This is a genomic window from Paraburkholderia terricola, from assembly GCF_003330825.1.
Classification (GTDB): domain Bacteria; phylum Pseudomonadota; class Gammaproteobacteria; order Burkholderiales; family Burkholderiaceae; genus Paraburkholderia; species Paraburkholderia terricola.
On the sequence record NZ_CP024941.1, the window covers coordinates 2344810 to 2460152 of the forward strand.

Here is a 115343-nt window from a genome sequence, read left to right on the forward strand (position 1 = left end):
CGCGATTCAGGTAATACGAGCGGACGTTTTCGAGGTCGCCGGTGAGCTTGTCTTTCGCATACAGATCGTTCTTCGTGTACCACGAGAACCAGTTCGGCGTGGACAACTGCATTTCGTCGCGCAGCGTACCGGTGCTGAACGCCTTGTTGCCGATGAAGTTGATCTGGCGGATCTTCGCGCTCGGACCTTCGGCCACCGAGAACAGCACCGACACGCGGTTGCGGTCGATCGGCGTGATGGTGGTGGTGACTTCGGCGGCGTAGTAGCCGCGCGTCAGGTACTGGCGCTTGAGTTCCTGCTCGGCCTTGTCGACCAGCGCCTTGTCGTAGTAGCGGCCTTGGGACAACCCGACGGCACGCAGCGCCTTGGTCAGGTTTTCCTTGTCGAACTCGTGAATGCCGGAGAAATCGATCGTGCCGATGGCCGGGCGTTCCAGCACCTGCACGATGACGACATTGCCTTCGGTCGCGATCTTGACGTCGTTGAAAAAACCCGTGGCGTACAGTGCGCGAATGGCTTCGGAAGCCTTGTCGTCGCTGAAGGTGTCGCCTTGCTTGATGGGCAGGTACGCGAACACGGTGCCGGGTTCGACGCGTTGCAATCCCTCGATCCGAATGTCTTGCACCACGAAGGGCGACGTTGCGTGAGCAACCAGCCCATGCGCGGCGAACGCCGCGGCTATAACCGTCTTTGGAACAAAGCGATGAGGTTTAAACAACGTGCTTCCCCAGTGTGTATAGCTGCATCAGGTCAGACGGTCGCCATCGTGAACGCCGCCGGACACTTTAAAAATGGATTAAACGAGCCAGATCGTTGAACAGCGCAATCGCCGACAACGCGACGATGCAGGCGAGCCCCGCCCTCTGAAAAACGAGTTGCCAGCGATCGGAGACAACTTTGCCGGTCACAGCTTCAACCAAATAATATAACAGATGCCCCCCGTCCAATACCGGAATCGGTAACAAGTTCAGTACGCCGAGGCTAATACTGACAAGGGCCAGGAACGACAGAAACGCAGAAGGACCTAGACGTGCGCTCTTTCCTGCGTAATCGGCGATCGTCACGGGACCCGAAAGATTTTTCAGCGAGGCTTCGCCGACGATCATCCTGCCGAACATCCGCACCGAATAAACCGCGAGATCCCAGGTACGGCGCGCGCCGAGTTGCAGGCTCTCGATAGGCCCGTAATGCACGTCGATCGACGGCACCTGGGTGGACAGTTCCGCGCCGATGCGGCCGATCTGCTGCCCCGTCGCGTCGTCACGCTGCGCTTGCGGAACGATGCGAATCTCTGCGAGCTTGCCCGCCGCCGCGCCGGCACCGCCACGCTCCACTTGCAGCGTCATCGGCTTACCGGCGTGCGATTTCACATAGGCGATGAAGGCCGTGGCATTGTCGGTCGACATGCCGTCGACGGAGCGCAGACGGTCGCCCGCCGTCAGACCAGCCTGTTGCGCCGCGCTGCCCGGCTGCACACCTGCAACCGTCAGCTTGCCGCCGCCCGGCTCGAAACCGAGATGCGACATGAAGTCGTCATCGACGTCTTTCTCGGTGATGCCGCGCAGATCGAGCTGAAACTCGGACGTGCCGTGCGCATCTTTCGCGCTCAGCACGACGCGCTTGTGATCGAACGCGGCACCTAGCAGCTTCCAGCGCAGATCAGACCATGAACGCACCGGTTCCGATTCGCCGGCGTTCTCGGTACGCGCCGCGACGATGGTTTCGCCTCCGTCGAAGCCGGCCATTGCCGCCGGTGTATTCGACGCCGGCGCCGCGACCACGGCCGCCGGCTCGGTTACGCCCGTGGCGAACACGAGCGCGAACAGTACGATGGCAAGCAGGAAATTGGCGACCGGCCCGGCCGCGACGATCGCGAAGCGACGCCCCACCGACTGCCGGTTGAACGCATGCGGCAATGCTTCCGCGGGAATCGGCGCGCCGCCGGTTTCGCGCTCGTCGAGCATCTTGACGTAGCCGCCGAGCGGCAAGGCCGCAATGGTCCACTCGGTGCCCGTCTTTGGACTTACCCATTGGAACAGCGGCTTGCCGAAACCGATCGAAAAGCGCAGCACCTTGACGCCGCACAGGCGCGCCACGCTGTAATGTCCGTACTCGTGAACCACCACGAGTACGCCAATCGCGACCGCGAAAGCCAGCAGTTCGATTAGCAGATTCATGAGCGCCTCACTGGACGGCGCGTTCCGTACGACGTGCGCCGTCGGGCAGGCGCGCGATGAGTTCGGCAGCGGCGCGACGCGCGGCGGCATCCGCTTCGATCACGTCCTCGAGCACGTGCGCGCTGCGGTTCGGCAGCGCATTGAGTACCGCCTCGACCACTTCGGCGATCTTCATGAAACCGATCTGGCGCGACAGGAACGCTTCAACGGCGATTTCGTTCGCGGCATTCAACGCCGCGCTGGCCACCCCGCCCGCAGCCAACGCCTTCATGGCGAGCGCGAGACACGGAAAGCGTGCGTAATCCGGTTTTTCGAACGACAGCGATGCGATTTCCGCGAGATCGAGTTGAGCGACGCCCGAATCCACGCGATCCGGAAACGCCAGCGCGTGCGCGATCGGCGTGCGCATGTCGGGGTTGCCGAGTTGCGCGAGCACCGAGCCGTCGGCGTAAGAAACGAGCGAGTGAATCACGCTTTGCGGATGGATCAGCACGTCGATGCGCTCGCCCGGCAAGCCGAACAGCCAGTGCGCCTCGATCACTTCGAGGCCCTTGTTCATCATCGTGGCCGAGTCGACCGAAATCTTGCGGCCCATCACCCAGTTCGGATGCTTGCAGGCCTCTTCCGGCGTAATGTTGGCGAGCGTGGCCGGTTCACGCGTGCGGAAGGGTCCGCCCGAGGCCGTCAGAATGATCTTGGAGACCCCGCCATGCAACGCGGCTTCGCGCGGCAGGCATTGGAAAATCGCGTTGTGTTCGCTGTCGACCGGCAGCAGGACGGCGCCGTTGTCGCGCACTGCGTCCATGAAGATCGCGCCGGACATCACCAGCGCTTCCTTATTGGCGAGCAGAATGCGCTTGCCGGCACGCGCGGCGGCGAGACTGGGCGCGAGGCCGGCCGCGCCGACGATCGCCGCGACCACCGTGTCGCAGCCGTCGCTCTTCGACACGTCGACGAGCGCCTGCGGTCCGTACGTCACCTCGGTCTTGCAACCCGCGGCGCGCAGTTTCGCGGCGACGCGCGCGGCCGTGTCGGCGTCGCCGACCACCGCGACTTCCGGCTGAAAGCGCAGGCATTGCTCGGCGAGCTTGTCGCCGTTGCGATGCGCGCTGAGCGCGTAAACCGAAAAGCGCTCGGGATGACGCGCGACGACGTCGAGCGTGCTGTCTCCAATCGAGCCCGTGGAACCGAGCAATGTCAGACGTTTTTGCATATCTCTTTCTCTAGCCGAGCAACAGCATGGCAAGCGGCAGCACCGGCAACAATGCGTCGATGCGATCGAGCACGCCGCCGTGCCCCGGCAACAGGCCGCTTGAATCCTTCACTCCGGCCTGGCGTTTCAACATCGATTCGAACAGGTCGCCCACCACGCTGAATGCCACCAGCAAGGTCAGTGCGAGCAGCGTGCGTACGGCGCCCAGTTGCGCCAGCAGCGCAGAATACAGCGTCGGCTCGAACGCCTGCAAAAAGACCGCCGCCGCCGCGACGATCATCACCACCAGCCAGCCGCCGATCGCGCCCTCCCAGGTCTTGCCCGGACTGATGGCTGGCGCCAGCTTGTGTTTTCCGAACGCTTTTCCCGAGAAGTATGCGCCGATATCGGCCAGCCATACCAATAGGAGCAGCGACAGCACGAACGGCACGCCCTTCATGCGCGCGGCGACGAGAGCATGCCAGCACGCGACGAATACCACAATGCCGGCAAGGAACAGGAAGGCGCGCCAGGCGCCCTGAGCGAGCGCCGGCTTGCGTAGCAGCACATAAGGCCCCGCGATCAGCCAGAAAATGGCGGCCGCCTGAAAGAGCGGCCGGGGTTTCTCGACACCAGCGCCGAGCCACGTGCTCGCCACCAGGGCCACCGCGGCGACCAGCGCGTAAATCACCGGGCCCGCGCCGCCCAGCTTCAGCAGGCGCGCCCACTCCCATGCGGCGAACACGACGACAAAGGCGATCAGCGCGCCGAACGCGCCCACCGGCGCGAACAGCGTGACTGGCAGGAACACCGCCAGCAGAATGATCGCCGTGATGACACGGGTTCTTAGCATGGGAGCGAATCGACGTTTTGCGATTGCGGCTCGAGTTGAGCACTGGTGCGGCCGAAGCGGCGCTCACGCTCGGCGTACGATGCGATGGCGTGGCCGAGCGCGTCGGCGTCGAAGTCCGGCCAGAAGGTGTCGGTGAAATAGAACTCGGTGTACGCGAGTTGCCACAGCAGGAAGTTGCTGACGCGGCGCTCGCCGCCCGTGCGGATGAACAGGTCCGGCTCGGGCGCATAAGCCATGGAGAGGTGTTCGGCGAACGATTCCTCGTTGATCTCGACCGCCTTGCCCGCCAGCGCCGATTGCTCGGCGAGCTTGCGGGTAGCCTGCATGATGTCCCAGCGCCCGCCGTAATTGGCGGCGATGGTCAGTGTGAGACGGGTATTGCGCGCGGTCTTCGATTCCGCGCGCTTGATCAGATCGCGGATGCGGGTGTCGAATTTGGACAGGTCGCCCACCACGCGCAACCGGATGCCGTTCGCGTGCAGCTTGCCGATTTCGCGCTCCAGCGCGGTGACGAACAGGCGCATCAGGAACGAGACTTCGTCGTTCGGACGGCGCCAGTTCTCGGAGCTGAAGGCGAACAGCGTCAGATATTCGACGCCCTGCCGGGCGCATGCCTCGACGGCCGCACGCACCGCGTCGACGCCGCGCGTATGGCCGGCCACGCGCGGCAGGCGCCGCTGGGTGGCCCAACGGCCATTGCCGTCCATGATGATCGCGATATGTCGCGGCACCGCGGCGACATCAGGCACGCGCACGGTTGAGCTGGTATAGGTCATGGCCGTCGGGACAGTGACTGCAAATAAAGAAGTGGAAACCGTGAAGGTACTGAGCCAGACGGCCTCAGACCGTCATGATCTCGGCTTCCTTGGTCACGACGAGCTTGTCGATTTCAGCGACGAACTTGTCCGTCAGCTTCTGAATATCGTCACCCGCTCGACGCTCGTCGTCTTCTGAAATTTCCTTGTCTTTCACGAGCTTCTTGAGTTGCTCGTTGGCGTCACGGCGCAGGTTGCGCACGGCGACCTTGGCCGTTTCGGCTTCGCTCTTGACCACTTTCGTCAGTTCGCGGCGGCGTTCCTCGGTGAGCGCGGGCATCGGGACGCGGATCACGTCGCCTTGCGTGGCGGGGTTCAGACCGAGGTCCGACTCGCGGATCGCCTTTTCGACGACCTGCACCATCTTCTTTTCCCACGGCTGCACGCCGATCGTGCGTGCGTCGATCAGCGTCAGGTTCGCGACCTGCGAGATCGGCACCGGCGAACCGTAGTAATCGCACTGGATATGATCGAGCAGGCCAGTGTGCGCACGGCCCGTGCGGATCTTCGACAGGTCGTTCTTGAACGCGTCGATGGAACGCTGCATCTTTTGCTCAGCGCCCTTGCGGATATCAGCCACAGACATTTTTAAACCTCCGAACCTTCAAAACGGTGCGAGCCGGCCAGCGCGCGCGATATGCGGCGGCCACTGCTCGCGCTAAAGCCCACGTTATGTGAACGAGAGTTTACACGTGGACGAGGGTGCCCTCGTCCTCGCCTTGTACGATACGTTTGAGCGCGCCCGGCTTGACGATCGAAAACACGCGGATCGGCAGCTTCTGGTCGCGGCACAGCGCGAATGCCGTGGCGTCCATCACCTGCAGGTTGCGGCCGATCGCCTCGTCGAAGCTGATCGTGGTGTAACGGGTGGCGCTCGGGTCTTTTTTCGGGTCGGCGGAATAGACGCCGTCCACCTTGGTGGCCTTCAGCACGACTTCCGCGCCGATTTCGGAGCCGCGCAGCGCGGCGGCCGTATCCGTCGTGAAGAACGGGTTGCCGGTGCCGGCCGCGAAAATCACGACCTTGCCTTCTTCCAGTTGGCGAATCGCGCGGGGCCGGATGTACGGCTCGACCACCTGGTCCATGCGCAGCGCGGATTGCACGCGTGCTTCGATACCGGCGTGGCGCATTGCGTCCTGCAACGCCAGCGCGTTCATCATGGTGGCCAGCATGCCCATGTAGTCAGCCGTGGCGCGATCCATGCCGGCCGCGCCGCCTGCTACGCCGCGAAAAATATTACCGCCGCCGATCACCACGGCCAGCTGCGTTCCGAGACGGACCACTTCGGCCACGTCCGCCACCATTCGTTCGATGGTCGCGCGATTGATGCCGAAGGCATCGTCGCCCATCAGAGCTTCACCGGAGAGTTTGAGCAGGACGCGTTTATAGGCAATGGGCATAGGGGTATCCAGATCGCGCAGAACAGGGCAACAACAAGGGACTAATGTAGGGGTGAAACGCTGATTCGGGCAAGCGCCGCCAAATTCACGAACCCTGGGGTTCGCCGGCGGCCGCGCGGCCGGGACCAACCCGCGCGCAGCCTTGCGGCGCCGCCGACCGCGGCAAAGTCTTGCTCCGCCGCGGGTCCAACGATACTACGATGAAGCTTCGATATAAGACTTATTGTTGCTTTGCAGCAGCGACTTGAGCAGCCACTTCGGCCGCGAAGTCGTCCTGCTTCTTCTCGATGCCTTCGCCGACCACGAACAGCGCGAACTTCTGGACGCTCGCATTGCCGGCCTTGAGCATCTGCTCGATCGTCTGCTTGTCGTTCTTAACGAACGTCTGGTTCAGCAGCGACACTTCCTTCAGGTACTTCTGCACGCTGCCGTCGACCATCTTGGCGACGATTTCAGCCGGCTTGCCCGATTCGGCGGCCTTCTGCTCGGCAATGCTGCGCTCCTTGGCGATCAGGTCCGCAGGCACGTCGTCCGACGACAGCGAAACCGGCTTCATCGCGGCGATGTGCATGGCGACGTCCTTGCCGACCTGCTCGTCCGCGCCGGTGTATTCGACCAGCACGCCGATACGCGTGCCGTGCAGGTACGCCGCCAGTTTGTTCGGGGTTTCGAAACGCACGAAACGGCGGATCGACAGGTTTTCACCGATCTTGCCGACCAGCGCGAGGCGCACTGCGTCGACCGTCTGGCCGTCCAGCGGCAGTGCCGCCAGCGCGGCGACGTCAGCCGGGTTTTGCGTGGCGACCAGCTCGGCGACCTTCTTCGAGAACGCGAGGAAGTCGTCGTTTTTCGAAACGAAGTCGGTTTCGCAGTTCAGCTCGACCAGCGAACCCGCATTGCCGCCGATGAACGACGCAACCACGCCTTCAGCCGTCACGCGCGATGCCGCCTTGCTGGCCTTGTTGCCCAGCTTCACGCGCAGCAATTCCTCGGCGCGCGCCATGTCGCCGTCGGCTTCCGTCAGCGCCTTCTTGCATTCCATCATCGGCGCGTCGGTCTTTGCGCGCAGTTCTGCAACCATGCTTGCGGTAATTGCCGCCATCATTTGCTCCTTGAGTTCCGTCTTTGACACGCCGCCCGGACTTCGATACCGGGGGCAAGAATTCGTTTCAGCGCTGTGTGTATTTTTCACAGACAACGCTTTGGGCACCGCCTCGGCCAGTTCTGGCCGCCATGAACAGCGCCCCACCACGACGTCGCGGCTTAAAAAAAGGGGGCCTGTAGAAAGCCCCCTTTTTTGCCGGACACGGGGCAGCTTTACGCTTCCGAGTTGACCTCGACGAACTCGTCGCCGTCGCCGCCACGTGCAGCCTGCACCACTTCGTTGACCGCATTCGCACGGCCTTCGAGAATCGCGTCAGCCACGCCAGCCGTGTACAGAGCGACAGCCTTGCTGGCGTCGTCGTTACCCGGGATCACGTAGTCGATGCCTTCCGGCGAGTGGTTCGTGTCGACCACGGCGATGACCGGCACGCCGAGCTTGTTGGCTTCGGTGACGGCAATCTTGTGGTAACCGACGTCGACCACGAAGATCGCGTCCGGAATACCGCCCATGTCCTTCACGCCGCCGATCGACTTTTGCAGCTTGGCCATTTCGCGTTCGAACAGCAGCGCTTCCTTCTTGCTCATGCGTTCGGTTTCGCCGGCTTCCAGCGCCGCTTCCATGTCTTTCAGGCGCTTGATCGATACCTTCAGCGTCTTGAAGTTGGTCAGCATGCCGCCGAGCCAGCGCGCGTTGACGTACGGCATGCCGGCGCGCTGCGCTTCTTCAGCGATCGTGTCGCGCGATTGACGCTTCGTGCCGACGAACAGGATCGTGCCGCGGTTTGCCGCCAGTTGACGCGCATACTTCAGCGCGTCGTTGTACATCGGCAGCGTCTTTTCGAGGTTGATGATGTGAATCTTGTTGCGATGGCCGAAAATGAAGGGGGCCATCTTCGGATTCCAGAAGCGCGTTTGGTGACCGAAGTGGACACCGGCTTCCAGCATTTGACGCATGGTAACTGCCATGAAAATCTCCGCGAGGGTTGGGTCTTAAGCCGGCTGCCGTATCGGCCGCGCCGCCTTTGTGGCTGAACGCGACGGACACCCTGGGTGCGCCGGCTTGCGAGTTGCTGCTAATCTGCTGCCTCTTTTTACTGCTGCTTCACCCCGTAGCACAGGCAACCAGCACTACGAGTAGTCCTCCCTCCTGCTCCTGCGCCCTCACTCATACCGAGAAACACAAAGCAAGACAGGGATCGACTTAGCCAAAGATTATAGCACGTGACTATCGGCCGACTCAACCTGCCCGGCGGCTCCCTTTGCCGCAACCGGGTTGCATCCGAACGCTCGTCCATGCTTGCCGCAAGCCGCTGAAAACACGCCCGCCAAGCCGCCGCGCCTATCGCAAAACCCTGCGGCAGCCGGAATATGGTGCGATAATCTCGCAATAAATCGCATTTCAGGCCCGGCTCATGGCTATTACGCTCAAAAACGAACACGATATCGCGCAAATGCGCGTCGCTTGCAAGCTTGCGAGCGAAGTGCTCGACTACATCACGCCGTTCGTCACGGCCGGCATCACCACCGGTGAACTCGACCGTCTGTGCCACGAATACATGCTGAAGGAACAGGGCACGATTCCGGCGCCCCTGAACTATCAGCCGCCCGGCTATCCGCCCTATCCGAAAGCCACCTGCATCTCCGTCAACGACGTGATCTGCCACGGCATTCCGGGCGACAAGACGCTGAAGAACGGCGACGCGCTGAATATCGACGTCACGGTCATCAAGGAAGGCTATTTCGGCGACACCAGCCGCATGTTCATTGTCGGCGAGGGCTCGATCCTGGCCAGGCGGCTCGTGCAGACCACCTTCGAATGCATGTGGCTCGGTATCGATCAGGTGCGCCCGGGCGCGCATCTGGGCGACATCGGCTATGCGATCCAGAAGCATGCCGAGGGCCACGGCTACAGCGTAGTGCGCGAATATTGCGGCCACGGCATCGGCACCGTGTTCCACGAAGACCCGCAGATCCTGCATTACGGCCGCCCCGGCACCGGGCTGGAACTGCAGGCGGGCATGATCTTCACGATCGAGCCGATGATCAACGCCGGCCGTCGCGACATCCGCACCATGCCGGACCAGTGGACCGTCAAGACCAAGGACCGCAGCCTGTCGGCGCAGTGGGAACACACGATCCTCGTCACGGAAACCGGCCATGACGTGCTCACCGTGTCCGCCGGCACGCCCGCGCGTCCGCCGGTCGTCGCGGCCACCGCCTGAACGACTTCCGACCTCGCCCTTCTGCCAATGAGTAGTGTTCCAGCCGTCGCCCCATCCCATGCCACGTCGCTCAAGGCGGACTACAAAGTGGCCAAAGCCCAGTTGCTGGAACGCTTCAAGACGGCCACCAACGTCGACGCGTTGATGGCCGCGCTCGCGCGCACCACCGACGAGTCGCTGCGCGCCGCCTGGAACACCTGCGAACTGCCGCCGGAACTGGCGTTGCTGGCCGTCGGCGGCTATGGGCGGGGCGAACTCGCGCCGCACTCGGACATCGACATCCTCGTGTTGCTGCCCGACACGCCGATCGCGCACCTGGAAGCGCGCATCGAGCGCTTTATCAGCCTCGCGTGGGATTTGGGGCTGGAACTCGGCAGCAGCGTGCGCAGCGTCTCGCAATGTCTCGAGGAAGCCGCCAACGACGTCACCGTGCGCACGTCGCTGCTGGAAGCGCGACGCATCACGGGCAGCACGGCACTGTTCAACGACTTCGGCAAGCGCTATCGCGAGGCGCTCGACCCGCGCGCGTTCTTCCAGGCGAAAGTGCTGGAAATGCGTCAGCGCCATGCCAAGTTTCAGGACACGCCTTACGCGCTCGAGCCGAACATCAAGGAAAGCCCGGGCGGTCTGCGCGATTTGCAACTGATTCTGTGGATCACCCAGGCGGCCGGGTTCGGCAGCAGCTGGCGCGAACTGGAAGCGCGCGGCCTGATCACCGAGCGCGAAGCACGCGAACTGCGCCGCAACGAAGGCTTCCTCAAATCGCTGCGCGCCCGCCTGCATGTGACCGCCGGGCGTCGTCAGGACATTCTGGTGTTCGACCTGCAAACGGCGGTGGCCGAAAGTTTCGGCTACAAGCCGACCGCCACCAAGCGCGCCAGCGAACAGCTGATGCGCCGCTATTACTGGTCCGCCAAGGCCGTCACGCAACTCGCCACGATCCTGATCCAGAACATCGAGGCGCAGCTTTTCCCCAGCACCAGCGGCATTACCCGCGTGTTGTCGGATCGTTTCGTCGAGAAGCAGGGCATGCTGGAGATCGCCAGCGACGACGTGTTCGAGCGCGAGCCGAATGCGATCCTCGAAGCCTTCCTGCTGTACGAACAGACACCTGGCGTGAAGGGCCTGTCAGCGCGTACCTTGCGCGCGCTCTACAACGCCCGCGACGCGATGGATCAGCACTGGCGGCGCGATCCGGAAAACCGGCGACTCTTCATGGAGATCCTGAAGCAGCCGGCCGGCATCACGCACGCGCTGCGCCTGATGAACCAGACCAGCGTGCTCGGGCGCTATCTGCTGAATTTCCGGCGCATCGTCGGACAGATGCAGCATGACCTGTATCACGTCTACACCGTCGATCAGCACATTCTGATGGTGCTGCGTAATCTGCGCCGTTTCGCGGTGGCCGAGCACGCGCACGAATATCCGTTCTGCAGTCAGTTGATCGCCAACCTCGACCGCCCTTGGGTACTGTACGTGGCGGCGCTGTTTCACGACATCGCCAAGGGCCGCGGCGGCGACCACTCGCAGCTAGGCATGGCCGACGCGCGACGCTTCTGCCGCAATCACGGCATCGAGGGCGAGGACGGCGAACTGGTCGTATGGCTGGTTCAGCAGCACCTGACCATGAGCCAGGTCGCGCAAAAGCAGGACACGAGCGACCCGGAAGTCATCAAGCGCTTTGCCGAACTGGTCGGCACCGAGCGCCGGCTTACCACGCTCTATCTGCTGACGGTGGCCGACATTCGCGGCACCAGCCCGAAAGTCTGGAACACCTGGAAAGGCAAGCTGCTCGAGGACCTGTACCGCGCCACCCTCGCGGTGCTCGGCGGCGCGCGGCCGGACGCGCATTCCGAACTGAAATCGCGCCAGGAAGAGGCGCTCGCGCTGCTGCGTCTCGAAACCGTGCCGGAAGGCGCACAAAAGGCGTTGTGGGATCAGTTGGACGTCGGCTATTTCCTGCGCCATGACGCCGCGGACATCGCATGGCAGACGCGCGTGCTGTATCGCCATGTCGAAACGCCTACACCGATCGTGCGGGCGCGTCCGTCGCCGATCGGCGAGGCGCTCCAGGTGCTGGTGTACGTGAAAGACCAGCCCGATCTGTTTGCCGGCATTTGCGCGTATTTCGACCGCAACGGCCTGTCGGTGCTCGATGCGCGCGTCAGCACGACCCGCCACGGATATGCGCTCGATAATTTCCTCGTCGCGCACACCGAAGAAGACGTGCATTATCGCGATATTGCCAATCTGGTCGAACAGGAACTGACCGCGCGCCTCACCGGCGACGGCACCCTGCTCCCCGGGCCGTCGAAAGGCCGTTTGTCGCGGCTGTCGCGGACCTTCCCTGTTACGCCGCGCGTCGATCTTCGGGCCGACGAGCGCGGCCAATACTACATCCTGTCCGTGTCGGCGAACGACCGGCCAGGCCTTCTTTATTCGATCGCGCGCGTGCTGGCCGAGCACCGGGTCGGCGTCGCGTCGGCGCGGATCAACACGCTCGGCGAACGCGTCGAGGACGTGTTCCTGCTGGATGGAAACGGTCTGTCGGACAACCGCCTGCAAATTCAGGTCGAGACCGAACTGCTGCGCGCGATCGCAGTGTGAGATTTCATGCGAGTCAAATTAACAGCCAAGCACCCGCGGCCGGCTTCGTCCGAACGCGCCCCTGTCCGTACCGGAAGCACGTCGGCGCGTAAGCCGACGCGTCCGGTCGGACCCAAGCCGTCACCGTCGACGGCGGGCTTTAGCGGGGCACGGGGTGAAGGCGCCGGCAAGGCGGCGGGCGGCGGCAAGCGGCCGGCGGGCGGGAAACCTGCGGGCGCCGGCGCGCGCGCGCCGCGCGCGGAAGGGTCGTTTTCGCGCGAGCGGGATGCGGGTGGGCCGCGCCGGACGACCTCGGATCGACCGCCGCGGCGTGAAGGCGCCGGCGGCGCGCCGCGACGTTTCGAAGGTAGTGGCGAGCGGGCTCCGCGACGCGCCGAGGGCGAGCGCGCGCCGCGTCGGTTTGAAGGTGCAGAGGACCGCGCCGAACGGGCTCCCCGTCGCTTTGAAGGTGCTGGAGATCGCGGCGAGCGCACACCGCGTCGATTCGAAGGTGCAGGGGACCGTGCCGAACGGGCTCCCCGCCGTTTTGAAGGTGCGGCCGATCGCACCGAACGGGCCCCACGCCGTTTTGAAGGTACAGGGGACCGCGCCGAACGGGCTCCCCGCCGTTTTGAAAGTACGGGCGATCGCACCGAACGTGCCCCACGCCGTTTTGAAGGTACAGGGGACCGCGCCGAACGGGCCCCACGCCGTTTTGAAGGTGCGGCCGATCGCACCGAACGCCTGCCCCGACGCTTTGAAGGCGCTGGCGATCGAGGCGAACGGGCTCCGCGTCGGTTTGAAGGTGCCGGAGACCGCACCGACCGCCCGCCGCGCCGTTTCGAAGGCACAGGCGATCGGGCCGAACGCGCTCCCCGCCGTTTCGAAGGCGCTGGTAACCGCACCGACCGCGCGCCCCGCAGCATCGAAGGCAACCGCGCGCCGCGCCGCGATGAAGGCGAACGCCGTTCGTTCACCGGACCGCGCCCAGGCGCAGGCCGCCCATCGGAGGGCGGACCGCGCGGCGAACGTCCGGCGCGACGCGAACACGAGGGCGCTGACCGTCCGCGCTTCGGTAGCGACCGAGGCGCCCCGCAAGAGCGCCGCTCCGGCGGCGAGCGGGCACCGCGCAGCGACAGCGCGCCGCGCCGTTTCGAGGGTGAGCGCGGCTCGTCCGAGCGTGGCGAGCGCGGCTTCGCAAAACCCGTCAAGAGCGGCTATGGCGACCGCTCCGACCGTCCGGCGCGCGCACCGCGCGACGATCGCGGCGAACGCGCGCCGGCCAAACGCGAATTCGGCGACCGCCCGGCGCGAACCGGCGAACGTGGCGAACGCGCCGAGCGCCCTGCCCGCAGTGTCGACAAAACGCTGCCGGCCGCCTCGCGCCGTTTCGGCGACGACCGCCCCGCGCGTGCGGACAAGCCGAGCGGCACGGCGCCCGCAACGCGCACCAAACGCAATCCCGAGATGGACGCAGCCCCGCGCACGCCGCGTCGCGATTACGAAGACGCGCCCGGCACCTTGCGCCTGTCCAAGCTGATGTCGGAACTCGGCCTGTGCTCACGCCGCGAAGCCGACGAGTGGATCGAGAAAGGCTGGGTGCTGGTGGACGGCGAGCGGATCGACACGCTCGGCACCAAGGTTCGTCCGGATCAGCGCATCGAGATCGACCCCGCCGCCGAAGCCGCGCAAGCGAGCCAGGTCACCGTGCTGGTCCATAAAACGGTCGGCTTCGTGTCGGGCCAGGCGGAAGACGGCTATCAGCCGGCCATCACGCTGGTCACGCCGGAAAACCGCTGGGAAGGCGACCGCTCCGCGATTCGCTTCTCGGTCGCGCATCTGCGGCAATTGGCGCCGGCCGGACGGCTGGACATCGATTCGACCGGCCTGCTGGTGCTGACGCAGGACGGCCGCATCGCCAAGCAACTGATCGGCGGCCATTCGGAGATCGACAAGGAATATCTGGTGCGCGTGTCGTACGGCGAACACACCGTCGATGTCGAAAGCCACTTCCCGCCCGAAAGCCTTGCGTTGCTGCGCCACGGCCTGTCGCTCGACGACGTGCCGCTGAAACCCGCGCAGGTCAGTTGGCAAAACGGCGAGCAGTTGCGTTTCGTGCTGCGCGAAGGCAAGAAGCGCCAGATCCGCCGCATGTGCGAGCTGGTCGGCCTCGAGGTGGTCGGACTGAAGCGCGTGCGGATGGGACGGGTGACGCTCGGCGCGCTGCCGCCGGGACAATGGCGCTATCTGTCGCCGGACGAGTCGTTTTAACGCGTTCGGCTGGCCGGTCGAGCAGCCGGAAGAGCAGCCGGAAACGACACCGCGAACGGCTTGACGCCCAACAAAAAACCCACGCAAGCGCGTGGGTTTTTTATGCCGCGATTCGGAAACACAGCCTCAATCGTCGCTATTCGGATCCATATCCGGAAACAGGATCTCGGTGAAGCCGAACTTCGCGAAATCGTTGATCCGCATCGGGTACAGCTTGCCGATCAGGTGATCGCATTCGTGTTGCACGACCCGCGCGTGAAAGCCCTCGGCGACGCGATCGATCGGCTTGCCGAATTGATCGAAGCCGTGATACTTGATCATCGAGAACCGGCTCACCGCGCCGCGCAGGCCCGGCACCGACAGGCAGCCTTCCCAGCCCTCTTCCATATCCAGCGAGACCGGCGTGATGGTCGGATTGATCAGCACCGTTTCGGGCACCGGCGGCGCGTCGGGATAGCGTTCGTTGCTCCCGAAGCCGAAGATCACCACCTGCAGGTTGACGCCGATCTGCGGCGCGGCGAGCCCCGCGCCGTTCGCATCGTGCATGGTCTCGAACATGTCCTGGACGAGTTCATGGAGTTCCGGCGTATCGAAGTGATCGACCGGATCGGCAATGCGCAAAAGACGCGGATCGCCCATCTTGAGAATTTCGCGGATCATAACTGCCCCTCCAGGAGCTTACGCATACCATCTTCGTCGAGTACCGGAATGCCGAGTTCCTCGGCCTTCGCCAACTTGCTGCCGGCTTCGGCGCCCGCCACCACATAGTCCGTTTTCTTCGACACGGACCCCGCCACTTTCGCGCCGGCCGCTTCCAGCATTTCCTTCGCCTCTTCGCGGGCCAGCGAAGGCAAGGTGCCGGTCAGCACCACCGTCTTGCCGGCCAGCACGCCTTGCGGCGCTTTCGGCGCGGGCGGCCCCTCCTGCCACGTTACCTTGCCTGGCGCGCGCAGTTGCTCGATGACCGTGCGGTTGTGTTCCTCGGCGAAAAACTGATGAATCGACTCCGCGACCACCGGCCCCACGTCGTTGACCTCCAGCAAGGCTTCGACGGATGCATCCATGATCGGATTCAACGAGCCGAAGTGCTTCGCCAGATCCTTCGCCGTCGACTCGCCCACATGACGAATGCCGAGCGCGTAAATGAAGCGCGCCAGCGTAGTGTGTTTGGCCTTGTCGAGCGAGTCGAGCAGATTCTGCGCGGACTTTTCGGCGAAGCGGTCGAGTTCGGCGAGCGTTGCGAAACCGAGGTTGAAGAGATCGGCCGGCGTGCGCACCAGGTTCTGCTCGACCAGTTGATCGATGATCTTTTCGCCCAGCCCGTCGATGTCCAGCGCGCGCCGCTGCGCGAAGTGCCACAGCGCCTGCTTGCGCTGCGCGGGGCAGAACAGTCCGCCGGTGCACCGCGCGATCGCCTCGTCCGGCAGCCGTTCGATGTTCGAGCCGCACACCGGACAATGCGTGGGCATCACGAATTCGCGGGCGTCGTCCGGGCGACGGTCGAGCAGCGCGCTCACCACCTCGGGAATCACGTCGCCCGCACGCCGCACGATTACCGTGTCGCCGATGCGGATGTCCTTGCGGCGTATTTCGTCTTCGTTGTGCAGCGTGGCGTTCGTCACCGTCGCGCCGCCGACGAACACCGGCTCCAGCCGCGCGACCGGCGTGATCGCGCCGGTCCGGCCCACCTGCACGTCGATCGCGACGAGTTTGGTCAGCGCTTCCTGCGCGGGGAATTTGTGCGCCAACGCGAAGCGCGGCGCGCGCGATACGAAGCCGAGCGCGTCCTGCTCATCGCGACGGTTGACCTTGTAGACCACGCCGTCGATGTCGTAGGGCAACTGGTCGCGCTTCTCGCCGACGCCGTGGAAGAATGCCAGCAAACCCGCGGCGCCCTTCACCACCGCCCGTTCGCCGTTCACCGGCAAACCGAGTTCCTTGTACCAGTCGAGCAGTTCGCTATGCGTGGCCGGCATCTCCATGCCGTCGAGCACGCCGATTCCATAAGCGAAAAACGACAGCGGCCGCTGCGCGGTGATCTTCGAATCGAGTTGCCGCAGACTGCCCGCCGCCGCATTGCGCGGATTGGCGAACTCCTTGTGCCCCGCCGCGCGTTGCCGTTCGTTCAGGCGCTCGAAATCGCGCTTGAACATCAGCACTTCGCCGCGCACGTCGAGAATGTGCGGCACGCGCTTGCCTTTTAGCTTGAGCGGAATGGAGCGGATCGTGCGGACGTTCTCGGTGACGTTCTCGCCGGTGGTGCCGTCGCCGCGCGTGGCCGCCTGGACGAAGGTGCCGTCGACGTAACGCAGCGAAATGGCGAGGCCGTCGAACTTCAACTCGGTCGCGTAATCGACCGGCACCGGCGGCTCTTTCGCGTTGTTGCCGAGCGTGTCGCCGACGCGCTTGTCGAACGCGACGATGTCTTCGTCGGCAAAGCCGTTGTTCAGCGACAGCATGGGCTGATCGTGCAGGACCGGCTCGAAGCCGCTCGCCGCCTCGCCGCCCACGCGCTGGGTGGGTGAATCCGGCACGATCAGGTCCGGGTGCTCCGCCTCGATCTGCTCCAACTCCTTGAAGAGCTTGTCGTATTCCGCGTCCGGCAGATCCGGCTGATCGAGCACGTAATACGCGTAGTTCGCGCGTTCGAGTTCCGCGCGCAGCCACGCGGCCCGTTCTGCCGGAGCGCTGGTTGCTGGATTGGGGACGGAGGTTCGGGCCATGCTGTCGGAAGGTCTTTTCAATGAAATTCAGACATTGGATTATCGCAGGAAGCGTGCCCCTTTACATCGGCCGAACGGCCAGTTTCTCGCGCCCGGCTTTACCGGCAAGCGGCCCGCCAAAGCGCCGCACCAAGCGTCGCATGAAGCGCCCCACCAAGCGCCGCGATGCGCGTTCCTCAAACGCGGACGGCCGCACATCGTGCGGCCGTCTGACACAACCTGCAATGCGCTGGACTTACTGGCTGAACAAGCGCCGCGTGGCCGGCGAACCGGCCGGAATGCCCGCCTGCTCGAGCTTGGCGTAAAGCGTCATCAACTGTTTTTCGATGGCGAGCAGCGCGGTTTCAGGCAACGGACGGCGGCCGTCGTCGACCACCCGCCCGCCGATACGCTCGGCCAGCGATTTCGCGTAGTCGCACATCAGACGGAACGGCAGGATGTCCTCGTCGGCCACCGGCACGTCGAGCACCAGCGTGATCATCTGCCCGCCCTTGTAGGTGAGGTCGTCGCGCAGGAAGTTGGTGTCGCCGAATTGCAGCATGAACACCGGGCTTTGCTTCGCGTCCAGCTTGACGAAGCGCGTGCCGTCGCGCGAGAGCAGCAAGCCGTCCTGCGACGCAACCGCCTGCACGTAATTCGCCGACCACGGCGCGCCATCCGAGAGTACGTTGATCGACAACTGCGCGTCGCATTGCGCGGCGAAACCGTCGAGTTCGCGCGCCATCGCCACCGTTTCGAGCATGTCGGGAAATTCCGGCGACGCATCGAGCGCGTCGGCGAAGTGCTGCACGCCGGTCACGAACTCGGAGAACTCCAGTTCGTTGAGCGCCCCGCTGCGATTGGCCAATTGCGCGGCCGCGCGCAGTTCTTCATAGCGCGCGCCGTTTTGCAGCAGTTCCCACGCGCCGCCCTCGGGTTTGCCTTCGATATGCACCGGCTTGCTGCCGGCGCGGCGCAGACGTTGCGCGAGCGGAATCACCTTGTCGCCGGCGACCGGGCCGTTCAGACGAATCGGCACGATACAGTCGATGCGGCGATCGACGATGGCGGGCGGCGCCGACGAAATGGTCGTGGCGGCGGGCATGATCGGCTCGACCGGCTCGTGCGCTTGCCGACCTGCTGGCTGGCCTGCTGGCGTTCCGGTCGCGGCCTTGCCGGCCTTGGACATCTTGCCGGCATCAGCCGCCTCGGCTCCGCTCCCGGCGTCCGGATACCCGTTCGGCGAGGTCGTCTCGGCCTGAATATCGGCCGGCGTATCGAGCGGCGCGGCGCTCGCGCCGAATGTCGGCTCGACGCGCGCAGCCGCCGTTTCCGCCGCCGCATCGGAACCCGCCACCGGCTCGCGCCGCGTGGTCGGCCGGGCCGGTTCGATGAACGGGCTTTGTTCCTGCTGATCGTCCCGCGCGAAGCTTTCAGCGGTATCGGCCGGCATCGGTCGCGGCATCTTGCGGCGCACCTTGGCGCCCTGCCACGCGTTGTACACGACCACGCCCCCGACCACCACGGCACCCGCGCCGATCAAACCGAGTGTCAACTCGTCCATGCATGCTCCATCAGCAATTCTTTTATATGCGCGGCGCTGCGCCCGCTCCACGTGTCGCGCGGCCGATGGCCGCTGCGCTGAACGCGGGCGCCCGCGATGCTCGACTCAAACGAAAACTCAAACGATATTCTGGGCGAAACCGGCAGCCGTTTCCATGTCGACGGCCACGATCCGCGAGACGCCCTGCTCCTGCATGGTCACGCCGATCAACTGCTGCGCCATTTCCATCGCGATCTTGTTGTGCGAGATGAACAGGAACTGGGTTTTGTCCGACATCGCGCGCACGAGGTTCGCGAAACGTTCCGTGTTGGCGTCGTCGAGCGGCGCGTCCACTTCGTCGAGCAGACAGAACGGCGCCGGATTCAGCTGGAACATCGCGAACACCAGCGCGGTGGCGGTCAGCGCCTTTTCGCCGCCCGACAGCAGATGAATGGTCGAATTCTTCTTGCCCGGCGGCTGCGCCATGACCTGCACGCCGGCGTCGAGAATTTCGTCGCCGGTCATGATCAGCCTGGCCTGCCCGCCGCCGAACAGACGCGGGAACAGTTCGCCGAAATGACGGTTCACTTCGTCGAAGGTGCCTTGCAGGAGCGTGCGCGTTTCGCCGTCGATCTTGCGGATCGCGTCCTCGAGCGTTTCGATCGCGCTCGTCAGATCGGCCGATTGCGAGTCGAGGAACGACTTGCGTTCGGTCGCCGCTTTCAGTTCGTCGAGCGCGGCCATGTTGACCGGCCCGAGCGCCGTGATCGCGTTGTTGATGCGCGTGACCTCGCCTTGCAGGTACGACGGCTTCATGTCCGGCGTGAGCTTGGCTTGCAGTTCGGCTTCATCGACGCCGGCCGCGGCCAGTTGCTCGATGAACTGTTCGCCATTCAGACGCGCGGCCTGTTCCTTCAACTGCAATTCGTTGATGCGGTCGCGCAGCGGCTGCAACGCGCGCTCGGCGGTGAGACGGGTTTCGTCGGCGGCGCGCAGCTTGGCGGTCAGATCGTCGAGTTCGAGACGCGCGGCGTGCAACGCTTCTTCCTTGACCGCGCGGATGTCGAGCGCGTCCTGCAGGCCGGTGTGCGCCGTTTGCTCGTTGATCGTTTCCAGTTCGGCGCGCGCGTCCTCCAGCGATGCGGCGACGCGCTCGCTCTGCTCATGCGCGACCTGAATGCTGCGCTTCAATTCGTCGATGCGATTCGCCATGTTGCGCGCGGCAAAACGCGCGTCGGTGGCGGCACGGTCGAGATCGCGCGATTGCGCGCGCGCGGCGGTGAGGGCTTCGTCGAGCGCCTCGAACGCCAGTTGATGATCCTCGAAGCGCGCCTGCAATTCGGCGAGTTCGCCGTCATGACGCTCGAAGTTCGCTTCCGACTCCGCCCGCAACGCGCGCTGCTCTTCGATCTGCGCGGTGATTTCCTCGAGCTCTTCGCGAATCTGCGTGCTGCGCTGGGTGTAGCGCTCGTGCGCCTGCGTGAGCTTGAGCACGTCCATCTGCAACGCATGCACGCGCTGCGTCGCGCGTTCCGCCTGCTGACGCACGTCGCTCAGCGCCTGCGTGGCTTGCGTATGAGCCGCTTCGGCGCGGATCGCGGCGGCCTTCGCCTCGTCGGCGAGCAAAGCCTGCGCGCGCACCTGGCGCGCGAGGTTTTCGATTTCCTGCTGACGCGCCAGCATGCCGGCCTGTTCCGAATCGGCGGCATACAGTTGCACGCCGACGCGCGTCACCACGTGACCCGCCTTCACGACGAACGAGCCGCCTTCGGGCAATTGCGCGCGCATGGCGAGCGCCTGCTGCAGATCGTCGGCCATGAAGACGAGGCCGAGCCAGTCGTTCAGCACCGCGCGGATGCCCGCGTCGTCGATACGAACCAGCGACAACAGCGGCCGCAGCGTGGCCGACGCGGCCGCCGGCTGCCCGGCCAGCGGCGGCGCGTAGAACGCGAGCTTGGCGGGCGGCGCATCGGTTGCGAACGCTTTAACCCAGTCGAGATTCGATACTTCGAGCGCGGCGAGCCGCTCGCGCAGCACCGCTTCGAGCGCGGTTTCCCAACCGGCTTCGACGTGCAGCTTCTTCCAAAGACGCGGCAAGCCGCTCAGTTCGTGCTTTTCGAGCCACGGCTGGATCTTGCCTTCGGTCTGGACGTTTTCCTGCAATTGCTTGAGTGCGGCAAGACGCGCGTCCAGTTGATGAATCTGCGCGCTTTCCGCCTGCACGCGCTCCTGCGCGGCACGCCGCTCGCCGTCGAGGCGCGGCAGTGTTTCCTGCGCGTCGGCGAGACGCGCCTGGGCGTCGTGCAGAATTTCTTCGTGCTCGGCGAGCTGCATGCGCAGGTCTTCGAGCTGCGCTTCGTCGGGTGCGTCGAGACCGCCCGCCTCGAGCTTCAGGCGCTCGTGACGCTGCTGCAACTGCTGCAATTGCTGATCGGCATTGCGCTGATGCGCGGCTTCGAGTTTCAACGCCTGTTCGGTCTGCGCGATTCCGCCGCGCTCGGCGTTCAACTCCGTCTGCGCATCGCGCCAGCGCGCTTCGAGGGCGGGCATCGCGTCGTGCTTCGCAGCGGCTTCGTCTTCGGCGAGCGCGGCTTTTTCCTCGGCGACGGCCAGCTGCTCTTCCGCTTCTTCCAGATCGCCTTGCGCCTTTTCGGCTTGCGACTGCCACTGCTCGCGTTGCGCGGTGAGCGCGGCGATCTGCGCCTGCACGCGGTTGCGCGATTCGACGATGAACTTGATCTCGGCTTCGAGCCGGCTGACTTCGGCGTTCGCCTCGTACAGCGCGCCTTGCGCGCCCTGCATCGCGTCGCTGGCCGAGTAATGCGCGACGCGCAGCGTTTCCAGTTGCGCCTCGACTTCGCGCAGTTTGGCGGTTTGCGCCTCGAGGTCGATTTGCGCCTGTTCGATCGCGCGCTGCTGGCGCTCCTGCTCGCTGCCGGCTTCGTTCTTGCGCAACAGCCACAGGAGGCGCTGCTTCTCTTCGCCGTCGGCCTGCAATTCCTTGTAGCGCGTGGCGACGACCGCCTGCGCTTCCAGCTTCTCGAGATTCGCCCCGAGTTCGCGGACGATGTCCTCGACCCGCGTCAGGTTCTCGCGCGTATCGTGCAGACGGTTCTCGGTCTCGCGGCGGCGTTCCTTGTACTTGGACACGCCCGCGGCTTCCTCGAGAAACACGCGCAGCTCTTCCGGCTTCGCCTCGATCAGGCGCGCGATCATGCCCTGCCCGATGATCGCGTAAGCGCGCGGCCCGAGGCCGGTGCCGAGGAAGATGTCCTGAATGTCGCGGCGGCGCGCCGGCAAATTGTTGATGTAGTAGCTCGAGGTGCCGTCGCGCGTGAGCACGCGCTTCACGGCGATTTCGGCATACTGGCCCCACTGGCCGGCGGCGCGGCCGTCGGCATTGTCGAACACGAGTTCGACGCTGGCGCGGCTACCCGGCTTGCGCGCGGTCGAGCCATTGAAGATCACGTCCTGCATCGACTCGCCGCGCAGCTCGGAGGCGCGCGATTCGCCGAGCACCCAGCGCACGGCGTCGATGATGTTGGACTTGCCGCACCCGTTCGGCCCGACCACGCCAACTAGCTGGCCGGGAACCTGGAAATGCGTGGGATCGACGAATGACTTGAAGCCAGCGAGTTTGATCGAGGTCAGACGCACGGCGGATTCGCTGTTGGAAAAGGGAAAATAAAAAGTGGCTCGCGAGGGCCGTGCCTGCCGCGCGCCGAAGCAGCGAAACGGCAAAGGCTCGTGACACCCCGCAACACCCTGCGATATGGGCGCTGAGCACGCGCTGTCCAACGTGCTTCAGCTAATGAGGGGCAATCATACCATCGCGCGTGGACGGTTTTTACCGTCCTTACGGTCTGTATCAGGATCGATGGCGGCGCTCACGTCCTGATTGGCGGGATCGGGCGGCAAAGCCCTCGTGCGATGCATCCAGCTCGACAGCGCGGACGCCAGCACGATGCACGCGCCGCCCGCCCATTCGCGCGGCCCCGGCGTCTCGCCAGCAAAAAGCCACGCGGAAAACGCCGTGACCACGAGTTCGAACAGCATGATGATCGAGGCCCGATTGGCCGGCACGCGCGCGAGCCCGTACTGCACCAGCATATTGTTCGACGCCAGCAGAAAGCCGAGGCCGAGCACCAGCAGCGCGACGGTGCCGAGATGCGCGCCGGCGGGCGGCGCGGGCATGGCCTCGAACAACGACGCGCACGCGCCGAAAAGCGCCGCGCCGCCGAAGATCGTCGCGGTGCGCATTTCGGGCTTCATGTCGGGCAATACGCGGCTCGTCTTGAGGATCAGCACGTTGCTCATCGCGAAGCCCATGCCGCCCGCGAGGCCCGCCCATTCGGCGAGATTGCCGGGCACGGGAAGGCCGAGCCGCGGCGACCACAGCATCGTCATCGCGCCGGCCAGCGACAGCGCGGCGAGGCCCGCGCCCGGCCAGGTCAAGCGTTCATGCAGGATGAAGTGCGCGAACAGCGCGGTCCATGCCGGGGTGAGATAGAACAGCAGCAACACGCGCATGACCTCGCCGTGGATCGAGCCCCACACGAAGCCGAGATTGGTGATGCCGGCCGCCAGCGCCAACGCCGGCAGCAGCCAATGCCAGCGCACCGTCTTGAGCGCGTGACGCCGCACCAGCAGCACGAACAGGCAGCCGGCGCCGCTCGTCAGCGCGCTCGCCGCCGTGCCGGTCACGCCGAGCGCCGCGAGCATGCGCAGTGGATACCAGATCATGCCCCACACCGAAGCGCCCAGCATGATCGCAAGCGTCGGCCAGCCGTGGCGAAGCCAGTTGGTCATGCCGCGCTCCTTGCGGAACCGCCGGCGGTGCTGCTGTTGGGGGCCGCGGGTTTATCGCGCCCGCTTCGTCCGAATGTCTCGAATGTCTTGACGACTGCTACGACCATTGCTGCTCCTGCTTCTTTCTTGCGCGAACCGTCGGCGGCTCGCGTCGTTCCCGCTGCGTCGCCTGCGCTGCGCCACCTGGCGGGCGGCGCGGCCAGCCGCTTGTCAGCGCTGCGCCGTGTCGTGAGAGGGCTGATGGGACCGCGAACGGCCACGCGCCACGCCATGCGCGCCACGCTATAATCATCCGCTCGCCGCCGTCCGTTTGGCTGCCGTCCCGCTGCTGTTTTACCGCCGTCCCGCTGCTGTCTGTCTCGCGCATTGGTCAACGCATTGGTCAACGCATTGGTCAGCGCTTTGCCGCCGGCGCGCGTGCCGGCATCTTCCTGCATCCGTCCACGCCCATCTTCGATCAGGCCCGAACCGTCCAGTGAACCCGCTCCTCGATTCCCTCCAGCCCTATCCGTTCGAAAAGCTGCGTGCGCTTTTCAAGGACATCACGCCGCCGGCCGGCCTCGCGCACATCAGCTTCGGCATCGGCGAGCCGAAACATCCCACGCCGGCGCTGATCCGCGACGCGGTGGTCGCCTCGCTCGGCGGCCTGGCCGCGTATCCGGCAACGATCGGCTCGCAGCCGCTGCGCGAGTCGATCGCGCAATGGGTCACGCAGCGCTACAACCTGCCGCCGGTCGACGCCGCCACCCAGGTGCTGCCGGTGTCGGGCTCGCGCGAGGCGCTGTTCGCCTTGGCGCAGACCGTGATCGACCCGCAACGCAATGCCGAAGGCGAGCCTGCGATCGTACTCTGTCCGAACCCGTTCTACCAAATCTACGAAGGCGCGGCGATTCTGGCCGGCGCGCAGCCGTACTTCGTGAACAGCGACCCGGCGCGCAACTTCGCCTGCGACTATTCGGCGGTGCCGGCCGACATCTGGGCGCGCACGCAACTGCTCTACGTATGCTCGCCGGGCAATCCGACCGGCGCGGTGCTCACGCTCGACGACTGGCGCGAACTGTTCGCGCTGTCGGACCGCTACGGCTTCGTGATCGCCTCCGACGAGTGCTACTCGGAAATCTATTTCGACGAAGCCCATCCCCCGCTCGGCGGCCTCGAAGCGGCGCACAAGCTCGGCCGCGGCTTCGAGCGGCTCGTGATGCTGTCGAGCCTGTCCAAGCGCTCGAACGTGCCGGGCATGCGCTCGGGCTTCGTGGCGGGCGACGCGGCGATCCTGAAAGCCTTCCTGCTCTACCGCACCTACCACGGCGCGGCCTTGTCGACGGTGTACCAGGCGGCCAGCATCGCCGCCTGGAACGACGAAGCGCACGTGCGCGAGAACCGCGCGAAATACGTGCGCAAGTTCGCCACCGTCACGCCGATGCTCGCCGAGGTGCTCGACGTGCGCCTGCCCGACGCCGCCTTTTATCTGTGGGCCGACGTCTCGCGCACGGGCCTCACGGATACCGGGTTCGCCCAGCGCCTGTACGCCGACTATAATGTGACGGTTCTGCCGGGCTCGTTTCTCGCGCGCACCGCGCACGGCGTGAACCCCGGCCGCAATTTCGTGCGCATGGCGCTCGTCGCCGACGTCGACGAATGCACTCAGGGCGCGCAACGGATCGTCGACTTTTGCCGCGCGCTCGCGGGTTGAGGTTGCTTTAACGCCCCCGCACCGCATCCCTTCTTCCGACTTCAACTCTTCAGAAAACACGCATATGTCGCAACAACTTCAGAGCATCATCGACACCGCCTGGGAAAACCGCGCCGAGCTGTCGCCGAAGGCCGCGCCGGCCGACGTGCGCGAAGCCGTCGCCCACGCCATCGAGCAACTGGACAAGGGCGCGCTGCGCGTCGCCGAGAAGAAGGACAGCGACTGGGTCGTCAATCAATGGCTGAAGAAAGCGGTGCTGCTGTCGTTCCGCCTGGAAGACAACGCGCCGATGCCGGCCGGCGGTTACTCGCAGTTCTACGACAAGGTGCCGTCGAAGTTCGCCAACTACACCGCTGAAGACTTCGCCGCCGGCGGCTTTCGCGTGGTCCCGCCGGCCATCGCGCGGCGCGGCTCGTTCATCGCGAGGAACGTCGTGCTGATGCCGTCGTACACCAACATCGGCGCCTATGTGGACGAAGGCTCGATGGTCGACACGTGGGCCACCGTCGGCTCGTGCGCGCAGATCGGCAAGAACGTTCACCTGTCGGGCGGCGTGGGCATCGGCGGCGTGCTGGAGCCGCTGCAGGCGAACCCGGTCATCATCGAGGACAACTGCTTCATCGGCGCGCGCTCGGAAGTGGTGGAAGGCGTGATCGTCGAGGAAAACTCGGTGATCTCGATGGGCGTGTACCTCGGCCAGAGCACCAAGATTTACGACCGCGAAACCGGCGAAGTGTCGTATGGCCGCATTCCGGCGGGTTCGGTGGTGGTGGCGGGCAACCTGCCGTCGAAAGACGGCTCGCATAGCCTGTACTGCGCCGTGATCGTCAAGAAGGTCGACGCCAGGACGCGCGCCAAGGTCGGCCTGAACGAGCTGCTGCGAGGCGATTGATGGCACGCGGCACCAAAACCGTCGTCTACGGCATCCCGAACTGCGACACCGTGAAGAAAGCCCGCGTGTGGCTGGAAGAGCACGGCGTCGAGTTCGAGTTCCACGACTTCAAGAAAGCCGGCGTGACCGAGCCGCTCGTGCAGGACTGGCTGAAGGACGTGAAGCTCGACGCGCTGCTGAACCGTCGCGGCACCACCTGGCGCGGCCTGGCCGACGACATGAAGGCGGCCGCCGATACCCAGTCGGGCGCGATCGCGCTGATGATCCACAAGCCCTCGGTGATCAAGCGGCCGGTGCTGGTGGTCAACGGTCGGGTCAAGTCGCTCGGTTTTTCCGCGGACGAATACGCAACGCTGTTTGCGTGAAGCCACGCCCGAACGCAACAAGAAGTCGACACGCGGCCTCGCCGCGTTGCCTGAAAGCCGTTGCCGGCTGCGGTGTTCAACCGCCAGCCGGCATTTTTTCATTTCCAAGTGGCTTGTACTGAATCCATGTCCGGCACCCTCGCCCTTACCGAACAACTCATCGCGCGCGCGTCCGTCACGCCCGACGACCAGCATTGCCAGCGCCTGCTGATCGAACGCCTGTCCGCCATCGGCTTCGAACACGAGACGATCGAATCGAACGGCGTGACCAACCTGTGGGCCGTCAAGCGCGGCGTCGACGGCACCGCGGGCAAGCTGCTCGCCTTCGCCGGCCACACCGACGTGGTGCCGACCGGCCCGCTCGAACAGTGGCGCTCGGCGCCGTTCGAGCCGACCCATCGCGACGGCAAGCTGTATGGCCGCGGCGCGGCGGACATGAAAACGTCGATCGCCGGCTTCGTGGTGGCGAGCGAGGAATTCGTCGCGGCCCACCCGTCGCATCGCGGCTCGATCGCGTTCCTGATCACGAGCGACGAGGAAGGCCCCGCCACCGACGGCACCGTCAAGGTGGTCGAGGCGCTGGAAGCGCGCGGCGAGCGCATGGACTATTGCATCGTCGGCGAACCGACTTCGAGCGAACGGTTCGGCGACACGGTGAAGAACGGCCGGCGCGGCTCGATGTCGGGCAAGCTGGTCGTCAAGGGCGTGCAAGGCCACATCGCCTATCCGCATCTGGCGAAAAACCCCGTGCATCTGCTCGCGCCCGCGCTCGCGGAACTGGTCGCCGAACGTTGGGACGACGGCAACGAATACTTCCCGCCCACCACGTGGCAGGTGTCGAACATTCACAGCGGCACCGGCGCGACCAACGTGATCGCGGGTCACGCGGACGTGATGTTCAACTTCCGCTTTTCGACGGCCAGCACCGTGGAGGGTCTGCAGGCGCGCGTGCATGCGATCCTCGACAGGCATGGGCTCGAATACGATCTGCAATGGACCGTGAGCGGCCTGCCGTTCCTCACGCCGCGCGGCGACCTGTCGAATGCGCTCGCCAAGGCGATCGCGGATGAAACCGGCGTAAGCACCGAACTGTCGACCACCGGCGGCACCTCGGACGGCCGCTTCATCGCGCGCATCTGCAAACAGGTGGTCGAATTCGGTCCGCTGAACGCCAGCATCCACAAGATCGACGAACATATCGAACTCGCGCACATCGAGCCGCTGAAAAACGTGTACCGCCGCGTGCTCGAACAACTGATCGCCTGAACAAGGACTAATTGCGATGACGCTTCCGTTTTCCACTGTCCGCGACCTGCTGCGTTTCGCGGTGTCGCGCTTCAACCAGGCCGGGCTGTCGTTCGGCCACGGTTCGGCCAATGCTTACGACGAAGCCGCCTATCTGATCCTGCATACGCTGCATTTGCCGCTCGATCTGCTGGAGCCGTTTCTCGACGCGCGTTTGAGCGCGGCCGAAATCGACGCCGTGCTGAACGTGATCGAGCGCCGCGCCGCCGAACGCGTGCCGGCCGCGTACATCACGCAGGAAGCGTGGATGCACGGCTTTCGCTTCCACGTGGACGAGCGCGTGATCGTGCCGCGTTCGTTCATCGGCGAGTTGCTGCAGGACGGCCTGCAACCGTACGTGGAAGATCCCGAGGCGGTAAGCGCGGTGCTGGAACTGTGCACCGGCTCCGGCTGCCTCGCGATTCTCGCGGCGCATGCCTTTCCGAACGCCGATATCGACGCGGTCGATCTGTCGGCGCCCGCGCTGGAAGTCGCCGCGCGCAACGTCGCGGACTATAAGCTCGACGACCGCATCGCCCTTTTCGAAGGCGATCTGTACGCGCCGCTCGCCGAACGGCGCTACGACGTCATCATCAGCAACCCGCCTTACGTGAACGCGGCGTCGATGCGGGAGCTGCCCGCCGAATACAAGCATGAGCCGGACATGGCGCTCGCGGGCGGCGCCGACGGCATGGACGTCGTGCGCCGGATCATCGCCGACGCGCGCAACTGGCTCACCGAAAACGGCGTGCTGGTGATCGAGATCGGCAACGAGCGCCAGCACGTCGAGGCGGCGTTCGGCGGCCTCGATCTGGTATGGCTCTCCACCAGCGCCGGCGACGACAACGTGTTCCTGATCCAGGCCGCCGATCTGCCGGTGTAACGGTTTATCGCGGGCCGGGCGCGGCGGTCGGCTACGCTTGTCGCTCGCCGCGCGGCGCGTCTGAGTACACTCCCGGAAGTGACTCGGAGCGCGCTTTTCAACCCTTCGCCTGCCTATGCAATTCGACCTGCTTCACGTCGGCACGCTGGTCGCCCTCGCTCACATCCTGGGCGTCGTCGCGGCGTGCCACGCGATTCTGAATACCCGCACGTCGCAAGGCGCGATTGCGTGGGCCGTGTCGCTGGTCGCGATGCCTTATCTGACGCTGGTGCCCTACCTGTTCCTCGGCCGCAGCAAGTTCGCCGGCTATGCGGACGCGCGCCGCGTCGAAAACGAACTGCTGCGCGCACGCGCCCACCCGCCGGAGTGGGACGAGCAGGCTTCGTCCACGGGACTGCCCATGCAGGCGCTCGGCGCAAGGCTCGTGCATTCGCTCACGCGGCTCGGCGGCATGCCGTTTCTGCCGGGCAACTCGGTGCGCACGCTGGTGAACGGCACGGCGACCTTCGAGGCGATCTTCGAGGCGATCGAAAACGCGCGCCACTACGTGATCGTGCAGTTCTTCATCGTGCGCGCCGATGCGCTCGGCGAAATGTTCAAGGACGTGCTGATCGCGAAGGCGAAACAAGGCGTGCGTGTCTACTTCCTGTACGACAGCATCGGCAGCTTCGATCTGCCGCACCGCTACGTGGCGGCGCTAACCGCGGGCGGCGTGGAAATGCATCCGTTCGCCACCCATCGCCGTTTCGTGAACCGGCTGCAACTGAACTTTCGCAATCACCGCAAGATCGTTTCGGTGGACGGCGAGCGCGCGTTTGTCGGCGGCCATAACATCGGCGTCGAATATCTCGGCGCGAGGCCGCCGCTCTCGCCGTGGCGCGACACGCATATCGAGCTGCGCGGCCCCGCGGTCGCGAGCATTCAGTTCGTGTTCACCGAGGACTGGCACTGGGCGACCCAGCAATTGCCCGTGTTCGACATGCCCGCCGCGCCGGCGGCCGCCGAGCGCCCGGCCGGTCACGACATGCACTGCCTCGTGGTGCCGAGCGGCCCGGCCGACAAACAGGAGACCTGCTCGCTCTTTTTCGTCGAAGCGATCAACGCGGCGCGCGAGCGGATCTGGATCACCACGCCCTATCTCGTCCCCGACGAAGCCGTATTCGCGGCCTTGCGGCTCGCCGCGCTGCGCGGCGTGGACGTGCGCATCATGATTCCGTGCCGGCGCGATCACGTGGTCGTGTTCGAAGCCTCGAAGCTATATGCGTACGACTCGCTGCGCGCGGGTATCCGGATCTTTCGCTACCAGCCGGGCTTTCTACATCAGAAGGTGGTGCTGATCGACAGCATGGCCGCCGCGATCGGCAGCGCCAATCTCGACAACCGCTCGTTCCGGCTCAACTTCGAGATCATGGTGCTGACCGTGGACCGCGGCTTCGCCGAAGAGGTTGAGGCGATGCTGCTCGAGGACTTCGCCGAATCGATCGAAATCGATCGCAACGAGTACCGGCATGCGAGCGCGCTGCGGCGCGTGTTGATGCACGTGGCGCGGCTGTTCGCGCCGATTCTCTAGCTGCGTTGCATTTGCGCGGGTTCCTTGCCTTACGCTCCGCGGCAACTCAACGCGGCAACTCAACGCGGCAACTCAAAGCAGCTACTCAAAGCAGCTTCTCGATGTCCTCGGCAATCGCCTCGGGCTTGGTCAACGGCGCATAACGCTTGACCACCTCGCCGTCGCGGCCGATCAGGAACTTGGTGAAATTCCACTTGATCGCCTCGAGCCCCAGCAGGCCCGGCGCCTCGCCCGTCAGATAGCGGAATAGCGGATGCGCGTTCGCCCCGTTCACATCGACCTTGTCGAACATCGGGAAGGTCACGCCGTAGTTCTTCTCGCAGAACGCGCCGATCTGCGCCGCGTCGCCCGGCTCCTGCTTGCCGAACTGGTTGCACGGAAAACCGAGCACCGTCAGCCCGCGCGCCGCGTAACCGTCGTACAGCTTCTGCAAGCCCGCGTATTGCGGCGTGAACCCGCATTCGCTCGCCGTATTGACGATCAGCAACACCTTGCCTTGATAGCGCTCGAGGTTCACTTCCTCGCCGCCCAGCGTGCGCGCCGAAAACGAATAGATCGATGTCATGGGCTCTCCCCTCTCTGAAAGCCGTCAGTCTATGCCAAAAGCCGTGCCGATACAGTCGGCCGAATGGCCGATGCCGCTTGAGCGCCCGGCGCCGGCCCCGGCGGTCTAAAATAGCGGTTTTCTTCAGCCGGCCTCTTCGTGATCCGCTTTAACCAGTTCAGCCTCGCGCGCGGCACCAAGCCGCTCTTCGACAACACCACGTTCACGCTCAACCCCGGCGAAAAAGCCGGCCTGGTGGGAGCGAACGGCGCGGGCAAGTCGACGCTGTTTGCCGTGCTGCTCGGCGAACTGCATGCGGACGGCGGCGATTTTTCGATCCCGCCCACCTGGCAGATCGCGCACGTCGCGCAGGAAACCCCCGCCGCGGACAAAACCGCGCTCGACTACACGCTCGACGGCGACGCCGCCTTGCGCGCGATCGAAGCGTGCATTGCCGAGGCCTCCGCCGCGCACGACGGCGCGGCCGAAGGCGAAGCGCACGCCGCGTTTGCGGACGCCGACGGCTACACCGCGCCCGCGCGCGCCGAAGCCTTGCTGCTCGGCCTCGGCTTCACGCTCGAACAGACCCGCGAGCCGGTCAGCAGCTTCTCGGGCGGCTGGCGCATGCGGCTGAACCTGGCGCAGGCGCTGATGTGCCGTTCCGACCTGCTGCTGCTCGACGAACCCACCAATCACCTGGATCTCGACGCGATCATCTGGCTCGAAGACTGGCTGCATCGCTATCCCGGCACGCTGATCGTGATCTCGCACGACCGCGAGTTTCTCGATTCGGTCTGCAACGTCACGCTGCATCTGGAAAAACAGCAGATCAGGCGCTATGGCGGCAACTACTCGCAATTCGAAGTGCTGCGCGCGCAGCAGATCGCTTTGCAGCAGAGCGCGTATGAAAAGCAGCAGCGCACGGTCGAGCATCTGCAGAGCTACATCAACCGCTTCAAGGCGCAGGCCACCAAGGCGCGCCAGGCGCAAAGCCGCGTGAAGGCGCTGGAAAAGATGGAGCTGATCGCGCCCGCGCACGCGTCCTCGCCGTTCACGTTCGAATTCCGCACGCCCGATTCGGCGCCCAATCCGATGATGGTGATGGAAGACGTGCGCTGCGGCTATCGTAGCGACGGCATTGAGATTCCGATCGTCGATCATGTGATGCTGTCGATCCAGAACGGCCAGCGCATCGGCCTGCTCGGCGCGAACGGCCAGGGCAAGTCGACGCTGATCAAGACGCTCGCCGGCACGCTCGAAGCGCTCGGCGGCCAGGTGCGCGAAGGCAAGGGGCTGCGCATCGGCTACTTCGCGCAGCATCAGCTCGAAACGCTGCGCCCGGACGACACGCCGTTGCAGCACCTCGCGCGCCTCGCGCCCGATACGCGCGAACAGGAATTGCGCGACTTCCTCGGCAGCTTCAATTTTTCCGGCGAAATGGCGACCTCGAAGATCGCGCCATTCTCCGGCGGCGAAAAAGCGCGCCTCGCGCTGGCGCTGATCATCTGGCAAAAGCCGAACCTGCTGCTGCTTGACGAGCCGACCAATCACCTCGACCTCGAAACGCGCCACGCGCTCACCATGGCGCTCGCGCAGTTCGAAGGCACGCTGATTCTCGTGTCGCACGACCGGCATTTGCTGCGCGCCACCACCGATCAATTCATGCTGGTCGCGAAACACCGCCTGCAGGAATTCGACGGCGATCTGGACGACTACCGCGACTGGCTGCTGCAACATGCCGCCGAACAGCGCGCGGCGCTCAAGGCGGGCAACGCATCCAGCGGTGCGAACGGTGCGGACAGCGCCGCCGACGGCGGCGTGAACCGCAAGGAACAGCGGCGCCTCGAAGCGGAGACGCGCCAAAAACTCGCGCACCTGAAAAAGCCGCTGCAAAGCCGCGTCACGAAGATCGAAAAGGAAATGGACGCGCTCAACGCGGAGAAGGCGGCGCTCGATGTGTTCGTCGTCGATCCGGCGAGTTATGAGCCCGAGCAGAAAAGCAGGCTGACGGAGGCAATCCGCCGTCAGGCAGACGTGAACGCACGCCTCGAAGCGCTCGAAGCCGAATGGCTCGAGATTCACGAGGAACTCGAACAGATCGGCTAGCGGCACGCCGCTTGCGGTCCGCACCGGCATCGACGGGAGGTTGGCTTTGTCATCTGCGACATCATCCGGGGCGTCGTCCAGTCCGTCACCGGTGCCGCCCGCGCTGCAAGGCTTGCGCGTGCTCGACCTGACGCGCCTGCTGCCCGGTCCGGTCGCCGCGTTGCGGCTTGCCGAACTCGGCGCGGACGTGCTGAAGATCGAGGCGCCCGGCGCCGGCGACCCCACCCGCGCGATGATGCAGTCGTCGAGCGACCGCGTAGCCGGACGGCCCGGCGCGTTTTACCGACTGGTGAATCGCGGCAAGCGCGAAACGCGCCTCGACCTCAAATCAGAGGCGGGACGCAACGTGTTGCGCGCCCTCGCCGCCGAAGCCGACGTGCTGATCGAGAGTTTTCGGCCAGGCGTGATGGAGCGCCTCGGCGTCGGCTATGAAACGCTGCGCGCGGCCAATCCCCGGCTCGTCTACTGCGCGATCAGCGGGTATGGCACGAGCGGCCCATTCGTCGACCATCCCGGCCACGACCTGAACTACATCGGCTATGCGGGCGTGCTCGATCAACTGGCGAGCCGCGACGGCACGCCGATCCTGCCGAATTTCCAGATCGCGGATCTGCTCGGCGGCGCGCTGAGCGCGGTCACGCAGATTCTCGCCGCGTTATGGCACGTGTCGCGCGGCGGCACGGGCCGCTTCATCGACGTATCGATGGCGCACGTCACGCATGCGCACAACATCGTCGCGCAAGTCGGGCTCGTCAATGACGGCGCCGCGCCGGCAGCCGGCGGCGGTCTGCTGAATGGCGGGGTGCCCTGCTACAACCTGTACCGCACGCTCGATAACCGCTGGCTCGCGGTCGGCGCGCTCGAACTGAAGTTCTGGGAAACGCTGTGCATGGCGCTCGACCGGCCCGAATGGGCGACGCGCCACTGGAGTCTCGGCCAGGCGATCGGCGGCCCGGATGCCGCCGCGCTGACGCAGGAACTCGCCGACATGATCGGCAAGCGTGCGCTGGAGGAATGGGTGCGGTTGCTGGAGCCGCTCGGCTGCTGCGTGTCGCCGGTGCTGACGCCGGCCGAAGCCGCGCGGCACCCGCTGTTCGACCCGCAAGCGCTCGCGGCGGCGAGCGGCGGCGAAAACGAAGCGGAAGGCAACGACCGGTTTATCGGTTAAACGGAGCGTTCGGCCGGCGTGAGGTGGAAGCCCGGTTGGCCGGCTCGGCAGTCACGCAGCGCTTACGACCGCGCAGTTCAGGCAAGCGCCGCTGCCCCGAACCATCAGCGCCTTGCCGGCGTCTGCCGCGGCAAGGTCTGACGCGGTGTCTTTTCATCGTCGTACAGCAGATGCTTGCGGCCTTCCACGTGACGATTGATCGTGGCGCGCACCTCGGCGGCCGTGGCGTGCTCGGCGACCACGCCCCGTGAAATCTGCCCCGCCGTATCGATCCATTCGACGATCCGGCAAGCACCGCCCCAAGGCTGGCGAATAGGCTCGGAGACGCGGCAACCGCGCACCTGCATCGGCCGCTCGGCCACGGTTTCATATGACTGTTTCAAGGCGCGATCCTTTTTCGGGCATCAGAAGGGATGCAATATCCCCGCAGCTTAGGAAAAAGGAATGTCCGATGGGTTACAACCAATATGGAGATATTTACCGCGCATTACGGGTCACGCCAGCGCGCACGGGCGCGCAAGCCCCGTCTATTCGAGCGTGCGAACCCGGTCGATAGCCTGTTCGATCCGCTCGACCGCAACGACCTGTAAGCCTTCGATCGGCTGCTTCGGCGCATTGGCCTTCGGAATGACCGCGACGGAGAAGCCCAGTTTGGCGGCTTCCTTCAGCCGCTCCTGACCGCGCGGCGACGGCCGGATCTCGCCGGCCAGCCCCACTTCCCCGAATACGACGAGTCCCTTGGGCAGCGGTTTGTTGCGCATCGACGAATGAATCGAGAACAGCACGGCCAGGTCCGCGGCGGGCTCGCTGATCTTCACGCCGCCCACCGCGTTGAGGAACACATCCTGATCGAAACAGGCAATGCCGGCGTGCCGATGCAGCACGGCCAGCAGCATCGCGAGCCGGTTCTGCTCGAGGCCCACCGCGAGCCGCCGCGGGTTCGGCGCATTCGCCGAATCCACCAGCGCCTGCACCTCGACCAGCAACGGCCGCGTGCCCTCCTGCGTGACCAGCACGCACGAACCCGGCACCGACTGCTCGTGCTGCGACAGAAACAGCGCCGACGGATTGGCGACGCCGCGCAGGCCGCGCTCGGTCATCGCGAACACGCCCAGTTCGTTGACCGCGCCGAAGCGGTTCTTGATCGCGCGCACCAGCCGGTACGACGAATGCGTGTCGCCCTCGAAGTACAGCACCGTGTCGACGATATGCTCGAGCACGCGCGGCCCCGCGAGCGCGCCTTCCTTGGTCACGTGGCCGACCATGATGATCGTGGTGCCCGTCTGCTTGGCGATCCGCGTCAATTGCGCCGCGCATTCGCGAACCTGCGCGACCGAGCCAGGCGCGGAAGTCAGCGCGTCGGAATAAACGGTCTGAATCGAATCGATCACGGCGACGTCGGGCCGTTGCTCGGCGATCGTCGCCTGGATTTTTTCGAGCTGGATTTCCGCGAGCAGTTGCAGCTCGCTCGCCTTCGAGCCGGGCTCCAGCAACGAAAGCCGCTGCGCGCGCAACGCGATCTGCGCGGCCGATTCCTCGCCGCTGATATAGAGCGCGCGTTTGTGCGCCGCGATTTCCGCGAGCGATTGGAGCAGCAGCGTCGATTTGCCGATGCCCGGATCGCCGCCGATCAACACCACGCCGCCCGGCACCAGGCCGCCGCCCAGCACGCGGTCGAATTCGCTCACGCCAGTGGAAAAGCGCGGCACATCGGACGCCTCGATGTCGGCGAGACGCCGCACGGGCGCGCTCTTCGCGAGCGACTGAAAGCGGTGGGTGGACGGCGTTTCCGCGACCGATTCCACCAGCGTGTTCCATGCGTTGCATGACGGGCACTGACCGGCCCATTTCGGCGATTGCCCGCCGCATTCACTGCAGATGTACAACGTCTTCGGTTTAGCCACGCGCGATTGCCTGTATTGCTGTTCTTGGGAGGGTGGACTCGGTGAGGAGAGTTCGGCGAGCGATTGGTCGGCAACCCATGCGGCCACCGAGCCGATATACGCGGACCGCCATTGGCGGCTCGCCCGTCGGTGTGCAAACGCCGCACGCGCTACCGGAAGAAACCGCCTACTCGGCGCGCACCTGCACGCGCGGCGCCACCGCGCACATCAGCTCGTAGCCGATCGTGCCGCATGCCTGCGCGACGTCGTCGATCGGCAGCGAGGCGCCCCACAACTCGACGCGCGAGCCGACGTTGGCGGTCGGGATCGGCGTCAGGTCGACCGTGAGCATGTCCATCGAGACGCGCCCGACGACCCGCGTGCGCACGCCGTCGACGATCACCGGCGTGCCTTCCGGGGCGATGCGCGGATAGCCGTCCGCGTAGCCGCAGGCCACCACGCCGATGCGCATCGGCGCGCGCGCCTTGAACAAGGAGCCGTAGCCGACCGTCTGGCCTTCGCCGATGGTTTGCACGGCGATCAATTCCGAACCGAGCGTCATGGCCGGCTGCAGCCCGGTGCCCGCGATCGCGGCCGTCACGCCCGAGGGCGACGCGCCGTACAGGATGATGCCCGGACGCACCCAGTCGAAGTGCGTCTCGGGATGCCACAGCGTGGCCGCCGAATTGGCGAGGCTGCGCGCGCCGGCGATGCCTTGCGCGCCGCGCTCGAAGGCGTCCATCTGATGCGCGACGCCGCGTTCGCCGTCGGCGTCCGCGAAGTGGGTCATCAACGTGATCTGGCCGACGCCCTGGCAGGCGCGCGCGCGCTCCCATGCGGCGCGGAATTTTTCAGGCGTGTAGCCGAGGCGGTTCATGCCGCTGTTCATCTTCAACTGGATGTTGACGGGCTTGGAGAGGCGCGCCATTTCGAGCATGCGCAGCTGTTCGTCCGAGTGCAGCGCCGTGGTCAGGCTGTAGCGGTCGATCACGTCGATATCGGTCGGACGAAAAAAGCCTTCGAGCAATAAAATTGGGCCGGCCCACCCTAATTCACGCAACTTCACGGCTTCTTCGAGGTCCAGCAACCCGAAGCCGTCGGTTGCGCGCAGGCCCGGAAAAGCGCGCGCGAGGCCGTGCCCGTAAGCGTTCGCCTTCACGACGGCCCAGATCTTCGACTTTGGCGCGTAGCGCCGGGCGACGGCGAGGTTATTGGCGAGTGCGGAGGTATGAATCGTGGCTGAGAGGGGGCGCGGCATGGGATATTTTCGTAAAGACGCTTGCGAATCAGCGGCTTACAGGGCGTTTTCAATGCCAGTCCGCCGCTGGGCGGTGCGATCAAGGATTCTGCTAGTCCGAATCCATCTATTTTCATGATATAAAGCCGTGCGCACAACCCATTTCGAACGGCATAAGCCCGGACGCCTTGCACGCGGCCGGGGCGGACAGGCCGCAGCGAGGACAGCATCGCATCAGATGAAAAAAGGTTTTTACACCATCATGGCCGCGCAGTTTTTCTCGTCGCTGGCCGACAATGCGCTTCTGATCGCCGCTATCGCACTGCTGAAAGATCTCCACGCTCCGAACTGGATGACGCCGCTGCTCAAGCTGTTCTTCGTGCTGTCGTACGTCGTTCTTGCCGCTTTCGTGGGCGCCTTCGCCGACTCGCGTCCCAAAGGGCACGTGATGTTCATCACCAACACCATCAAGGTGGTCGGTTGCCTCACGATGCTGGCGGGCGCGCATCCGTTGCTCGCGTATGGCATCGTCGGCTTTGGCGCGGCGGCCTATTCGCCGGCCAAGTACGGCATTCTCACCGAACTGCTGCCGCCTGACCGGCTGGTCGCCGCGAACGGCTGGATCGAAGGCACCACGGTCGGCTCGATCATTCTCGGCACCGTGCTCGGCGGCGCGCTGATCAGCCCGCACATTGCAGCACCGATCCTCAGGCACCACATTCCCACCGTCAACACGCCAGCCGAAGCGGCCATGCTGATCATCATGGGAATCTACGTGATCGCCGCGCTGTTCAATCTGCGCATTCCCGACACCGGCGCGCGTTATCCGAAACAGGAACGCGGCCCGATCAAACTGGTCACCGATTTCGCCGACTGTTTCGTCGTGCTGTGGCGTGACAAGCTCGGCCAGATTTCGCTCGCCGTGACGACGCTGTTCTGGGGCGCGGGCGCAACGCTGCAATTCATCGTGCTGAAGTGGGCCGAAGTGTCGCTCAACATGTCGCTCTCGGAAGCGGCGGTCCTGCAGGCGGTGGTCGCCGTCGGCGTGGCGGCCGGCGCGATCTTCGCGGCCTCGCGCGTGCCGTTGAAGAAGTCGCTCTCGGTGCTGCCGGTCGGCATCATCATGGGCGCCGCCGTGATGCTGATGGCGTTCTATACGCGCGATCTGTTCCCCGCGCATTGGGGGCTGTATTTCGGCCGCATGCACGTGCCGGGCTACCTGATCGTCGCGTACATCTTCCTGATGATCGTCGGCGGCCTCTCGGGCTTTTTTGTCGTGCCGATGAATGCGCTGCTGCAGCATCGCGGCCATGTGCTGTTGTCGGCGGGTCACTCCATCGCCGTGCAGAACTTCAACGAAAATCTCTCGGTGCTCGTCATGCTGTGCCTGTACGCGGTGCTGGTGTGGCTCGACGTGCCGGTCGCGGCGGTGATCGTGCTGTTCGGCACCTTCGTCTGCCTGATGATGTGGGTCGTGATGCGCCGTCACCAGGCGAATCAGAGGGCGTTCGACTCCGTCGCGCTGATCGGCGAAGTCAAGCATTGACCCGCGGCGGGGGCCCCGCTCCCGTCCTGTCCGCGCCCTCCACTTCCCCGCCTTGCCATGACTCAACCGATTCCGAATGTGCTGACGATCGCCGGTTCCGATTCCGGCGGCGGCGCCGGCATTCAGGCCGATCTGAAAACCTTCTCGGCGCTCGGCGCCTACGGCGCGAGCGTGATCACCGCGCTCACCGCGCAGAACACGCGCGGCGTCACGGCGATTCACGCGCCGGACCCCGCGTTCGTTACCGCGCAACTCGACGCGGTGTTCGACGATATCCGTATCGACGCCGTGAAGATCGGCATGCTCGCGAATGCGCCGATCGCGCGCGTGGTCGCCGATGCGCTGCGTCGGCACAAGCCGAAGCACATCGTGCTGGACACGGTGATGATCTCGAAGAGCAATCACGCGCTGCTGCTGCCCGATGCGGTCGCGGTGGTGCGCGACGAACTGCTGCCGCTCGCCGACCTGCTCACGCCCAATCTACCGGAAGCGGCCGCCTTGCTCGGCGTGCAGCCCGCGGCCGACGAAGCCGGCATGGTCGTGCAAGGCGAAGCGCTGCGCGCGCTCGGGGCGCGCGCGGTGCTGATGAAGGGCGGTCATTTGAACGCGGCGGATAGTCCCGACTGGCTCATCGAGGAGCATGGCTCGCTGCGTCTTGGCGGCCCACGCGTGCCGGTGAAGAACACGCACGGCACGGGCTGCACGCTGTCGTCGGCGATCGCGGCGCTGATTCCGCAACGCGGCGACCTGGCGAGCGCCGTGGCCGACGCCAAGCAGTATCTGACAGGCGCGTTGCAGGCGAGCGATCAGCTCGACGTCGGCAGCGGCGTCGGGCCGGTGCATCATTTTTATCGGTGGTGGTAACGCGACTGGCGACATGGCGCGCCTTGCGCGGTTGCCGTTACCGTTGCTGTCGCTATCGCTATTGCCGCGCGTAGTTCCGCGCCTGCTCCGGCCACTCGTCCGGCACGATGAATCCACGCGAGCGCTCGATCGACGCGCCCGTGCCGTCCGAGACAAACGCGGCGACCATCGTCGGTCCAGGCTGATGCGAGATTTGCGCCGCGAGTGATTCGGCGTCGACGAAAGCAGCACCCGCGGACCACGCCTCATCTCGTTCGTGATGCCGCGGCGCGAGCCATTCGAGCCGCGGCAACACACGCCAGCTTTGTCCATGCGCGGCCGCGAAAGCCGGCCAATTGCTACGCGTCACCCACCAGCCGCGTCCATGCGCCGGATCGAGCTCCACGGGATCGGACGGCGTCTCGCCATGCCGGTAAAACAGCCAGCCTTTGATGAACATGCGCGGCGCCCACGGCCCTTCGTGGCCGACCGACGCGAACTCTTCGCGCGCGCTCAGCGGCAACTGATGATTGAGCACATGCGCCAGCTTCAGATCGAAGCGGTCTTTCAGATTCGGGCCGACGTAATCCGCGAGGCGCGCGCGCCCTTCGCCGGCGTGCAGATAGCACTTCACGGCCAGTTCCCAATGCTGCCGCGCGCCCTGTTGCGTCTGCACGAGGAAATCGCATTCGCCGAGCGTGACGCCCGCGCGCCGCAGCGGCACACTCGCCGCGACCAGCCGCGCCGCCGGTCCATGCTGCAAAAACCACGCGAGCAGACGTTCGGCGTAGCGGCCCAGACGCGTGACGCGCGTCGCCGCGAGATCGCGATGCAAGGGTTCTGGCGCGGCGTCGAGCGCGCGCAGCCAGTCGACGGTGGCAGCGGCTTCGTGCGGCGTTTCGAAAGGATTCGCGAGCGCGCCCACTGGCGGCTGCGCGCGCAACAGATCGGCGCTCAGCAGCAGCCACGCGAGATCGCGCACCGCCGCATCACGCAACGAAGCGAGCAACGGATCCAGCAGCGCGGCATAAGCGCCGGGCGCGGCGGCGGGGGCCGCCGTCGGCCCGTCCGAGGCCATCACTGCGCCACGTTCGACGACGCGCCGCCGGCCGCGCGCCACGTATCGCGCGCGAGGCACAGGTCGGCCCACGCCTTCGCCTTGTCGGGCAGGCTGCGCAGCAGATACGCCGGGTGATAGGTGACGATGACCGGCACGCCCTCGTATTCGTGCACGCGACCGCGCAGCGACGAAATGCTCGCGTCGGTTTTCAGCAGACTTTGCGCGGCAAAGCGGCCCAGCGCGACGATCAGCTTCGGCTTGACCAGCGCCACCTGGCGTTGCAGATACGGCTCGCAACGCGCGACCTCGTCCGGCTCGGGATTGCGGTTGCCGGGCGGGCGGCACTTGATCACGTTCGCGATATAGACGTTGGCGTCGCGCGCGAGCGTGAGCGATCGCAGCATGTTGTCGAGCAGCTTGCCGGCCTGGCCGACGAACGGCTCACCGAGGCGGTCTTCGTTTTCACCGGGCGCTTCGCCGATCAGCATCCAGTCGGCGTTGCGATCGCCGACACCGAACACCGTGTTCGTGCGCTTCTCGCACAGCCGGCAGCGTTGACAGCCGGCGACGCGCTCGCTGAGCGCGTCCCAGTCGAGCGTGTGGATCGCGGGCGGTTCGGGGGTTTCATGGCGGGCTTCGGCGGCGACGTGCGCGTCGGTGGGCAGATCGTCGAACCACGCGAAATCGTCGTCGGGCGGCGCGTCGAATTGCGGCGGCTCGGCAGCGCCGGACCGCGATGATTGTGGCTCACGCGTGTCTGCCGACGGCGCGCGACGCTCGGCCTGCCCGCCAGCCTGCGTCGGCGGCGCCGACTCGCTCGTGCGTGCCGGAGCCTCGCGGTCGAACCGACCGCGCGGTTCGCCCGACCGCGACGACGGCTCCGCACGATTCGCCCCACGCCGCTCGACCTCCGCTTGCGCGGAGCCGACGGGCCGGGTTTCGCCCGCGCGCATCGCGGGCCGCTCGGCGTCCTCCGTGCGAGCGGACTGGCTGCCGCCCTGCTCGCGCCCAACCGAAGCCGGCTCTCGCGCCGCGAAGCGTTGATCGTCACCGCGCGCGCCCTGCTCCGCTAACGCCGCGGCATCCGGCTCGACGCCGGCCTCGGCGACCGCTTCCCGCGCCGCCGCCATTCCGCGCCGCGCCCACAGCGGCGTCAGCCCAAACTCTTCCAGTACCGATTCATGCAGCGCCATCTGCGCCCTCCGTGGCAAACGAGTAACGCATCACGATGGCGTCCTCCCGGCTGCGATGCCGCGCCGGATAATAATTCTTGCGCCGGCCGATCGACGCAAAGCCAAAACGTTCGTAAAGCCGGATCGCCCGATGATTCGACGGTCGCACTTCGAGCAGCAGGCCCTCGAGTTTCTCGGCGCGCGTGATGCGCACCGCCTCGCGCAGCAGCGCGAGCCCGGCGCCGGCGCCTTGCGCGGCGGGCGTCACACATAAGTTGAGCAGGTGCATTTCATCGACCACCGGCATCAATACGCAATAGCCGATCAGCGTACCCGTGACGTGCCGCAGACAGACGCCGAAATAGCCGTTGCGCAGCGAATCGCCGAAATTACCGCGGCTCCAGGGAAATTCATAAGCAAGCTTTTCGATGGCCGCGACCTCGTCGAGATCGCCCTCGGTCATCGGCGACATATAGCGGTCCGCCAGCAACACGCCGCTCATTGCCCGGCCTCGCCCTGCCGCGCCTCGTGCGCGAGCCTCGCGGCTTGCCCGGCCTTGGCCGCTTTATCGGCGACGCGCTCCGCCGTGGTTTGCGCGACCTTGTCGCGCACGTATTCCGGCGCGGCCTGATCCGCGGGCACCGTGCGGCCGGCGCGCAACGCGCGCAGCGCCGCGTGCGCCAGAGGCACGGCGTGCGGCAGTGCTTCGCCGTCGACGGTTCGCGCGGCGGCAACGGCGGGTAGCCGCGCGCCGAAGGCCGCCGCGGCATTGCCCGCGAGTGTGAAGGGGACATCGGGCAAGACCAGCCGGTCCGGCGTATCCAGCGAAGCCGCCTGGAGCGTGCGCCATTCGCCTTGCGCGTCGTCCCACGCGAAGTCGGCCCAATAGATTTCGTCCATGCGGGCGTCGAGCGCGGCCAGCACGCGCGTGGCCGACGGGTCGCGCAGCCTGGCGCTCTCCGCGCAGGCCAGCAGCGTGCCGATCGGCACCACCGGCAGGTTCAGGCCGAACGCGAGACCTTGAGCGACGCCGGTCGCCGTGCGCAAACCCGTGAACGAGCCGGGACCGGAGCCGAACGCAATGGCGTGGCAATCGGCCAGCTTAAGGCCCGCTTCGTCGAACAGTTCGCGGATGGCGGGCAGCAGACGCGTGCTCGAGACCGCGCCGGTCTGCTCATGGCGCAACCAGATATGAGGCTGCGCGGACGAGTGGCCCGGCGCGCCGGCGGCGGCCGATAACAGCGCCACCGAGCAGAATTCGGTCGAGGTATCGAGGGCGAGGAGCACAGTTTGATTCATGGACGGTATTGTAATCGGCACCGCGCACGCGGATGCGGTTTTGGGACGCCCACGCGCGCCTTGCATCGGCCGGTGTTTGGAGTGCGCCCTCGGGCACGCGGCGGTATCCAGTTGTTATGATCGTCAGCCCAACCTACCCCCAAACCCGCCCCGGAGGCAAAACAACAATGGCCGACATCAACGCGCAATTCACTCAAGCCCAGGAAGACGTCAAGCAATTGCCCGAGCGTCCTGGCAATCTCACTCTGCTGCGTCTCTATGCACTCTTCAAGCAGGCCACCGAAGGCGACGTGCACGGCGACAAACCGGGCTTTACCGATATCGTCGGCAAATACAAGTACGACGCCTGGGCGGCGCTCAAGGGCACCGATCAGGACGCCGCGAAGCAGCAATACGTGGAACTCGTCGAATCGCTCAAAAGCGGCGCATCGGCGTAAGCCGGCCGCATCGACATAACGGCGTCGTGTAATCGGCCTGCGCTGACGGGCCGATTCGCCAGCCAATCGGCGTCAGGCGGCAATCCGCTAGCAGCCCGAGCAAACTTTTTCAGTAAGAAACGTCCTAACAGTGGCGCGGTGCAACAAAAGTCGATATAATGCCGCCTGCGCTTCACTGCTTTGCCCGGCTTTCTCCTAGCGGCCCTTGCGGCGCAGCGCCTCGTAGCGTTTAGCTCCAATCCAGTTTAGAACCTGTCCCCTCCTGCCTAGCCCCTACGGGCGATCATGTCCCAGGCTGGCGGCACGCCGTGTTGGCATGTCGCATCCGATACAGCTTCTAACGAAAAGCTCGCCTTCATTGCTGCGAGCTGCCCCCGTTTTTCGATTTGCTCGCTGCTTCTTTGCTCGCTGAATCCGACGACTTGGGTATGCCGATTGGCGCCGACGTTTTAATTCCCTGTGTTTTAAGGATTCACATGACTTCGAGCAATACCTCCAGCAGCCCGTTGAACGCCATCGCCGATCAAGCCCTCGGTCTCGCCGACGCACCCGTGCAAGCCGCAGCCGCTGCTGCCGCTCCGGAAGCCGTCGCGGCTGTCGCGGCTGAGCCCACCGGCCCGACGTTCGCGTCGCTCGGTCTGTCCGCGGACGTCGTCTCCGCGCTGACCGCCGCTGGCTATCAGAACCCGACGCCGGTTCAGCAACGCGCCATCCCGGCCGCTATCGCCGGCCGCGACCTGATGGTCTCGAGCCCGACCGGTTCGGGCAAGACCGCCGCGTTCATGCTGCCCGCCATCGAGCGTTTCTCGCAACTGCAAAAGGCGCAAGCCAGCCAGCCGCGCGAACCGCGTCCGGCTGACGGCGCCCGCACGCGCCGTCCGCAACCGGTTGCCCGTCCGACCATGCTGGTGCTGACGCCGACTCGCGAACTGGCGATGCAGGTCACGACCGCCGCCGCCACGTACGGCAAGCACCTCAAGCGTCTGCGCACCGTCAGCATTCTGGGCGGCGTCGCTTACGGCCAACAGCTGATGCTGCTGGCGAAGAACCCGGAAATCCTGGTCGCCACGCCGGGCCGTCTGATCGACCACCTGGAGCGCGGCCGCATCGATCTGTCGCAACTGCAGATCCTCGTGCTCGACGAAGCCGACCGCATGCTCGACATGGGCTTCATCGAAGACATCGAAACGATCGTCGCGGCCACGCCGGCCACGCGTCAAACCATGTTGTTCTCGGCCACGCTCGACGGCAAGATCGGCTCGCTGACCGGCCGCCTGCTGAAAGATCCGGAGCGTATCGAGATCGTTCAGCGCCTCGAACAGCGCACCAACATCGCGCAAACCGTCCACTACGTGGATGACCGCGATCACAAGGATCGTCTGCTGGACCATCTGCTGCGCGACGCCGGCCTCGATCAGGCTATCGTCTTCACGGCAACCAAGATGGACGCCGACCAGTTGGCCGGCCGTCTGGCCGACGCCGGTTTCGAATCGGCCGCGCTGCACGGCGACCTGCCGCAAGGCGCACGCAACCGCACGATCCGCGCGCTGCGCGAGCGCCGGGTGCGCGTGCTGGTGGCCACGGACGTCGCCGCTCGCGGCATCGACATTCCGGGCATCACGCACGTGTTCAACTACGATCTGCCGAAGTTCGCTGAAGACTACGTGCACCGTATCGGCCGTACCGGTCGTGCGGGCCGCTCGGGTATCGCGGTGAGCCTCGTGCATCACGCGGAACAGGGCGCGTTGAAGCGCATCGAGCGCTTCGTGCGCACTCCGCTGGCGGTCAACGTCGTCGAGGGTTTCGAGCCGCGCAAGTCGGCTCCGTCGGGCACGGGTCGTCCTGGCTTTGGCGGCCGCGGCCGTCCGGGCGGCGGCAACGGCGGCGGCCGTCGCTTCGGTAGCGGCAGCGGCGCGGGCAAGCCGGCCGGCAACGGCGGCGGTGCACGCAGCGGTAGCGGCAACGGCGGCGGCTGGGCCGGCAAGTCGGCTGGCGGCGGTTCGCGTGAAGGCTACGGCGGTTCGCGTGACGGCGGCTTCGGCGCACGCCGCAGCGACGGCCCGCGCACGGCGCGTCGCGGCAGCTAACGGCATGAGGCCGGGCGCCTTCGGGCAACCGGCCATTGCATGGCTCGTGCGGAAAGCAGCACGAAAAAACCCGGACGGCCCCGCGCCTTCCGAGGAGTCAAAAGAAACCGGTGCTCAGGCGCCGGTTTTTTTTCGCCCGCGTTTCGGCGGTCGCCCGAATTTCACGATGTGGAAAATTTTTTTGCGTCGTAAAAAATCGTGCTGCAAAGCACAAGACAGGCTATTGCAAGATGGAAAAAGACGTTTCTTAATGCGGAACGATTCTCGCAAACCATTGATTTAAAACAAAAACAAATATTCCAAAAACACTTCACCGCGACTGTCGCGCGACCAGCGGTTTGCCTAGACTCTTATATAAGACTTCACGAAACGAAACGCCGGAAAGTCCCCGCCTCCGGCCAGCCGCTTCGAGAAGACAGAGTCACCCATCCATTACAGGCAACCAAGGAGCACACCATGTCCCGTGAAGAACAAGCCAGGCAACTTCAACAGCAATGGGCCACCGATCCGCGCTGGAAGGGCGTCAAGCGCACCTACACCGCTGAAGACGTGGTCCGCCTGCGCGGTTCGGTTCAAGTGGAGCACACGCTTGCCAAGCGCGGCGCGGAAAAGCTGTGGGAAAGCGTCAATAACGAGCCGTTCGTGAACTCGCTCGGCGCGCTGACCGGCAACCAGGCGATGCAGCAGGTCAAGGCGGGCCTGAAGGCAATTTATCTGTCGGGCTGGCAAGTGGCGGGCGACGCGAACGTCGCCGGCGAAATGTACCCGGACCAGTCGCTGTATCCGGCGAACTCGGTGCCGCTCGTCGTGAAGCGCATCAACAATACCTTGACGCGCGCCGACCAGATCCAGTGGTCGGAAGGCAAGAATCCGGGCGACGAAGGCTACATCGACTACTTCGCGCCGATCGTGGCCGACGCTGAAGCCGGTTTCGGCGGCGTGCTCAACGCCTTCGAACTGATGAAGGCGATGATCGAAGCAGGCGCCGCGGGCGTGCACTTCGAGGACCAGCTCGCGTCGGTCAAGAAATGCGGCCACATGGGCGGCAAGGTGCTCGTGCCGACCCGCGAGAACATCGCCAAGCTGACCGCCGCGCGGCTCGCCGCCGACGTCTCCGGCGTGCCGACCGTGCTGCTCGCGCGCACCGACGCGGAAGCCGCCGATCTGATCACCTCGGACGTCGATGAAAACGACAAGCCGTTCCTGACCGGCGAGCGCACGGTCGAGGGTTTCTACCGCACCAAGCCGGGTCTCGAACAGGCGATTTCGCGTGGCCTCGCCTACGCGCCGTTTGCCGACATGATCTGGTGCGAGACCGGCAAGCCCGACCTCGAATTCGCGAAGAAATTCGCCGACGCGATCCACAAGGAGTTTCCGGACCAGCTCCTGTCGTACAACTGCTCGCCGTCGTTCAACTGGAAGAAGAATCTCGACGACGCCACCATCGCCAAATTCCAGCGCGAGCTTGGCGCGATGGGCTACAAGTTCCAGTTCATCACGCTGGCCGGCTTCCACGCGCTGAATTACTCGATGTTCAACCTCGCGCACGGCTATGCCCGCAACCAGATGACCGCGTTCGTCGAAATGCAGCAGGCCGAATTCGCCGCGGCCGAAAAGGGCTTCACCGCGGTCAAGCATCAGCGCGAAGTCGGCACCGGCTACTTCGACGCCGTCACGCAAACGGTCGAACGCGATGCCTCGACCACCGCGCTGCACGGCTCGACCGAAGACGAGCAGTTCTTCGACAAGAAGGTCGCGTAATCGGACACCGCGTCTGATCGCGGCAACGGCAAGGCAAAGACGAAAAGCGGCCCCGTCAGAGGGCCGCCGTCAGGGAGAAAAAGCCACGAGGCGTGAACGGATCACGCCTCGTGACTGGAATCTGGGAACGTTGGGAAGAGCGGAGACCAAGCCGGCACGGCGCATCGTGCGGCGACCAGGGGCGCGCCGGCCTGGACGGCCGGCGCGTTTCCTTCAGGCCGCGGAAAGCGGACCTCGCCCAAGCCATTCAGCGATACACGATCACCGGAATCTTGGTATGCGTGAGCACCCGCTGTGTTTCGCTGCCGATCAGCAGACTGCCGAGTCCGCGACGCCCGTGCGACGCCATGAAAATCACGTCGCAGCGGCCCTGCTCGGCTGCCTCGATGATGCCGAGGTACGGCGCCGGGTGCACGCTGGTGCGGCTGTCGAACGCGACGCCGACCCGCCGCGCCGCCAGTTCCACCTCGCGCAAATGCGCCTGCGCTTCGCGCTCGCTGCGCTGCAGGAACTCGGACGGCGGCTCGACCACCACATCGGCGAAAGGCGAGTACGGATATTGCGGCAGACACGCGTAGGCCGTGATACGCGCGCCGACCGCCTGCGCGAGATCGATCGCGCCGTCGATCGCCTTGCGTGACAGGTCGGAACCATCGGTCGGAACCAGGATGTGCCTGAACATGATGCCCTCCGTCGCCGGCTGCGCGCAGCGCGGCGTCAGCGCCAAACGAAGCGCGGCAGACGAACCGCTTCAATCGATTGTAGTGCGCGGAAACGCACATACGCGTTGGGTTCAGGGTCTGTTCGCATATCGGAAACCCCTGCGCGGGTATGCGAGGTGCGCGACACGCCGCCCGGCGTCAGCCCCAGTAATCGGGATGGCCGTATGTATGCTTGAGAAAATCCAGAAACAGCCGGACCCGCAGCGGCAGATGGCGACGCTGCGGAAACACCGCGTGGATGCCGATCGGCGGTGCGGCGAATTCGTCGAGCACGCTCACGAGGCGCCCGGCGGCGATGTCCGTGCCGACCTCCCACCACGAACGCCACGCGAGCCCATGGCCTTCGAGGCACCAGTCGTGCAGCACCGCGCCGTCCGAGCATTCCATCGTGCCGGACACCTTGATCGACACCACCTTGTCGCCCTGCTGGAACATCCAGCCGCGCTGCTGATTGGCGCTCGCGCCGAGCGCGAGACAGTTGTGATGCGCGAGATCGGCCAGTGTGTGCGGCGCGCCGCGCCGGCTCAGATACGACGGCGAAGCCACACAGACGCGGCGGTTTTCACCCAACTTGAGCGACACCAGCGACGAATCCGGCAATTCGCCCAGACGCACCGCGCAATCGAAACCCTCGTTGACGAGATCCACCAGCCGGTCGGAGAGATCGAGCGTGATCGAGACGTCGGGATGCGCGACGGTGAAAGCCGGCACCAGCGGCGCCACGTGCTTGCGCCCGAACCCGGCCGGCGCCGACAGCCGCAAATGGCCGCTCGCCTTCACCCCGCCCGCCGACACGCTCGCCTCGGCGTTCTGCATATCGTGAATGATGCGCTGGCAGTCCTCGAGAAAGGCGGAGCCTTCGAAGGTCAGCGTGATCTTGCGGGTGGTGCGCACCAGCAATTTGACGCCGAGGCGCTCTTCGAGCGCGTCGATGCGGCGGCCGATGATCGCCGGCGCGACGCCTTCGGCCGACGCCGCGGCGGAGAGGCTGCCCTTGGCCGCGACGGCGGCGAAGGTTTCGATCTGCTTGAAACGGTCCATGAGGGCTTGGCGCAGCGGCGGAAAGTGGTCGGTGCGCGTCAGATTAGGTGGGTGAAAGTAAAAGATCAAGTGATATTCAGCCTCTTTCTTAGCGCGGAGCATCACTAATACAATCCGTCTCGACCTCTGACAGGAGTGCACGGCAATGTCGGCCACAACGACACTCTCCCCTAAAGCAGTGATGTTCGACGCCTACGGCACGCTTTTCGACGTGCATTCGGTGATCGCCGCCGCGGAGCAACTATTCCCCGGCCACGGCGACGCGCTTTCGCAGTTGTGGCGACAAAAGCAGATCGAATACACGCAGTTGCGCACGCTGGCCGCTCCGGCCGACGCACCCGGTGCGCACTACCGGCCGTTCTGGGACATCACGCTCGATGCGTTGCGCTTTTCCGCGCGCAAGCTTCAGCTCACGCTGGGGCGCGCGGCCGAAAAGCGTCTGATGGACGAATACGCGTGCCTGTCCGCCTTCCCCGATGCGATGCCCGCGTTGCGTCAGTTGCGCGAGGCTTCGGCATCCCTATCGCCGCCGACCCCGGGCGCGCAAGCCGGCTCACGCGCCGGGCTCGCGATCCTTTCGAACGGCAACCCGCAAATGCTCGACATCGCGTTGAAGAGCGCCGGCATGACGGGCTTGTTCGATCACGTTCTTTCCGTCGACGCCGTGCGCGCCTACAAACCCTCGCCCGCCGCTTATGGCCTTGCCACGCAAGCGTTCGGCGCGCAGCCGCGCGAGATCGTCTTCGTATCGTCGAACGGGTGGGACGTGGCGGGCGCGGCGTGGTTCGGCTTCACCGCTTTCTGGCTCAACCGCCAGAATGCGCCCGCTGAGGAGTTGGGCGTCACGCCGCATGGCGTCGGCGCGGGCATGAACGATCTGCTCGCTTTTCTGGCGACGCTCGCGCCGCCCGCTCGCACGAGCGGCAGTGGCAACCCCGGCAACCGCACGCGCCACGGCCCTGGCGCATGACGGGCGCCACCCGGACCCACGACACCCGCATTTCAAACGCACGCAACCGCATCTGAACATCCGCATTTTTGCAATCTGACCGACCAAGGAGAAATCATGGCGAATCCGCTGTCATCGTTGTCGCTGCCCCAGGGCATGGAAATCACGGCTGAAATCAAGCCGGGCTATGAAGCGATTCTCACGCGCGAGGCGCTCGAACTCGTCGCCGCGCTGCATCGCACGTTCGAACCGCGCCGCCAGCAGTTGTTGCAGGCGCGCGCGGAGCGCACGAAGCGGCTCGACGCCGGCGAGCGTCCCGACTTCCTCGCCGAAACCCGAAGCGTGCGCGACGGCGACTGGACCATCGCGCCGCTGCCGCAAGACCTGCAATGCCGGCGCGTGGAAATCACCGGGCCGGTGGAGCGCAAGATGATCATCAACGCGCTGAACTCGGGCGCCGATTCATACATGACCGATTTCGAGGATTCAAATGCGCCGAGCTGGGACAACCAGATCACCGGTCACATCAATCTGCGGGATGCGGTGCGCCGCACGATCTCGCTCGAACAGAACGGCAAGTCATACAGGCTGAACGACAAGGTCGCCACGTTGATCGTGCGTCCGCGCGGCTGGCATCTGGACGAGAAGCACGTGAAGGTGGACGGCAAGCGCGTATCGGGCGGCATCTTCGATTTCGCGCTGTTCATGGTGCACAACGCGAAGGAACTGATCGCGCGCGGCTCGGGCCCCTACTTCTATCTGCCGAAGATGGAAAGCCATCTGGAAGCGCGTCTGTGGAACGACATCTTCGTCGCGGCGCAGGAAGCGGTCGGCGTGCCGCGCGGCACGATCCGCGCGACCGTGCTGATCGAAACGATCCTCGCCGCGTTCGAAATGGACGAGATCCTGTATGAACTGCGTGAGCATAGCTCGGGGCTGAACGCCGGGCGCTGGGACTACATCTTCTCGGCGATCAAGAAGTTCAGAAGCGACAAGGACTTCTGCCTCGCCGACCGCTCGCGGATCACGATGACCGCGCCGTTCATGCGCGCGTATGCGCTGCTGTTGCTGAAGACCTGCCATCGCCGCAATGCGCCGGCCATCGGCGGCATGAGCGCGCTGATCCCGATCAAGAACGATCCGGCGGCGAACGACAAGGCCATGGCCGGCGTGCGCTCCGACAAGGCGCGCGATGCCGGCGACGGTTACGACGGCGGCTGGGTCGCGCATCCGGGTCTCGTGCCGATCGCGATGGAGGAATTCGTCAAGGTGCTCGGCGACAAGCCCAATCAGATCGGCAAGCAACGCGACGACGTGCTCGTCACGGCGACCGACCTGATGGACTTCCGTCCCGAAGCGCCGATCACCGAAGGCGGTCTGCGCAACAACATCAATGTCGGCATTCACTACCTGGGCTCGTGGCTCGCGGGCAATGGCTGCGTGCCGATTCACAATCTGATGGAAGATGCCGCCACCGCGGAAATCTCGCGCTCGCAGGTATGGCAATGGATTCGCTCGCCGAAGGGCAAGCTCGACGACGGCCGCAAGGTGACGGTCGAACTGGTGCGTGAGCTGTCGGCTGAGGAGCTCGACAACGTGAAGCAGGCGGTGGGCGGCGACACGAAGCCCTACGAACGCGCCGCGCAGATCTTCGAGCAGATGTCGACGTCGGAACAGTTCACCGACTTCCTGACGCTGCCGCTGTACGAGGAAATTTGAGGCGGTTCTCGAACTTCGGCAGTAAGCCCGCTTTCGCCATCGCGTACGACATGAAAGCGGCTTGAGCCGCAAGACCGACCCGCCGACGGCCCGACAGGCGCATGCCTGTCGGGCCGTTTTTTAACTTGCCATGCACGCGTCGTGCGCCCGCGCTATCGCGTGTTGCGGTACTCGACCCAATCACCCGATCTGATTTCGGGAAGCCCCTTCACGGCACCGGGCGCGACCGGGTAGAAGCGGCAGTTCACCACGTTGCCGTCCACTTTCACCATCACGTCGCGCGCGACGAAACGCTCTTCCACACCGGGATAGACCGCTTCGATTTCGTCGAGCACGGCGATGAGCTCATCGTCGATTTCGTAGACGTCGCCCTTGACCTCCACGCCCGCTTCGTCGACGACGAGGCCGGGATACAAACCAAAGTCGAACAGATGGCCGCGGACCGTGGCGCTGCCGAGCAGATTCGGCTCGGCAATGTCGTTACGCGCGGCGGCGGCGCGGATGTCGTTCACTTCACCGGCCCGCAACGTGCCGTATACGAAGACAGTCTGCATCGTCGTGTGCTCTCCTTGAATGGTGTTCGGGTGGTTTGCGTTGGGCGGCGACCCATGCAATCGGCACATTATGCAACGGCGGGCCGCGAGCAACACCTACAATGAGAAGCTCGCACGGTTCCGGGTTTTCATGCGCTCACGCTTCGATGGGTGTCGCGCTTGCTGGTTTCGCGCTTCTTGAGTTTCGTCATCTGGATCGATCTTTGTCATGACTTCGTCCGCCGACTCCGGTCCGTCGAGCCTCGTGCACTTCGCCGACATTCCGCCCGAATTCCAGCCGACGCCAACGCATCCGATCCGCGTGCGCTCGCGGCTGATGCCCGCGGGCTCGCGCTTCGCGCGTCATACGCATGCGTGGGCGCAGGTGGCCTATGCGTCGCGCGGCGTGCTGCGGGTCGCGACGACCGGCACGACATGGATGGTGCCGCCCTCGCGGGCCATCTGGGTGCCGCCGCACGTGACCCATGAAGTCGTCGCCGTCGAAGACGCCTTCTTGCGCACGCTCTACATCACCGACAGCACGGTGCCGGCCGGGCTCGACACGCCGCGCGTGGTGGAAGTGTCGAATCTGCTGCGTGAAGTGATTGCCGCGCTCGACGCGCCCGATATTTCAGCAACGCGCGAGCAGTTGCTCGGCGCCCTTGCTCTGGACGAGCTAACGCGTTCGGAGCCGCTGCCGCTTTCCGTGCCGATGCCCAACGAAAAGCGTCTGCGTGCGCTGTGCGAGGCGGTGATCGCAGACCCGACTCATGGCGAATCGCTCGAGTATTGGGCGTCCAGCGTGGGCGCGAGTACGCGCACGATTGCGCGGCTGTTTCGCCAGGAACTCGGCGTGAGCTTTTCGCAGTGGCGTCAGCAGGCGATCCTGGCGCGGGCGATTCCGCTGCTGAGCCAGGGGCGGCCGCTCTCGCATGTCGCGCTGGAGTTGGGCTACCAAAGCCAGAGCGCGTTTTCGGCGATGTTCCGGCGCGCGTTCGGCGCGAGTCCGCGCGCGTTCATCGAGCGTGGCTCGGAACATCGCTTGAAAAATGGCGAGCACGACGAAGCGGAAGAAGACGACGAGGCCGCGCAAGACCGCCCGGATGCGTCAAACGGTTTCGGCCGCTGAGCACAGGCGTCGAATCGTCTGCCTTAAACCCGCCGCGCCAGATGACGGATGGCGCCGAGTTGCGCGAGACGCGGCCCGGTCAGCTTGTAGCCCTTGCGCTGATAGAGCCGCGCAGCGGGATTGTCGACGAACACGCGCAACTGCAACTCGCGCAAGCCTCGCTCGCGCGCCCATTGATGCGACATATCGAGCAGATAGGTGCCGGCACCGAGCCGCCGATGCCCTTCGGCGATCTGCACGTCGCGGATATGCAGCGAATCGCCTTCTTGCGTGATGCGCAGCACGCCGATCGGCGTACCGTCCACTTCGAGAATGAAATTCTCCGATTCGCGCCAACTGCCCAGAAACAGATCGCCACGCCAGACAAGATGATGCCGGCGATAGTAGCCGCCCATGTTGTTGCGCGTCAGCGCCTCGGCGAACTCGAAATCGTCCATGCTGGCCTGGCGCAAATGAAACGGCGACGGAGCTTCGGTGGGATCGAACATGGCGGAACGACGAAGAGGAGTCGGGTCAACGGTAAAACAGGCCGCGCGCGCTGGCAATGGCTGTTTGTCCCGAGCATACCCAGGCCAGGCAGCGGAAATAAAAAAAGCCCACTTCTTGCGAAGTGGGCTTTCCTGAATCTGGCGGAGCGGACGGGACTCGAACCCGCGACCCCCGGCGTGACAGGCCGGTATTCTAACCAACTGAACTACCGCTCCAGATTTCCGCACCGTTCAGATTTTCAACCGAACGACGCCGATGACTTGGCGTCCCCTAGGGGATTCGAACCCCTGTACTCACCGTGAAAGGGTGATGTCCTAGGCCTCTAGACGAAGGGGACAACGTACTGCTTACACCTTTAATGAAAAAGCCCGTTCAAGTTTGCATGAACGGGCTTTGTCTGGCGGAGTGGACGGGACTCGAACCCGCGACCCCCGGCGTGACAGGCCGGTATTCTAACCGACTGAACTACCACTCCAGTCTTTACACCCTAGCTTGCGAGCGTCGGTTATTTCTCTGCAAGCCGCATTGCTTTACTGTTACTTCGAACACTAAAGCGACGCTGATGTTTGGCGTCCCCTAGGGGATTCGAACCCCTGTACTCACCGTGAAAGGGTGATGTCCTAGGCCTCTAGACGAAGGGGACATAATCTTTTCAAATCATGTCTGACTCGCTGCCAACTCACGATAACTTGCTAGTTATTCGTTTCATCAACTGCGAAGTCCGCTATTTTAACTACGTCGCAACTGTTTGTGAAGTCTTTTTTGCTACAAGTTCCAAGCTTCAGAACGACTTCACCTGGCTACCCGGCTTCAGCATATCTGGCTCATAAAACAGCTTCTTGAACCTGCGCCGAAGCGCCCAGCAGCGAAGAACGAAATTATACGCACGCCTCTTCGCAGCGCGCAAGAATTTTCTGTCACTGCGCTGCCTCGCTGCGTTGCCATTGCAACAGCGCGGCGGCGGCGCGAACGATATCGTCTATGACGGGCGCGCAGGCCCGCTGCCCTTGCGAATTCCCGCTTGCCGCGGATCCGAATCGCGTCGGCCTGGCTCATCGGCTGCGACGTTCTCGCGACGCAGTTGCGCATTGGGACTCGATGTGCGCGCCTTGCCGCGATCGGGCTCCGCCTCGGTGTTGGTGCCGGTCTTGCCGTTGCTTCTGTTGGCGACTTCGCCGGTCCGATCAAGCTCGTCGTCGAGATCGTCGCTGTCCAGATCGTCGTCGGGGTTCATCGCTCGGCCTCCGTCAGATCATGTGCCAACACATAGGTCAGCAACGCGCGGGCCCGCTAGTTTCGACTACCCCGACGCCAACATCTTTCAGTCCGGCTTGCGCGCCACGACAGTCGGAAACATGCGGGCACGATCGTCGACGAAGGTGATGTCGGTGAAGCCCGCGCGCTCGAGTTGCTCGCGCGTTTGCGCGTGGGTACGGAAAGCACTCCACTTCGCCTCGATCACCCGCACGAACAGCACATGCTGAAGCGCGAGCGCAGCCGTGGACACCGCGCTCATATCCCACGACGATTCGGGCGACAGCATCGGCGGCGGCGTCAGAAAGCTCGTCACCAATTGCCCGCCCGGTTTCAACGCATCGAGGAACTTGCGATAGAGCGCGACCACGCGCTCATCGTCGGGCTCGTAGATATTGAGGCCGTTGCTCGTCAGCACGTCCGCCTCGGCATTCAGATCCATCGCCCATGCGTCGGCCTGGCGAAGCGACAGCCGCTCAGTCAACCCACGCTCGGCCGCGAGCGCACGCGCGCCGTCCAGAGCCCGCTGATCGAGATCGACGCCGACCAGCCTGACATCGGCACACGCGGTGTAATCGAGCAGCAGCAAATCGCCCATCAATCCGCACGGCACCGATGCAAGCACGAAACCGGGCTTGAGCCGCGCCTGCACTTCGCGACGAAACAGCCCGAAGCGCTCGCGCGTGGCAAGCACGGCCGGCATCTCCTCGAAGACCCGATATTCGAGTTCGGACACCGCGCCACGCTGCAAGGCGCCCGGCTCATAGGTCACGAGGCGGTGCGTCCAGTACGCATCGAGTCCGCGATTGGCGAGCAGGAAGCGGCCAAGCTCGAACGCGGACAACTGGTCGACGAGCGCGACCTGCTGCTCGATCGTCGCGCCGGGAAGATCGGCGCCGGCGCGCAGCCGCGCTTTCGCGGTCTCGACGGTGTGTTCGTGCGAGAGGTCGGGACGGCTATCGTGCGAAACATGCGAAATCAGTCGATCGGAATCATTCATCAGGAATGTCGATGGGTTGGTGAAATGGAAGCGTGATCATAGCCCGCTTATCCAGCTCGGACCACCGCGTAACGCCACGTTCCCGATCCCAAGAAGCCTTCTCGAAGCGAGCGCGGCAGCGGCGCGCGCAAGCCACCGCCACGCCGCCGCCCCGCCCTGCCGACGAATCGCTACGTGCGCGCCAAAGCCTGCGCCACCAACCGCTGCTGCTCCTGCAAATGCGCCTGCATCGACGAATGCGCGCCCGATGCCGTCGCCTTCCTGCACACATTGCCGAGCCGGCAACGCGCCGGCATCGCTTCGTCGATCTCGTCCCGCACGAAGTGCCACGCGCCGTGGTTCTTTTCCTCTTCCTGGGCCCAGACCACTTCCGCGACGTTCGGGAATCCGGCCAGCGCATCCGCGAGTTCCCGCGTCGGGAACGGATACAACTGTTCGATGCGGATCAGCGCCGTGCGCGTATCGCCGGACGCGTCGCGCGCGGACTGCAAGTCGTAAAAGAACTTGCCGCTGCACAGTACGACGCGGCTCACCGCATCCGCCGACGCGATCCCGGCATCGCGCAGCAACGGCGCGAACGAGCCGCCGATCAATTCGTCCAGCGCGGCGTGCGAACGCGGATTGCCGTGCAGTTGCCCTTTCGGCGACATCACGACGAGCGGTTTGGGATCGTCGCTCAGCGCCTGCTCGCGCAGCATGTGAAACCACTGCGACGACGTGGAAGGCATCACGACCTTCATGTTGCCGTCGGCGCACAGTTGCAGGAAACGCCCGAGGTAGGCGCTCGAATGCTCGGGGCCGAAGCCTTCGTGACCGTGCGGCAAGAGCAGCGTCAGCGCGGACGGATAGCCCCATTTGTCATGGCCCGCCGCGATGTACTGATCGATGAAGACCTGCGCGCCGTTCACGAAGTCGCCGAACTGCGCTTCCCAGATCGTGAGCCGTGTCGTCGACTGCACGCTGTAGCCGTATTCGAAGCCGAGCACGGCTTCCTCGGTGAGCGGCGAGTTGACGATGTCGAAGTCCCCTTGATGCGCCCCGATGTTTTGCAGCGGCACGTAGCGCTCGCCCGGATCCGCCGTGTCGGTCTGCGAATGCCATACGGCATGCCGATGCATGAACGTGCCGCGGCCGACGTCCATGCCCGAAATCCGCACGCTGCCGCCGTCGTCGAGCAGGCTCGCATAGGCGAGATTCTCGGCGAAACACCAGTCGACCGTTTGGCGTTCGTCGGCCACCGCCGCCTGCCATTTCGCGATCAGGCCGCGGACGAAATCGTGCACCTGCAAGCCGGCCGGCGTGCGCGTCAGCGCCGCCGTGAGCGACTGCAAGCGCGCGAGCGACAACGGCCGGCCGGGTCTTGCCGTGACCGCGCGGTGTGGCGTCGGCGTCGGCGTCACGGCACGCGTTTGCAGATGCTTCAGCGCCTGGGCGCGCAACTCCGCAAGCGGTGTCTCGTCCGCGAGCGCCGCGTGATACATCTCAGTGACCGTCGGGTGCGAGGCGATCGTCGCTTGCTGAAACGGCTGCGTGATGGCGGGCACGTCATGCTCCGAGTGACCGAGACGCCGGTAGCCGATCAGATCGATGACGACATCCGCACCGTATTTCATCCGGTATTCGAAGGCGATTTTCGCGGCCCGCACGACCGCGTCGGGGTGGTCCGCGTTGACGCGGATCACGGGCGCGTCGATCATCCGCGCGATGTCGGTGCAGTACGCATTCGCTTCGACATCCATCCGGTTCGGCGTCGTGAAGCCGATCTGATTGTTCACGATCACGTGGATCGTGCCGCCCAGCGCATAGCCCTCCTTGCGCGTGAGGTTGAGCGTCTCCATCACGATGCCCTGGCCGGCGAACGCCGCGTCGCCGTGCATGACGAGAGGCAGGCAGCGGATGTCGGGATGCTCGTCCTGGTAAGCGCGCGCCATGCCGCTGACCACGGGATGAACGCTCTGCAGATGCGAGGGATTGTGCGCAAGCACGAGCGCCACGTCGCCGTCCGGCGTCTCCTTCACCACCGCGCCGCCGAAGTGATACGGCAGGTCGCGCTGAAGCGCCGAGAACTGCGATTGCTGGTCGAGGCAGTCCACGATTTGCGCGGGATCGAAACCCATCACGTTGACGAGCATGTTCAGCCGGCCGCGATGCGGCATGCCGGCGAAAATCTGCCGCACGCCATGCTGGCCGGCCTGCTCGACGATGGCTTCGATGAGCGGTATCAGGCTCTCGCAACCTTCCAGCGAAAAACGCTTCGCATGCTCGAAACGCGCGGCGACGTGGCGCTCCCACATTTCCGCGGCCAGCAGGCGCTGCAACACCGTGTGCCGCTGATCGTGGCCCGGCAGCGGCGCGAGTTGCGCGGACTTCAGGCGCGCGCATAGCCAGGCGCGCCGCGCCTCCTCGCGGATGCCCGTCACGTCGAGCCCGATCGCCCCGCAGTAGACGTGCCGCAGTTGCCGTTCCAGTTCGTGCACAGTGGCCGACGGCGGCAGCAATGCGTTATCGGCGGCGATCTGCTGCGTCGGCTCGAGGCCGTGAAACTGCGGCTGCAACTGCGGCACCTCGGGCAGCGGCGTCAGACGCAGCGGGTCGAGCTGCGCCTGACGATGACCATGCAGGCGGTACGCCTCGATGAAATGCTTGATCCGCAGGGAGCCCGCTGTCGTCGGCGCATGGGCCGCCGGCTCGAGAGGTGCGCTAAAGGGCTGGCGAGAAAGGGTAATCGGCTCGGAGTAGGCGTGTGACATGTTGATTAGGCATCCGGGGAGAAACCGTCGATCGGATCTCGCAGTCCGCATTCCGATGCGCGAGCGTGGCCCCTGCAACGGCAGTACGACGATGTGCCACGATCTGGCGGCAGACGGCGAGACAGGAAGCAACGCAATGCGGTACGGGCTTGCATTGCATGCCGCGTTTTGTTTCATCGAGCCGGCCTGTCGGCAGGCTCGTGTCTCCGTCCGTTTGCTGCTTCACCTCTTGTTGTCGGGTCGATAGATGCGGGGCGGCTAGGCGGCCACCCAGGCGCCTTGCGCGCTCATGTCGCCGGCGTGGCGCGCGTGCGTTTCGCGCACGCTGCCGCGCTGTTCCTGCGACACGTCGCCGTGCAGCGTGAATGCGCTGACCGTTTCCGTGAGCTGGCGCGCCTGATCCTGCAGCGCCTGGGCCGCCGCGGCGCTTTGCTCGACGAGCGCGGCGTTTTCCTGCGTGACCTTGTCCATCTGCGTGACGGCCTGGTTGATCTGCTCGATGCCTTCGCTCTGCTCCTGGCTCGACGAACTGATTTCAGCAACGATGTCGGTCACGTGCTTGATGCTCTGCACCACCTGGCCGATGATCTGCCCGGCTTCCTCGACCATCTTGCCGCCGGTGCCGACCTGATTGACGGAGTCGGCGATCAGCTCCTTGATCTCCTTCGCGGCGACCGCGCTGCGCTGCGCGAGACCGCGCACTTCGCTCGCCACCACCGCGAAGCCGCGGCCGTGCTCGCCCGCGCGCGCGGCTTCCACCGCCGCGTTCAGCGCGAGAATGTTGGTCTGGAATGCGATGCCGTCGATCACGCCGATGATGTCGACGATCTTGCGCGACGAGACATTGATCGCGTTCATCGTGCTGACGACCTGATTGACCGCCTCGCCGCCTCTCGAAGCGACCATCGACGCGTTCGACGCAAGCTGGTTGGCTTCGCGCGCGTTATCCGCGTTCTGTTTCACCGTGGAGGTCAACTGCTCCATCGCGGCCGCGGTTTCTTCGAGCGAGCTCGCCTGGTGTTCGGTGCGGCTCGACAGGTCCATGTTGCCGCTCGCCACCTCGCGCGAAGCGTGAGTGATCGTGTCCGTGCCCTGCCGTACCTGCGCGACGATGCCATGCAGGTTTTCGATCATGCGTTTCAACGCGGTCAGCAGCCGGCCGACTTCGTCGGTCGTGTCCACTTCCAGACGATGCGTGAGGTTGCCGCTCGCGACCGCTTCCGCGAGACTCACCGCGCGATTGATCGGCCGCGTGATGGTGCGGGTAATGAACAGGCCGGTGGCGATCGCGATCAATGCCGCGCAGAAGGCGAGCACGATCATCTGGATCTTCGCGTAGTGCGCTTCGCCGACGGCGTCGGCGACATCGCGCTCCATTTGCGCGGCCTGATAGTCGACCATCTTGTCGACCAGCACGTAGTAGCTGTCCTGCAAGCGCGCCATGTCGCCCTGATAGAGCGCGCGCGCCTGCTGCTGATCCGTCTTGACCAGTTCGAAGAATTTCCTGACGCTCACGCCGTACGCGGCGCGCGCATCGAACTGTTCCTTGAAGAGCGCCTTGCTCTGCTCGTTCAGCAGATGCTTTTCGAGTTGCGCGTAGGCGTCCGCGTTGAGCTTGCGGATCGCCGTGTAGTCGCTCATGTACTTCGCCGCTTCATCGGGCGACGTGGCCAGCAGCAGATTGCTGAGAATCCCGTTCGCCTTGTAGCCGTTACCCTTGATCGTGTTGCTCAGCGCGATCAGCGTATAGCGCTCGCTGACGATCTGATCCATTTTCGCGTTGCTGGAGTCGAGGTGGCGGATGCCCACCACGGCGGTGCCGATCAATAGCGCCACGACCAGGGCGAACGCGGAACCGAGACGAACCCCGATTCGCAAGTTGGAAATCTTCATGTTTTGCAATTCCTGTGTATCAACGCCGCAGTAAAAAGCTGTCGTGAAGCGGGCGACCGCGCGCTGTGCGTCAGGCAAGCACACCGCTCGGCGCGCCTGCCTTTCTCGAGGCGGCACATCGCTTCACGACCATCGCCACTTGAACCTGGCAGACGTAGAGCCCTCGCAAACCTTTGCGTACGCGGGCGCGCGCCAATCTTCATACGATATGTCGGCCACGATTTGGGAATCTTGAGTGCTCGACCGTCGAAAATTGCGAAGCGTCGCGGGAGGGGCGTTTCTGGCGGGTGCTGAGACCACGAGACAAAATGGGCGTGGCCGGGAGGAGACGAACACCGCGGGGTGCTGCGCCACCCGCGGGTTGTTTATTACGTTTTGCTTTCTTGGCGAAGACGAGTGACGCCCGCCATTTTCGATTCGCGTCTAGTCACCATCAGCATCGGAAACCGCATTGCGCGGCGCATTGAGCGGCGCATTGGGCGGTTTCCCGTTCCTCGATGCATGACGACGCCTGCTCTCGCATCAACGCTTCACGACATTGAAGATCTTCACGGCGTTGGCGAGCGTCTGCGACTGTTCCTGCAACGAGCCCGCCGCCGCGGATGCCTGCTCCACCAGCGCCGCGTTCTGCTGGGTCACGCTGTCGATCTGCGCGATAGCCTCATGAACCTGCTCGATGCCGGCGCGTTGATCGGCGCTGGCCGTGCTGATCTCGCCCATGATGTGCGTGACCTGCTCGACGCTTTTGAGAATTTCGTCCATCGTGCTGCCGGCCACGTCGACCAGCCGCACGCCGGTTTCGACTTTCGTCACCGACTGGCTGATCAGCGCCTTGATTTCCTTGGCGGCTGCCGCGCTGCGCTGCGCGAGTCCGCGCACCTCGGTCGCCACCACCGCGAAGCCTCGTCCCTGCTCGCCCGCGCGGGCGGCTTCCACCGCCGCGTTCAGCGCGAGGATGTTGGTCTGAAACGCGATGCTGTCGATCACGCCGATGATGTCGACGATCTTGCTCGCGCTGCCGTTGATCTCGCTCATCGTCGTGACGACTTCGTTCATCACCTGGCCGCCCTTGACCGCGACGTCGCTGGCCTTCGCCGCCAGGCGGTTGGCCTCGTGCGCGTGGTCGGCATTGTGCTTGACAGTGTTGGTCAGCGAGTCCATCGAATGCGACGTGCGCTGCAGGCTGATCGCCTGCTGTTCGGTGCGCACGCTGAGGTCGTTGTTGCCGGACGCGATTTCGCTCGACGCCTGCGCGACCATCTCCGCCGACTGCCGCACGTTCGAGATGGTCGTCTGCAGTTGCTTGCGCATCTGATTGAGCTCGTAGTTCAGCCACGCGATTTCGTCGCGGCCATGCGATTCGATCTTGCTCGCCAGATCACCGCCGGCAATGCGTCCGACCGACGCCACGACGCGCTCCACCGGCAATTTGATGCTGCGCCGGATCGCCCAGCCCAGCACGATGCCGATCGCCGCCGCGACCGCCGACGCGGCGCCCACGGACCACACCATCCTGTCGATCCACGCGCGCAATTCCGGCGACGCGTGAACGTCGACCGAACTGCGCATGGCCCAGATGGCGACGGCGCCCACCGCGATCACCAGCGCCACCATGACCGCGAAGCCGGCCGTGATCCGGGTCGTCAACCGGAAATTTGAAAGTTTGATCATAGTCACCACGCTTGGCCTGCTGCCTCTGGAATTCATACCGATGAACCCGCCGGCTGACTGCCGGAACGATTCATGTCGACGAGGCGTGCGCGCCCGCATGGCGAGCGGCCTGGATATCCGGTCCGATATCTGTCGCCTCTGCCGGTGTTTACGGCTTTTCGCGAGGCGCGCTTTAAGGGGGTTTACGCGATTCCAGCCATGTTTTTTAAGGGTTTTTCCGGGCCGGAAATAAACGATCCGTTAACTAACCCGGCCCGGCATCAGCCCGTCTCACGCTCGACGAGATGAAAACCCACGTCGGTCACCCTCGCCTTGTCGATGCCGGCCAGCCGGTCCAGCAGGCAGCGCGCGGCGCTCAGGCCGATGCGCGTGCCGTCGACGCGCACGGTGGTCAGTTGCGGCGTCGTTTCCGTCGCGAACTCGAGGTCGCCGAAACCGCAGATCGCCAACTGCGACGGCACGGCGAGGCCCATGCGTTTGGCCGCGCCGAGCACGCCGATCGCGAGCAGGTCGGAGCCGCAGAACACCGCGTCGAGAGCGGGCGCCTGCTCGATCAGCGTCGGCAACGCGGCCTTGCCGACGGCCACCGAACTCGGCGGCGCCACCAGCACCTCGGCGATCTCGCGGATGCCCGCCTGCGCGAGCCGCTCGCGAAAGCCGTCGCGGCGCGCGAGCGCGCGGTCGTCGTTCGCGGACACGAGACCCGGCGCGCGCACGTTGCGCCGTAGAAAATGCTCGGCCACCGCCACGCCGATCTGATGATGCGAAAAGCCCACCAGCATGTCGATCGGCGTCGCGGTCATGTCCCACGTTTCGACGATCGGCATGCCGACGTTGCGCAAGCGCTCACGCAGGGACTCCGTGTGCGCGACGCCCGTGAGTAGCACGCCTTCCGGGCGGCGGCTCAGCACCGCGTCGAGCAGCGTCTCTTCGTTCGAATCGCTGTAGCCGCTCAATGCCAGCAACACCTGATATCCGGCGCGCGACATGGTCTCGCTGAACACCTGGACCGTTTCGGAGAAAAGCGAATGCGCGATGGTCGGCACGATCGCCGCGATCAAGCGCGAGCGTGACGACGACAGGCCGCCTGCGAGACGATTGGGCACATAGCCGAGCTTCTGCACGACTTGCCGCACGCGTTCGAGCGTTTCCGGCGCGACCGTCTCGGGGCTATTGAATACGCGCGACACCGTGATCGGCGCGACGCCCGCCAGCGCGGCGACGTCGGTGATGCGCAAGCCTTTGGGGCCGCCGCGCATGCGCCTCGCGGGCGTGGCCGCTTCCGGCGCCTCGGGGCTCGCGGCGGCGCTCGGCTCGTCATTCGGCATGGTTCAGTCAGGGAAGTAACGTATCGCGCTCATTGTAGTCCGGGCCTCGTCACGAGCGCGGCCGGAACACCGGCGGTTCGCGCGCCAATGGCGCTTCATTCGGTCACCGGCACGCGGCTCGACGCGACGCGAGCGCCCCGCTCGCGACGCAGGAGCAGCAACGTGACGGTGGCGAAAATCAGCAGACAGGTCGCCGGAATCAGCATCGGCGCCTTCACGCTGCCGGAGGTTTGACGGACCCACGGCACCAGATTCTGCGCGATGAATCCGCCGATGTTGCCGAGCGAATTGATGGCCGCAATGCCCGCCGCGGCACGCGCGCCGACGAGGAACTTCGGCGGCAGCGTCCAGAAACACGGCAGCAGCAAATACATGCACGGCGCACCGAAACACAGCGCGATGAAACGCAGCGTGTTGGTCGGCAGGAAGACGGCGCTGAAAAAACACGCGACGCCGAGCAAGGCGGCCACCAGCATCGCGACGAGAGCGCGATTGCCGCCGCGCAGCTTCGAGGGCAGCCACGCCAGCACGAGCGTCGCCATCAGCCACGGAACGATGTTGAGCAAACCGTTCGTCGTATTGCTGACGCCGAAGCCTTTCACCAGCGTCGGCAGCCAGTAGCTCACGCCGTAGACGGACATCGACAGCATCATGTAGTAGAGCGCCATGCCGATCACGCGCGGCTCGGTGAGCACGCGCAGCAGCGACGAATGCGCGCCGACGCTGGACTGAATCCGCGCGCGTTCGGCGTCGAGCGTGTGCGTGAGCCAGCTTTTCTCGTCGGCGGACAGGAAGCGCGCCTGTTTCGGCGACGCGGGCAGCAGGAACAACACGACGACGGTCAGCAGAATCGACGGCAGCCCGGTCACGATGAACACCAGTTGCCAGCCCTCCAGACCGGCGAGTCCGCCCTTGTCGAGCAGCCACCCGCAGATCGGCGCGCCGAGCATGTTGCCGAGACTGCTGCCGAGCGTGAAATAGCCGAGCATGCGCACGCGGTGCCGCGACGGAAACCACAAGGTCAGGTAGTAGATCACGCCGGGATACAAGCCCGCTTCCGATGCGCCGAGCAGGAAACGCAGCACGTAGAACGTCGTCGCGTTCTGCGTGAAAGCAAGCAGCACCGTGACCACGCCCCACGTGAACATGATGCGCGCTATCCAGCGCGGCGCGCCGTACTTGTGCAGCAGCACGTTGCTCGGCACTTCGAAAATCAGATAGCCGATGAAGAACAGCGACGCGCCCAGCCCATAAGCGACCTCGGACAAACCGAGGCTGCCGAGCATCTGCAGTTTGGCGAAACTGATATTCGAGCGGTCGATGTAGGCGACCAGATAGAGCAGCCCGAGCAGCGGCATCAGGCGCAGGGCGAGACGGTTGATCAGACGCGATTCGTCGATCGCGGGGGGCGTCGCTGGTGTCGTACCTGGTGTAGTGATGGTCACGGTGTCTCCTGCGCTCGCGTCGAATGCGCGAGCTGTGGGTGTGCGATGGATCGAAACCGCTTCAGCGCATTATTGTTTTTGTGCGCGCCACTGCGCGTAAGCCGCCAGGGTTTCCTCGTTCGGCGGATAGGTGCCGCGCAACGGACGGCCTTCCTCGATACGCTGCGTGATGAACGCTTCGAGCTGTTCCTGCTCGGCGGCGTCGCGCGCGACCTCTTCCGCCATCTCGCGCGGCACGATCACGACGCCGTCGACATCGGCGACGACGATGTCGCCCGGATAGACCGGCACGCCGCCGCACCCGATCGGCACGTTCATATCGACCGCATGGTGTTTCGCCAGATTCAGCGGCGCGCTCGCGCCGGCGCACCAGATCGGCAAGCCCAGTTCCGCGATCGTGCCGCTGTCGCGCACGGGACCGTCCGACACCATGCCGGCCACGCGGCGTTTCGCGAGACGCAGCGCCAGGATCGAGCCGACCGATGCGACCGCGCGCTCGCCGCGGCAGTCCTGCACCAGCACGCTGCCAGGCGGCGCCGTCTCGACGGCTTTACGCTGCGGATGGTCCGGGTCCTGGAACACGCCCACGTGATCGAGGTCCTCGCGCGCCGGAATGTTGCGCAGCGTGAACGCCGGGCCCACGACATTGGGTGCGCCCGGCACGGGTTTGACGAGCGGCGCGACGCCTTGCAGAAAGACATTGCGCAACCCGCGCTTGAAGAGTTGCGTGGTCAGCGTCGCCGTGCTGACGTGGCGGAGTTGTTCGAGTGTCGCGTCGCTGACGCTGATTTCGGATGCGGTCATGACAGGGCTCTGGTTGAGTTAGTGGATCTCGGGCTCGCTGCGCGGCGTGAGCGGCGCGCCGTCCGGCGCTTGGCCGCCCGGCGTGACCGGCGTCGGGTTCTGCTGTTGCACGGCCTGGTTCAGCGGCTCTTCGAGGAAATCGAAGTCGCAGCCCTTGTTCGCCTGCGTGACGTGCAATTGATGCATCACGCCGAAGCCGCGCTCGAACGGAAGCTTCGGCGCTTGCCACGCGGCCTTGCGCGCGCCGAGTTCCGCGTCGCTGACCTCGAGATGCAGACGGCGCGCGGGCACGTCCAGTTCGATCATGTCGCCGTCCTTCACCAGCGCGAGCGGCCCGCCGACAAACGACTCCGGCGCGACATGCAGCACGCAGGCGCCGTAGCTGGTGCCGCTCATGCGCGCGTCGGAAATGCGCACCATGTCGCGCACGCCCTGCTTCAGCAGCTTTTGCGGAATCGGCAACTGGCCCCACTCGGGCATGCCGGGCGCGCCGACGGGACCGGCGTGCTGCAGCACGATCACCGAATCGGCGGTGACGTTCAGTGCCTCGCTGTCGATGCGCGCGGCCATGTCCGCGTAATCCTTGAAGACGACGGCCGGACCGCGATGCTTGAGCAGATGCGCTTCCATGGCGGCCGGCTTGATCACGGCGCCGTCCGGCGCGAGATTGCCGGTGAGGACCGCAAGCCCGTCGCTGGCGACGAGCGGATTAGCCCGTCTGCGGATCACGTCGTCGTTGAAGATTTCCGCGCCGGCGATGTTCTCGCCGAGGGTCGAGCCGTTGACCGTCAATTGCGAACCGTCGATCAGTTCGCCCAGTTCGAGCAGCAACGCGCGCAGGCCACCCGCGTAGAAAAAATCTTCCATCAGATATTGGCCGGCCGGACGCAGATTGCCGAGCACCGGCGTGATGCGCGCGAGTTCGTCGAAGCGCGCGGTCGTCAGATCGATGCCGGCGCGCCGCGCCACCGCCACGAGGTGGACGATCGCGTTGGTCGAGCCGGACATCGCCAGCACGGTGGTCACCGCGTTATCGAAGGACTTCGCGCTCAGGATGTCCAGCGGCTTGAGATCGGTCCACACCATCTCGACGATGCGCTGGCCGGTCAGCGACGCGAACTGCGCATGCCGCGAGTCCACGGCGGGAATCGACGAAAAGCCGGGCAACGTGAGGCCGAGCGCTTCGGCGGCGCTCGTCATCGTCGAGGCGGTGCCCATCGTCATGCAATGGCCGGGCGAGCGCGCGATGCCGCTTTCAATGCCCTTCCACTCCTCTTCCGTGATCTTGCCCGCGCGCAATTCGGCCCAGTATTTCCACGTGTCCGATCCGCTGCCGAGGGTGCGGCCGTTCCAGTTGCCGCGCAGCATCGGGCCCGCCGGCAGATAGATCGCCGGCAGATTCATGCTGATCGCGCCCATCAGCAAACCGGGCGTGGTCTTGTCGCAACCGCCCATCAGCACGCAGCCGTCGAACGGATAGGACTTGAGCAGTTCCTCCGTTTCCATCGCGAGGAAGTTGCGGTACAGCATGGTGGTCGGTTTCTGGAAAGGCTCGGCCAGCGTCATCACCGGCATCTCGACCGGAAAACCGCCGGCCTGCCAGATGCCCCGCTTCACTTCCTCCACGCGCTGCTTGAAGTGCGTATGGCACGAGTTGATCTCGCTCCACGTGTTGACAACCGCGATGACCGGCTTGCCCATGTAATCCGACGCGTGATAACCCATTTGCGCGGTGCGCGAACGATGGCCGAACGAACGCAGGTCGTTCACGCCATACCAGCGATAGCTGCGAAGCTCTTCGGGTGTTTTGCGGTTCGATGACACTGACGTCTCCGTGGTAGCGCTACCATGCCGACCCAAGCGTTTGGGCCGTCGGTAGCTTTCTCAATGGATGCGATGGTAGCGATACCATTGCGCGAGGTCAGCCAGGGTTTACCTCTCAAAGAACCTGACCGGGGATTATTGGCGGCGCAGCAGCCACATCAGATACGGCCCGCCGACGAGCGTCGCGATCACGCCGGCCGGCATCTGCTGCGGAAAGATCATGTTCCGCCCGAGCCAGTCCGACAGCACCATCAGCAAGCCGCCGATGAGCGCCGCGACGAGCATCTGCGAACGCGCGCGCGGGAACCCGACGAGCCGCGCGAGGTGCGGCGCCATCAGCCCGACGAACGACATCGGGCCGATCACGACCGTGGCGCCCGCCGTCAGGATCGCCGCCACCACGAGCAGCATGAGCCGCGCGCGTTGCGCGCCGACGCCGAGCGCATTCGCCACGTTCGCGCCGAGCGGCAGGATCTCCAGCCAGCGCGCGCCGAGACCGGCGACGAACACGGCGGCGACCGTGCAGAGTGCGACGGCGATCGCCGTCGCGGGCAGGATCATGTAGGTCGAGCCGTACAGCAGCGGGCGCAGCAAGTTGCCGTAGGCGCCGCCGCTCGACGTCGCGAGCATGACGACCGCTTGCGAGAACGCGCTGATCGCGATGCCCGCGAGCAGCACGTGGTCCGGCGCGAAACCGCTGCGGCGACCGAGCGCGACGATCATCAGCAGACACGCCAGCGCGCCCGCCGACGAGCCCGCGAGCAACACGGGCGTCGAAGGCGCGCTTGCGACGACGGCCGCGGCCAGCATGCCGAGCATCGCTCCGCCGCTCACGCCGAGCAGATCGGGGCTGGCCATCGGATTGCCCGTCACGCGTTGCAGGATCGTCCCGGCAAGCGCGACCATCACGCCGGCGCCCAGCGACGCGACGAGCCGCGGCACGCGCCAGAACCACACGTCGTTCCATTGCGCGGCGTTGGTCCATTGCCAGCCGTGCAGCGTGACAGAAAAGCGCAGCGATACGACGACGCCGACGATAAGCAAACCGCCGAGCAGCAGCGCCGGCACAGCCAGCGCGCGGCGCGGCGGCGCGCTTTCCGCCGACGCCGGACGCGGCGCCTCGATATGCATGCGGCGCAGCATCCACAGCAGCAGCGGACCGCCGCAGAGCGCCACCGCGGCGCCCGTCGGCAGAAGCTCGCCCAGCACGCCGGGCAAGCTCTGCACGGCCTGGTCCGCGATCGCGAGCAGGAGCGCGCCGACGAGCGGCGCCCACAGCAACTGATCCTTCAGCCGGCGCGCGCCCATCAGGCGCGCGAGCACCGGGCCGCCGAGCCCGATGAAGCCGATCACGCCGACCGCGCTCGCCACGAACGCGCTCAGGATCACCGCGATGCCGAGCGCGACGGGCCGCGTCCATGCGAGCGACACGCCGAGCTGGCTCGCGCTGCCGTCGTCGAGGGAAAACAGCGTGAGCGGGCGCACCAGCAGCGCCGCGGCGACGCCGCACGCGAGCACGCGCGGCAGCAGCCAGACGACGCTCGCCCAGCCGTTCTGCACCAGCGAGCCGCCGCCCCAGATGAACACGGACGTGAGCGAGCGCTCGAAGACGATCGTCAGCAGCACGGACAGCGCGCCGCAATACAGATTCACGATCATGCCGGCCAGCACAATCGAGACGGCGGCGAAGCCCTTGCGCCAAATCATCGCCAGCGTGGCGAGCATCGCCAGCGCGGCGCCGGCCAGCGCGACCGTGAAGCGCATGTCGGCGACGAGCGCGGGCGCGACCACCGCGGCGATCGTCAGCGCGAGATACGCGCCCGCCGACACGCCGAGCGTGAGCGGTTCCGCGAGCGGATTGCGCAGCACCTGCTGGAACACGACGCCGGCGAGCGACAACGCCGCGCCGGCGATCAGCGCGATCGCGACGCGCGGCAGCCAGCCATAACGCACGACCAGTTGCGGCAACGTCGCGTCGGCGCCCGACAGCACGATGCCGGGCCATTGCGCGACCGGCAGCCGCGCCGACAGCGTGTGATAAACGAGCCACGCGGCCAGCATCAGCAGCAGCGCGGGTAGCCGCCAGGCGCGCGGCGCGGCGGTGGCGGCGACGGTCGCCGTCGAGCGGTTCATGCGGTGACTCCTTGCAGCGCCTGCGCGAGATGGTCGGCGAAGCGCATCGACGCGACGACGCCGCCGAGCGGCGGCAGCGGACCGATGTGCTGCACGCGGTTCTGCCTGACGAACGGCAGCGCGCGCCACAACGGGCTTCGCGCGAGTTGCATGGCCACGGCGGGCGGCACGCCGATCGTGACGACCTGCGCGTCGGCATGTTTCGCGAGCGCGCCGAGGTCCGCCTCCGTCATGCCTTGCGGATCGGCGTAGTCCTGCCACGCGTTATCGATTCCCAGCGCGTTCAGCACGCCGCCGAACAGGCTGTTTCTGCCGAATACCGCGATGTGCCGGTCGTCGATCGGGCGAAGCAGATAGACAGGACGCCGTGTCGCGCGAAAGCCCGCGAGACGCGCGGACGCGTCGGCCAGCCGCGCGTTCGCGCGCGCGAACAGCGCATCGGCCGCGGGGCCGCGGTCGAGCGCATCGGCGAGCTTGCGGGTGGCGGCGTGAACCGCCGGATAGACGTCGATACCGGGGCCGAACAGTTGCACCGTGAGCGTCGGCGCGATCCGTTCGAGCAAGGCGCGCAGCGGCGCGTGCCACGGCGTGATGACGATGAGATCGGGCTTGAGCGCCGCCAGCACCTCGAAGTTCGGCTGGTACAGCAGGCCCGTGTCGACGACCGAAGGCGGCAGCGGCGGATCGCCGTCGAGCTTCGCATACCACGAGGGACGCGACACGCCCACGGGCGCCACGCCGAGCGACAGTACGACTTCGGTCAGCGGCCAGTCGAGCACGACGACGCGCGCGAGCGAAGCCGCGGCGCGCCCCGCCGCCGGGTCCGCGAGCGGCGCGGCGGCGAACGCCGGGCGGGCCAACGAAGCGCCCGATGCCGCGAGCGCCGCCGTGCTCAAACCGGCGAGCGCGAGACGGCGTCTGTTGCTAAACCGCGTGCCTGCCGTCATGACGACGTGTGCCGCGTGCCATCCGCCCGGCCCTTCCTCATCCGCATCACCATTGGTAGCGTGCCGTCCCGAGCACCGTACGCGTCGCGCCCCAGTAGCAAACGGCCGCCGTCGTGCAGTACGAGATGTACTCGCGGTTGAACAGGTTGTTCACGTTGAGCGACAGGCGCCAGTTCTGGATGTCGTAATGCGCGCCGAGATCGACGAGGACGCGCCCCGGCACCGTGAACGTGTTGGCCGCGTCGCCCGCCGAGCTGCTCATGTAGCGCACGCCCGAACCCATGCCGAAGTTGCGCAGCGGTCCGCGGTGGAACGTGTAATCCGCCCACAACGACGCGGAGTTGCGCGGCGCGATGGTCGGCCGCTTGCCAAGGCTGCTGGACGCCGTGTTCCGCGTCACCTCCTGGTTGACGAACGTGTACGACGCGATCAGCTTCACGTTCTCGCTCACGTTCGCATGCGCTTCCAGTTCGACGCCGCGCGAGCGGACCTGGCCGGTCTGGATCGCGTAGCCCAGGTGTTGCGGATCGGTCACGGAGACGTTGTCCTGCGTCAGGCTGAACGCGGCGAGCGAAAAGAAGCCGTCGAACCACTTGGGCTGATAGCGCACGCCGGCTTCGACCTGCTTGCCCCTGGTCGGCGAGAACGCGGCGCCCGAGTACGATGCGCCGAGCACGGGCTGGAACGAACGCGAATAGCCGATATACGGCGCGATGCCGTTGTCGAACTCATAGGCGAGACCGGCGCGCCAGGTGAACGCGTGGTCGTTCGAGTGGTAGGTCGTGCTGCTTCCCGTGGTGAGCGATCTGGTCTGCTGGTTGCCGCCCGTCCAGTCCTCGCGAACGCCGAACGTCAGCACCCAGTTGCGCCAGCGCGCCTCGTCCTGCGCATACACGCCGACCGTGCTCAACGAATAGTCGAGACGCGTGTTGGCCCGCTGCGTGGGCAGCGACGAGAAGTTCGGGTTGTAAAGATCGACCGTGCCGAGGACGGAGTTGCCTTCCGTGTCGCCGAGCATCGAGCGCTGATAGTCGAGACCGAACAGCAAGGTGTGCTGGACGGAGCCCGTCGTCACCTTGGCCTGCGCGTGGGTATCGACCTGGAACTGCGAGTAGTGCTCGTTGTCGACGTTGCCCCACATCGACACCGTGCGCTTATCGGCGCCGAGCGCGCTCGTCACCGAGGTCTGGTAGTAATGCTGGTCGATGTGCAGGTAGCGCAGGTTCTGCGAGATGCTGACCTTGTCGTTGATCGCGTGATCGAACTGATAACCGAACCAGTACTGGGTACGGTGCATGCCGTCGCGGTCCGGATCGCCGAAGTATTTGTCGGGGCCGAGCTGGCCGTTCGGATTGGCGAACAGCGTCGCGCCGGCCGGCACGGGATTGAACATGCCGCCGTTCGGATCGCGCTGGAAGCTGCCTTGCAGCGTGAAGGTCGTATCGCGGTTCGGGCGAATCGTGACCGATGGCGCGATGGCGAGCCGCTGGTCCTTGATCTCGCTGACCTGCGTCTCGGCGGTGCGGGCCACGCCCGTCAACCGGTAGAGCACGGTGCCGTTCTTGTCGACGGGGCCGCTCAGGTCGAAGCCCAGCTGATAGTTATTGTGGTTGCCGATCTGCATCATCACTTCGTGGTACGGCTGCTCCATCGGCAGCTTGCTCACGTAGTTGACGAGGCCGCCAGGGCTGCCTTGTCCGTACAGCACCGAGGCCGGACCATGCAGCACTTCCATCCGCTCCATGAAATACGGATCGATGCGCGGCGTCGCGAAGCGCGGCGACTGGTACAGATGCAGGCCGTCCAGATAGGAGTCGAGCGGGAAGCCGCGGCCGTAGAGCTGATCGAAACGGATATCGGTGCCGTCCTGCGAATAGACGCCGGACGAGTAGCGCAACGCCTGGTCGACAGTCTGCGCGCCCTGGTCGTCCATCTGCTGACGCGTGACGACGGACACACTCTGCGGATTCGTGAGCAACGCGGAATCCGTCTTGGTGCCGGTCATCGACCGTTTCGCGACGTAACCGACGCCAGGTCCCAGCGGATCTTCAGCGGCGCTGCGCACCTGGACGGCAGGCAATTCCTTCGCGGCATCAGCGCCGGAGGCGGGTGCCGGCGACTCTTGCGCGTGCGCGCCGAAGCCGGCCAAACCTAGCATCAACGCGACGTAAATCGGACGCAGGTGCGGCAAGCCGCGCTCCTGCAGAGAACTGCGCTTCCCTGCTTGCTCAACCTTCATTCTTCTTGTTCCCCTTTCTTGTATCCCCGAGTCAAGGCCGGCGATCGGGCGCCAGCCTTGGTGCCCGCTGATTCTCTCAAGACGCGATATTAATGTAAACAATAATCAATCGCATTCAATGACCGAATTGCTCGGTACACGGGACAGAAAGGTCCGCTCGGGCGCGCAGAACGCGCCCGAAACGGATATCGAAGATGAACGATGGTCACGACTTGAACAGCAACGGTTCGGCCGTGTCGACGACGGGTCGAGCGAGCAACTCCCCGAGCTGCGTAGCGAGAACCGGATGGTGGACGATGCTGGAGTGACTCGCGTCGACCTCGAACGCGTGCAGCCGCCCAAGCGTGTGATGCGCCCAGGCCATCCTGCGTCGCGGGTCGGCGATACGCAGCGCGCGCCACACGTGCAGATCGGCGACGATGCGCGGCAGCGTATGCCGCGCCATCAGCGCCGCGTGCAGCGAGTCGGCGGCGAGCGCCTGTCGAAGCAGCGACGGCTCCGCCTGCTCCAACAACGTCAACTGGGGCGCCGCGGTGTCCGCATTTTCGGCCACCGGTTCGGGGCCGTCCTCGCGATGCGTCGCCGTATCGACGATGCCGACGAACGACACGCGCTTGCCGCGCCGCTCCAAATAATCCGCGATGGCGATGGCGAGCCGGCCGCCGAACGACCAGCCGAGCAGCGCATAGTCTCCGTCCGGTTGAAGCGTCTCGATGCACTGCGCGTAGTGCGCGGCGAGCGCCTCGAAGGTGTCGCCTTGCCACGGCTCGCCCCGCACCGCGGGCGCCTGTATCGCGATCAGGCTGACGCGGCCGTTGAGCGCCTGCGCGAGCGTCCGATACTCGCCGACCATGCCGTAGCCCGGATGCAGACAGAACAGCGTGGCGGCCGTCCCAAGCGCGTTCAACGGCACGGCCGGCAACAGCGCGGCACGCGACGGCGCATCACCGGCGCAAGCGCTCGCGCCATGCGACCGGCGCCGCGCGAACCAGCTCAGGAGCGCGTCGGAAGGCGGCACCGGCAGGCTTGCCTCGTAGGCGGCGCGCGCGGTCCAGCTTGCGGCGACGGCATCGTGCCGGGCCAACGTTTCGAGCGATTCAGGCACGGACCGCAACCGCGCCGGAGCGTCGGGCAGCGGCGCGGCGGCACGCAGATGCTCGAGCAACTCGACGAGCGCGCGCTCGAACGACGCCGCGAGATTGTCGGCCAGCGCATCGGGCACGCACTGCGGCGCGTAGCCCCAGTTGAACGTCAGCGAGTCGCCGGCAATCCAGCCGTTGATGTCCAGCGCGCGATCGGGAAGCCGCGCGCGAGGCGCGATCGCGTCGCCCGACGACTCGCTCGCGAAGCCGAAGCGGCTGGCGTCGTCGAACGTCTGGTCGAAGCGGCCCAGGTAGTTGAAGCCGATCTCGGGCACCGGCAGCGCGCGCATCGTCGAGCGGCTCGCCGCGTCCGCGCAGCAGGCGAGCAGTCCCCAGCCGAGGCCGCGCAGCGGCACGTCCGCGAGCCGCTCGCGCACGCGCAGCAGCGCGTCGGCGGGCGTCGTACCGCGCGGCAGCGCGAGCGGGTATTGCGTCGTGAACCAGCCGACCGTGCGGCTCAGGTCCGCGCCGTCGATCACGTCCTCGCGGCCGTGGCCTTCGAGTTCGATCAGCACTTCGTCGCGCGAGACCGCCTCGCCGATGGCGAGCGCCAGCGCCGCAAGCAGCACTTCGTCGACACGCATCCGGTACGCGCGCGGCGCTTCGCGCAGGAGAACGGCGGTCAGTTCGGGCGAGAGTTTTTTCAGCAGCGTCTTTTGCGGCTCGGGATGCGGACTGCGTGCCGGAAAGAGCGGACCGGCGCGCAGCGCCGGGACGTCGAGCGTGGTTTGCCACCACGCCAGTTCGGCGATGCGGTCCGATGATTCCGCGTATTGATGCAGCGCGCGCACCCAGGCGCGCCAGGACATCGACGGCGCGGGCAGCGCGATGGGCTCGTCCTGCTCGGCCTGGGCGTAGGCGGTTTGCAGTTCCTCGAGCAGCACGCGCCAGGAGACGCCGTCCACCGACAGGTGGTGGATCGCGATCAGTACACGCGTTTCGTCCGGGGTCTCGAAGTGGCCGATGCGCCATAGCGGGCCGTGCCCGATGTCGAGGCTCGACTGGAGGCGCTCGCAGGCTGCGGTGAGCGCTGACAGTGAGGACAGGTGTTCGTGGTGGACGATGGCTGGGTGAGGTGGTTGTGTTGCCTGTGTTGCCTGTGTTGCCTGTGTTGCCTGTGTTGCCTGTGTTGCCTGTGTTGCCTGTGTTGCCTGTGTTGCCTGTGTTGCCTGTGTTGCCTGTGTTGCCTGTGTTGCCTGTGTTGCCTGTGTTGCCTGTGTTGCCTGTGTTGCCTGTGTTGCCTGTGTTGCCTGTGTTGCCTGCGTTGCCTGTGTTGCCTGTGATGCCTGTGATGCCTGCATTGCCTGCGTTGCCTGCGAGCCCGCCAATGCTTGCGTCACGTGTGCCGCGTCAGCCACTCCAACCGCCCCTGCCGCCTTCACCGCCACCTGCTTCCATTCCCCCGCCTCCTTCACGAACCGCAGCCGCAACGCGTCGTGCCGCGCCTCCAGCGCCCGCGCCGCGCGCTCCAGCGCCGCGGGTTCCAGACGCCCCCGCACCTTCAGCAGCACCGCCTGGTTCCAGTGCGACTCGCCCTGCGGATAGCGCTCGAAGAACAGCCGCTGGATCGGCGTCAGCGTCAGCGCCAGCGCCGCGCCATCGTCGACCTCCTGCGCACCGCCCGCTTCGAGCCGCTGCGCGCGCTGCGCCAGGCCCGCCACCGTCGGATGCTCGAACACCTGTCTCGGCGTCAGCCGCCATCCCGCCTCGCGCGCCCGCGCGATGATCTGCAGGCTCTGGATCGAGTCGCCTCCCGCCTCGAAGAAGTTGTCCGTCACGCCCAGATCGTCGCGCCCGAGCACCGCCGTCCAGATCGACAGCAACGCCGACTCCACCTCGCCCGACGCCGCCACCCGTTCGCGCGCGCCCGCCTGCGGCGCCGGCAGCGACCCGCGGTCGAGCTTGCCGTTGGGCATCCACGGCAGCCGCGCGAGCACCGTCACCGACGACGGCACCATGTAGCCCGGCAGCTTCTGCTCCAGTTCGCGCTGCAGATGCGCGGCGTCGAGCGTGGTTTGCGTGGCGCCGTGCGCCCGGCGAGGAAGGTTGCCTCGTTCGTCGCGTGACCGATCGCCCGGCACATCGCCTGGTGCCTCGCGTGATTGATCACGAGACGCCCGGCCTTTCAGCTCGCCGGATACGCCGTCGTCATTCCCCGACTCGTTGCGGGATACATTAGCCGATATGTCGCCCGATGCGTCGCCTGACACGCGACCCAGCGCATCGCCAGAAACATTCCCCGTCATTTCACCGGATACATCAGCGAGCACATCACCTGATACATACGCCGCGAGCCGCTGCTTCTGTCCCTCGCCCACCACGATCACCGCCGCCTCGCGCACGCCCCCGCACTGTCGCAGCACCGCCTCGATCTCGCCCAGCTCGATGCGCTGGCCGCGCAGCTTCACCTGCTGGTCCAGCCGGCCGAGAAACTCCACCGTGCCGTCCCCGCGCATGCGGCACAGGTCGCCGCTGCGGTAGATCCGCGCGCCCGGCGCGCCATACGGGTCCGGCACGAACCGCTCCGCCGTCAGGCCCGGTCGCCCCAGATACCCGCGCGCCACCGTCGGCCCGCCGATGCACAGCTCGCCCAGCCCGCCCACCGGCGCCTCGTCGCCGAACGCGTCGAGCACGCGCGCGGTGCGCCCCGGATACGGATGGCCGATCGGCACCGTCACCTGCCGTGCGTCATCGGCCTGCGTGCGACGGTACAGCGCCGCCACCGTCGTCTCGGTCGGCCCGTACAGGTTGTCCAGCCGGATGTCGGCGAGCGGCCCCGCGCGCCAGCGCGCGAGCGCGTCGCCCGGCAGCGCCTCGCCGCCCACCGTCACCTGACGCAGCGCGAGCCGCGCGCGCGGCGGCGCGTGATGCTGCCACTGCTGCCACAGCGCGGTCGGAATGCGCGCGAACGTCACGCGCCGGTTCACCAGCCGCTCGCTCAGGCTCTGCAGGTCCCACGGCTGCACGCCGCGCATCTCCACCGTCGCGCCGCGCAGCAGCGCCGGCAGCGTCTCGTGCAGCGCGACGTCGAAGCTGATCGTCGACGAGTGCAGCACCGTGTCGCGGCCGTCGATGGCGTAGGTCGCGAGGAAGTCCTGCAGATGGGTCCACAGCGCGCCGTGGCTCACGCCCACGCCTTTCGGGCGACCCGTCGAGCCGGAGGTGTACAGCACGTAGGCGAGCTGGTCCGGGTGCAGCGGGGCGTCGATGTGGGCGGTGAGGTTGTTGTGGTGTGCTGCGTCGCTCCGGCCTGCTGCATCGTTCTGACCTGCTGCTTCGTTCTGACCTGCCGCTTCGTTCTGACCTGCCGCTTCGTTCTGATCTGCCGCTTCGTTTCCGCCTGCTGCTTTGCTCCAGCCTGCTGCGTCGCTCCGGCCTGCCTGACCCCGATCGCTCGCACCGTTCTGCATCGCCAGGCCGATACGGCGCTGCGCATCGCTGTCGTTCGCCACATCAGCACGGCTTGTCGCACCAGGTTGGCTGGCCGCATCGATGCCGCCAGCCACCTCGCCCTGCCTGACTCCATCGGTGACAGCCTCCGGCACCGAACCCACCTCAACCACCTCGCACCCCGCGAGCACCTCCCCAACCTGCTCCGCACTCGCCCGATCCGCCACCACCTCGGTGATCCCCGCATCCCCGATCATCTGCGCGAGACGCGCCACCGGATACCCGGGGTCCAGCGGCACGAACGCCCCGCCCGAGCGGATGACACCCAGCAGCGCGGCGACCAGCGCCGGCCCGCGCGTCACGCACAAGCCCACGCGCCGCTCCGCGCCCACGCCACGCGCGACCAGCTTCGCGGCCAGCGCCGCCGACCACGCATCCAGTTGCGCATAGGTGAGCGACGCGTCCTCGCAGCGCAGCGCCACCGCCTCCGGCGTGCGCCGCGCCTGCGCCGCCAGCGCCGCGCCGAGCGACTCGAACGGATACCGCCGCAACGTCACCTCAGGACACCCCGCCGGCAAGGTCAGCGACCCAACCCGCCGCTCGACTCCCTCCGCGATCTGCGCGAGCACCGCTTCATACTGCGACGCGATCCGCTCCACCGTCCCGGCATCGAACACATCGGCCGCATAGTTGAACATCAGCCGCAACCCGCGCCCATCGTCGACCACGTTCAGCACCAGGTCGAAGCGCGCCGTATCCGTGCCGCCCGCCTCCGGCTCCACGACGAGACCCGGCATCGCCACCGCCGCCTCGCTCGTCGCCTGCTCCAGATTGAACATCACCTGGAACAGCGGCGAGCGGCCGAGATCGCGCTCGATACGCAACGCGTCGAGGACACGCCCGAACGGCGCCGCCTGATGCGCATGCGCTTCGAGCACGCGCGCATGCAGCCCGGCCAGCAGCGCGCCGCACGGCATGCCGCCGTCGACGTCCACATCGATCACGAGCGTATTGACGAAAAAGCCGATCAGCCCTTCCGTCTCGCCGCGCTGCCGTCCCGCCGACGGCACGCCGATGCGCACGCCCGGCTGTCCGCCGTAGCGGTACAGCAACGCGGCATAGGCGCCGAGCAGCACCGTGAACAGCGTCGTGCGCCGCGCGCGCGCGAGTTCGCGCAAGCGGCCGGCGAGTTGCGCGTCGACATCGCGCCGGCAGCGTCCGCCCTCGATGCCGCGCACCGCCGCGCGTGGCCGGTCCAACGGTAATTCCAGCGCGGGACGCTCGACACCGAGTCGCTGGGTCCAGTACGCGAGATCGTCGGCGAGCGCGCCGTCCCGCCATTCGTTCTGCCATGCGGCGACATCGCCGAAATGAACCGTCAAAGGCGGCAATGCGCGCGACAACGCCGCGCCTTCGCTCGCGAGCGCCGCGCGATACAGCGCCGCGAGTTCGCGAACGAGCAGCGACTGCGACCAGCCGTCCGACACGATGTGATGCACGACGATCGACAACGCGTGACGCTCCGCATCGAGCGCGATCAGATCGACGCGCAACAGCGGCCCTTGCGTGAGATCGAACGGCTCGCGCGCGGCGGCACGCAGCGTGTCGCGCAATTGCGCGGGATCGTCGAGCGTGCGTTCACGCCAGAGATAGCCCGCCTCGTCCGCGATATGTTGAACCGCGATGCCGCGCGTCTCGACGAAACGCACACGCAATGCGCCATGCCGGGCGACGAGCGCATCGAACGCGCGGCGCAGCGCGTGAACGTCGAGGCGGCCCGTCAGACGGATCGCGCGCGACAGGTTGTACGCGGGGTTCCGCGGATCGAGTTTCCATAGGAACCACAACCGCTCCTGCGCGGGCGCGAGCGGATAACACGCCGACGCATCGACCAAGCCGCCGGCTTCATCCGCCTCTGCCGCATCACGCGACAACGGCACGATCGGCAAACGCGCGGGATCGACGCCCTGCTCGCGCGCCTTCTCGCGAAAGCGCTTGCGGCGTTCCGGCGACAGGGCGGCGTATTTGCGCGAGATCGCGAGCGCCTGGTTCGCCGCATCGGTGGAGGCATTGGTATTGCCACCGGCGTTGGCATCGACATTGGCATCGACATTGGCACCGACATTGGCACCGGCATTGGCACCGGCATTGGCACCGGCATTGGCACCGGTATTGGCACCGACATTCACACCGGTATTGGCACTGGCATTCACACCGGTATTGGCACCGGTATTGGCACCGGCACCGGCATTGGCACCGATATTCGCACCGGTATTCGCACCGGCATTGGCACCTGCACCGGCACCGATATTCGCACCGGCATTGGCACCGGTATTGGCACCTGCACCGGTAGCGGCATTCGCACCGGCACCGGCACCGGCATCGACATCAGCACCGGCTACTGATGAACCCGGCACGGCGGCCGGTCCGTTAGAGGTCGTAGTCAGCATGTTTTCGATTTGCATAGGTAAGCATAGGCGTGCGGTTCAATCCAGCGCATCGAACAAGCCATCGAGCGCTTGCAGTTCATCGTTCGCGGCCGCGCGCGGCGACGCGTCGCCATCCGCGCCGGACGTAAGCAGCGCGGCCAGCAGCGCCGGCGTCGGGCTATCGAACAGCGCGCCGAGCGCGACCTTCCGGCCAAGCCGCTCCGACAGCCGCGCGATCAACCGCACCGCCGCTAGCGAATGTCCGCCGAGCGCGAAGAAGTCATCGTTCGCGCCGACCCGCGCGAGTCCGAGCACGTCGCCGAACAGCCGCGCGATCAACGTTTCGGTCTCGCCCGACGGCTCGACCCACGCCGCGTCGCTTTCCGGCGCCGCCTCGAAGCGCGCGAGCGCGTTGCGGTCCAGCTTGCCGTTCGCGGTGCGCGGCAACGCCTCAAGCTCATAAAGCGCCGCCGGAATCATGTAGCCGGGCAGGCGCGCGGCGAGCGTCTGCCGCCAGCCGGCCGGCACCGCACGCGACGCGCCGACCACATACGCCACGAGCCGCGCCTCGGCATCGCCCGCGCCGGGCACGAGCGCGACGGCCGCGTCGAGCACGCCGTCGCAGGCGCGCAGCGCCGCCTCGATTTCGCCGAGTTCGATCCGGTAGCCGCGCAGCTTCACCTGCTGGTCGATCCGGCCGAGGCATTCGAATTCGCCGTCGGGCCGCTCGCGGCACAGGTCGCCGGTGCGGTACATCCGCGCGCCGGGCGGCCCGTACGGATCCGGCACGAAGCGCTCGGCGGTGAGGCCGGCGCGGCCGAGATAACCGCGCGCGAGGTTGTCGCCGCCGATGCACAACTCGCCGACGCCGCCTTGCGGCGTCAACTGCCCGCTCGCGTCGACGATGCGCAGCGCGTTCGCATGCAATGCGCGGCCCACGGTGACAGGGCCGCCCTCGGCCACGCGCGCGCAGCTCGACCAGATCGTCGTCTCGGTCGGGCCGTACAGGTTCCACAAATCGACGCCGCGTTGCGCGAGTTGCGTCGCCAGGTCCGCAGGCAACGGCTCGCCGCCCGCGATGCCGACGAGCCGTCCGCGCGACGGACCTTGCCAGCCCGATTCGATCAGCAGACGCCAGCCGCTCGGCGTGGCCTGCATGAAGCTCGCGCCGCTGTCGTCGATCAGACGCGCCAGCGCGGCGCCGTCCGCGACCGTCGACGCATCGGCCATCTCGACGCAAGCGCCCTGCGTGAGCGGCAGACAGAACTCGAGCAGCGAGATGTCGAACGACGGCGTCGTGACCGACAACAGCACGTCATCGCGATGCAGTCCCGGCGCGATGCCCACGCTTGCGAGCAGCCGCGCGAGCGCACCGTGCGAGACCGCGACGCCCTTCGGCCGGCCGGTCGAGCCGGAGGTGTAGATCACGTAGGCGAGTTGCGCGTCGCTGCACGGCAACGCGGGCGGCAGGATTGCTGGTGCGTCGCTGGCGTCGGCGGCATCGCGTGTGGCGGCGAGCCGCGCGTCGCGTCCGACGTCGCGCGTGGCGTCGGGTCGCGCGTCGCGTCCGACGTCGTTTGTGGTGGCGAGCCGCACGTCACGTTCGACGTCACGCGTGGCGTCGAGTCGCGCGTTGCGTCCGACGTCGTTTGTGGTGGCGAGCCGCACGTCACGTTCGACATCACGCGTGGCGTCGGGTCGCGCGTCGCGTCCGACGTCGCCTGTAGCGTCGAGCCGCGCGTCACCTCCAACGTCGCCTGTGGCGTCGAGCCTTGCGTCGATCGCGATACGGCCGTCCAGCCAGTTGCCGAGTCGCGCGCGACCCTCCGCATCGGCGATGACCCGCGTGATGCCCGCGTCGTCCAGCATGTCGCGCAGGCGTTCGGCCGGGAACGACGGATCGAGCGGCACATACGCCGCGCCGCTGCGCCACACGCCGAGCATGCTCGCGATCAGTGCCGGCGAGCGGCGCATGCAGACCGCCACGCGCTCCTCGCGCGCGACGCCGCTCGCGCGCAACCGTGCGTCGATCACGGCGGACCAGCGCGCGAGCGTCGCGTAATCGAAGGCTTCACCGTTTTGCCGGACCGCGATGCGTTGCGGCGCGCGCGCGGCCTCTGCTGCAAAGCGCTCGTGACACGCGCGCAACACGGGCCCGGTCAAGGGTTCGGTCAAGGGTTCGCCCAAAGGCTCGGTCACGCGCTCGGTCACGCGCTCGGTCAAAGGCCCGGTCAAAGGCTCGGCCAAAGGCTCGGTCAAGGGCTCGTCCAAAGGCGCAGTCAAGGTGTCATGCAAGGACAACGTCAAGGACACTGGCAACGGCTCCGCGTGCGCCGCACCGCGCCGCGCCGCGAGTTCCCCGACAAAGCGCGGCGCACGCTCGCCGTCGTCGGCCAGTTGATCGAGCAGCGCCAGGTATTGCCGCTGCAATTGCTCGACCTGCGCGCGCGCGAGGCGTCGGCTGTCCCAGTTCCATTGCAGTTCGATGCGCGTCGCCGGCAGAATCGTCAGCGTCAGCGGATAGTGCGTGCGCTCGAACGAATCCACGCGATCGACGCGCAACGCGTCAGCCTCCGTGGATGCCGCGCGAGCCGCGACCGGATAGTTCTCGAACACGATCAGACTGTCGAACAGCGCATCGCCGCTGCGTCCCGCCCACTGCTGCAACGACGACAGCGGCGTGTGCTCGACTTCGCGCATGTGCAGGTTGTACGCCTGCAATTCGTCGAGCCAGGCCGATACCGTCATGTCGCCGGGCACGGCCGCGAACACCGGCAGGCTGTTGATGAAAAGGCCGAACATGTCCTCCGATCCGGCCAGCGACGTGGGCCGCCCCGACACGGTGACGCCGAACGCCACCGAGCGCTTGCCGCTCAGTCGCGCGAGCAGCACGGCCCACGCGCCCTGCATCAACGTGTTGAGCGTCACGCGATGACGTTGCGCGGCGCGGCGCACGCGGGCGTCGAGCGGCGCGTCGAGCTCGACCGCGAGCTTGCGCGGCACATTCGCGGCTGCGTCGTGCGGCGCGGCGAGGCTCGCGGTGAGCGTGCCCGCATCGTCGGCGGCGGCGAGCCGCTCGCGCCACCAGTCGCGCGGATCGGGCTGCGCCGCGAGCCATTCGACGTAGCGCCGGTACGGCGGCGGCACGCCCGCCGCGGCGAGCGCCGCGGCGCGGCGAGTTAGGCCGAGCGCGCGCTCGTAGTCGTCGAACACTTCGGCGAGGAGCCGCGCGCCGCTCCAGCCGTCCGTCAGCACGTGATGATGCGTGCGCACGAGATCGAAGCGGCCGTCGGGACGGCGGAATACGTTCACGCGCATCAGCGGCGCGCGCGACGCATCGATGCCGGCGGCGAGGTCGGCCGAACGCCAGGCGGCGAGGCGCGCATCGTAGTCCGGCGCATCGCGCCAGTCGTGCACCGCGAACGGCAGCACGGCTTCGCGCTGGACGATCTGCAAGGCCGCTTCGCCATGACGCCACTCGAAGCGCGTGCGCAACATGTCGTGCCGCGCGATGGCGGCCTGCCAGGCGGCGCGCAACGCCGTGTCGTCGAGGCGGCCGTCGAGCGTCAGTTGCAGTTGGTTCACATAGACGCCTTCGCCTTGCTGCAACTCGCTGTGATACAGCAGGCCCTGTTGCAAGGGCGTGGCCGGATAGATGTCGGCGACTCCGCCAAGCGGCAAGCCGAGCGCGCGCAAGCGCGCCTGATCGAGCCCGGACAACGGGAAGTCCGACGCGGTCGCGCCCGGCGGCGCGGCCACGCAGTGCGCGACCAGCGCGTCGACCTGCTGGTCGAACGCGGCGACGATGCGCTCGACGCTCTCGCGGTCGATTCGCGCCGGGTCGAAGCGCCAGCGCAGCAGCAAGGTTTCGCCCGTGACGATGCCGTTCAGGTCGAGCGCATAGTCGAGGCGCGCGCCCGCTCCGTGGCTGCTGCCCGCATCCTCGGAACTGAAGGCGAAGCGCGAGGCCGGATCGAACGACTGATCGAAGCGTCCGAGATAGTTGAAGCTGACGGCCGGGCGTGGCCGCGCGCGGCTCGCGTCGAGCAGGCCCCAGTGCAGACCCTTGTTCGGCACCGCGCGGATGCGCTCCTTCACGGCGATGAGCGCATCGCCCGGCGCGGCCGATGCGGCGGGCAGCGCGACCGGGAAGCGCGTCGTGAACCAGCCGACCGTGCGGCTCAGGTCCGCGCCGTCGATCACGTCCTCGCGGCCGTGGCCTTCGAGTTCGACGGCGATTTCCCTTGCGCCGCTCCATGCGCCGAGCGCCTGCGCGAGCGCGGCGAGCAGCAACTCGTCGACGCGCGTGCGATAGGCGCGCGACGCGTTCTGCAGCAGGTCGCGCGTGCGGCCGGCGTCGAGCGTCCAGTCGATCGTTGCGCTTTCGACGACGCGCGTGCCCGCGGCGGGGCGCAGCGGGAGTGCCGGGGCGGTGTCGAGCACGCTGAGGGCTTGCTGCCACCAGTGGGCTTCCGACTGGACCGCGTCGGAGGCGGCATACCGGTGAAGCGCGCGCACCCAGGCGCGCCAGGACATCGACGGCGGTGGCAGTGCGATGGGCTCGTCTTGCTCAGCCTGGGCGTAGGCGGTTTGCAGTTCCTCGAGCAGCACGCGCCAGGAGACGCCGTCCACCGACAGATGGTGGATCGCGATCAGCAGGCGCGTTTCGTCCGGGGTCTCGAAGTGGCCGATGCGCCATAGCGGGCCGCGCCCGATGTCGAGGCTCGACTGGAGACGCTCGCAGGCCGCGGTGAGCGCTGACAGTGAGGACAGGTGTTCGTGGTGGACGATGGCTGGCTGTGTTGCCTGTGTTGCCTGTGTTGCCTGTGTTGCCTGTGTTGCCTGTGTTGCCTGTGTTGCCTGTGTTGCCTGTGTTGCCTGTGTTGCCTGTGTTGCCTGCGTTGGCTGCGTTGCGTGCGTTGGCTGCGTTGCGTGCGAGCCCGCCAATGCTTGCGTCACGTGTGCCGCGTCAGCCACTCCAACCGCCCCTGCCGCCTTCACCGCCACCTGCTTCCATCCCCCAGCCTCCTTCACGAACCGCAGCCGCAACGCGTCGTGCCGCGCCTCCAGCGCCCGCGCCGCGCGCTCCAGCGCCGCGGGTTCCAGACGCCCGCGCACCTTCAGCAGCACCGCCTGGTTCCAGTGTGATTCGCCCTGCGGATAGCGCTCGAAGAACAGCCGCTGGATCGGCGTCAGTGCCAGCGCCGCGCCATCATCGACCTCCTGCGCGCCGCCCGCTTCGAGCCGCTGCGCGCGCTGCGCCAGGCCCGCCACCGTCGGATGCTCGAACACCTGCCTCGGCGTCAGCCGCCACCCCGCCTCGCGCGCCCGCGCGATGATCTGCAGGCTCTGGATCGAGTCGCCTCCCGCCTCGAAGAAGTTGTCCGTCACGCCCAGATCGTCGCGCCCGAGCACCGCCGTCCAGATCGACAGCAATGCCGACTCCACCTCGCCCGACGCCGCCACCCGTTCGCGCGCGCCCGCCTGCGGCGCCGGCAGCGACGCGCGGTCGAGCTTGCCGTTGGGCATCCACGGCAGCCGCGCGAGCACCGTCACCGACGACGGCACCATGTAGCCCGGCAGCTTCTGCTCCAGTTCGCGCTGCAGATGCGCGGCGTCGAGCGTGGTTGGCGCCGCGCCCTGCGAGGCACTACCCGACACATCCCCCGCCGCCTCCCCCGCCACATACGCCGCGAGCCGCTGCTTCTGCCCCTCGCCCACCACGATCACCGCCGCCTCGCGCACGCCCCCGCACTGCCGCAGCACCGCCTCGATCTCGCCCAGTTCGATGCGCTGGCCGCGCAGCTTCACCTGCTGGTCCAGCCGGCCGAGAAACTCCACCGTGCCGTCCCCGCGCATGCGGCACAGGTCGCCGCTGCGGTACATCCGCGCCCCCGGCGCACCGGACGGGTCCGGCACGAACCGCTCCGCCGTCAGCCCCGGTCGCCCCAGATACCCGCGCGCCACCGTCGGCCCGCCGATGCACAGCTCGCCCAGCCCGCCCACCGGCGCCTCGTCGCCGAACGCGTCGAGCACGCGCGCGGTGCGCCCCGGATACGGATGGCCGATCGGCACCGTCACCTGCCGTGCGTCATCGGCCTGCGTGCGACGGTACAGCGCCGCCACCGTCGTCTCGGTCGGCCCGTACAGGTTGTCCAGCCGGATGTCGGCGAGCGGCCCCGCGCGCCAGCGCGCGAGCGCGTCGCCCGGCAGCGCCTCGCCGCCCACCGTCACCTGACGCAGCGCGAGCCGCGCGCGCGGCGGCGCATGATGCTGCCACTGCTGCCACAGCGCGGTCGGAATGCGCGCGAACGTCACGCGCCGGTTCACGAGGCGCTCGCTCAGGCTCTGCAGGTCCCACGGCTGCACGCCGCGCATCTCCACCGTCGCGCCGCGCAGCAGCGCCGGCAGCGTCTCGTGCAGCGCGACGTCGAAGCTGATCGTCGACGAGTGCAGCACCGTGTCGTGGCCGTCGATGGCGTAGGTCGCGAGGAAGTCCTGAAGATGGGTCCACAGCGCGCCGTGGCTCACGCCCACGCCTTTCGGGCGACCCGTCGAGCCGGAGGTGTACAGCACGTAGGCGAGCTGGTCCGGGTGCAACGGGGCGTCGATGTGGGCGGTGAGGTTGTTGTGGTGTGCCACCTCGCCCTGCCTGACTCCCTCCGTGACAGCCAGCGGCACCGAACCCACCTCAACCACCTCACACCCCGCGAGCACCTCCCCAACCTGCTCCGCACTCGCCCGATCCGCCACCACCTCCTTGATGCCCGCATCCCCGATCATCTGCACCAGACGCGCCACCGGATACCCCGGATCCAGCGGCACGAACGCCCCGCCCGAGCGGATGACGCCCAGGAGCGCCGCGACCAGCGCCGGCCCGCGCGTCACGCACAAGCCCACGCGCCGCTCCGCGCCCGCCCCGCGCGCGACCAGCTTCGCGGCGAGCGCCGCCGACCACGCATCCAGTTGCGCATAGGTCAGCGACGCGTCCTCGCAGCGCAGCGCCACCGCCTCCGGCGTGCGCCGCGCCTGCGCCGCCAGCGCCGCGCCGAGCGACTCGAACGGATACCGCCGCAACGTCACCTCAGGACACCTCGCCGGCAACGTCAACGCCCCAACCCGCCGCTCGACACCCTCCGCCATCTGCGCGAGCACCGCTTCATACTGCGACGCGATCCGCTCCACCGTCTCGCGATCGATCCGCTCGCCGTCCCACGCCCATTCGAGCGCAACCGTCTGCCTGCGCGGAATGATCGCGAGCGCGAGCGGGTAATGCGTCGGGTCCACCGAGTCGATCGCCTCGACCTTCAGACTCGCATCGCCATCACGCGCGGCTTCGACGGGATAGTTTTCGAACACGACGATGCTGTCGAACAGCGCGTCGCCGCTGCGCCCGGTCCACTGCTGCACGCGCGCGAGCGGCGTGTGCTCGTACTGCCGCAGTTCGGTCAGCTCGCCTTGCAGCTTGCGCAGCCATGCGCCGAGGTCCGCGCTCGCGTCCACGTCGACACACACCGGCAGCGTATTGATGAACAGCCCCAGCATCCGCTCGACGCCCGGCAGATGCGCCGGCCGTCCCGCGACCGTCGTGCCGTAGGCGACGCCGCGCCGATGTCCATAGCGCGCGAGCAGCACGGCCCACGCGCCCTGCATCAGCGTATTGAGCGTGATCTCGTGACGACGCGCCGTCGCCTGCAAGCGCGCGACGAGCGTGTCGTCGAGCGCGCGGCGGCGCGCATGCGCGCCGGGCTCGGCCGCGCGCGGTGCGCCGAGGCTCGCGGTCAGCGTCGCCGGATCGTCGACGCGCGCGGCCCACGCGCGCCACCATGCTTGCGTCGCGGGATCGTCAGCCGCCTCGCGAATCCAGTCGACGTAACCGCGATACGGCGGCGCCGCTTCGAACGTCGCGGCCGCGCCGCTCGTGCGCGCCCGGTAGTCGCGCAGAATCTCGGCGAACAGCAGCGACACGCTCCAGCCGTCGAGCAAAAGATGGTGGTGCGTCCACACGAGGTCGGCCGTCCGCGCATCGCGAATGAAAAGCGCGATGCGCATCAGCGGCGCGGCGTCGGGCGCGATGCCGTCGGCGAGATCGCGCGCACGCCAGTCGGCGAGACGGGCGTCGTAATCGGGCGCGGCGGACCAGTCGTGTGTCTGGAACGGCAACGCGATCTTGCGATGGACGATCTGCATCACCGCGCCGCCGTGCTGCCACGCGAACCCCGTGCGCAGAATCGCGTGACGTTCGAGCGCGGCCTGCCAGGCGGCTTTCATCGCGGCGACGTCGAGCGAACCGGACAGCGTCGCGCGCATCTGGTTGAGATACGCGCCCTGCCCCGGTTCGGCGAGCGTGTGATAGAGCAGGCCGCCTTGCAGCGGCGTCGCGGGATAAACGTCCTCGATATGCTCGGGCGTGAGACCGAGCGCGCGCCACAGATCCGACGATGCGGGGCCGCTCGTCTCCGTTAGCGGTTTCGTCACGGCGGACGATGTCGAGGTCGAGGTCGACACCGGTCGCGCCGCGCGCGCGAGCTGCTGCACGGTCGGCGCTTCGAACACCATGCGCGGCGTGACGTGCAGGCCGGCATCGCGCGCCTTCGAGACGATTTGCAGACTCAGGATCGAGTCGCCGCCGATCACGAAGAAGTTGTCGGTCACGCCGATGTCGTCACGTCGCAGCACGGCGCGCCACACAGCGAGCAACGTGGCCCCGGCGGGCGTCGACGGCGCGACGGCCAGCGTGGCCTTCGCCACGGCTTCAGGCGCGGGCAACGCGCGACGGTCGAGCTTGCCGTTCGGCGTGAGCGGAAAACGCGCGAGTTCCACATACGACGACGGCACCATGTGACCCGGCAGCCGGGCGCTGAGCCAGCTCTGCCAGCGGGCCGCGTCGCCGGCATCCGCTTCGCCCCGCGGCACCACGTAGGCCACGAGCCGCCGGTCGCCGGTTTCACTGTCCGACACCAGCACCGCCGCATCGCGCACCTCGGGATGACCCAGCAGCGCCGCCTGGATCTCGCCCAGTTCGATGCGGAAACCGCGGATCTTCACCTGATCGTCGTTGCGGCCCAGGTATTCGAGGTCGCCGTCCTTCAGCCGTCGCGCGAGATCGCCCGAGCGGTACAGGCGCGCGCCCGGCGCGCCGTACGGGTCCGGCACGAAGCGTTGCGCCGTGAGAGCCGGGCGTCCCAGATACCCGCGCGCGAGACCCGCGCCGCCGACATACAGCTCACCCACCGCGCCCGCCGGCACGCGGTTCAGGTCCGCGTCCAGCACGTGCAGCGTGAGGTCGTCGAGCGGCGCGCCGATCACGCTGCGCGCATCGCGCAGCGCGGCTTCATCGAGTGCGCGATGCGTCACGTGGACCGTCGTTTCGGTGATGCCGTACATGTTCACCAGCGCCGGCAACACGCCCCTGCGGCGTGCGCCGTCCGCCCATCGGGCAAGCGACGCCGGCTCGAGCCGTTCGCCGCCGAAGATCACCGCACGCAGCGATTGCAGCGTGTTCTCGCCATCGGCCTGCGTGAGCTGCGCGAACGCCGAGGGTGTCTGGTTCAGCACCGTCACGCGTTCGTCGCGCAATAGCGCATGGAACGCCGACGGTTCGCGCGCGGTCCAGTGCGGCACGATCACGAGCCGTGCGCCATGCACCAGCGCGCCGAAGATTTCCCATACCGAGAAATCGAATGCGTAGGAGTGGAACAGCGTCCAGACGTCGCTTGTACCGAACGCAAAGCGCGACTGCGTCGCGTCGAACAGCCGCGCGACGTTCTCATGCGTGACGCCGACGCCCTTCGGCGTTCCCGTCGAACCGGACGTATAGATCACGTAGGCAAGCTGCTGCGGATGCGGTTGTTGCACGTCCGCATCGTTCGCCGCGGCGGGCACCGTGTCACGCAACGCAGCAGCATCCAGCGTGGTCCGCGACCCGAACAGCGCCGCATGCTGCGCGACGCTTGCCGCATCCGTCACGATCAGACCAAGCTGCGAATCCTCGACGATATGTTCAAGGCGTTCCGCCGGATACGACGGATCGAGCGGCACATACGCCGCGCCCGCGCGCAGCACGCCGACGAGCGATGCAACCAGCGCCGCCGAGCGCTGCATCGCGACGCCGACCCGCATTTCCGCCGTCGCGCCGAGCCGTCGCAGTTCATGCGCGATCGCACGCGACCACGCATCCAGTTGCGCATACGTCACCTGCTCCTCGCCATCGACCAGCGCGATCGCGTCAGGACGCGCACTCGCCTGCGCGGCGATGCGCGCCGTCACCGGCTCATAGGCAAACGCGGCAGGCAAACGCCGCACCGCTTCATCGCGAATCTCGGGCAATTCGAACGACGCGATCCGCGCATCCGGCGCCGCGCTCCATTGCTCCAGCAGCCCCGTGAAATTGCGGGCAAGCCGTTCGATGGTCGACGCGTCGAAGACATCGGTCGCGTAGGTGAGCGTCAGATCGAGCGCGTCGCCGGCCGTCTCCGCGATGTTCAGCATCAGGTCGAATTGAGCCTCGCCGTTGTCGACGTCCTGCACCGTCACGCTCAACCCTTCTCCGAACGATGCGCCGAGGTCGTGGCGCTGCTGCTGGTTGACGAGCACCTGGAACAGCGGCGTCTGCGTCGGATCGCGCTCGGGCTGCACCGCCTTGACGACGCTCGCGAACGGCACGTCCTGATTCGCGTAGGCGCACAGCAATCGTTCACGCACGTCGTCGATCAGTTGCGCCGCGCGCATTTCGCCGTGCGGCGCAGTGCGAATCACGACGGTGTTGACGAAGAAACCGGCGACGTCCGCGGCGCCCGGCAGATCGCGCCCCGCGAGCGGCACGCCCAGGCGGATGTCGGATTGCCCCGAGTATCGGTAGAGCAACGCGTCGAAGGCGGCGAGGAGCGTCATGAACAGCGTCGCGTGACGCGCGCCCGCGAGCGCACGCAGCGCGTTCACGGCGACGGCCGGCACGCGGGCGCGATGGCGCGCGCCCGGTGCCCGGCGCGTGCCGGTACGCGCGCGGTCGTAGGGCAGCGCGAGCGTCGCGGCGGAGTCGCTGTCGCTGGCGAGCGCGGCGCGCCACCAGTCGAGTTGCGCGGACTCGCGCTCGGGCGTCAGTTGCGCGGCGCGCGCCGCGATCAGTTCGCGATAAGCCGCCGCCGATGCGGTGGCGAAATTCGCATCGTGCGTGAGATGGTCGATCGACGCGGCGTGGTCCGATGCGCAATATTCGCGATACAGGCGCGAGAAGTCCGCGAACAGCAGGCCGACCGACCAGTCGTCGCTGATGATGTGATGCAGCACCAGATGCAGCACGTGGCGATCGGCGGCGACGCGGATCAGCGTCGCGCGCACGGGCGGCTCGGCGGTGAGGTCGAACGGTGCGCCCACGAGCGCGGCGAGACATGCGGCGAGGGCTTCGTCGTCGGGCGTGTTTTCGGTCGCGGTTTCTGTCGTGGTTTCTGTGCGCGGCAGGTCGAGTAGGCGGATGTCGTTGCGACTCGCGGCTTCGATGCGCTGATAGGGCACGCCCGCGACTTCGGCAAAACGCATGCGCAGCGCCGGATGCCGATCGCCGAGCGCGGCGAATGCGGCGCGCAGAGCGTTAACGTCGAGTCGGCCGTCGAAACGCAGCGCACCGTTCACGTGGTACGCAGCGCTCTCGGGATCGAGCTTCCACAGGAACCAAAGGCTTTGCTGGGACGCGGATAGGGGGATGGGTTCGGCTTGTGTGGCTTGCGTGCCTTGCGTGCCTTGCGCAATCTGCGCGACTTGTCCGGCTTGTGCAACCTGCGCCGCTTGTCCGACTTGCGCAGCCCGCGTGGCTTGGGCGGCTAGTCCAGCTTGTGCAGATGGCGCAGCAGCTACAGCAGCGTCAGCGTTCGCGATAACCGCGGCAGTGCCCGCACCAACAGCAGCACCACTAGCGTCGCCAGCACCGACAGTGGCAGCGGAATCGGCAGTAGCAACAGACACGCCGGACTCCGGCACACGCGCACCACCAGCAGCCGATTGCGCCCCACGCAACAACCCCGCGAAGTCTTCGAGCAGCGGATGTTCGAACACCGCGCGCAGCCCCGGCGCGTCGCCGAAAACCGTCCGCACGGCTGACATCACCCGCACCGCCAGCAGCGAATGACCGCCCAGCAGGAAGAAATCATCGCGTACGCCGACGCGTTCGACGCCGAGCACGTCTTGCCAGATCGTCGCGAGCCGGGTCTCGATTTCATCGCGCGGGGCAACGTAGGCCGCGCGGCCCGATGCATTGGCCACGGCTTCAGGCGCGGGCAACGCGCGACGGTCGAGCTTGCCGTTCGGCGTGAGCGGAAAACGCGCGAGTTCCACATACGACGACGGCACCATGTGACCCGGCAGCCGGGCGCTGAGCCAGCTCTGCCAGCGGGCCGCGTCGCCGGCATCCGCTTCGCCCCGCGGCACCACGTAGGCCACGAGCCGCCGGTCGCCGGTTTCACTGTCCGACACCAGCACCGCCGCATCGCGCACCTCGGGATGACCCAGCAGCGCCGCCTGGATCTCGCCCAGTTCGATGCGGAAACCGCGGATCTTCACCTGATCGTCGTTGCGGCCCAGGTATTCGAGGTCGCCGTCCTTCAGCCGTCGCGCGAGATCGCCCGAGCGGTACAGGCGCGCGCCCGGCGCGCCGTACGGGTCCGGCACGAAGCGTTGCGCCGTGAGAGCCGGGCGTCCCAGATACCCGCGCGCGAGACCCGCGCCGCCGACATACAGCTCACCCACCGCGCCCGCCGGCACGCGGTTCAGGTCCGCGTCCAGCACGTGCAGCGTGAGGTCGTCGAGCGGCGCGCCGATCACGCTGCGCGCATCGCGCAGCGCGGCTTCATCGAGTGCGCGATGCGTCACGTGGACCGTCGTTTCGGTGATGCCGTACATGTTCACCAGCGCCGGCAACACGCCCCTGCGGCGTGCGCCGTCCGCCCATCGGGCAAGCGACGCCGGCTCGAGCCGTTCGCCGCCGAAGATCACCGCACGCAGCGATTGCAGCGTGTTCTCGCCATCGGCCTGCGTGAGCTGCGCGAACGCCGAGGGTGTCTGGTTCAGCACCGTCACGCGTTCGTCGCGCAATAGCGCATGGAACGCCGACGGTTCGCGCGCGGTCCAGTGCGGCACGATCACGAGCCGTGCGCCATGCACCAGCGCGCCGAAGATTTCCCATACCGAGAAATCGAATGCGTAGGAGTGGAACAGCGTCCAGACGTCGCTTGTACCGAACGCAAAGCGCGACTGCGTCGCGTCGAACAGCCGCGCGACGTTCTCATGCGTGACGCCGACGCCCTTCGGCGTTCCCGTCGAACCGGACGTATAGATCACGTAGGCAAGCTGCTGCGGATGCGGTTGTTGCACGTCCGCATCGTTCGCCGCGGCGGGCACCGTGTCACGCAACGCAGCAGCATCCAGCGTGGTCCGCGACCCGAACAGCGCCGCATGCTGCGCGACGCTTGCCGCATCCGTCACGATCAGACCAAGCTGCGAATCCTCGACGATATGTTCAAGGCGTTCCGCCGGATACGACGGATCGAGCGGCACATACGCCGCGCCCGCGCGCAGCACGCCGACGAGCGATGCAACCAGCGCCGCCGAGCGCTGCATCGCGACGCCGACCCGCATTTCCGCCGTCGCGCCGAGCCGTCGCAGTTCATGCGCGATCGCACGCGACCACGCATCCAGTTGCGCATACGTCACCTGCTCCTCGCCATCGACCAGCGCGATCGCGTCAGGACGCGCACTCGCCTGCGCGGCGATGCGCGCCGTCACCGGCTCGTAGGCAAACGCCGCCACGGCCGTCGCCGCATCTTCCGCGGCGTCGTCGCCTGCAATCTCACGCAAGCTCACGTCCGCATCGCCCGCTTCCACCAGCGCCCTCGCGAGACGATCCAGCGTCCGCTCGAAATAGTCGGCGACGCACGCCACGCCATCCGCGGACACCCGCGCCGCATGCCGATGCCACTCCAGCCTGAGCCTGTCGCCGCCGCCCACATGGCGCGGCGCGACCACCAGCATCAGCGGCAAGTGACTCCGGTTATAAGCCTCGACGGCGCGCACGCGCGGCACGCCGCCGAGCGCGCCCAGCGCATCGTCGAGCGGATAGTTCTCGAACACGATGAGACTGTCGAACAGCGCGTCGACGCTCGAATTCGCCCATTGCTGCAAGTTCGCGAGCGGCGTGTGCTCGACCTCGCGCAACTCGGCGTTATGCCGCTGCAACGCGGCGAGCCACGCGCGCACCGTCGCGGCGGATTTAACATCGACCCACAGCGGCAGGCTGTTGATGAACAGACCGACGATCGCTTCCGCGTCGGGCAGATCGACCGGCCGGCCCGACACCGTCATGCCGAACGCCACCTGCGAGCGCCCGGAAAAACGCGCGAGCACGAGCGCCCACGCGCCTTGCACGAGCGTGTTCAGCGTGACTTGCGCGCGCTGCGCGGCGTGCCGCAGCCGCGCGTGCGACGCGCCGTCGAGTTCGCGGACCATCACGTGCGCCGGCCCGCTGTCGGCAGCGTTCGCGGACGACGGCCGGAACGCGTTGCCGAGCGCATCGGCGAGGCGCGCCGGCTGATCGAGCGTTGCGAGGCGTGCGCGCCAGAACGCGCCCGTGTCGGGTTGATGCCGCAGCCAGCGGACGTAATCCGCGTAGCGCGCGCCCGGCGTCGTCTCGGGCATGCCGCCGGCCGCGAGCGCCGCATACGCGCGCGTCACTTCGGTCACGACCTGCGCGGTGCTCCACCCATCGGTGAGCGCGTGATGGTGGGTCCACAGCAGATCGTGCGCGCCATCGGGACGCTCGAAAACATCGACGCGCATCAGCGGCGCGACGCCTGCATCGAAGCCGCCCGCAACGAGCGCTTCGCGCGCGGCTTCGTAGGCCGCTGCATATTCGTCGTGCGTGTCCTGCGCGTCCTGCGCATCCTGTGCGTCCTGCGCCGAGGCGATGCGCGCATGCGACTCGAACGGCATCCGCACCTGCCGCTCGACGATCTGCAACGGCTCGCCGCCAGCCGGCCACACGAAGCGCGTGCGCAAAACCGGATGCCGCGCGATGACCGCGTCCCACGACGCGCGCATCGTCTCGACGTGCAGCGCGTCGATCGTGAGGCGCAATTGCGAAACGTACATGCCGGGCTCGCCGTCGAGCATGCCGTGAAACAGCAGGCCCTGCTGCATCGGCGTCGCTGGATAAACTGCTTCGACGGTGTCGCGCGAGACACGGGCTTGGGCGAACCATTGATCGTCGTCGGCGGCTTGCGTTGCCGCTGCTGATGCCGGTGCTGTTCCCGTTGCTGTTGTCGCTGCTGTCGTCGTTGCTGCTGTCGCTGTCGTCGCCGCTGCCATCGCCGCGCTGGCGCTCGTCGCTCGCTGAATCGCGCTCGCGCCCGCACGCGCCGGTGCAACTGCCACCGCCACCGCGACCCGCGCCGCCGCCTCGATCGTCGGGTAGTCGAACATCTGCTTCGGCGTGAGCTTGAGTCCCGCGCCGCGCGCTTTCGCGATGATCTGCAAGCTAAGGATCGAATCCCCGCCGATTTCGAAGTAGTTGTCCGTCACGCCGATGTCGTCGCGCTTGAGCACCCGCTTCCAGATTTCCGCGAGCGTGCGCTCCGTGTCGTCGCGCGGCTCGACGCGCGTCGCGTGCGCCGCTTCGTCCTGGCGCGGCGCGGGCAGCGCCGCGCGGTCGATCTTGCCGTTCGGCGTGAGCGGCAGCGCGGCCAGCACCTGCAACGACGACGGCACCATGTAGTCCGGCAATTCCGCGGCAAGATGCGCGCGGATCGTGTCCACGTCGAGCGCTTCGGCGGCCGTCAGATAAGCGGCGAGGCGCAGCGCGGCGCCCTCGCCGTCCGCATGCGCGATCACCACCGCGTCGCGCACGCCGTGCTCGGCGCGCAGGCGCGCGGCGATTTCCTCCGGCTCGACGCGAAAGCCGCGAATCTTCACCTGGTCATCGAGACGGCCGAGGAACGCGAACTCGCCGTCCGGCAGACGGCGGCTCTTGTCGCCCGTCCGGTAGAGCCGCGCGCCGTGACCGTCGGGATCGGGCACGAAGCGCTCGGCCGTGAGCGAGGGCCGGTTCAGATAGCCATACGCGACGCTCGGACCGCCGATGCACAACTCGCCCGCCGCGCCCTTGGGCACGGCGTTGCCATCGGCGTCGACGATGCGCGCGTCCACATGCGCGAGCGGCTTGCCGAGCGGCAGCGTCGCGGCGCGGCTTTGCGCGCCGGCGCGCGTCAGCACGCCGACTGCCGTCTCGGTCGGGCCGTAGTGGTTGATCAACCGGCACTCGGGCCGCAGCGCCGCGATACGCTCGGCCAGTCGCGTCGGCGCGGGCTCGCCACCCATCAGCAAGCAGCGGCGCGGCAGCACCCGTTCGGGCGACTGCGACTGCAAGAGCGCATCGAGATGGCTCGGCACGATCTTCAGCAAATCGACCGAGTGGTCGTGCATGTAGGCGGCGAATGCGTCGGGGTCGGCGGCGATCTGCGCGTCGATCAGATGCAGCGTCCAGCCGTGCCACAGCGCGCCGAACAGCGACGTGTGGCCGAGGTCGGCGGCGGGCGTCGACAGATACGCCGCGCTCGCGACGCCTTCGGGCAGCCGTTCGGATACGCCGCGCAGATACGCGGCGAGCGCCATGTGGCTGAGGACGACGCCCTTGGGTCTGCCGGTCGAGCCGGACGTGTAGATCACATAGGCGGGCCACGCGAAGATGCGGTCGTCGGGTTGCGGTGTGGGGCCGGCGTTAGGGATGCCGTCGTTGTTGTCGGCGGCATCTATCGCTGCGCGCGACGCGTAGGGATCGAGGGTGGATACGCCGTGGGGGAGCCAGAGCGTGGATGATTCGGTTGTTGTATTGGACGCGGCGTCGGCTATTACACCGCTCTCAGCATTGGACCCCGCATCGGCCGCTACACCGCTCTCCGCGTTAGACGCCGCGTCGACCCGCACGCCACTCCGCGCGTTGGCCACTGCGTCGACCCGCACACCGCTCCACACATTGGCCGCTGCGTCCGCGACCGCGCTGCCCACCCCTCCCTCCATCACGACCACACGCGCCCCGCAGTCCTCCGCCTGCCAGCGCAGCCGCGCGGCGGGCAACGCCGGGTCGAGCGGCACGTAACACGCGCGCAGCCGCCAAACGGCGAGGATCGTCGCGACGAGCGCCGCGGAGCGCGGCAACGCGAGCACCACGTGATCGCCGGGCCGCACGCCCTCGGCGGCGAGCGCCGCCGCGAGGCGGCCGGACCATGCCCACAGTTCGCGCCAGGCGAGCGGCCCCGTGCTGTCGACGAGCGCAACGGCGTTCGGCCGTTCGATGGCAAACCGCGCGACGCGGGCAGGCAGAAAATCGGTGTCGAAATGAATGGCTTGCATGGTGTCCGTGATCTGATCCGGGTGTCGGGCGCCCGCGCGGCAAGCGCGGGCTCGATGCATCTGGTGGATGAAGTCAGGTGGAGGAAGGCGCTGTGCTCAAGGCGCGTAGGCGCTCGCGACGGGCGCTATTTCGTCCACCGCTTCGTCGTCGAGGATGAATTCGCCGAGCGCGCGCTGCGAAGTGTCGGCGAGCTGTTCGAGCAGATCCACGTAGTGCCGCGCGAATTGCGCGACGAATGCATCGTCGTAGAGTTCGGCGGCGTAAGCGAACACACAGCGCAGTCCGTGCGCGCCCTCGCGCCATACGTCGAGCGCGAGTTCGAAACGCGCGTCGCTGGCGTCGGCGTCGATCAGCGCGCAACGCACGCCGTCGATATCGAGCGCGGTGTCGAATTCGTCGTGCAGCACGAACTTGAGCTGCGCGAGCGGCGTGCCGCCCGCGCGGCGCGCGGACGGCAACGCGGCCACGACGCGCTCGAACGGCACATCGGCGTTCGCCTGTGCGTCGATGCTGTCGTCGCGCACTTCGCGCAGCAGCGCCGCGAACGGCTTCGCGCCCTTCACGGATGCGCGCATCGCCAGCGTGTTGACGAAAAAGCCGATGAGCTCTTCGGTCTCGAGCCGGTCGCGGCCCGCGACGGGCACCGCGATCACCACATCCTGCGCGCCGCTGTAGCGGGACAGCAGCGCGGCGAACGCGGCGAGCAACACCATGAAAAGCGTGGCGTTTTCCGAGCGCGCGAGCGTCTCCAATCGAACAGCGAGCGCGGCGGGAATTTGCGCGGCGATGCGAGCGGCGCGCGGGTCGCAGGGACGGCCGCGCTCGTGCAGGGTCGGCAGATCGAGCGGCGTGTCGTAGCCCGCGAGACGGCTGCGCCAGTAGTCGAGTTGCGCATCGAGTTGCGCGGCGCCGTCGCCGCTGAACCGCTCGCGCTGCCAGGCGGCGTAGTCGGCGTATTGGACGGCCGGCGCGGGCAGCGTGGGTAGCGATGAAGTGCCGCTGCGCAGCGCCGCGCGATAACCGGCCGCGAAATCGCGCAGCAACACGTTGATCGACCAACCGTCGGAGACGATGTGATGCATGACGAAATGCAGCACATGACGTCTGGTGTCATGTTTATCGCATTCACCGCGTGCGCCATTTTCGCCACGTGCGTCGTATTCACCGCGCGCGCCATGTTCACCGTGTGCATCGTATTCACCACGTGCGCCATGTTCACCGTGTGCATCGCGTTCACCACGTGCGGCATGTTCACCGCGTGCATCGTATTCGCCACGCGCACCGTGTTCACCGCGTGCATCGCATTCACCGCGCTCACCACGCTCACCGCATTCAAACAGCGTCGCTCGAAACAGCGGGCCACGCGTCAGATCGAAAGGCTCGCGAGCGCGTCGGCGCAACTGCGCGTCGAATTCCGCGGGGGTGGCGTGGCGCGCGTCCACGGTTTCCCAACGCCATGCATCGGCGGCCTGCGCAGCAGGCGCGATGATCTGGCGCGGCGCGTCACCCATATCGTCGAAGCGCGTGCGCAGCATCTCGTGACGACGCACCAGCGCATCCAGCGCGCTTTTCGCGGCGGCGGCGTCGAGCGGGCCCGTCAACGAGAGCGCGGCGGAAATGTTGTAGGCCGGGCTGTCCGGTTCGAGTTGCCAGAGCACCCACAGACGTTCTTGCGGCAGTGAGAGCGGCGCGGCGCTTTCCTCACGCCGCGTCAGCGCCGCGACCGGCCCGGCGGCATGCGACGGCGCGGCCCACCAGGCATCGAGCGCGGCGGCGAGACTCGCGAGCGTCGGGTGGCTGAACAGCAGGCCGACCGGCACGTCGCGCCCCAAACGCGCGCGTAAGCGCGACGCGACCTTCAGCGCCAGCAGCGAACGGCCGCCGAGCGCGAAAAAGTCGTCCGACGCGCGCGGCGCGGGCACGTCGAGCACTTCGCTCCACACTTGCGCGATGGCTTGCGCGGTCGGCGTCGAGGTGTCGCCGGAAGCGGCCGTCGCCAGTGCGTTCGCGACGCCGGCTTGCGGCTGCGCCGATCTTGCGTCGCGTATCGCGAACGGCACGATCGCGCCGCTTTGCCACGCGCTCACGCAGGCGCTGCGCTGCAATTTTCCACTCGACGTGCGCGGCAGATCGCCGGGCTCCAGCAACAGGATCAACGCCGCTTCGTATTGAAACGCCTCGCCGAGCGCCGCGGCGATCGCGGCGAAAATCGTTTCGGGCGCCACCTGGCGCGCCCTGCCGCGCGGCACTTCAGCAGCCACGCCGATCGCCTCGGCGCCATCGGCGGTCTCCACCGCGAACGCGGTGACGCGGCCACGGCGCAGCCATTCGACGCGATCCGCCAACACCGTTTCGAGATCCTGCGGATACACGTTCTCGCCGCGCAGCACGATCATGTCCTTGCGGCGTCCGCAGAAAAATAGCTGGCCGCCGTCGACAAAAGCCAGGTCGCCGGTACGCAGCCAGCGCCCCGGAAAACCGGGCGCGTCGTCGAGAAACACGGCGGCCGTCGCCTCGGGGTTGCGCCAGTAGCCTTGCGTGATGCTCGGGCCGCCGCACCAGACCTCGCCGACGCGGCGCTCCGGCAAACGCTCGCGCGTGTCGGGGTCGACGACGGCGAGCGCATGGCCCAACGCAATCGCGCCGCAACCGACCACGGCCTTGCCGTCGTCATCGCCATCGTTGGCAGGCCGCGCGACGGGCGAGCGCTGCGCCAGCGCCGCCGCCGAAAAGCGCGTTTCGGGCGCGCCCGCGCCGACCTCGACGCCCGTGAGGAACAGCGTCGCCTCGGCCAGCCCGTAGCACGCGTACATCGCGCGCGGATCGAGGCCGTGCTTGCCGAAGCGCGTGGCGAATCCATCGAGCGTGGTCTGCCGGATCGGCTCGGAACCGCAGAACGCCACGCGCAACGAGGAGAGGTCGAGTCCCGCGAGTTGCGCATCGCGCACGCGGTCGGTGCAGAGGCGATAAGCGAAGTCCGGACCGCCCGTCACGGTCGCGCGTTCGCGTGCGATGCCCGCGAGCCAGCGCGCCGGGCGTTCGAGAAAATGCAGCGGCGACATCAGCGTGACCGGAAAGCCGCACAGCACCGGCATCAACACGCTGCCGATCAGCCCCATGTCGTGATAGAGCGGCAACCAGGAAAACATGCGGCCGCCGATGCGGCAATCCATGCCGCGCGACATCGCGCTGACGTTCGCGCACACGTTCGCGTGACTCACCATCACGCCCTTCGGCGACGAGGTCGAACCGGAGGTGTATTGCAGAAATGAAATCGCGCCGGGGTCTGCGCGGTCGATGCAAAAACCGGCATCATCGCTGCCCTCGTCGGGCGACACGAGCGTCGCGCCGTTGAGCGGCAAGTCGGATTGGGCATCGCCGCAAAAAGCGTGCGACGCCTGGTCGAGCACCGCGATGCGCGCCATGCAATCCTGCGACATGCGCCGCAACCGTTCGATGTGCCCGCTTTGCAGCGCTTCGGGTGGATAGGCGGGGACCGCGATCATCCCCGCGTATTGGCAAGCGAAGAACGACACGATGTAATCGAGCCCGCTCGGCAGCATCAGCAATACGCGGTCGTTCGGCGCGCCGTGCCGGCGCAGCACGGCTGCGAAGCGGCGCGCGCGCGCGTCGAGCGCCGCATACGTCAGCTCGCGCGCGTCGGCGTCGCCGTCGGCCAGGAAACGCACCGCCAGTTGGTGCGGGCGCTGGGCGACATGCAGCTTCATCACCGACACGAGGTCGGTCGCGGGCGCCACGGCGATGTTGGCCGCGTTGGCCGCATTGGCCGTCCGCGCGTTGCTTGCGGCACGGGCCGTCGCATCGTCCTGAGCAACCCGGTTCGCCGCATGTGACTCCGCGCCATCGTGGCGCGGCGTATTGATAACAGACATCCTCGCCTCCCGAGATTTGCCGCGCGCCGCGCGGCCATCATCGCCGTGCGACGCCTTTGAACGCGGCGCACGGCAAGCCGTCGCCGTCGCATGCGCTGCGCCGGCGGCGTGAATTTCGTCATTGCGGGGAAAGCAAGGCGTCTCTTGGGAACGCCGTTATGTCTGTGTCGTATCGATCGCGGCGCGCCGCCGGCCTTGCATCGTGTGGATGCCAAGCGCCCGACGACGCCTGCCGGTCAATACGCGAAGCTGATCGGCGTGCCGCCGCGCGGATGCGCGACAGTGCCCATCGGCACGCCGTAGATCGCGCCCAGCATCTGTTCCTCGATCAGTTCCGGCGCGGCGCCGCTTGCGAGCAGGCGGCCGCCCTTCAGCGCGATCAGGTCGTCGCAGAAACGCGCCGCCATGTTGACGTCGTGCAGCACCACCACGACGCCCAGACCGCGCCGCTGACTCAGGTCGCGCACGAGATCCAGCACTTCGATCTGATGCGCGATATCGAGCGCGGAGATGGGCTCGTCGAGCAGCAGGCACTGGCTGTCCTGCGCGACGAGCATCGCGATCCACGCGCGCTGCCGCTCGCCGCCCGACAGGCTGTCCACGGCGCGGTCCGCGAAACGCGTGATGTCGGTCAACTGCATCGCCTCGTGAACCTTTTCAGCGTCGACGCCGGTGAAGCGGCCCAGCGCGCCGTGCCACGGATAGCGGCCGAGCGCGACCAGCTCGCGCACCGTCATGCCGCTCGCGGCGGGCTGCTGCTGCGGCAGATAGGCGACCTGACGGGCGAACTCGCGGTTCTCCCAGTCGCGCAACGGGCGGCCCGCGAAACGCAGCGTGCCGGCCGTGGGCGGCTGTTGACGCGCGAGCAGTTTGAGCAGCGTCGACTTGCCCGAGCCGTTGTGGCCGATCAGGCCGCATACGCGCCCCTTCGGCAGCGTGAGCGCAAGCGGATGCAGCAGCACGCGCTCGCCGATGCTAAACGACACGCCGTCGAGTTCGTACATGGGTTCGCCGTGCGCGACGTGAGCGGAAAAAACGGACGGGTTGGCGTTCATGTGAGGTGAAATCCTGATCAGGAATAAGCGGACGTGAGGCTGGCCGCATGCGCGGCGCCGGAGCCGTCCTCGACGATCTGGCCGACATCGAGCTTGATGAAGCGCTCGGCAAGATGGAAATAGCGGTCGTCGTGCGTGATGACGAGCACGGTCTTGCCCTTCGCCTTCAGTTCGGGCAAGAGGCGCTTGTAGAACACGTCCTTGAAGAGCGGGTCCTGGTCGGCGGCCCATTCGTCGAACACGTAGAACGGCCGGTCCTCCAGATACGCGACCACCAGCGCGAGCCGCTTGCGCTGCCCTTGCGAGAGATCCAGCGTCGAAAACGCGCCGTCCTTGACGGTGACCTTGTGGTCGAGGTGCAGGTCGACGAGCAACTGCTGCGCGAGCGCGTCGAGGCCGTCGCCGTGCATGCCGAGCAGCGTGTCGAACAGGAAGAAGTCGCTGAACACGACCGAGAAATACTGACGGTAGGCGTCGCGCCGCGCCTCGTCGACGGGTTCGCCGTTCAGCAGCACGCGGCCGCTCTCCGGCACGTACAGGCCGACCAGCATCTTCGCGAGCGTGGTCTTGCCGCTGCCGTTGCCGCCGATCAGATAGACGAGCTCGCCGCGCCGGAACGTGAGGTCGATCGGCCCGAGCGTGAACACCTCGTTTTCCTTCTCGCGGAAATAACGGTGCGTGGCGCCGTCGAGCGCGATGGTGTCGAACGACGCCGCGACGGGCGGCTCGAGCATGACTTCCGGCGGCAACTCCGCGTTGACCTGCTCGATGCGTTCGAGCGCGACGCGCGCCGAACTGAGGCCCGGAATCGCGGACAGCACCGCTTCGATCGGCATGATCATGTAGACGAACACGATCGCATAGCCCGACATCACGTGCGAATCGACCTTGATGTAACGCGCGAACACGAACAGCGTGAGGCCGATGAACGCGAACAGAATGAAGTTGCCCCAGCTCGTCGCCGCCGCGTACAGCATGTAGCCGCGCGTGCGCTGCACGCGCACCGCCTCGACGTTGGTGGCGAGCGTGTCCTCGACGAACGCGCGCCTGCGGGCGCGATGCAGCTTGAGTTCCTTCGCGCCGTCGAAGAGCGCGCGGAAGTGCTTGACCAGATCGTCCTCACGCTTGCGGGACGCGCGCAGATGAAACATCGCGCGACTGTGAGCGTAGCGAAAGCCCGTCATGCCGAGCACGATGGTGACGATCGCGACCGCGAGAATCGGCCACGACATATAGCCGAGATACGCGAGACAGCCGACGATCACCGCGCTTTGCATCGCGAGCGACGGCAGGCTGACGAAGAACACGACGATCGTGTCGAGGTCCTGCGTCAGCACCGCGAGCGACCTGGCCGCGCCCTGCTTTTCCAGGTGCGCAAACGCCGCGTCGCCGATGCGGCGGATCGTGCGCATGCGCAGCGTCGCCTTCGCCTGCTGGCCGAGCCACATGAAGAGCGACTGCGCGAGAGCGCGCATCGCGAGCACGGCGAGGCCGACCATGAGGAACTGCCAGCCGAGCCGCGCGAGTTCCGCCGACGACGCGACCAGCGCCTGATTGATGAGGGCCAGCAGCGCGGCATTGCCGAGGCCGCCGAGCACGCTTGCAACGAGCGCGGCGGCGAGCATCCAGCGGGACTTGCTGACCAGTTGCAAAAGTACGGACATGAAGCTCCTTTCGTTGCGGCGTCGGTGCGGGAGGACCGCGGGCCGGCTCATGGTAGCGAATGCCACCGGCGCCAGCAAACATCCTCGCGCGCCGGCCGCGTCAGTTATCGTCGCCTCGCGCGGCGCCCGCATGCGCGAAGGGTCTTTCGTGTTCGTTGCGCCCGTCGTGCGGCGCGTGCGGCACGTGCGGCACGTGCGGCGCGTGCGGCTCATGCGGCCTGTGTGCGGCATGCGCCATGTGCGCGCCTGAAGCCTCGTCCCGCGACGCATGCCGCCAGGCTGTCTGCGCCGGCTGTGCGTCGGCGGGCGACGCCTGCTGTGCCTGCCTGCGCCGTTTCAGGAACGGGCAGCGGTCGTCGATGGGCGCGTTGGCGTCGTCGAGAAAATACTGCTTCCATTCGAGATTGCCGGGATCGCCGTAAAAGCCGAGATCGGGATGCGCGGGAATCTCGTCCCACGTTTCCAGACGCTTGCGCACCTGATTGCGCGCCTCGCGGCCGATGACCTTGTTCGTGATCGTATCGACGAACACGGAGCGCGGCTGAAACAGCAGCACCATGCCGGGACCGAGGTTGCGGCTATGGCGCGCGCGAAACGACGGGCACGCGCACACCACGAACATCTGCACGCCGGCATATGAAAACTCCCAGGCTTCGTCCATCGGGTCCGGCTGCTGGTCCGCCGTCGGATCTGGATCGACGTCGTGCAACCGCTGCAGGATGCCCCAGAAAAGCGCCTGGTACGCCTCGTGCGCAAGCGGCTCGGGATCGGGCTCGAAGAACACGGCGATGTTGTTTCTCCTGTATTCCGGTTGCAGCGCGAGCTCCGCGAAGGTTTGCATCGTCGCGGGCAGATCGCGCAGATCGCGGCCGTCGACGAACGAGTAGAACATCTCGCCGCGCCGCTCGGCCATCGTGCCGAAGAAGCACGGATAAGCCGGATCGAGCACCTGCTCGCGCAGCGTTGCATATGAAGCGTCCAGCCACGCGGGCGCGGACACCGCCGCACCCGTCGCCCTGCCGGCGATGATCCGGCTTTTCCAGTCGCTGACCTCGAATCGATCGGCCTGCGCGATAGCACTATTGCCTGCTTCCATCGTTCGCTCTCTCTTCCTGACCCACTGTTGCGCGCGTCGAACGCGCGAGGCATCCCAGGCCGATCGGCCGGGACGTCGATACTGCTGTCGTGGGGAAGAGGCGCCTTTGTTGTCGATCTCCGTCGTGAGCGCCCGCGTTGTGCCGCGTTGTGCAACTTGCAACCAAACCGCGCCTCTATCAGGTCGAGGCTGCCACCGGTTCGTCCAGCTCGGCGACGAGCGCCTCGATCCAGTCGTCGGGAATGATCGGCTGGTGATACGTGCATTCGCCCGAGACCACCGTCGAGCCGTGCAGACGACCATCAGGAATCAGCACCATGTCGCCTTTGTGCATCGCGAGCTGCATGCCGACGTTGCCCCAGAAGAGCATGTCGCCCTCCTCGATCGTGACGAGACGGTGATCGTTGTGAACGTGCGTCGTCGAGCACATTTCGTGCGGCTCGACGAAGGTCTCGCGGTCGATGCCGGGACACTCCGCGTCGATGCGCGAGCTGATGCGGTGCGCGAAAGCCACGTAGTCGCGAATCGACGAGAGCCAGCGCAGTTGCTCGCCGAGATCCCAGCGCCCGCGTTCGGCAAGCCGCTCGCCCGCGACGATGCCTTGCACGCACTGAGCGCGCGCGGCGTCGCCGGAACCGTCGGCAATGCGCCGCAACGCGCGCGCACAGCGCTGTTCGAGCGCGACTTTCAGTGCTGACGGATCAGCCGGGGCTCGGCCGGCCGGTTGCAGATGCGCGCAGGCGCGCTCCAGCGCGAGGCCGAACGCGAGCCACTCGGCCTCGGCCGCGAAGGCCGCGCCGATCAGGCCGAACGCGCGATCCGGACGGCGCGCGAGCGCATACAGCAGGTTGCACTTCGCGGTGCTGGTCGGCAGATAGAACTGCCAGTAGGCGTGCTGCCGGCGCGTGACGCCGACCGCCGCAGCGACGCGTTCGAGCAGCGCGTCGTCCGGCGCCTCGCGATGCAGGCTCGGGCGTTCGTCGGGCGCGAGCATGTCGAAAAAGCCGCTCGCAGCGGCGCGTGCGAGCGCGCGCCGCTTGGAGACGGCGAGCGACCAGCGCTGCACCATGCTGAAACGCAGCCCTTCCTCGAGGTAGTCGTTGCGCATCAGCCGCTCGAATGTGGCGGACCAGAAAGCGAGTTCCTCGTCGACGATGTGCGCGAGACGCGCGCTCACCGCATCGACGCTTTCGTTCGTGTCGATGTCGTTCGTCAGATATTCGAACGCGTAGGCTTCGAGGAACGGCGCGATCTGCGCGCCGAGCACGCGCGTCTCTTCACGATAGAAATCGGCGAAGCGTTGCCATTCGGCCGGCTCGCCGCTCGCGGGGGCACGCGCGACGTCGAGCTCGTAGATCGACATCAGCGTGCGGCCCGACGCGAGCGCCGGAAGACGGCTCACGTTGTGCCGACGCACGGGCTTCATGAACTTGAGGAACTCGAAGTCCTCGGGACGCAGCGGGCGGCGATGGAAATCGTCGTCGAGCAGCAGTTCGTCGACGGTCGCGCTGCGGAACGGCTCCGCGGCCGCGAACTGCTTGATGAGCGCCACGTAGCGCTCGCTCTGGCCAACGAACGGTGAGAAATCGAAGATCGGCAGCGAAGCCTGGCTCATGGTGCTCATGGTCATTCGGTCCTTATCCGGATTGCCTCAATACTGCGAGTGATGGTTGCGAAGCGGCTCGCGCGAGGAACTCACGCGCATGCGCCGGTCAACGGTTTCGTCATGACGACGGCGCTCGGCGTATGTCGTACATGTTGCGCAAGCGCGTTCGCAACGACGGCGAGTACGGCTTCGCGCGCTGTGTCGATGAAGAAATGTCCGCCGTCGAACTCGTGCACCGCGCATGCGCCGCGCGTCTGTTGCGCCCATGCGCCGACGTCTTCGGCGTTGGACGTGGCGGGGTCGTCGCGGCCAACGAATACGTCGATGGGACAGTCGAGCGCGGCTGATGCGCAGGCCTCTGCGACGACGCGCCCGGCGAGCCGCGCCGGATGCGCGCCGCACAAGTGAAAGTCGGCGCGCAGCAGCGGCAGCATGAAGTCGATGAAATCGGCGTCGTCGAGCAGTTCGGCGGGCGTGCCGCCACGCTCGCGCAGGCAGTCGATCATTTCGCTTCGCGAACAGGTGAGCCAGTGTGTTTCGTGCTTGCGCCGCGCCGGCGATACGGTGGCCGATGCGCCGAACCAGACGGGAGCACGCGCGCCGCGTTGCCGCAGCGCATGCATCAGTTCGAGTCCGACGAGCGCGCCCATGCTGTGGCCGAACAACGCGAACGGCGCGCCGCCGGCCACGAGCGCGAGCAGTTCATCCGCGAGTTGCGCGATGAGCGCGGGCCATTTGGTATGCGGCGGCGCCGAACGGCGCATGCCGTGGCCGGGCAATTCGAGCGTGCGCACCTGCACGAACGGTGGCAGCCGACGCTGCCAGTCCCGATACAGCGCCACGCTGCCGCCGGCGTGCGCGAGGCACACCAGGTTTAGCGCGCTCGGCGCGTGCGTTGGACGATTCGGCGTGGTCATCGACTGGATGCCCGCGGCTCACGCATTGGTGACGCCTTGCGCCGCGCTGTCGGCCAGCGCCTCGCGCAAGCTCAGCGGACGCATATCCGTCCATACCTCGTCGATCCATTGCAGGCATTCGTCCTTCTTGCCCGACTTCCCCGCCTCGCGCCAGCCGGCAGGAATGGCCTTGTAGTCCGGCCAGATCGAATACTGTTCTTCATGATTTACAACGACAACGAAATTGCTGTTTTCGTCACCCCAGCTCATTGCGCCTCCGAGTGGAAATTGTCTGCGTCTGGTTGATGGATGAAGGCACTTCAGCCGCCTTTTTGCCGCTCCGCTTTGCGCAAGCGCCACCGATTCGCCACCGGTTCGCGTTGATTCACGCGTCATTCAACACGCATGCCAATTCGGATCTTTTGTGCCTGCCGCAATCGAAAACGAAGCTTAAGACAAAATCTTTCGTCAGACAAGCAAATAAGAATCATTTGCATTATCGCGGGTTTGTCGTCATGATTTCGCTGATCGAAACTCGGAGCCGACCGTTATGGATACCTCGCAGATCCGCCCCAGCGGCGACGCCGCTTCACCATCGCAGCAAGCTTTCTTCGACACCTTGCTCTCGCGCCAGTCGTACTGGCCGCTGACCGAACCGGGCCCGAACGATACCGAACTGGATCTGATCTTCGATGCCGCGATGCGAGCCCCGGATCATGGCGCGCTGCGTCCGTGGCGCTTCGCGCTGATACGCGACGACGCGCGCGCCGAGTTCGGCGATGTGCTCGTCGATGTGGCGGCACGCCGCGAGCCCGGCAAACCCCGCGCGGAGCACGAGCATCGTCGGCAACTCGCATATACGGCGCCGCTCGTGATCGTTATTGCCGCGGCGCCCTCGGCGCACTCGCACATTCCGGAAACGGAGCAGTTGCTTTCGGCCGGCGCGGCCGCGATGAACATGCTCAACGCTATCCATGCGCTCGGCTATGGAGGCTTCTGGGCAACGGGCGCCGATGCTTACGACGCGAACTTGCAGGCCGCGCTCGACTTCGAACCGTCGGAGCGCGTGCTGGGCTTTCTGTTCGTCGGCAAGCCGAAGTCTCGCGAGCACTCGGCGGTGCGGCCGCCGCACTCCCGCTACGTTCGCGAGTGGCTTGGACGCATGTCAGTCTGAACGCCTATACGATTTTTTGTCGGCTCAGAAGGTCGCAAACAAACCTTGAGCGATCGCTCAGGTTTCACTCCAGGCCCGCAAAAGATTGTGATAGCAACCGACGAGACTGCGGCGCGCAATGTCGTCGGCCTGAGTGGCATTCAGGCGTTGAATCGCCGTGTCCATATCGAACAGCAACGCGCGCTGCGTATCGCTGCGCACGAGGCTCTGCACCCAGAAAAAGCTCGCGACGCGCACTCCGCGCGTCACCGGCGTGACCTGATGCAGGCTCGTGGCCGGATAGACGATCATGTCGCCGGCCGGCAATTTCACTTGCTGCACACCGTAGGTATCCTCGATCACCAGTTCGCCGCCGTCGTATTCATCGGGTGAGGAAATGAAGAGCGTGGCCGACACGTCGGTGCGCAGCTTCACGCCGTTGGGCAGCACTCGCACCGCACCGTCGACGTGGCTGCCGAACTGCATGCCGCCTTCATAACGGTTAAAGAGCGGCGGGTACACCTGGTTCGGCAGCACCGCGCTGATGAATAGCGGATTGCGCTCGATCGACGCGACGATCACGTCGCCAAGTTCGCGCGCCACCGGCGAGTGCTCGGCGATCTGCTGATTGCGCTTGACCGGCGCGCCCTGGTAGCCCGCCGTCGCGCGGCCGTCGACCCACGCGTCGCCCGCCGTGTCGAGCCGCTCGCGCAGAAAGCGCAATTGCCCGGCATCCAGCACATTCGGTATATGCAGCAGCATCTTGAGTGTCCTGTATGCGGGCTTGCCCGTGCGGCGGCGCAAGCCCGCGGTTTCAATCGAGCCGGGTCAGAACCGGTAGTCGAACGTCGCCAGTAACGTGCGCCCGATGCCCGGCACCGAACGGCCGCCATCCGATGGAATCAGTGCGTCGTAGTATTGCTTGTTGGTCAGGTTCAGCAGATTCAGCCTGACGTCGAATTTCTTCGCATGATAAGCGGCGGTCGCATCCCAGCGCGTATAGCCGGGAACCCGCACGTAGTTCGTGTTCGACGCATAACGCGGCGACATATAAATCGGCCCGCCGCCGATCTCCCAATGCGGCGTCAATGCATACGTGGTCCAGAACGTCAGCGTATTGCGCGGCGTGTTCGCCGGGACATGACCTTGATTGCCGTCGCGCGCCTTGAGAATGATCGCGTCCATGTACGTATAGCCGCCGAACACTTGCCACTTGTCGGTGAGGTGCCCCGTGACGCCCGCCTGGAATCCGTCGACGCGCACATTGCCGTCGAGCTCGTATTCGGTCGGCGAGACCTGGGTGCGCGCGTTGGTCTTTTCCTCGCGGAAGAACGCGGAGGTCACCGAGATATTGCCGCCGAGCAGATCCCATTTCGCACCGACTTCATATGACCGGGTCGACTCGGGCGCGAGGTTCTGCGTCAGATTGGTCACCGTCAGCGCCTCGAGCGACGGATTGAACGACGTGCCATACGACACGTAATACGACTGCCAGTCGGTCGGCTGATAAATCGCGCCGGCGCGCACGCTGGTGAAGAAATTGGTTTGCGTCGCGTAGCCCGGCAAGCTGACCGTGTTGTGAATCTGCGCCTGAAAGCGATCCCAACGCAGCCCGCCGATCAGCTTCCAGTCGTGGCCGATAGAAACGGTGTCGTTGAGATAGGCGCCGATCTCGTTCGATCCCGAGTCGGCGTGGTTGGCGGTGATCGTGGTCACGCCGGCGGGCGACGACAGATACGCCGGATTCACCATCGACACGACCGGCAAATTGTTGCGCGTATACGCCTGGTTCGAATAGCTGTCGTGGCCGAGTTCGAAGCCGGCGATCAGATCGTGTTTGAGCGGGCCGGTGTCGAACTTGTATTCGAGCATCGTGTCGTTGTACACCGAGCGGTTCTGGATCACGCGATCATGGCTCTGCAACTTGATGAACAGTTGCGACGGCGACAACGTCGTGTAATTGCCCTTGCTCAGCGCGGGGCTGGTGGCGAGCGGACCGGTCAACACCGCTTGCGGCGCGGTTTCGCGCGCGTCGGTCGTCGAATGCGAGAACTGCGTCTGGTTACTCAGCGTGAGACTGTCCGAGAACTTGTGCTTGATGCCGGCGGTGAATATCTGCACGTCCTGAACGGTGCGGTCGGTGGTCAGGCCGTAGAAGGTGTTTTTAGGCATCGGCGCCGGATGGCCGTTCAACGCCTGCACGCCGTAGTCGGGCATGTCGCGGTTATGCTGGATCAGCGCGGACAGCGTGATTTCGGTCGGCGTGCCGATGCCGAAACGCACTTGCGGCGCGATGCCATAATCCTTGTTCTTCATCACGTCGCGCGTCGAACCCAGGCTTTGACCGAATGCGTTGACGCGAATCGCCGCGGTGTCCGTCAGCTTGTGATTCACGTCGACGGTCGTGCGATAGCGGTCGTCGGTGCCGATCATGGCCGACACTTCCGCCGAGTCCTTGAGATTCGCCTTCTTGCTCACCTGATTGATCACGCCGCCGGTCGAACCGCGGCCGAACAGCATCGACGACGGACCGTACAGCACTTCGAGTTGTTCGAGATCGAACGTATCGCGGTAGTACTGGTTGCGATCGCGAAAGCCGTCCAGGTAGATGTCGTTCTGCGCGGTAAAGCCTCGCAGATTGACGTTGTTGCCGATCTGCCCGCCTTCGGCCGCGCCGATGGTCACGCCCGGCGCATTGCGCAGCGCATCCTGGAACGAGGTGGCGCCCTGCGATTGCAGCACGGCTTTGTTGATCACGGTGACGGTTTGCGGAATATCGCGCAAGGCCGTCGGCGTCTTCGCGCCCACGGTCGAGCGTTCCGCCTGGAAATCCTGTTGTTCGGCCTGGGCCGCGACGCCGATGGCCGGCAGCGTCGTAGTGTCAGCCGCCTTGGTGGACGGCGACGATTGCACGGGAGTTGATGAAGCGGTCTGTGCGAGTACAGGCGAGGCGAACGGAACGGCAAAAGCTAGCGCTAACGCAGTCGCGAGCGGCGTGTGGTTGAACATTGGAAATCCCGTCAGATGTGTGCTTGCCAGATCCGCATGAAAAGCACGGTATCGATGACAAGTCGGCAGTTTGGCTGGCTGCCGGTCTTCCACAAAGTTGAGGACGACGGGATGGCTGGCTGGTGTCTAAATGAGAGCCGCTATCATTCCATACGCATAACGGCGCATCAATTGCGCGTTGCGTTACTGGCCGTAATAAATTTGTTTCTGAATATTACCGATGAAGGGCAAACGTAAACAACTCGCGCCTCGGTCAAGGATTAGGTGAACGCACGTCATGCGCCAAGGCGCCCTTCGCAAATAATGGCCGCAATAATCGGATGATTATCAAACGAGGCGCAAGGTCCCGCATCCAGTCGTTAGTTCGGGCAACGCAATGAAACGTGAGCGAGTCGATACGACTGATCGAGCCTTTCGGCGCGAGACAGACGCCACATCGCAGGTGCGTTCAAGCGCTCCGCTCAAGCTTTCTAAAAGCCGACACAGTGCGAGCGCACGGCCTCGGCAATCGGCGAGAAATCACGGCACGCGAACCTTTTTACAACACATCGGCTTTCATCAGACAAGCCAACGACCGGCAAGGCACTTCCCCGCTCAACCAGGATTGCTTTCGCAGTCCGTCCATAACCGCAGCGGATCGCGATGAAGCGGATAGTGCGAGTCGAGCCATGCGGAGAGCCTCGCCCAGTCCGGATGATGGGTGCCGGTCTGCGCCGACCACTGCGACGACCGTTCGAGAATCTGCCCAGTCTCGCGGTCGCGAACAAGCAAACTGCCGAGCCCGCTCGAACTGTTCTCCTGCGATTCCACCCGATACCGCGGCAAGATCCTGAGTTCGGCGTCTTCCGCCCAACCATGGACGCCGCGAACGATACCGGCCGGATCGCGCAACTCCACGGGTCCGCTTTTCGGACGAACGGCGGACCAACCCTCGGGGAAATCCGCAACGACCTCATTGCTGGTTTCCCTAAGCCATTTCACCCGCCATACGCGCGCCATCACGTCGCGCACATGAGACACCGACTTATAGCCAGGGGGCAACTCGATCGCCATGGGCAGCGTGATGAGATTGTCTTTCCAGAGTGAGGCCTCGTCACGATCGGTGCGAGCGGCCCGCTGCAAGGTTTCATGTCCGAACGGGTTATCAGGGCGGCTCGCCCGATTGACGCCGCTCTGTTGCAAGCCGGGGAACAGACCGTCCGCATCCCGACGAGTCCGTTTTGGTTTCCCTGTTTTCATTGACCTCTCCGCTGAAAGGCGCTCTCACGAACGCCTGATCGCTATGACTCGCTATATGACTTGTAAACGGGAAGCCGAGGCGCGCGGCGTGAGCATGGCCGCGTCGACGTCTTCTGTCGTGCTCGGCGCGGTCCTTCCGCATTGCCGTGCCCGAACCACAACCCGGTGTTTTGCAGCGCAAACGTATCGACACGGCCCCCCAGCCAGGTGCTTACCACCAGCAATGCCTCCGCATTCCTTGGCGGGCGCAACTCAACTGTCCTGCTGGCGAAGTAGCGTTGCGTCAGATCGTGCGCCGAGATACGACGTGAATCGCGGGTCCCTATCTGCGCGGAGGCGCCAGTCCTCGTCCGGCGACAGCAACGCGAGGCCGATCCGGTCTTCCAGCACATGCGGCGGCGGATCGGCCTCGACATGCAGCGCGCGCCACAACGCGACGCGCGCTGCCGTGCTGTCCGGCGCCACATCTCGCTTGTCGTGCATCACGTTCAATCCTGTGTTGGTGTTCGCCTTCGCTTCGAGTCGACGCATCGCGCCGTGCCGCGCCATGCGGAAAAGAATGAGGATGTCGCGCCTCGCGAGCGACTGACGAAGGGATGTTCCACACAGCATCCGCATGTGGAAACGCGGTGAGCAGAAAGAATATCACCTGCCCGAACCCGGCGCCGGACTGCATCCGTCTCAGGTCCGCCGACAGCGCTCGAGCGGATCTCCATGCGCGAGGCCGATCGACACGCAAGTGTCGCTATCCGACGGTCTGCTTTTTCGCCACCACCAATGCAATGCCGCCGAGGACGGCGGCCGACCCGACCAGCAAGCGCGGCGTCAAGGGTTCCCCGAGCAATGCGATACCGCCCATCGCCGCGATGACCGGTACGCTCAATTGCACGGTGGCCGCGGTAGCCGCTTTCAATTCCCGCAAGGCGGTGTACCAGACGACATAGCCGACGCCGGAGGTCACTGCCCCGGAAAGGATCGCGTACATCAGTCCGGATTGTTCGAACGAGGTGTGCGCAAGCGTGAGCATACTCACCGCCGCCGCGAACGGCACGGCGCGCAGGAAGTTCCCGGCGGTCGTGGTTGTCGGATCGCAGGACCGTCTGCCGCGCAGCGAATAAACGCCCCACGCGACGCCCGCGCCCAGCATCAACAGGGACGAACCCAGAGGCGGCGCCGAGATGCCCGGCAGAACGAGCCCGATGAGACCGCCAAGCGCCAACACCAGCCCGGCCCACTGCGGCACGCGCAGGTGCTCTCCCGTCCAAAGGCCGTAGCCGATCATCGTCGCCTGCACGGCGCCGAACAGCAGCAACGCGCCGGTGCCGGCCGGCAGGCCGAGGTATGCGAACGAAAATCCGCCTGCATAGACAAAAAGCGCAAATGCCGAATACCAGTTGCCTGCGATGCCGCGCGACGCACCACGTATTCGCAGGATCAACCAGAGCGTGAGCGCGGCGGATACCACCCGCGCCAACGTGAACGTCGCCGCATCGATCCCGGCGCCTTTCAGCGCCAGGCGGCACAGCAACGAGTTCCCCGCAAACGCGATCATGGCGAGCGTCGTGAGCGCGGCGATTCGTGTACGCGGCATGGACCGCTTCACTGTCAACAGGCTGTCAATAGGTCTTGTAAGGCAGGAATTTGCCGGACAGCAGCACCTTCACGCGATCGCCCTTCGGATCGGCTTCGCGCTGGATGTCCATCGAGAAATCGATCGCGCTCATGATGCCGTCGCCGAATTCCTCGTGGATCAATTCCTTGATCGTCGTGCCGTAGACGTTGACGATTTCATACCACCGGTAGATGAGCGGATCGGTCGGCACGGCGGTCGGCAACGCGCCCTTGTACGGCACGATCTGCAGCCACGCCACCGCCTCGTCGGGCAAACCGAAGATCTCGCCGGCGATCTCCGCTTGCTGCTTCGTGAACGTCATCTGCCCGAGACACGCGGCCGTCGTCCATTCCTTGCTCGCGCCGATGCGCTCCGCGATCCCGCTCCATT

72 protein-coding genes, 4 tRNA genes and 1 pseudogene (2 of these 77 only partly in view) are annotated in these 115343 nt (G+C 66.3%); 20 read left to right on the forward strand and 57 right to left on the reverse strand.

Annotated elements, in window-relative coordinates; translation table 11 throughout:
- The 9 genes from bamA to rpsB all read right to left on the reverse strand — a co-directional run.
- A protein-coding gene (gene bamA / locus CUJ90_RS10470; protein WP_073427986.1) for an outer membrane protein assembly factor BamA crosses the window boundary here: on the reverse strand, positions 1 to 718 show its 5' portion. Its footprint begins 1595 nt before the window's first position; only the first 718 of its 2313 coding nucleotides appear in the window; the start codon lies at positions 716 to 718; its stop codon lies off the left edge, out of view.
- Positions 719 to 785: 67 nt separating this feature from the next.
- Positions 786 to 2177 carry an RIP metalloprotease RseP gene (gene rseP / locus CUJ90_RS10475; protein WP_073428107.1) on the reverse strand — a complete coding sequence of 464 codons (1392 nt, stop codon included), beginning with the start codon at positions 2175 to 2177 and terminating at the stop codon, positions 786 to 788.
- Between the two features lie 7 nt (positions 2178 to 2184).
- Positions 2185 to 3390 carry a 1-deoxy-D-xylulose-5-phosphate reductoisomerase gene (locus CUJ90_RS10480; RefSeq protein ID WP_114162649.1) on the reverse strand — a complete coding sequence of 402 codons (1206 nt, stop codon included), beginning with the start codon at positions 3388 to 3390 and terminating at the stop codon, positions 2185 to 2187.
- A gap of 10 nt (positions 3391 to 3400) precedes the next feature.
- Positions 3401 to 4222 (reverse strand): phosphatidate cytidylyltransferase, encoded by an 822-nt coding sequence (locus tag CUJ90_RS10485; protein WP_073427984.1) that lies wholly within the window; start codon positions 4220 to 4222, stop codon positions 3401 to 3403.
- The gene (gene uppS, locus CUJ90_RS10490; protein ID WP_073427983.1) at positions 4216 to 4998 is read right to left on the reverse strand and encodes a polyprenyl diphosphate synthase; all 783 of its coding nucleotides are present in this window, start codon (positions 4996 to 4998) and stop codon (positions 4216 to 4218) included. The genes CUJ90_RS10485 and uppS overlap by 7 nt, the downstream gene beginning before the upstream one ends.
- Before the next feature lie 64 nt (positions 4999 to 5062).
- A complete protein-coding gene (gene frr, locus CUJ90_RS10495; RefSeq protein WP_073427982.1) occupies positions 5063 to 5623 on the reverse strand; it encodes a ribosome recycling factor in 561 nt (186 codons plus the stop codon).
- Between the two features lie 100 nt (positions 5624 to 5723).
- Complete coding sequence (gene pyrH / locus CUJ90_RS10500) at positions 5724 to 6437, reverse strand: UMP kinase (protein ID WP_007181434.1); 714 nt, start codon at positions 6435 to 6437, stop codon at positions 5724 to 5726.
- Between the two features lie 220 nt (positions 6438 to 6657).
- Positions 6658 to 7539 carry a translation elongation factor Ts gene (gene tsf, locus CUJ90_RS10505; protein ID WP_073427981.1) on the reverse strand — a complete coding sequence of 294 codons (882 nt, stop codon included), beginning with the start codon at positions 7537 to 7539 and terminating at the stop codon, positions 6658 to 6660.
- Between the two features lie 215 nt (positions 7540 to 7754).
- Positions 7755 to 8507 (reverse strand): 30S ribosomal protein S2, encoded by a 753-nt coding sequence (rpsB, locus tag CUJ90_RS10510; protein WP_073427980.1) that lies wholly within the window; start codon positions 8505 to 8507, stop codon positions 7755 to 7757.
- A gap of 446 nt (positions 8508 to 8953) precedes the next feature.
- Between rpsB and map the strand changes: the two genes are divergently transcribed.
- From map to CUJ90_RS33740, 3 genes are all read left to right on the forward strand, one after another.
- Positions 8954 to 9763 (forward strand): type I methionyl aminopeptidase, encoded by an 810-nt coding sequence (gene map / locus CUJ90_RS10515; protein WP_114162650.1) that lies wholly within the window; start codon positions 8954 to 8956, stop codon positions 9761 to 9763.
- Between the two features lie 27 nt (positions 9764 to 9790).
- On the forward strand, positions 9791 to 12370 hold the full coding sequence (locus CUJ90_RS10520) for a [protein-PII] uridylyltransferase (RefSeq protein ID WP_073427978.1): 2580 nt from the start codon (positions 9791 to 9793) through the stop codon (positions 12368 to 12370).
- 723 nt (positions 12371 to 13093) lie between these two features.
- Positions 13094 to 14620, forward strand: a complete 1527-nt coding sequence (locus CUJ90_RS33740; protein ID WP_479724646.1) for a pseudouridine synthase — start codon at positions 13094 to 13096, stop codon at positions 14618 to 14620.
- A gap of 126 nt (positions 14621 to 14746) precedes the next feature.
- On the opposite strand, the gene def is transcribed toward CUJ90_RS33740, so the two are convergent.
- The 5 genes from def to CUJ90_RS10550 form a co-directional block, all read right to left on the reverse strand.
- Positions 14747 to 15280 carry a peptide deformylase gene (gene def, locus CUJ90_RS10530; protein ID WP_114162652.1) on the reverse strand — a complete coding sequence of 178 codons (534 nt, stop codon included), beginning with the start codon at positions 15278 to 15280 and terminating at the stop codon, positions 14747 to 14749.
- Positions 15277 to 17343: an NAD-dependent DNA ligase LigA gene (gene ligA, locus CUJ90_RS10535; RefSeq protein ID WP_073427975.1), complete on the reverse strand. Its 2067-nt coding sequence runs from the start codon at positions 17341 to 17343 to the stop codon at positions 15277 to 15279. The genes def and ligA overlap by 4 nt, the downstream gene beginning before the upstream one ends.
- A gap of 235 nt (positions 17344 to 17578) precedes the next feature.
- A complete protein-coding gene (locus tag CUJ90_RS10540) occupies positions 17579 to 18886 on the reverse strand; it encodes a cell division protein ZipA C-terminal FtsZ-binding domain-containing protein (RefSeq protein ID WP_114162653.1) in 1308 nt (435 codons plus the stop codon).
- 117 nt (positions 18887 to 19003) lie between these two features.
- On the reverse strand, positions 19004 to 22522 hold the full coding sequence (gene smc, locus CUJ90_RS10545; RefSeq protein ID WP_114163522.1) for a chromosome segregation protein SMC: 3519 nt from the start codon (positions 22520 to 22522) through the stop codon (positions 19004 to 19006).
- Positions 22523 to 22687: 165 nt separating this feature from the next.
- A complete protein-coding gene (locus CUJ90_RS10550) occupies positions 22688 to 23674 on the reverse strand; it encodes a DMT family transporter (RefSeq protein WP_114162654.1) in 987 nt (328 codons plus the stop codon).
- A 475-nt stretch (positions 23675 to 24149) separates the two neighbouring features.
- On the opposite strand from CUJ90_RS10550, the gene dapC reads away from it, so the two are divergent.
- From dapC to cls, 6 genes are all read left to right on the forward strand, one after another.
- The gene (dapC, locus tag CUJ90_RS10555; protein ID WP_114162655.1) at positions 24150 to 25367 is read left to right on the forward strand and encodes a succinyldiaminopimelate transaminase; all 1218 of its coding nucleotides are present in this window, start codon (positions 24150 to 24152) and stop codon (positions 25365 to 25367) included.
- A gap of 64 nt (positions 25368 to 25431) precedes the next feature.
- On the forward strand, positions 25432 to 26259 hold the full coding sequence (gene dapD / locus CUJ90_RS10560; RefSeq protein WP_114162656.1) for a 2,3,4,5-tetrahydropyridine-2,6-dicarboxylate N-succinyltransferase: 828 nt from the start codon (positions 25432 to 25434) through the stop codon (positions 26257 to 26259).
- Positions 26259 to 26624 (forward strand): ArsC family reductase, encoded by a 366-nt coding sequence (locus CUJ90_RS10565; RefSeq protein WP_073427970.1) that lies wholly within the window; start codon positions 26259 to 26261, stop codon positions 26622 to 26624. Before dapD ends, CUJ90_RS10565 begins: the two co-directional genes overlap by 1 nt.
- 126 nt (positions 26625 to 26750) lie before the next feature.
- Positions 26751 to 27890: a succinyl-diaminopimelate desuccinylase gene (gene dapE, locus CUJ90_RS10570; protein WP_083083858.1), complete on the forward strand. Its 1140-nt coding sequence runs from the start codon at positions 26751 to 26753 to the stop codon at positions 27888 to 27890.
- Positions 27891 to 27906: 16 nt separating this feature from the next.
- Positions 27907 to 28791, forward strand: a complete 885-nt coding sequence (gene prmB / locus CUJ90_RS10575) for a 50S ribosomal protein L3 N(5)-glutamine methyltransferase (RefSeq protein ID WP_114162657.1) — start codon at positions 27907 to 27909, stop codon at positions 28789 to 28791.
- Positions 28792 to 28906: 115 nt separating this feature from the next.
- Entirely contained in the window at positions 28907 to 30361 is a 1455-nt protein-coding gene (gene cls / locus CUJ90_RS10580) for a cardiolipin synthase (RefSeq protein ID WP_114162658.1), read from the forward strand.
- An 85-nt stretch (positions 30362 to 30446) separates the two neighbouring features.
- Here cls and CUJ90_RS10585 read toward each other — a convergent pair whose 3' ends face one another.
- Complete coding sequence (locus CUJ90_RS10585; protein WP_083083860.1) at positions 30447 to 30926, reverse strand: glutathione peroxidase; 480 nt, start codon at positions 30924 to 30926, stop codon at positions 30447 to 30449.
- A gap of 138 nt (positions 30927 to 31064) precedes the next feature.
- Between CUJ90_RS10585 and CUJ90_RS10590 the strand changes: the two genes are divergently transcribed.
- Both CUJ90_RS10590 and CUJ90_RS10595 read left to right on the forward strand, forming a co-directional pair.
- Entirely contained in the window at positions 31065 to 33011 is a 1947-nt protein-coding gene (locus tag CUJ90_RS10590) for an ATP-binding cassette domain-containing protein (protein WP_114162659.1), read from the forward strand.
- Between the two features lie 103 nt (positions 33012 to 33114).
- Positions 33115 to 34179, forward strand: a complete 1065-nt coding sequence (locus CUJ90_RS10595; RefSeq protein WP_114163523.1) for a CaiB/BaiF CoA transferase family protein — start codon at positions 33115 to 33117, stop codon at positions 34177 to 34179.
- Between the two features lie 104 nt (positions 34180 to 34283).
- On the opposite strand, the gene CUJ90_RS10600 is transcribed toward CUJ90_RS10595, so the two are convergent.
- From CUJ90_RS10600 to alr, 3 genes are all read right to left on the reverse strand, one after another.
- On the reverse strand, positions 34284 to 34562 hold the full coding sequence (locus CUJ90_RS10600) for a DUF2866 domain-containing protein (RefSeq protein ID WP_073427964.1): 279 nt from the start codon (positions 34560 to 34562) through the stop codon (positions 34284 to 34286).
- Positions 34563 to 34706: 144 nt separating this feature from the next.
- A complete protein-coding gene (gene radA, locus CUJ90_RS10605; RefSeq protein ID WP_073427963.1) occupies positions 34707 to 36083 on the reverse strand; it encodes a DNA repair protein RadA in 1377 nt (458 codons plus the stop codon).
- Between the two features lie 166 nt (positions 36084 to 36249).
- On the reverse strand, positions 36250 to 37320 hold the full coding sequence (gene alr, locus CUJ90_RS10610) for an alanine racemase (protein ID WP_114162660.1): 1071 nt from the start codon (positions 37318 to 37320) through the stop codon (positions 36250 to 36252).
- Positions 37321 to 37537: 217 nt separating this feature from the next.
- On the opposite strand from alr, the gene lplT reads away from it, so the two are divergent.
- Both lplT and thiD read left to right on the forward strand, forming a co-directional pair.
- Complete coding sequence (lplT, locus tag CUJ90_RS10615) at positions 37538 to 38845, forward strand: lysophospholipid transporter LplT (protein ID WP_083083863.1); 1308 nt, start codon at positions 37538 to 37540, stop codon at positions 38843 to 38845.
- 57 nt (positions 38846 to 38902) lie between these two features.
- The gene (gene thiD / locus CUJ90_RS10620; protein WP_114162661.1) at positions 38903 to 39709 is read left to right on the forward strand and encodes a bifunctional hydroxymethylpyrimidine kinase/phosphomethylpyrimidine kinase; all 807 of its coding nucleotides are present in this window, start codon (positions 38903 to 38905) and stop codon (positions 39707 to 39709) included.
- Positions 39710 to 39767: 58 nt separating this feature from the next.
- On the opposite strand, the gene CUJ90_RS10625 is transcribed toward thiD, so the two are convergent.
- The 4 genes from CUJ90_RS10625 to tsaB are packed head-to-tail and all read right to left on the reverse strand — an operon-like array spanning position 39768 to position 43219.
- The gene (locus tag CUJ90_RS10625; RefSeq protein WP_114163525.1) at positions 39768 to 40766 is read right to left on the reverse strand and encodes a DUF1853 family protein; all 999 of its coding nucleotides are present in this window, start codon (positions 40764 to 40766) and stop codon (positions 39768 to 39770) included.
- On the reverse strand, positions 40766 to 41941 hold the full coding sequence (locus CUJ90_RS10630) for a uracil-DNA glycosylase (protein ID WP_208645214.1): 1176 nt from the start codon (positions 41939 to 41941) through the stop codon (positions 40766 to 40768). The genes CUJ90_RS10625 and CUJ90_RS10630 overlap by 1 nt, the downstream gene beginning before the upstream one ends.
- On the reverse strand, positions 41928 to 42422 hold the full coding sequence (rimI, locus tag CUJ90_RS10635; RefSeq protein WP_073427958.1) for a ribosomal protein S18-alanine N-acetyltransferase: 495 nt from the start codon (positions 42420 to 42422) through the stop codon (positions 41928 to 41930). Before rimI ends, CUJ90_RS10630 begins: the two co-directional genes overlap by 14 nt.
- The gene (gene tsaB / locus CUJ90_RS10640; RefSeq protein WP_114162662.1) at positions 42419 to 43219 is read right to left on the reverse strand and encodes a tRNA (adenosine(37)-N6)-threonylcarbamoyltransferase complex dimerization subunit type 1 TsaB; all 801 of its coding nucleotides are present in this window, start codon (positions 43217 to 43219) and stop codon (positions 42419 to 42421) included. Before tsaB ends, rimI begins: the two co-directional genes overlap by 4 nt.
- A gap of 167 nt (positions 43220 to 43386) precedes the next feature.
- On the opposite strand from tsaB, the gene CUJ90_RS10645 reads away from it, so the two are divergent.
- The 3 genes from CUJ90_RS10645 to aceA all read left to right on the forward strand — a co-directional run bounded on the left by CUJ90_RS10645 (position 43387) and on the right by aceA (position 47504).
- Positions 43387 to 43656 carry an acyl-CoA-binding protein gene (locus tag CUJ90_RS10645; protein ID WP_114162663.1) on the forward strand — a complete coding sequence of 90 codons (270 nt, stop codon included), beginning with the start codon at positions 43387 to 43389 and terminating at the stop codon, positions 43654 to 43656.
- 476 nt (positions 43657 to 44132) lie between these two features.
- Positions 44133 to 45743, forward strand: a complete 1611-nt coding sequence (locus CUJ90_RS10655) for a DEAD/DEAH box helicase (RefSeq protein WP_073427955.1) — start codon at positions 44133 to 44135, stop codon at positions 45741 to 45743.
- A 456-nt stretch (positions 45744 to 46199) separates the two neighbouring features.
- The gene (gene aceA / locus CUJ90_RS10660) at positions 46200 to 47504 is read left to right on the forward strand and encodes an isocitrate lyase (RefSeq protein WP_083083867.1); all 1305 of its coding nucleotides are present in this window, start codon (positions 46200 to 46202) and stop codon (positions 47502 to 47504) included.
- Between the two features lie 247 nt (positions 47505 to 47751).
- On the opposite strand, the gene CUJ90_RS10665 is transcribed toward aceA, so the two are convergent.
- Together CUJ90_RS10665 and CUJ90_RS10670 are read right to left on the reverse strand one after the other, a co-directional pair.
- The gene (locus CUJ90_RS10665; RefSeq protein WP_073428103.1) at positions 47752 to 48186 is read right to left on the reverse strand and encodes a universal stress protein; all 435 of its coding nucleotides are present in this window, start codon (positions 48184 to 48186) and stop codon (positions 47752 to 47754) included.
- A 178-nt stretch (positions 48187 to 48364) separates the two neighbouring features.
- Entirely contained in the window at positions 48365 to 49267 is a 903-nt protein-coding gene (locus CUJ90_RS10670) for a LysR family transcriptional regulator (protein WP_073427953.1), read from the reverse strand.
- Positions 49268 to 49412: 145 nt separating this feature from the next.
- On the opposite strand from CUJ90_RS10670, the gene CUJ90_RS10675 reads away from it, so the two are divergent.
- Both CUJ90_RS10675 and aceB read left to right on the forward strand, forming a co-directional pair.
- Positions 49413 to 50237 carry a haloacid dehalogenase type II gene (locus tag CUJ90_RS10675; RefSeq protein ID WP_114162664.1) on the forward strand — a complete coding sequence of 275 codons (825 nt, stop codon included), beginning with the start codon at positions 49413 to 49415 and terminating at the stop codon, positions 50235 to 50237.
- A 96-nt stretch (positions 50238 to 50333) separates the two neighbouring features.
- Complete coding sequence (gene aceB, locus CUJ90_RS10680) at positions 50334 to 51935, forward strand: malate synthase A (RefSeq protein ID WP_114162665.1); 1602 nt, start codon at positions 50334 to 50336, stop codon at positions 51933 to 51935.
- Positions 51936 to 52087: 152 nt separating this feature from the next.
- Here the strand turns inward: aceB and CUJ90_RS10685 are convergent, their stop codons facing one another.
- Positions 52088 to 52489, reverse strand: a complete 402-nt coding sequence (locus CUJ90_RS10685) for a gamma-glutamylcyclotransferase family protein (RefSeq protein ID WP_114162666.1) — start codon at positions 52487 to 52489, stop codon at positions 52088 to 52090.
- Between the two features lie 208 nt (positions 52490 to 52697).
- Here CUJ90_RS10685 and CUJ90_RS10690 point away from each other — a divergent pair, with 208 nt between their 5' ends.
- Positions 52698 to 53597, forward strand: coding sequence for an AraC family transcriptional regulator (locus CUJ90_RS10690; protein WP_114162667.1), 900 nt, complete (start codon positions 52698 to 52700; stop codon positions 53595 to 53597).
- A gap of 23 nt (positions 53598 to 53620) precedes the next feature.
- Here the strand turns inward: CUJ90_RS10690 and CUJ90_RS10695 are convergent, their stop codons facing one another.
- The 26 genes from CUJ90_RS10695 to CUJ90_RS10860 form a co-directional block, all read right to left on the reverse strand.
- Positions 53621 to 54085, reverse strand: coding sequence for a GNAT family N-acetyltransferase (locus tag CUJ90_RS10695; RefSeq protein ID WP_083083871.1), 465 nt, complete (start codon positions 54083 to 54085; stop codon positions 53621 to 53623).
- A 139-nt stretch (positions 54086 to 54224) separates the two neighbouring features.
- A tRNA-Asp gene (locus CUJ90_RS10700) sits at positions 54225 to 54301 on the reverse strand.
- 46 nt (positions 54302 to 54347) lie between these two features.
- Positions 54348 to 54423: transfer RNA gene (locus tag CUJ90_RS10705), tRNA-Glu, on the reverse strand.
- Between the two features lie 61 nt (positions 54424 to 54484).
- Positions 54485 to 54561: transfer RNA gene (locus CUJ90_RS10710), tRNA-Asp, on the reverse strand.
- A 92-nt stretch (positions 54562 to 54653) separates the two neighbouring features.
- A tRNA-Glu gene (locus CUJ90_RS10715) sits at positions 54654 to 54729 on the reverse strand.
- A 336-nt stretch (positions 54730 to 55065) separates the two neighbouring features.
- The gene (locus CUJ90_RS10720; RefSeq protein WP_114162668.1) at positions 55066 to 55320 is read right to left on the reverse strand and encodes a hypothetical protein; all 255 of its coding nucleotides are present in this window, start codon (positions 55318 to 55320) and stop codon (positions 55066 to 55068) included.
- A gap of 87 nt (positions 55321 to 55407) precedes the next feature.
- The gene (locus tag CUJ90_RS10725; RefSeq protein ID WP_114162669.1) at positions 55408 to 56340 is read right to left on the reverse strand and encodes an SAM-dependent methyltransferase; all 933 of its coding nucleotides are present in this window, start codon (positions 56338 to 56340) and stop codon (positions 55408 to 55410) included.
- Positions 56341 to 56510: 170 nt separating this feature from the next.
- Positions 56511 to 59090, reverse strand: coding sequence for a 2-oxoglutarate dehydrogenase E1 component (locus CUJ90_RS10730; RefSeq protein ID WP_114162670.1), 2580 nt, complete (start codon positions 59088 to 59090; stop codon positions 56511 to 56513).
- Positions 59091 to 59348: 258 nt separating this feature from the next.
- Entirely contained in the window at positions 59349 to 60983 is a 1635-nt protein-coding gene (locus tag CUJ90_RS10735; protein WP_083083875.1) for a methyl-accepting chemotaxis protein, read from the reverse strand.
- A gap of 522 nt (positions 60984 to 61505) precedes the next feature.
- Positions 61506 to 62654: a methyl-accepting chemotaxis protein gene (locus tag CUJ90_RS10740; protein ID WP_114162671.1), complete on the reverse strand. Its 1149-nt coding sequence runs from the start codon at positions 62652 to 62654 to the stop codon at positions 61506 to 61508.
- A 260-nt stretch (positions 62655 to 62914) separates the two neighbouring features.
- Complete coding sequence (locus CUJ90_RS10745) at positions 62915 to 63982, reverse strand: LacI family DNA-binding transcriptional regulator (RefSeq protein ID WP_114162672.1); 1068 nt, start codon at positions 63980 to 63982, stop codon at positions 62915 to 62917.
- Between the two features lie 95 nt (positions 63983 to 64077).
- Positions 64078 to 65340 (reverse strand): MFS transporter, encoded by a 1263-nt coding sequence (locus CUJ90_RS10750; RefSeq protein ID WP_422879702.1) that lies wholly within the window; start codon positions 65338 to 65340, stop codon positions 64078 to 64080.
- Positions 65341 to 65496: 156 nt separating this feature from the next.
- Complete coding sequence (locus tag CUJ90_RS10755; protein ID WP_114162673.1) at positions 65497 to 66231, reverse strand: ribonuclease activity regulator RraA; 735 nt, start codon at positions 66229 to 66231, stop codon at positions 65497 to 65499.
- Between the two features lie 18 nt (positions 66232 to 66249).
- On the reverse strand, positions 66250 to 68055 hold the full coding sequence (araD, locus tag CUJ90_RS10760) for an L-arabinonate dehydratase (protein WP_114162674.1): 1806 nt from the start codon (positions 68053 to 68055) through the stop codon (positions 66250 to 66252).
- Positions 68056 to 68190: 135 nt separating this feature from the next.
- Positions 68191 to 70188: a Fe(3+)-hydroxamate ABC transporter permease FhuB gene (fhuB, locus tag CUJ90_RS10765; RefSeq protein ID WP_114162675.1), complete on the reverse strand. Its 1998-nt coding sequence runs from the start codon at positions 70186 to 70188 to the stop codon at positions 68191 to 68193.
- On the reverse strand, positions 70185 to 71135 hold the full coding sequence (locus tag CUJ90_RS10770) for an ABC transporter substrate-binding protein (protein ID WP_114162676.1): 951 nt from the start codon (positions 71133 to 71135) through the stop codon (positions 70185 to 70187). Before CUJ90_RS10770 ends, fhuB begins: the two co-directional genes overlap by 4 nt.
- Before the next feature lie 46 nt (positions 71136 to 71181).
- Positions 71182 to 73374 (reverse strand): TonB-dependent siderophore receptor, encoded by a 2193-nt coding sequence (locus tag CUJ90_RS10775; protein WP_083083881.1) that lies wholly within the window; start codon positions 73372 to 73374, stop codon positions 71182 to 71184.
- Between the two features lie 205 nt (positions 73375 to 73579).
- On the reverse strand, positions 73580 to 80356 hold the full coding sequence (locus tag CUJ90_RS33215) for a condensation domain-containing protein (RefSeq protein WP_244219905.1): 6777 nt from the start codon (positions 80354 to 80356) through the stop codon (positions 73580 to 73582).
- A 36-nt stretch (positions 80357 to 80392) separates the two neighbouring features.
- Positions 80393 to 97729 (reverse strand): non-ribosomal peptide synthetase, encoded by a 17337-nt coding sequence (locus CUJ90_RS10820; protein ID WP_152035344.1) that lies wholly within the window; start codon positions 97727 to 97729, stop codon positions 80393 to 80395.
- Between the two features lie 96 nt (positions 97730 to 97825).
- Positions 97826 to 101623: a condensation domain-containing protein gene (locus tag CUJ90_RS10830; RefSeq protein WP_244219906.1), complete on the reverse strand. Its 3798-nt coding sequence runs from the start codon at positions 101621 to 101623 to the stop codon at positions 97826 to 97828.
- Positions 101624 to 101859: 236 nt separating this feature from the next.
- The gene (locus tag CUJ90_RS10835) at positions 101860 to 102678 is read right to left on the reverse strand and encodes an ATP-binding cassette domain-containing protein (protein ID WP_073429908.1); all 819 of its coding nucleotides are present in this window, start codon (positions 102676 to 102678) and stop codon (positions 101860 to 101862) included.
- A 17-nt stretch (positions 102679 to 102695) separates the two neighbouring features.
- Positions 102696 to 104342 carry a cyclic peptide export ABC transporter gene (locus tag CUJ90_RS10840; RefSeq protein ID WP_114162677.1) on the reverse strand — a complete coding sequence of 549 codons (1647 nt, stop codon included), beginning with the start codon at positions 104340 to 104342 and terminating at the stop codon, positions 102696 to 102698.
- Between the two features lie 100 nt (positions 104343 to 104442).
- The gene (locus CUJ90_RS10845; RefSeq protein ID WP_114162678.1) at positions 104443 to 105438 is read right to left on the reverse strand and encodes a YqcI/YcgG family protein; all 996 of its coding nucleotides are present in this window, start codon (positions 105436 to 105438) and stop codon (positions 104443 to 104445) included.
- 178 nt (positions 105439 to 105616) lie between these two features.
- The gene (locus tag CUJ90_RS10850) at positions 105617 to 107053 is read right to left on the reverse strand and encodes a cupin domain-containing protein (RefSeq protein ID WP_114163527.1); all 1437 of its coding nucleotides are present in this window, start codon (positions 107051 to 107053) and stop codon (positions 105617 to 105619) included.
- An 80-nt stretch (positions 107054 to 107133) separates the two neighbouring features.
- Positions 107134 to 107961: a thioesterase II family protein gene (locus CUJ90_RS10855; RefSeq protein ID WP_114162679.1), complete on the reverse strand. Its 828-nt coding sequence runs from the start codon at positions 107959 to 107961 to the stop codon at positions 107134 to 107136.
- Between the two features lie 18 nt (positions 107962 to 107979).
- Positions 107980 to 108210 carry an MbtH family protein gene (locus CUJ90_RS10860; protein ID WP_073429904.1) on the reverse strand — a complete coding sequence of 77 codons (231 nt, stop codon included), beginning with the start codon at positions 108208 to 108210 and terminating at the stop codon, positions 107980 to 107982.
- Positions 108211 to 108490: 280 nt separating this feature from the next.
- Here CUJ90_RS10860 and CUJ90_RS10865 point away from each other — a divergent pair, with 280 nt between their 5' ends.
- Positions 108491 to 109114 (forward strand): nitroreductase family protein, encoded by a 624-nt coding sequence (locus CUJ90_RS10865; protein ID WP_114162680.1) that lies wholly within the window; start codon positions 108491 to 108493, stop codon positions 109112 to 109114.
- A gap of 57 nt (positions 109115 to 109171) precedes the next feature.
- Here the strand turns inward: CUJ90_RS10865 and CUJ90_RS10870 are convergent, their stop codons facing one another.
- The 6 genes and pseudogenes from CUJ90_RS10870 to cynS form a co-directional block, all read right to left on the reverse strand.
- A complete protein-coding gene (locus CUJ90_RS10870; protein WP_073429902.1) occupies positions 109172 to 109855 on the reverse strand; it encodes a Fe2+-dependent dioxygenase in 684 nt (227 codons plus the stop codon).
- 66 nt (positions 109856 to 109921) lie between these two features.
- Positions 109922 to 112102 (reverse strand): TonB-dependent receptor, encoded by a 2181-nt coding sequence (locus CUJ90_RS10875; protein ID WP_114162681.1) that lies wholly within the window; start codon positions 112100 to 112102, stop codon positions 109922 to 109924.
- A gap of 594 nt (positions 112103 to 112696) precedes the next feature.
- Positions 112697 to 113341 (reverse strand): hypothetical protein, encoded by a 645-nt coding sequence (locus tag CUJ90_RS10885; protein WP_114162682.1) that lies wholly within the window; start codon positions 113339 to 113341, stop codon positions 112697 to 112699.
- 306 nt (positions 113342 to 113647) lie between these two features.
- Positions 113648 to 113824, reverse strand: a pseudogene (locus CUJ90_RS10890) (SAM-dependent methyltransferase); the annotation flags it as partial.
- A 262-nt stretch (positions 113825 to 114086) separates the two neighbouring features.
- Complete coding sequence (locus CUJ90_RS10895) at positions 114087 to 114932, reverse strand: DMT family transporter (RefSeq protein ID WP_114162683.1); 846 nt, start codon at positions 114930 to 114932, stop codon at positions 114087 to 114089.
- Positions 114933 to 114957: 25 nt separating this feature from the next.
- Positions 114958 to 115343 carry the 3' portion of a cyanase gene (gene cynS, locus CUJ90_RS10900; protein ID WP_114162684.1) on the reverse strand. 64 nt of this gene lie beyond the right edge of the window, so 386 of the gene's 450 nt are visible here — the last part of the coding sequence; the start codon falls outside the window, past its right edge — the gene reads right to left on this strand; it ends in the stop codon at positions 114958 to 114960.

Coding starts and splice junctions, on each gene's coding strand:
- CUJ90_RS10865 (WP_114162680.1), top strand. CDS start 108,491: ATGGATACCTCGCAGATCCGCCCCAGCGGCGACGCCGCTTCACCATCG.
- cls (WP_114162658.1), top strand. CDS start 28,907: ATGCAATTCGACCTGCTTCACGTCGGCACGCTGGTCGCCCTCGCTCAC.
- CUJ90_RS10485 (WP_073427984.1), bottom strand. CDS start 4,222: ATGCTAAGAACCCGTGTCATCACGGCGATCATTCTGCTGGCGGTGTTC.
- CUJ90_RS10750 (WP_422879702.1), bottom strand. CDS start 65,340: ATGCCGCTGCTCGGGCTGCTCTATCTGGTCGCCTACATCGACCGCTCG.
- pyrH (WP_007181434.1), bottom strand. CDS start 6,437: ATGCCCATTGCCTATAAACGCGTCCTGCTCAAACTCTCCGGTGAAGCT.
- CUJ90_RS10770 (WP_114162676.1), bottom strand. CDS start 71,135: ATGACGGCAGGCACGCGGTTTAGCAACAGACGCCGTCTCGCGCTCGCC.
- CUJ90_RS10835 (WP_073429908.1), bottom strand. CDS start 102,678: ATGAACGCCAACCCGTCCGTTTTTTCCGCTCACGTCGCGCACGGCGAA.
- CUJ90_RS10740 (WP_114162671.1), bottom strand. CDS start 62,654: ATGATCAAACTTTCAAATTTCCGGTTGACGACCCGGATCACGGCCGGC.
- CUJ90_RS33215 (WP_244219905.1), bottom strand. CDS start 80,356: ATGCTGACTACGACCTCTAACGGACCGGCCGCCGTGCCGGGTTCATCA.
- CUJ90_RS10730 (WP_114162670.1), bottom strand. CDS start 59,090: ATGTCACACGCCTACTCCGAGCCGATTACCCTTTCTCGCCAGCCCTTT.
- CUJ90_RS10480 (WP_114162649.1), bottom strand. CDS start 3,390: ATGCAAAAACGTCTGACATTGCTCGGTTCCACGGGCTCGATTGGAGAC.
- rpsB (WP_073427980.1), bottom strand. CDS start 8,507: ATGGCAGTTACCATGCGTCAAATGCTGGAAGCCGGTGTCCACTTCGGT.
- CUJ90_RS10830 (WP_244219906.1), bottom strand. CDS start 101,623: ATGTCTGTTATCAATACGCCGCGCCACGATGGCGCGGAGTCACATGCG.
- CUJ90_RS10885 (WP_114162682.1), bottom strand. CDS start 113,341: ATGAAAACAGGGAAACCAAAACGGACTCGTCGGGATGCGGACGGTCTG.
- CUJ90_RS10850 (WP_114163527.1), bottom strand. CDS start 107,053: ATGAGCCAGGCTTCGCTGCCGATCTTCGATTTCTCACCGTTCGTTGGC.
- frr (WP_073427982.1), bottom strand. CDS start 5,623: ATGTCTGTGGCTGATATCCGCAAGGGCGCTGAGCAAAAGATGCAGCGT.
- CUJ90_RS10720 (WP_114162668.1), bottom strand. CDS start 55,320: ATGAACCCCGACGACGATCTGGACAGCGACGATCTCGACGACGAGCTT.
- CUJ90_RS10775 (WP_083083881.1), bottom strand. CDS start 73,374: ATGAAGGTTGAGCAAGCAGGGAAGCGCAGTTCTCTGCAGGAGCGCGGC.
- aceB (WP_114162665.1), top strand. CDS start 50,334: ATGGCGAATCCGCTGTCATCGTTGTCGCTGCCCCAGGGCATGGAAATC.
- aceA (WP_083083867.1), top strand. CDS start 46,200: ATGTCCCGTGAAGAACAAGCCAGGCAACTTCAACAGCAATGGGCCACC.
- rimI (WP_073427958.1), bottom strand. CDS start 42,422: ATGAGCGGCGTGTTGCTGGCGGACCGCTATATGTCGCCGATGACCGAG.
- CUJ90_RS10675 (WP_114162664.1), top strand. CDS start 49,413: ATGTCGGCCACAACGACACTCTCCCCTAAAGCAGTGATGTTCGACGCC.
- CUJ90_RS10745 (WP_114162672.1), bottom strand. CDS start 63,982: ATGCCGAATGACGAGCCGAGCGCCGCCGCGAGCCCCGAGGCGCCGGAA.
- CUJ90_RS10670 (WP_073427953.1), bottom strand. CDS start 49,267: ATGGACCGTTTCAAGCAGATCGAAACCTTCGCCGCCGTCGCGGCCAAG.
- CUJ90_RS10895 (WP_114162683.1), bottom strand. CDS start 114,932: ATGCCGCGTACACGAATCGCCGCGCTCACGACGCTCGCCATGATCGCG.
- CUJ90_RS10665 (WP_073428103.1), bottom strand. CDS start 48,186: ATGTTCAGGCACATCCTGGTTCCGACCGATGGTTCCGACCTGTCACGC.
- map (WP_114162650.1), top strand. CDS start 8,954: ATGGCTATTACGCTCAAAAACGAACACGATATCGCGCAAATGCGCGTC.
- thiD (WP_114162661.1), top strand. CDS start 38,903: ATGACTCAACCGATTCCGAATGTGCTGACGATCGCCGGTTCCGATTCC.
- CUJ90_RS10875 (WP_114162681.1), bottom strand. CDS start 112,102: ATGTTCAACCACACGCCGCTCGCGACTGCGTTAGCGCTAGCTTTTGCC.
- alr (WP_114162660.1), bottom strand. CDS start 37,320: ATGCCGCGCCCCCTCTCAGCCACGATTCATACCTCCGCACTCGCCAAT.
- CUJ90_RS10870 (WP_073429902.1), bottom strand. CDS start 109,855: ATGCTGCTGCATATACCGAATGTGCTGGATGCCGGGCAATTGCGCTTT.
- tsf (WP_073427981.1), bottom strand. CDS start 7,539: ATGGCGGCAATTACCGCAAGCATGGTTGCAGAACTGCGCGCAAAGACC.
- CUJ90_RS10755 (WP_114162673.1), bottom strand. CDS start 66,231: ATGACCGCATCCGAAATCAGCGTCAGCGACGCGACACTCGAACAACTC.
- CUJ90_RS10520 (WP_073427978.1), top strand. CDS start 9,791: ATGAGTAGTGTTCCAGCCGTCGCCCCATCCCATGCCACGTCGCTCAAG.
- def (WP_114162652.1), bottom strand. CDS start 15,280: ATGATCCGCGAAATTCTCAAGATGGGCGATCCGCGTCTTTTGCGCATT.
- fhuB (WP_114162675.1), bottom strand. CDS start 70,188: ATGAACCGCTCGACGGCGACCGTCGCCGCCACCGCCGCGCCGCGCGCC.
- rseP (WP_073428107.1), bottom strand. CDS start 2,177: ATGAATCTGCTAATCGAACTGCTGGCTTTCGCGGTCGCGATTGGCGTA.
- CUJ90_RS10860 (WP_073429904.1), bottom strand. CDS start 108,210: ATGAGCTGGGGTGACGAAAACAGCAATTTCGTTGTCGTTGTAAATCAT.
- CUJ90_RS10585 (WP_083083860.1), bottom strand. CDS start 30,926: ATGACATCGATCTATTCGTTTTCGGCGCGCACGCTGGGCGGCGAGGAA.
- dapE (WP_083083858.1), top strand. CDS start 26,751: ATGTCCGGCACCCTCGCCCTTACCGAACAACTCATCGCGCGCGCGTCC.
- dapD (WP_114162656.1), top strand. CDS start 25,432: ATGTCGCAACAACTTCAGAGCATCATCGACACCGCCTGGGAAAACCGC.
- CUJ90_RS10690 (WP_114162667.1), top strand. CDS start 52,698: ATGACTTCGTCCGCCGACTCCGGTCCGTCGAGCCTCGTGCACTTCGCC.
- CUJ90_RS10735 (WP_083083875.1), bottom strand. CDS start 60,983: ATGAAGATTTCCAACTTGCGAATCGGGGTTCGTCTCGGTTCCGCGTTC.
- CUJ90_RS10625 (WP_114163525.1), bottom strand. CDS start 40,766: ATGGCCTCGGACGGGCCGACGGCGGCCCCCGCCGCCGCGCCCGGCGCT.
- tsaB (WP_114162662.1), bottom strand. CDS start 43,219: ATGAATCAAACTGTGCTCCTCGCCCTCGATACCTCGACCGAATTCTGC.
- CUJ90_RS10855 (WP_114162679.1), bottom strand. CDS start 107,961: ATGACCACGCCGAATCGTCCAACGCACGCGCCGAGCGCGCTAAACCTG.
- uppS (WP_073427983.1), bottom strand. CDS start 4,998: ATGACCTATACCAGCTCAACCGTGCGCGTGCCTGATGTCGCCGCGGTG.
- ligA (WP_073427975.1), bottom strand. CDS start 17,343: ATGGCCCGAACCTCCGTCCCCAATCCAGCAACCAGCGCTCCGGCAGAA.
- CUJ90_RS10550 (WP_114162654.1), bottom strand. CDS start 23,674: ATGACCAACTGGCTTCGCCACGGCTGGCCGACGCTTGCGATCATGCTG.
- CUJ90_RS10725 (WP_114162669.1), bottom strand. CDS start 56,340: ATGAATGATTCCGATCGACTGATTTCGCATGTTTCGCACGATAGCCGT.
- CUJ90_RS10695 (WP_083083871.1), bottom strand. CDS start 54,085: ATGTTCGATCCCACCGAAGCTCCGTCGCCGTTTCATTTGCGCCAGGCC.
- CUJ90_RS10840 (WP_114162677.1), bottom strand. CDS start 104,342: ATGTCCGTACTTTTGCAACTGGTCAGCAAGTCCCGCTGGATGCTCGCC.
- lplT (WP_083083863.1), top strand. CDS start 37,538: ATGAAAAAAGGTTTTTACACCATCATGGCCGCGCAGTTTTTCTCGTCG.
- CUJ90_RS10845 (WP_114162678.1), bottom strand. CDS start 105,438: ATGGAAGCAGGCAATAGTGCTATCGCGCAGGCCGATCGATTCGAGGTC.
- CUJ90_RS10655 (WP_073427955.1), top strand. CDS start 44,133: ATGACTTCGAGCAATACCTCCAGCAGCCCGTTGAACGCCATCGCCGAT.
- prmB (WP_114162657.1), top strand. CDS start 27,907: ATGACGCTTCCGTTTTCCACTGTCCGCGACCTGCTGCGTTTCGCGGTG.
- CUJ90_RS10645 (WP_114162663.1), top strand. CDS start 43,387: ATGGCCGACATCAACGCGCAATTCACTCAAGCCCAGGAAGACGTCAAG.
- CUJ90_RS10685 (WP_114162666.1), bottom strand. CDS start 52,489: ATGCAGACTGTCTTCGTATACGGCACGTTGCGGGCCGGTGAAGTGAAC.
- CUJ90_RS10565 (WP_073427970.1), top strand. CDS start 26,259: ATGGCACGCGGCACCAAAACCGTCGTCTACGGCATCCCGAACTGCGAC.
- CUJ90_RS10820 (WP_152035344.1), bottom strand. CDS start 97,729: ATGCAAGCCATTCATTTCGACACCGATTTTCTGCCTGCCCGCGTCGCG.
- CUJ90_RS10630 (WP_208645214.1), bottom strand. CDS start 41,941: ATGGCGCTGCATGAATCGGTACTGGAAGAGTTTGGGCTGACGCCGCTG.
- CUJ90_RS10540 (WP_114162653.1), bottom strand. CDS start 18,886: ATGGACGAGTTGACACTCGGTTTGATCGGCGCGGGTGCCGTGGTGGTC.